Origin of the sequence: Bacillus sp. DJP31, from assembly GCF_049310945.1 — a bacterium.
Taxonomy (GTDB): domain Bacteria; phylum Bacillota; class Bacilli; order Bacillales; family SA4; genus Bacillus_BS.
On the sequence record NZ_JBMERO010000014.1, the window covers coordinates 1 to 91,776 of the forward strand.

Annotated in this window: 90 protein-coding genes, 7 pseudogenes and 1 riboswitch; of the genes and pseudogenes, 19 read left to right on the plus strand and 78 right to left on the minus strand. The window is 34.5% G+C overall.

Annotation, left to right across the window (positions count from 1 at the left end; translation table 11 throughout):
• Positions 1–91: 91 nt before the first annotated feature.
• The 4 genes from efp to ACOI1C_RS13820 form a co-directional block, all read right to left on the minus strand.
• A complete protein-coding gene (gene efp, locus ACOI1C_RS13805) occupies positions 92–649 on the minus strand; it encodes an elongation factor P (protein WP_422511086.1) in 558 nt (185 codons plus the stop codon).
• Between the two features lie 36 nt (positions 650–685).
• Complete coding sequence (locus tag ACOI1C_RS13810) at positions 686–1,747, minus strand: M24 family metallopeptidase (RefSeq protein ID WP_422511087.1); 1,062 nt, start codon at positions 1,745–1,747, stop codon at positions 686–688.
• Complete coding sequence (aroQ, locus tag ACOI1C_RS13815; RefSeq protein ID WP_422511088.1) at positions 1,734–2,192, minus strand: type II 3-dehydroquinate dehydratase; 459 nt, start codon at positions 2,190–2,192, stop codon at positions 1,734–1,736. The genes ACOI1C_RS13810 and aroQ overlap by 14 nt, the downstream gene beginning before the upstream one ends.
• 78 nt (positions 2,193–2,270) lie before the next feature.
• Positions 2,271–2,780 carry a YqhR family membrane protein gene (locus ACOI1C_RS13820; RefSeq protein ID WP_422511089.1) on the minus strand — a complete coding sequence of 170 codons (510 nt, stop codon included), beginning with the start codon at positions 2,778–2,780 and terminating at the stop codon, positions 2,271–2,273.
• Positions 2,781–2,983: 203 nt separating this feature from the next.
• On the opposite strand from ACOI1C_RS13820, the gene ACOI1C_RS13825 reads away from it, so the two are divergent.
• The 3 genes from ACOI1C_RS13825 to ACOI1C_RS13835 all read left to right on the plus strand — a co-directional run bounded on the left by ACOI1C_RS13825 (position 2,984) and on the right by ACOI1C_RS13835 (position 5,243).
• Positions 2,984–3,919, plus strand: a complete 936-nt coding sequence (locus ACOI1C_RS13825; protein ID WP_422511090.1) for a DUF1385 domain-containing protein — start codon at positions 2,984–2,986, stop codon at positions 3,917–3,919.
• A 76-nt stretch (positions 3,920–3,995) separates the two neighbouring features.
• Positions 3,996–4,355 carry an SA1362 family protein gene (locus tag ACOI1C_RS13830; RefSeq protein ID WP_422511091.1) on the plus strand — a complete coding sequence of 120 codons (360 nt, stop codon included), beginning with the start codon at positions 3,996–3,998 and terminating at the stop codon, positions 4,353–4,355.
• A gap of 240 nt (positions 4,356–4,595) precedes the next feature.
• Positions 4,596–5,243, plus strand: a complete 648-nt coding sequence (locus ACOI1C_RS13835) for a pentapeptide repeat-containing protein (protein WP_422511092.1) — start codon at positions 4,596–4,598, stop codon at positions 5,241–5,243.
• A 147-nt stretch (positions 5,244–5,390) separates the two neighbouring features.
• Here ACOI1C_RS13835 and ACOI1C_RS13840 read toward each other — a convergent pair whose 3' ends face one another.
• From ACOI1C_RS13840 to ACOI1C_RS13895, 12 genes and pseudogenes are all read right to left on the minus strand, one after another.
• Positions 5,391–6,275: a patatin-like phospholipase family protein gene (locus ACOI1C_RS13840; protein WP_422511093.1), complete on the minus strand. Its 885-nt coding sequence runs from the start codon at positions 6,273–6,275 to the stop codon at positions 5,391–5,393.
• Between the two features lie 113 nt (positions 6,276–6,388).
• Entirely contained in the window at positions 6,389–6,820 is a 432-nt protein-coding gene (gene mntR, locus ACOI1C_RS13845; protein WP_422511094.1) for a transcriptional regulator MntR, read from the minus strand.
• Between the two features lie 86 nt (positions 6,821–6,906).
• On the minus strand, positions 6,907–7,932 hold the full coding sequence (gene splB / locus ACOI1C_RS13850; RefSeq protein ID WP_422511095.1) for a spore photoproduct lyase: 1,026 nt from the start codon (positions 7,930–7,932) through the stop codon (positions 6,907–6,909).
• Between the two features lie 100 nt (positions 7,933–8,032).
• Positions 8,033–9,160: pseudogene (locus tag ACOI1C_RS13855) on the minus strand (ribonucleoside-diphosphate reductase); the annotation flags it as partial.
• Between the two features lie 415 nt (positions 9,161–9,575).
• On the minus strand, positions 9,576–9,911 hold the full coding sequence (locus ACOI1C_RS13860; RefSeq protein WP_422511096.1) for a hypothetical protein: 336 nt from the start codon (positions 9,909–9,911) through the stop codon (positions 9,576–9,578).
• Entirely contained in the window at positions 9,901–10,038 is a 138-nt protein-coding gene (locus tag ACOI1C_RS13865; RefSeq protein ID WP_422511097.1) for a hypothetical protein, read from the minus strand. The genes ACOI1C_RS13860 and ACOI1C_RS13865 overlap by 11 nt, the downstream gene beginning before the upstream one ends.
• 336 nt (positions 10,039–10,374) lie before the next feature.
• Positions 10,375–10,995 (minus strand): annotated as a pseudogene (locus ACOI1C_RS13870) (ribonucleotide-diphosphate reductase subunit alpha); the annotation flags it as partial.
• A 763-nt stretch (positions 10,996–11,758) separates the two neighbouring features.
• Positions 11,759–11,995, minus strand: a pseudogene (locus ACOI1C_RS13875) (ribonucleotide reductase); the annotation flags it as partial.
• A gap of 117 nt (positions 11,996–12,112) precedes the next feature.
• Positions 12,113–13,996 (minus strand): group II intron reverse transcriptase/maturase, encoded by a 1,884-nt coding sequence (gene ltrA, locus ACOI1C_RS13880; RefSeq protein ID WP_422511098.1) that lies wholly within the window; start codon positions 13,994–13,996, stop codon positions 12,113–12,115.
• 576 nt (positions 13,997–14,572) lie between these two features.
• Positions 14,573–14,695, minus strand: a complete 123-nt coding sequence (locus tag ACOI1C_RS13885) for a hypothetical protein (protein WP_422511099.1) — start codon at positions 14,693–14,695, stop codon at positions 14,573–14,575.
• A 64-nt stretch (positions 14,696–14,759) separates the two neighbouring features.
• Positions 14,760–15,326, minus strand: a pseudogene (locus ACOI1C_RS13890) (ribonucleotide reductase N-terminal alpha domain-containing protein); the annotation flags it as partial.
• A gap of 368 nt (positions 15,327–15,694) precedes the next feature.
• The gene (locus tag ACOI1C_RS13895) at positions 15,695–16,531 is read right to left on the minus strand and encodes a lipoate--protein ligase family protein (RefSeq protein WP_422511100.1); all 837 of its coding nucleotides are present in this window, start codon (positions 16,529–16,531) and stop codon (positions 15,695–15,697) included.
• Between the two features lie 144 nt (positions 16,532–16,675).
• Here ACOI1C_RS13895 and ACOI1C_RS13900 point away from each other — a divergent pair, with 144 nt between their 5' ends.
• Both ACOI1C_RS13900 and ACOI1C_RS13905 read left to right on the plus strand, forming a co-directional pair.
• On the plus strand, positions 16,676–17,053 hold the full coding sequence (locus ACOI1C_RS13900; RefSeq protein ID WP_422511101.1) for a rhodanese-like domain-containing protein: 378 nt from the start codon (positions 16,676–16,678) through the stop codon (positions 17,051–17,053).
• 114 nt (positions 17,054–17,167) lie between these two features.
• Positions 17,168–18,313: a histidine kinase N-terminal domain-containing protein gene (locus tag ACOI1C_RS13905; RefSeq protein WP_422511171.1), complete on the plus strand. Its 1,146-nt coding sequence runs from the start codon at positions 17,168–17,170 to the stop codon at positions 18,311–18,313.
• 19 nt (positions 18,314–18,332) lie between these two features.
• Here the strand turns inward: ACOI1C_RS13905 and gcvPB are convergent, their stop codons facing one another.
• Genes gcvPB through gcvT form a run of 3 tightly spaced genes read right to left on the minus strand, consistent with a single transcriptional unit; the run spans position 18,333 to position 22,255 of the window.
• Positions 18,333–19,793 (minus strand): aminomethyl-transferring glycine dehydrogenase subunit GcvPB, encoded by a 1,461-nt coding sequence (gene gcvPB, locus ACOI1C_RS13910; RefSeq protein ID WP_422511102.1) that lies wholly within the window; start codon positions 19,791–19,793, stop codon positions 18,333–18,335.
• Entirely contained in the window at positions 19,786–21,132 is a 1,347-nt protein-coding gene (gene gcvPA, locus ACOI1C_RS13915) for an aminomethyl-transferring glycine dehydrogenase subunit GcvPA (RefSeq protein ID WP_422511103.1), read from the minus strand. The genes gcvPB and gcvPA overlap by 8 nt, the downstream gene beginning before the upstream one ends.
• Before the next feature lie 19 nt (positions 21,133–21,151).
• On the minus strand, positions 21,152–22,255 hold the full coding sequence (gene gcvT / locus ACOI1C_RS13920; protein WP_422511104.1) for a glycine cleavage system aminomethyltransferase GcvT: 1,104 nt from the start codon (positions 22,253–22,255) through the stop codon (positions 21,152–21,154).
• A gap of 238 nt (positions 22,256–22,493) precedes the next feature.
• Positions 22,494–22,593, minus strand: a riboswitch (glycine riboswitch).
• A 168-nt stretch (positions 22,594–22,761) separates the two neighbouring features.
• Here gcvT and ACOI1C_RS13925 point away from each other — a divergent pair.
• Both ACOI1C_RS13925 and ACOI1C_RS13930 read left to right on the plus strand, forming a co-directional pair.
• The gene (locus tag ACOI1C_RS13925; RefSeq protein ID WP_422511105.1) at positions 22,762–24,444 is read left to right on the plus strand and encodes a DEAD/DEAH box helicase; all 1,683 of its coding nucleotides are present in this window, start codon (positions 22,762–22,764) and stop codon (positions 24,442–24,444) included.
• Entirely contained in the window at positions 24,431–25,237 is an 807-nt protein-coding gene (locus ACOI1C_RS13930) for a YqhG family protein (RefSeq protein WP_422511106.1), read from the plus strand. Before ACOI1C_RS13925 ends, ACOI1C_RS13930 begins: the two co-directional genes overlap by 14 nt.
• 24 nt (positions 25,238–25,261) lie before the next feature.
• Here ACOI1C_RS13930 and ACOI1C_RS13935 read toward each other — a convergent pair whose 3' ends face one another.
• From ACOI1C_RS13935 to recJ, 21 genes are all read right to left on the minus strand, one after another.
• Positions 25,262–25,441 (minus strand): YqzE family protein, encoded by a 180-nt coding sequence (locus ACOI1C_RS13935; protein ID WP_422511107.1) that lies wholly within the window; start codon positions 25,439–25,441, stop codon positions 25,262–25,264.
• 37 nt (positions 25,442–25,478) lie between these two features.
• Positions 25,479–25,985 (minus strand): shikimate kinase, encoded by a 507-nt coding sequence (locus ACOI1C_RS13940; protein ID WP_422511108.1) that lies wholly within the window; start codon positions 25,983–25,985, stop codon positions 25,479–25,481.
• Positions 25,986–26,068: 83 nt separating this feature from the next.
• The gene (locus tag ACOI1C_RS13945) at positions 26,069–26,383 is read right to left on the minus strand and encodes a YuzF family protein (RefSeq protein ID WP_422511109.1); all 315 of its coding nucleotides are present in this window, start codon (positions 26,381–26,383) and stop codon (positions 26,069–26,071) included.
• Positions 26,384–26,450: 67 nt separating this feature from the next.
• Complete coding sequence (gene comGG, locus ACOI1C_RS13950; RefSeq protein WP_422511110.1) at positions 26,451–26,825, minus strand: competence type IV pilus minor pilin ComGG; 375 nt, start codon at positions 26,823–26,825, stop codon at positions 26,451–26,453.
• Entirely contained in the window at positions 26,818–27,309 is a 492-nt protein-coding gene (gene comGF / locus ACOI1C_RS13955) for a competence type IV pilus minor pilin ComGF (RefSeq protein WP_422511111.1), read from the minus strand. Before comGF ends, comGG begins: the two co-directional genes overlap by 8 nt.
• Entirely contained in the window at positions 27,258–27,599 is a 342-nt protein-coding gene (locus ACOI1C_RS13960; RefSeq protein WP_422511112.1) for a hypothetical protein, read from the minus strand. Before ACOI1C_RS13960 ends, comGF begins: the two co-directional genes overlap by 52 nt.
• Entirely contained in the window at positions 27,586–28,035 is a 450-nt protein-coding gene (comGD, locus tag ACOI1C_RS13965) for a competence type IV pilus minor pilin ComGD (protein WP_422511113.1), read from the minus strand. The genes ACOI1C_RS13960 and comGD overlap by 14 nt, the downstream gene beginning before the upstream one ends.
• Positions 28,019–28,240: a competence type IV pilus major pilin ComGC gene (locus ACOI1C_RS13970; protein WP_422511114.1), complete on the minus strand. Its 222-nt coding sequence runs from the start codon at positions 28,238–28,240 to the stop codon at positions 28,019–28,021. Before ACOI1C_RS13970 ends, comGD begins: the two co-directional genes overlap by 17 nt.
• 276 nt (positions 28,241–28,516) lie before the next feature.
• Positions 28,517–28,738 carry a hypothetical protein gene (locus ACOI1C_RS13975; RefSeq protein ID WP_422511115.1) on the minus strand — a complete coding sequence of 74 codons (222 nt, stop codon included), beginning with the start codon at positions 28,736–28,738 and terminating at the stop codon, positions 28,517–28,519.
• Between the two features lie 94 nt (positions 28,739–28,832).
• Positions 28,833–29,012 (minus strand): hypothetical protein, encoded by a 180-nt coding sequence (locus ACOI1C_RS13980; RefSeq protein ID WP_422511116.1) that lies wholly within the window; start codon positions 29,010–29,012, stop codon positions 28,833–28,835.
• A 222-nt stretch (positions 29,013–29,234) separates the two neighbouring features.
• Positions 29,235–31,091, minus strand: a complete 1,857-nt coding sequence (locus ACOI1C_RS13985; protein ID WP_422511117.1) for a TnsD family transposase — start codon at positions 31,089–31,091, stop codon at positions 29,235–29,237.
• A 111-nt stretch (positions 31,092–31,202) separates the two neighbouring features.
• Positions 31,203–33,053, minus strand: a complete 1,851-nt coding sequence (locus ACOI1C_RS13990) for a TnsD family Tn7-like transposition protein (RefSeq protein ID WP_422511118.1) — start codon at positions 33,051–33,053, stop codon at positions 31,203–31,205.
• 28 nt (positions 33,054–33,081) lie between these two features.
• Entirely contained in the window at positions 33,082–34,725 is a 1,644-nt protein-coding gene (locus ACOI1C_RS13995; protein WP_422511119.1) for an ATP-binding protein, read from the minus strand.
• Positions 34,726–34,730: 5 nt separating this feature from the next.
• On the minus strand, positions 34,731–36,938 hold the full coding sequence (locus ACOI1C_RS14000; RefSeq protein WP_422511120.1) for an integrase catalytic domain-containing protein: 2,208 nt from the start codon (positions 36,936–36,938) through the stop codon (positions 34,731–34,733).
• A 3-nt stretch (positions 36,939–36,941) separates the two neighbouring features.
• Positions 36,942–37,778: a TnsA endonuclease C-terminal domain-containing protein gene (locus tag ACOI1C_RS14005; protein WP_422511121.1), complete on the minus strand. Its 837-nt coding sequence runs from the start codon at positions 37,776–37,778 to the stop codon at positions 36,942–36,944.
• Between the two features lie 147 nt (positions 37,779–37,925).
• Positions 37,926–38,399, minus strand: a complete 474-nt coding sequence (locus ACOI1C_RS14010; RefSeq protein WP_422511172.1) for a TniB family NTP-binding protein — start codon at positions 38,397–38,399, stop codon at positions 37,926–37,928.
• Positions 38,400–38,425: 26 nt separating this feature from the next.
• A complete protein-coding gene (locus tag ACOI1C_RS14015) occupies positions 38,426–38,911 on the minus strand; it encodes a Mu transposase C-terminal domain-containing protein (RefSeq protein ID WP_422511122.1) in 486 nt (161 codons plus the stop codon).
• A 430-nt stretch (positions 38,912–39,341) separates the two neighbouring features.
• A complete protein-coding gene (locus ACOI1C_RS14020) occupies positions 39,342–39,500 on the minus strand; it encodes a hypothetical protein (protein ID WP_422511123.1) in 159 nt (52 codons plus the stop codon).
• 183 nt (positions 39,501–39,683) lie between these two features.
• Positions 39,684–39,893, minus strand: coding sequence for a hypothetical protein (locus tag ACOI1C_RS14025; protein ID WP_422511124.1), 210 nt, complete (start codon positions 39,891–39,893; stop codon positions 39,684–39,686).
• A gap of 339 nt (positions 39,894–40,232) precedes the next feature.
• Positions 40,233–40,919, minus strand: a complete 687-nt coding sequence (locus tag ACOI1C_RS14030; protein ID WP_422511125.1) for a TniQ family protein — start codon at positions 40,917–40,919, stop codon at positions 40,233–40,235.
• Between the two features lie 28 nt (positions 40,920–40,947).
• Positions 40,948–42,609, minus strand: a complete 1,662-nt coding sequence (gene recJ / locus ACOI1C_RS14035; RefSeq protein WP_422511126.1) for a single-stranded-DNA-specific exonuclease RecJ — start codon at positions 42,607–42,609, stop codon at positions 40,948–40,950.
• A gap of 125 nt (positions 42,610–42,734) precedes the next feature.
• Between recJ and ACOI1C_RS14040 the strand changes: the two genes are divergently transcribed.
• Entirely contained in the window at positions 42,735–43,076 is a 342-nt protein-coding gene (locus ACOI1C_RS14040) for a helix-turn-helix domain-containing protein (protein WP_422511127.1), read from the plus strand.
• 222 nt (positions 43,077–43,298) lie between these two features.
• Positions 43,299–43,619 carry a hypothetical protein gene (locus ACOI1C_RS14045; RefSeq protein ID WP_422511128.1) on the plus strand — a complete coding sequence of 107 codons (321 nt, stop codon included), beginning with the start codon at positions 43,299–43,301 and terminating at the stop codon, positions 43,617–43,619.
• 704 nt (positions 43,620–44,323) lie between these two features.
• Here ACOI1C_RS14045 and ACOI1C_RS14050 read toward each other — a convergent pair.
• From ACOI1C_RS14050 to ACOI1C_RS14070, 5 genes are all read right to left on the minus strand, one after another.
• Positions 44,324–44,584: a hypothetical protein gene (locus ACOI1C_RS14050; protein WP_422511129.1), complete on the minus strand. Its 261-nt coding sequence runs from the start codon at positions 44,582–44,584 to the stop codon at positions 44,324–44,326.
• Positions 44,585–45,710: 1,126 nt separating this feature from the next.
• The gene (locus tag ACOI1C_RS14055; RefSeq protein ID WP_422511173.1) at positions 45,711–45,797 is read right to left on the minus strand and encodes a DNA cytosine methyltransferase; all 87 of its coding nucleotides are present in this window, start codon (positions 45,795–45,797) and stop codon (positions 45,711–45,713) included.
• Positions 45,798–46,028: 231 nt separating this feature from the next.
• Positions 46,029–46,856 carry a hypothetical protein gene (locus ACOI1C_RS14060; protein WP_422511130.1) on the minus strand — a complete coding sequence of 276 codons (828 nt, stop codon included), beginning with the start codon at positions 46,854–46,856 and terminating at the stop codon, positions 46,029–46,031.
• On the minus strand, positions 46,856–47,509 hold the full coding sequence (locus ACOI1C_RS14065; protein ID WP_422511131.1) for a hypothetical protein: 654 nt from the start codon (positions 47,507–47,509) through the stop codon (positions 46,856–46,858). Before ACOI1C_RS14065 ends, ACOI1C_RS14060 begins: the two co-directional genes overlap by 1 nt.
• A 355-nt stretch (positions 47,510–47,864) precedes the next feature.
• A complete protein-coding gene (locus tag ACOI1C_RS14070; protein WP_422511132.1) occupies positions 47,865–49,064 on the minus strand; it encodes an NERD domain-containing protein in 1,200 nt (399 codons plus the stop codon).
• A gap of 290 nt (positions 49,065–49,354) precedes the next feature.
• On the opposite strand from ACOI1C_RS14070, the gene ACOI1C_RS14075 reads away from it, so the two are divergent.
• The gene (locus tag ACOI1C_RS14075; protein ID WP_422511133.1) at positions 49,355–49,678 is read left to right on the plus strand and encodes a hypothetical protein; all 324 of its coding nucleotides are present in this window, start codon (positions 49,355–49,357) and stop codon (positions 49,676–49,678) included.
• A 305-nt stretch (positions 49,679–49,983) separates the two neighbouring features.
• On the opposite strand, the gene ACOI1C_RS14080 is transcribed toward ACOI1C_RS14075, so the two are convergent.
• From ACOI1C_RS14080 to ACOI1C_RS14100, 5 genes are all read right to left on the minus strand, one after another.
• On the minus strand, positions 49,984–50,205 hold the full coding sequence (locus ACOI1C_RS14080) for a YdbC family protein (protein WP_422511134.1): 222 nt from the start codon (positions 50,203–50,205) through the stop codon (positions 49,984–49,986).
• Positions 50,206–50,301: 96 nt separating this feature from the next.
• The gene (locus ACOI1C_RS14085) at positions 50,302–51,015 is read right to left on the minus strand and encodes a M48 family metallopeptidase (protein ID WP_422511135.1); all 714 of its coding nucleotides are present in this window, start codon (positions 51,013–51,015) and stop codon (positions 50,302–50,304) included.
• A 12-nt stretch (positions 51,016–51,027) separates the two neighbouring features.
• Positions 51,028–54,168 carry a type I restriction endonuclease subunit R gene (locus tag ACOI1C_RS14090; protein ID WP_422511136.1) on the minus strand — a complete coding sequence of 1,047 codons (3,141 nt, stop codon included), beginning with the start codon at positions 54,166–54,168 and terminating at the stop codon, positions 51,028–51,030.
• 13 nt (positions 54,169–54,181) lie between these two features.
• Positions 54,182–55,468: a restriction endonuclease subunit S gene (locus ACOI1C_RS14095; RefSeq protein WP_422511137.1), complete on the minus strand. Its 1,287-nt coding sequence runs from the start codon at positions 55,466–55,468 to the stop codon at positions 54,182–54,184.
• An 18-nt stretch (positions 55,469–55,486) separates the two neighbouring features.
• The gene (locus tag ACOI1C_RS14100) at positions 55,487–57,004 is read right to left on the minus strand and encodes a type I restriction-modification system subunit M (protein ID WP_422511138.1); all 1,518 of its coding nucleotides are present in this window, start codon (positions 57,002–57,004) and stop codon (positions 55,487–55,489) included.
• Between the two features lie 383 nt (positions 57,005–57,387).
• On the opposite strand from ACOI1C_RS14100, the gene ACOI1C_RS14105 reads away from it, so the two are divergent.
• On the plus strand, positions 57,388–57,903 hold the full coding sequence (locus ACOI1C_RS14105) for a hypothetical protein (protein WP_422511139.1): 516 nt from the start codon (positions 57,388–57,390) through the stop codon (positions 57,901–57,903).
• A 175-nt stretch (positions 57,904–58,078) separates the two neighbouring features.
• On the opposite strand, the gene ACOI1C_RS14110 is transcribed toward ACOI1C_RS14105, so the two are convergent.
• The 8 genes from ACOI1C_RS14110 to ACOI1C_RS14145 form a co-directional block, all read right to left on the minus strand.
• A complete protein-coding gene (locus ACOI1C_RS14110) occupies positions 58,079–59,740 on the minus strand; it encodes a hypothetical protein (RefSeq protein ID WP_422511140.1) in 1,662 nt (553 codons plus the stop codon).
• A gap of 11 nt (positions 59,741–59,751) precedes the next feature.
• Positions 59,752–60,813, minus strand: coding sequence for a nucleoid-associated protein (locus tag ACOI1C_RS14115; protein WP_422511141.1), 1,062 nt, complete (start codon positions 60,811–60,813; stop codon positions 59,752–59,754).
• Between the two features lie 96 nt (positions 60,814–60,909).
• Positions 60,910–61,164 (minus strand): hypothetical protein, encoded by a 255-nt coding sequence (locus ACOI1C_RS14120; protein ID WP_422511142.1) that lies wholly within the window; start codon positions 61,162–61,164, stop codon positions 60,910–60,912.
• 440 nt (positions 61,165–61,604) lie between these two features.
• Entirely contained in the window at positions 61,605–62,555 is a 951-nt protein-coding gene (locus tag ACOI1C_RS14125; RefSeq protein WP_422511143.1) for a helix-turn-helix domain-containing protein, read from the minus strand.
• Positions 62,556–62,577: 22 nt separating this feature from the next.
• Positions 62,578–63,501 (minus strand): hypothetical protein, encoded by a 924-nt coding sequence (locus tag ACOI1C_RS14130; RefSeq protein ID WP_422511144.1) that lies wholly within the window; start codon positions 63,499–63,501, stop codon positions 62,578–62,580.
• 229 nt (positions 63,502–63,730) lie between these two features.
• Positions 63,731–64,201: a Mov34/MPN/PAD-1 family protein gene (locus tag ACOI1C_RS14135; protein ID WP_422511145.1), complete on the minus strand. Its 471-nt coding sequence runs from the start codon at positions 64,199–64,201 to the stop codon at positions 63,731–63,733.
• Positions 64,198–65,913, minus strand: coding sequence for a HesA/MoeB/ThiF family protein (locus ACOI1C_RS14140; protein ID WP_422511146.1), 1,716 nt, complete (start codon positions 65,911–65,913; stop codon positions 64,198–64,200). The genes ACOI1C_RS14135 and ACOI1C_RS14140 overlap by 4 nt, the downstream gene beginning before the upstream one ends.
• Positions 65,914–65,966: 53 nt before the next feature.
• On the minus strand, positions 65,967–66,113 hold the full coding sequence (locus ACOI1C_RS14145) for a hypothetical protein (RefSeq protein WP_422511147.1): 147 nt from the start codon (positions 66,111–66,113) through the stop codon (positions 65,967–65,969).
• A gap of 272 nt (positions 66,114–66,385) precedes the next feature.
• Between ACOI1C_RS14145 and ACOI1C_RS14150 the strand changes: the two genes are divergently transcribed.
• On the plus strand, positions 66,386–67,360 hold the full coding sequence (locus ACOI1C_RS14150) for a hypothetical protein (RefSeq protein ID WP_422511148.1): 975 nt from the start codon (positions 66,386–66,388) through the stop codon (positions 67,358–67,360).
• 441 nt (positions 67,361–67,801) lie between these two features.
• Here the strand turns inward: ACOI1C_RS14150 and ACOI1C_RS14155 are convergent, their stop codons facing one another.
• Positions 67,802–69,649: a TniQ family protein gene (locus tag ACOI1C_RS14155; RefSeq protein WP_422511149.1), complete on the minus strand. Its 1,848-nt coding sequence runs from the start codon at positions 69,647–69,649 to the stop codon at positions 67,802–67,804.
• An 816-nt stretch (positions 69,650–70,465) separates the two neighbouring features.
• Between ACOI1C_RS14155 and ACOI1C_RS14160 the strand changes: the two genes are divergently transcribed.
• The 3 genes from ACOI1C_RS14160 (at position 70,466) to ACOI1C_RS14170 (ending at position 72,649) form a co-directional block, all read left to right on the plus strand.
• Positions 70,466–70,702 (plus strand): hypothetical protein, encoded by a 237-nt coding sequence (locus ACOI1C_RS14160; protein ID WP_422511150.1) that lies wholly within the window; start codon positions 70,466–70,468, stop codon positions 70,700–70,702.
• A gap of 468 nt (positions 70,703–71,170) precedes the next feature.
• Positions 71,171–72,208, plus strand: coding sequence for a serine hydrolase domain-containing protein (locus tag ACOI1C_RS14165; RefSeq protein WP_422511151.1), 1,038 nt, complete (start codon positions 71,171–71,173; stop codon positions 72,206–72,208).
• A 27-nt stretch (positions 72,209–72,235) separates the two neighbouring features.
• A complete protein-coding gene (locus ACOI1C_RS14170) occupies positions 72,236–72,649 on the plus strand; it encodes a GNAT family N-acetyltransferase (protein ID WP_422511152.1) in 414 nt (137 codons plus the stop codon).
• 167 nt (positions 72,650–72,816) lie between these two features.
• On the opposite strand, the gene ACOI1C_RS14175 is transcribed toward ACOI1C_RS14170, so the two are convergent.
• The 5 genes and pseudogenes from ACOI1C_RS14175 to comGA form a co-directional block, all read right to left on the minus strand.
• Positions 72,817–75,510, minus strand: a complete 2,694-nt coding sequence (locus ACOI1C_RS14175; RefSeq protein WP_422511153.1) for a P-loop NTPase fold protein — start codon at positions 75,508–75,510, stop codon at positions 72,817–72,819.
• A 1,363-nt stretch (positions 75,511–76,873) separates the two neighbouring features.
• Positions 76,874–77,233 carry a hypothetical protein gene (locus ACOI1C_RS14180; RefSeq protein ID WP_422511154.1) on the minus strand — a complete coding sequence of 120 codons (360 nt, stop codon included), beginning with the start codon at positions 77,231–77,233 and terminating at the stop codon, positions 76,874–76,876.
• A gap of 627 nt (positions 77,234–77,860) precedes the next feature.
• Positions 77,861–77,983: pseudogene (locus ACOI1C_RS14185) on the minus strand (prepilin-type N-terminal cleavage/methylation domain-containing protein); the annotation flags it as partial.
• Positions 77,984–77,995: 12 nt separating this feature from the next.
• Entirely contained in the window at positions 77,996–79,033 is a 1,038-nt protein-coding gene (comGB, locus tag ACOI1C_RS14190) for a competence type IV pilus assembly protein ComGB (protein ID WP_422511155.1), read from the minus strand.
• A complete protein-coding gene (gene comGA, locus ACOI1C_RS14195; RefSeq protein WP_422511156.1) occupies positions 79,017–80,084 on the minus strand; it encodes a competence type IV pilus ATPase ComGA in 1,068 nt (355 codons plus the stop codon). The genes comGB and comGA overlap by 17 nt, the downstream gene beginning before the upstream one ends.
• A gap of 704 nt (positions 80,085–80,788) precedes the next feature.
• Here comGA and ACOI1C_RS14200 point away from each other — a divergent pair.
• Positions 80,789–80,953, plus strand: coding sequence for a hypothetical protein (locus ACOI1C_RS14200; protein WP_422511157.1), 165 nt, complete (start codon positions 80,789–80,791; stop codon positions 80,951–80,953).
• 80 nt (positions 80,954–81,033) lie between these two features.
• Here the strand turns inward: ACOI1C_RS14200 and merA are convergent, their stop codons facing one another.
• From merA to ACOI1C_RS14235, 7 genes and pseudogenes are all read right to left on the minus strand, one after another.
• A complete protein-coding gene (gene merA, locus ACOI1C_RS14205) occupies positions 81,034–82,674 on the minus strand; it encodes a mercury(II) reductase (RefSeq protein ID WP_422511158.1) in 1,641 nt (546 codons plus the stop codon).
• Positions 82,675–82,706: 32 nt separating this feature from the next.
• Positions 82,707–82,859: pseudogene (locus ACOI1C_RS14210) on the minus strand (heavy-metal-associated domain-containing protein); the annotation flags it as partial.
• A gap of 15 nt (positions 82,860–82,874) precedes the next feature.
• Positions 82,875–83,030: a hypothetical protein gene (locus ACOI1C_RS14215; RefSeq protein ID WP_422511175.1), complete on the minus strand. Its 156-nt coding sequence runs from the start codon at positions 83,028–83,030 to the stop codon at positions 82,875–82,877.
• A 3-nt stretch (positions 83,031–83,033) separates the two neighbouring features.
• Positions 83,034–83,333 (minus strand): putative mercuric transport protein, encoded by a 300-nt coding sequence (locus ACOI1C_RS14220; RefSeq protein WP_422511159.1) that lies wholly within the window; start codon positions 83,331–83,333, stop codon positions 83,034–83,036.
• 13 nt (positions 83,334–83,346) lie between these two features.
• Complete coding sequence (locus ACOI1C_RS14225) at positions 83,347–83,499, minus strand: mercury resistance system transport protein MerF (RefSeq protein WP_422511160.1); 153 nt, start codon at positions 83,497–83,499, stop codon at positions 83,347–83,349.
• A 72-nt stretch (positions 83,500–83,571) separates the two neighbouring features.
• A complete protein-coding gene (merR, locus tag ACOI1C_RS14230) occupies positions 83,572–83,970 on the minus strand; it encodes an Hg(II)-responsive transcriptional regulator (protein WP_422511161.1) in 399 nt (132 codons plus the stop codon).
• A 308-nt stretch (positions 83,971–84,278) separates the two neighbouring features.
• Positions 84,279–84,806 carry a hypothetical protein gene (locus ACOI1C_RS14235; protein WP_422511162.1) on the minus strand — a complete coding sequence of 176 codons (528 nt, stop codon included), beginning with the start codon at positions 84,804–84,806 and terminating at the stop codon, positions 84,279–84,281.
• A 358-nt stretch (positions 84,807–85,164) separates the two neighbouring features.
• On the opposite strand from ACOI1C_RS14235, the gene ACOI1C_RS14240 reads away from it, so the two are divergent.
• From ACOI1C_RS14240 to ACOI1C_RS14250, 3 genes are read left to right on the plus strand one after another with little or no spacing between them, the layout of a single operon-like run.
• The gene (locus ACOI1C_RS14240) at positions 85,165–85,740 is read left to right on the plus strand and encodes a hypothetical protein (RefSeq protein WP_422511163.1); all 576 of its coding nucleotides are present in this window, start codon (positions 85,165–85,167) and stop codon (positions 85,738–85,740) included.
• Positions 85,741–85,794: 54 nt separating this feature from the next.
• Positions 85,795–86,076 (plus strand): hypothetical protein, encoded by a 282-nt coding sequence (locus ACOI1C_RS14245; protein ID WP_422511164.1) that lies wholly within the window; start codon positions 85,795–85,797, stop codon positions 86,074–86,076.
• The gene (locus ACOI1C_RS14250; RefSeq protein ID WP_422511165.1) at positions 86,073–86,195 is read left to right on the plus strand and encodes a hypothetical protein; all 123 of its coding nucleotides are present in this window, start codon (positions 86,073–86,075) and stop codon (positions 86,193–86,195) included. The genes ACOI1C_RS14245 and ACOI1C_RS14250 overlap by 4 nt, the downstream gene beginning before the upstream one ends.
• Positions 86,196–86,508: 313 nt before the next feature.
• Here the strand turns inward: ACOI1C_RS14250 and ACOI1C_RS14255 are convergent, their stop codons facing one another.
• From ACOI1C_RS14255 to ACOI1C_RS14285, 7 genes and pseudogenes are all read right to left on the minus strand, one after another.
• A complete protein-coding gene (locus ACOI1C_RS14255; protein ID WP_422511174.1) occupies positions 86,509–87,156 on the minus strand; it encodes a thioredoxin family protein in 648 nt (215 codons plus the stop codon).
• A gap of 15 nt (positions 87,157–87,171) precedes the next feature.
• Positions 87,172–87,285: a peroxiredoxin family protein gene (locus ACOI1C_RS14260; protein WP_422511166.1), complete on the minus strand. Its 114-nt coding sequence runs from the start codon at positions 87,283–87,285 to the stop codon at positions 87,172–87,174.
• Between the two features lie 70 nt (positions 87,286–87,355).
• Positions 87,356–88,456, minus strand: a complete 1,101-nt coding sequence (locus ACOI1C_RS14265) for an NADH:flavin oxidoreductase (RefSeq protein WP_422511167.1) — start codon at positions 88,454–88,456, stop codon at positions 87,356–87,358.
• A gap of 84 nt (positions 88,457–88,540) precedes the next feature.
• Positions 88,541–89,518, minus strand: a pseudogene (locus ACOI1C_RS14270) (NADH:flavin oxidoreductase).
• 80 nt (positions 89,519–89,598) lie between these two features.
• Positions 89,599–90,357 (minus strand): pirin family protein, encoded by a 759-nt coding sequence (locus ACOI1C_RS14275; protein ID WP_422511168.1) that lies wholly within the window; start codon positions 90,355–90,357, stop codon positions 89,599–89,601.
• 34 nt (positions 90,358–90,391) lie between these two features.
• A complete protein-coding gene (locus ACOI1C_RS14280; RefSeq protein ID WP_422511169.1) occupies positions 90,392–90,850 on the minus strand; it encodes a hypothetical protein in 459 nt (152 codons plus the stop codon).
• Positions 90,851–91,092: 242 nt separating this feature from the next.
• Positions 91,093–91,539, minus strand: coding sequence for a MarR family winged helix-turn-helix transcriptional regulator (locus ACOI1C_RS14285; RefSeq protein ID WP_422511170.1), 447 nt, complete (start codon positions 91,537–91,539; stop codon positions 91,093–91,095).
• Positions 91,540–91,776 lie beyond the last annotated feature (237 nt).

Consider the following 91,776-nt stretch of genomic DNA (forward strand, 5'->3'; position numbering starts at 1 on the left):
AAATATAAATTATAAGTATCAAAATGTTTGTATGTTGTAACAAAAAAAGGCACGACCTATTACTAGATCAATGCCTCTTTTGGTTTAATTATTATGCACGTGAAACGTATTTACCGTCTACCGTGTTAATGATTAGTAAATCCCCTTGATTGATGAAGAAAGGTACTTGTACAGATAATCCCGTTTCAAGTATCGCTGATTTTGTCCCACCAGAAGATGTATCGCCTTTAATACCAGGTTCTGTTTCTGCAACTTTAAGTTCAACCGTGTTTGGAAGTTCGACACCAATTGTTTCAGTGTTATACGTTTGAATTGCTACTTTCATATTTTCTTGTAAAAACTTTAATTCATATTCAATTGCGCTTGAAGGAAGCTCTGTTTGTTCATATGAGTTTGTATCCATAAATACATGTAGATCACCAGTCGCATACAAATATTGCATCGTACGGTTTTCGATTTGTGCTTTTGCTACTTTCTCTCCACCACGGAAGGTTTTTTCTTGGATAGCTCCCGTACGAAGGTTACGAAGCTTGGACCGAACAAACGCAGCCCCTTTACCCGGTTTAACGTGTTGAAAGTCAAGAACACGCCAAATACCTCCGTCTACTTCAATCGTTAAACCCGTTCGAAAATCATTTACAGAAATCATTGAAAAAATCCTCCTACATAAATATCAAATGTTTATTTATAAAATAATTAATTCCTTTGTAGAATGTGAAAGTGATTGGTTGCCATCTGTTGTCACAACTGTATCATCTTCAATTCTAACTCCACCTAAACCTGCAACATAAATTCCAGGCTCAACCGTAACCACCATACCTGGTTTTAGGATCATGTCTGATTTCACAGATAGAGATGGCCCTTCGTGAACCTCTAAACCGATCCCGTGTCCTGTCGAATGCCCGAAATATTCTCCATACCCTTTTTCAGTGATATAATCTCTTGTTAAGGCATCTGCTTCTTTTCCAGTGATTCCTGGTTTAATTCCAGCCATCCCTCTTAATTGAGATTCTAAAACAACGTCATAAATGTTTTTTAACTCATCACTTGGTTGACCGATTGCGATCGTTCTTGTGATGTCTGAGCAATATCCTTTATAATATGCCCCGAAATCAAGTGTCACAAAATCCCCAGTTTCAATGATTTTGTCCGTTGCAACGCCATGTGGTAAAGCTGATCGGAAGCCAGAAGCGACAATTATATCAAAGGACGAAGAAAGAGCTCCCTGTTTGCGCATGAAGAATTCTAGCTCGTTTGAAACATCTATTTCTGTTTTTCCAGCACGGATATACGTTAAAATATGTTGAAATGCTGCGTCCGCAATCTCTGTTGCTTCCTTTAATATCTTAATCTCAGCATCTGTCTTTATCAAGCGTATCTTTTCAATGACACCAGACAATGGCACAAGGCTAGCACTAATTCCTTCTTTATAGGCTCTAAAAGAGCTAAAGGAAACATGATCCTCTTCAAACCCTAGATTTTTAATACCAAGTCGATCCACCTGAGTTGCAATTTCCTCTAATAAAGAGGCTTTATGCTGCACCACTTCAAAGCCCTCTAATTGGCTATTGGCTTGCTCTACATACCTGAAATCTGTAATAAACACAGCCTGATTCAAAGAGATAATCGCTACTCCTGATGAACCAGTAAACCCCGTCATATAGCGGCGATTGTAAACACTTGTAATTAACACTCCATCAATATTTTGCTCTTGAAAACGGTTACGAAGATTTTCAATTTTGTTCATTTTTTTTATCCTCCCCCAATTTCTCTATCAACGCATATAATGCTAACTGATAACCAAATAGTCCAAATCCCACAATTTGTCCTGCAGTAACTGGTGCTATAACAGACTGGTGACGAAACTCTTCTCTTGCATGAATATTTGAAATATGTACTTCAATAACAGGTTTTGAGATACTGGCAATCGCATCACGGATCGCATAGCTATAATGAGTAAATGCTCCCGGATTAAAAATAATACCAACTACATCCGATTCTGCACGGTGTATTTCATCAATTAGCTCACCTTCATGGTTTGATTGAATACAAACTAACTCTAACTGACTAGTATTCGCTAATTTAGTAAGATTTTCTTCAAGCTCTGCGAGTGTTACACTACCGTAAACATCCGGTTCACGTAAGCCTAGACGATTTAAATTTGGACCATTCAATAAGAGAATGCGTTTCATAATGGGCAAACCCCTTGCATGTATTATAGGAAAAAAATCAATAAAAAAGAATGTTCATAGAACATTCTATCACAATGACTATTCTTTTGAATAGTTTGGTTCACGTTGAATATTGAGTTCTACTACCTCAAAAGAAATCGAATAGCCTATAAACACACCGTACAAGATAAATAAACAGACAGTCGTCACAATTGTGTTAAGATCTAGCTCTTTAAAAGGGGGGATGCCTGAAAATATAGGATTTAAGACAAAAAACACAGTTCCCCATAAAACGAGTCCGAATAGCAGTCCTACCCATAATTTATCAAACTTTCTTAAAATAGCAAAATAGGCAAACGCGACTAAAATGGAAATTAATCCTAAAATAAGAACAGAGATAAATTGACTAAGAGTACCTTCTTTCCAATCTCCGATAGCCACTGGATCTAACAAAACATTTGGAGGAATCTTGGAAAAGCTAAAAACATAGCATAAATAACCAAGTGATCCCCAAAAAATGCCTCCAAAAAGACCAGTTATGGCTGTTCTAGCTGCAGGTGACAATGGTTGTTCAGTTTGATTTTGTTCGAGTTTCTTATCCTCTTTCACTATTGTCCACCTCCTATTTTTATTATTTCCATAACCTACATTTTTATTAAGGAGTAATTACCGTAACATGTCTAAGCTCTCAAAATTTCGTCTATAATAGTGAAAGTTGTTTTTGACACAAACATCAGCCTAGAGCTTTTACTGATTTTCGAGTAAAATAAGCTTTATAAGTGATTCAAGACAAAAAATAGGTTGGTGGAAGCATGTCAGAAATAAAAAAGCCCATTTATGGTGGGCAAGCAGTAGTTGAAGGGGTTATGTTTGGAGGCAAGCATAATTATGTAACAGCTATCCGTCGAAAAGATTCATCCATTGAATATTTTCGATTAAAAAGAAAGACGAACCCCTTTATACAAAGCTTGAAAAAGATTCCTTTTCTTCGAGGCATTGTTGCCATTTTAGAGGCGAGTGCAAATGGTACGAAGCACTTGAATTTTTCTACAGATCGTTTTGAAGTAGATCCAACGGAAGATCACACATTAACTGAGAAAAAAGAATCAAAGCTCACAATGATCTTAGGAGTAGCAGCCATTGGAATTATTTCTTTTTTCTTTGGTAAGTTTGTCTTTACGTTAATTCCAGTTTTTTTAGCTGAACTAGTAAGGCCAGTATTTCAATCTGATTTCTCTCAAGTGCTCATTGAAGGAGTTTTTAAACTCATTCTTTTATTGGTATACATATATGCCATTTCGTTTACCCCTTTAATCAGACGGGTATTTCAATATCATGGTGCAGAACATATGGTCATTAATGCCTTTGAACGAGGGAAAGAACTAACGGTTGAGAATGTACAAGCACAGTCTAGACTTCATTTCCGCTGTGGCAGTAGCTTTATACTATTCACTGTTATTGTAGGAGTATTTGTCTATATGCTTGTTCCTACAGAACCATTGTATGTTCGAGTATTAAACCGAATTGCTCTTATCCCAGTAGTACTTGGCATTTCATTTGAAGTCCTTCAGTTAACAAACAAGCTTCGCGATGTTCCTGTACTGCGTTATTTAGGATACCCGGGTTTGTGGCTCCAATTGCTGACAACTAAAGTGCCAACAGATGATCAAGTCGAGGTTGCTATAGCATCCTTTAATGAATTACTTCGTTTAGAGGATGACGAAGAAAGCTCAGCAAAAATTGTATAATAAGATGACAACATCTCATTTTTATAACATATTGTAAGTAATAATCCTTTGCTTTTCGTTTTAGGAGGTTCTGAATGTGAAATTCCAAACACGTCAATTCATATTAATTGTTGTGGTTGGCTTAGCCGCCATTGGTTTATTTAATACGAATCCCATGCAATTATTACGGATGATTGGTATTGTGGCCTTATTCGCTGTTATCTTTTATTTTCTATTTCGTTTTTTCCAAAGAAGAAACGGTTCAGGTATGTGGAAAGATTATTCTAGATACAAAAAGGCTGTTGTTCAATCTAAGAAGAGATATAAGCAACAGAAATTTTCATCCATGGTTAAGAAACCTGCATCTCCAGTAAGTATGAAGCGCAAAAGCAATGCCCATCTGACATTAATAGAAGGAAAGAAAAACAGTAAAAAGAAAAACCGAGCGTTGCATTAAGGCTTATTTTGAAATAGCTTAAGGTAAATACCTAGAATGCTCTAGATTAGACTTCTCTTATGTGTAAAGAAATCAAATACTATTTAGAAATGACGTATGAATTGGCATACGTCATTTCCTTGTTTATATAGCATAAAGCATACTTGCAAATGGAAGAACTATTCATGAAAATTTGACGGTACCTACTACTTTTGTGTTACCTTTGTTAAAGAGAAAATAATAGGAGTAAAGGTGATATAGATGTTAAGTAAAATCAAAATAGAACAACCAAAAATCCCACACCAATTAACTCAAGCAAACTTTCAAGATATATATCATAATGATGAACCCTACCTTACTAACTGTATAATAGCCAACTGTTCTATTGATCGAGAGCCAATGGATAGGATAGAATTCTCACAAGTTGTTTTTAAAAATGTAACATTCATAGATGTAACATTTAAAAAAATTGAACTAACAGATGTTGTATTTGAAGAATGTGATTTATCAAATGCAGATTTTATGGGTGGGATCATTCACAGAGTTGAATTTAAAGAATCAAAAGTACTTGGGATCAATCTTTCCGAAGCCAACTTAGGAAATGTCCTATTTGAAAATTGCAACTTAAATTTAAGTGCTTTTGGTTATGGTAGTTTAAAACAGGTAGAATTCAAAAATTGTTCACTGAGTAATGCTGATTTCTATGAGTGCAATTTAAAGAAAGTAAAGTTCCATCAATGTGACTTAAATGAAGTGAATTTCACTCGAACTCCCCTTAATGGAATCGATATGAGTAGCTCCACCTTTCAAAAACTTAGCCTTTCGTTGGAGGATTTAGATGGGTGTGTTGTTTCTCCAGAGCAAGCACTCGGTTTTGCTACAATGCTGGGATTGAAAATTAAGGAGTAAGAAATTCATCCGGGAAAAAGATAAACGCATGAAAAAAATAGGATATCAAAAAACTCGTCGTAAAAGACGAGTTTTCTACTAATTAAATTCCCTGCCGTTTAAATGCAATCTTTTTTTCCTCACGAAGTTGCATCCGTTTAGCTCCTGCTAATAAGACCAGTTTTTCAAAAATATTTCTGCCTTCAAATAACCGATTTGAATCATTTCTGCTTTCTGCTCCTGGTTGATATTAAATTCCCTCGTCAAAACATTCTCAACTGGTATGAAGATTATATTTTTTTCGACACTTCTAGAAATATAACGTAAATCGTGTGAATCCATCATGGTTTCAAAAAGTGCTTTGAATAATCCAATTGCATCCTTAATTTCATTAGGTGGTCTATTTGCAATTTTAGGGCTTAATTGAATTCCCAAGAGAGGTCTCTTTTTCTCTTGTCTGGTTTGATCAAATAACCATAATGGAAAATTACTTAATACTCCACCATCCACAAAGATCGGCATTGATTTAGCTTGCTCAAGCTTCACGGGTTCAAAAAAATACGGTAACCCTGCACTCATTCTTACCGCTTTAGCTACAGAGAATTCAGCGGGATTATATCCATATTGAGTTAAATCGTCTGGGATGACAGTCATCTTAGAATTTGTAAGATCAGAGGCAACGACTCGCAATCCTTCTTTTGGGAGATCACCAAACACACGAATTCCTTTAGCTGCAAGTTTCTCTTCTAGCCAGTTTTCTAGCAATTGTCCTTTATATAAGCCTAATCTCCAATATAACAAGACCCATTTTGCCACTGAGGATGGTAAAAAAGTTCTTCGTGCATCTAGAAACTTCTCTAAATTGATCTCTTCCATTATTTCTGCCATTTCTTCACCTGTATAGCCCGCAGCTACAAATGCAGCTATTATGGACCCTGCACTTGTGCCTGCGACTCTTTTAAACGAATAGCCTTTCTTTTCTACGGCCTGAATAGCTCCAATTAAGGCGTACCCCTTGATTCCACCGCCTGAGAAAACCCCGTCAATATCCAAATCCTCACCTCTACCTTGTCAGGTATTTGTTACATAGTAATCGGGATTTTATAATTTTAGTACCAATTTAATGCAATTTAAAAAGACTTAGGTCACATGCCTAAGTCATCAGTCTAATTTTCTTGACTTTCTTCGTTGCGTTTTTGGATGGTTCTTAGCTGTTCAATCCTGCTCTTTTCTTCTTCAAAGAATTGAACGAGATCACCAATTCGATCTATGGCATTCCAGCTCAAATGATGTTCAATTCCTTCAACATCATTGTAAATCTTATCCTCATCTACACCAATTAAGCGCATAAATTGTTCTAACAACTCATGACGATAGACAAGTCGCTTTCCAATTTTTTTACCCTTTGTTGTCAAGATTAACCCTCGATATTTTTCATAGATTAAGTATTGATCCTTATCTAGCTTTTGCACCATTTTGGTAACAGAGGAAGGATGAACAGCTAACGCTTCGGCTATATCGGATACTCTTGCATACCCTTTATCCTCAATTAACATATATATTTGTTCAATATAGTCTTCCATACTGGGCGTTGGCAAATCGATCGACCTCACTTCAAATCATAATCCGGACTAGTAGTCTTTTACCATCTTACAACAGATTATATAGTGAGACAACCCTTTGCCTATGTGAAATATTGTACGACTGCTGTTGGGAAAAATTCGTGAATGTACCGACGGAGGGTGGTTTCTATATCATCTGCATCTTCTGTCTGATAGACATATTTTCCAATCCCATAACGACCCCACTTATATTTCCGCTTTGTTTCATCCATTTCTAGCTTCGATTTTGGGTATCGCTTCTCAATGACATTCTTAGCAGGCTTTGTAAAACGATGCTGAATGAGTTCAAAGGTTAAATTGTCTAAATTTATCCCTTTTAGCGAATCAGATAGACGTTGGAAAAGCTCTAAATAGCCTTCCTTCCAATCTTCATGCATATAAATCGGAGCAACAATGAACCCAAGAGGATAGTCTGCACCTGCTACCTTTCTCGCAGCTTCAATTCTCTCATCAAAGGAAGATGTCCCTGGTTCAAAGTTTTTAATCACATAACGTGAATTTACGCTAAAACGAAATCTTGTTCTTCCATTATGCTTGGCATCTAAGAGGTGATCTACATGCTGATACTTAGTCACAAAGCGAAGCTGACCGAACTCGGTTTGCCCCATAAATTCAATGGTTTGTTTCAAAGAGTGTGTTAAATGGTCAATTCCTACAATGTCAGACGTACAAGCCGCTTCAAAACGGGTAATCTCGGGAGCTCGTTCATCCATATATTTTTGGGCTTGACCAAAAATATCATCTAAGTTCACATAGGTTCGGATGTATGGCTTACTTCCGAGGGTCGTTTGAAGGTAACAGTAATGACAATGACCCATACAACCTGTTGCTAACGGTATAGCATATTCCGCGGAAGGCTTGGACGTTTCGAACTTTAATGTTTTTCTTATTCCAACTACTAGAGTTGATTTTGCATTTCGATATTGTTGTAAATCATTATCTCCAGGAATTCCTCTTACTTGGTTATGAGAAGTAGTTTCCCTTATTTCAAGCCCCATTTTTTGAAACTTTTCATATAGCTCTTTCCCAAGTTGGTAGTCAAGTGCCTTTGGTTCAAAATAAACGAGCTGTGGAACAAATGCTTTCATACCTTCACCTCATTATTTCACATTTGACCTTAGTATGAGCTAAAAATAAAAAAGGGATGGAACCAATTCATGGGTTCCATCCCTTTATTTGTTTATTGTTTTAAAGTCCACACTTTAATTGTGCACCACAATCTGTACAAGAATTACATCCACCAATTTCTTGAACCGTTCCTTGACGGCAAACTGGGCATGTATCTCCCACTTCTGAGCCGAAATTGACAGTCGTTGATCTCAGTTCTTGAATCGTATCAACAAGTACTATAGTTCTTTTCTTTTCTTCATTTGGGAATAACTCCTGCTGCTCTTCGTCAAATGAATTTTCTTCTGCCTTTAGTGTTAATACTTGTGCATCACGGCTACCGTCTACATAAACAGTTCCACCCTTTGCACCACCTAGATACAATCGCTCATAGACTTTTTCTACTTGTTGAACTGTATATCCTTTTGGTGCATTAACGGTTTTGCTTATTGAGCTATCAATCCAACGTTGAATGATACATTGGACGTCAGCATGTGCCTCTGTCGTTAATTCCATAGCAGAAATAAACCAATGTGGAAGTTTGTTTGGATCTGCTTTTGGATGGTTGTCCAAGAACTCCTGAACGATTTCAGCTTTAACTTCGATGAACTTTCCTAGACGTCCACTGCGGAAGTAAGAGAAGGAAAAGTATGGTTCTAACCCGGTACTTACGCCAACCATTGTCCCAGTGCTTCCCGTAGGAGCAACAGTCAGTAAGTGTGAATTTCTAATGCCATATTTTTTAATGCTTTCTCTAATATCTTCAGGCATTTTTCGCATAAATCCTGTTTCAATAAATGCTTGTCGAAGTCGAGCAGTTGCACCTTCTGATTCTGCTTGAAGGAATGGGAAGCTGTCTTTTTCTTTTGCAAGCTCGATGGAAGCACGGTAAGCTGTTGTGGCAATGGTTTCAAATACCTCTTCTACCAGTTTATTGCCTTCTTCTGAACCATACTCTGATTCACAATAGATCAATAGGTCATGAAGTCCCATTACGCCTAAGCCAACTCGACGCTCCCCTAATGCTTGTACCTTATTAGCTTCTAAGAAATAAGGTGTCGCGTCAATTACGTTATCTTGCAGACGAACGCCAACTTCTACTGTTTGCTTTAGCTTTTCAAAGTTTACTGTTTTTGTTTCTTTATCTACCATTTCCGCTAGGTTAACCGCAGCAAGGTTACATACGGAAAATGGTGCGAGAGGTTGTTCCATTTTTGTTATCGTAAAGGCTTTTTATCCTCTACTTCTTACAGTTCATTTTCCTGTAAGTTCAGCATATCTTTTCATTACTAACATTCTTCATAAATTTGATTAATTCTTTTCTTCCACGATCTTCACCAAATACGGATTTCGATATTACTCTAAAGTCCTTGACTCCAAATCGGTCCTGTATATCATCTATAAGTGGACCAATAGTTGTTTTAATTTTATTTAAAGGCGTCCCAGCTATAATTTCTTTATGATTAATCGACCATCGGATAATGTAGTCTTTGATGTTATTGTGGATTTTGTTTCTCTTTTCAACATAAGAATTGGTTGCATTTCTGATGGCAGCCTTTCCTCCACATGTTTGACTACAAAATTTTTGTGATGAGATGATTAATGTAAAAATTCTTCTTCACATTCAAGCACATTGTCTTTTCTCTCTTAGAGTTTTAATGTATCCCTTTTTCATTCCGCTCTTTTTTAAACCTTCAAGCATTCTTTGCTTTGCTGGGCTATCAGATGGCCATAATTTCTTTGTATGCTCTCCGATTTTCTTTTTGGTGATTTCATTATGCTTCATGTTGTAATGCCCATTAAATTCACCAAAGGTTGCTTTATGAATGGTTGTTTTTTCTGATGCTATCCATTCTGAAATAATTGAAGTTAAAGAGAACGGCAAGGTTTTATATAACTCTAGTAATTCTTCATAAGAGATAAGCTCCCATTTGATCTTGTGTAATTTTTCAAATCGCATGCAACGCCTTAATTGCAGTCTTTTTGGAATCAATATTTCTGGACTTTATTTCAACTATCTTTTCAAGCTTTCCGTTTTGATCGTAGAAAAAGAAATCTGGTTTATAAAGTTTATATCCTAGTGTCATAGGTTTCGTCCTCATAACTCTATGGTATGGAATGGAATTGAAGATACCATGCGTATGCATATTCGTAGGAGCTTCTTAAATAGTGCTCTTTATAAAAACCTGCATAACCATTAGTTTCACCTCAATACCACTTTACCATAAATTGGATTACCTATATAGGATTACTACGTTTGTAATGTTGCGGCCTCGTGGATTCATTATAGTCTGCAAATGCAGGATCAGAATCTATGCGTTGCCCCTGACTAAAGCTTTACCTTTAGCCTTCGGTTCGGATTCCCATCTCAGGGTTCCCGCTTTATTCCGCAATTTTTTACGTGAGGCAAACTAAGCTACTCTACCACACGGATTCGTCGCAACAACCCTTTGTCCATATGCTTTCGCATTTGTCATGTCGTTTGCGTTATCGATAAAGAATATTCCTGGTTCTGCTGCATAAGTTGCACAAATATTTATTAAATTCCAGAGATCTTTTGCTTTGATTCGGCGATAGACACGAACCTTGTGCCCCATCTTTTCCCACTCTCGTACATCTCCAACTTCATACCATGTTTCATTGTAAATTTTCATTTCCTCTTTATCGTAGCTTTCTACATCAGGGAAACGAAGCTCATACTCAGCGTCATCCTCGACTGCTTTCATAAAGTCCTTCGTTAAGCAGACTGAGATGTTTGCTCCTGTTAGAAACTCTGAATTATGGACGGTGTAAGTACCACCTATGCGAAGTTTTTCTTCTGCATCTTTAATAATTTTCTCACTAAACCCACCGTAACCAGGAATGTGTTTATAATTAGTAATTCCTTGGTACATGTTCTGCTCTTGTTCAGTTAATGGAGTGTATTTCAATTTGTCCCAGGCAGATTTTTTGATTTGTTCATCATTTATGTTTTCGATGAGAAAACGTAGAATTCTAGGATTTTGCATTTTGGAAATAATGAAATCAATGATGTCAGGATGCCACGTTTAAACCGTCCCTTTCAGGATACTTTAACTCTGCACTATGCAGACGGACTAGACTATATCATCACCCTCAGCTTTTACTGTTAGGGGTCGGGCGCTTCGAAATACCTAAGTATCCCTACTCTACTCACTACATCGTAGCTTTGGATAGTCGTTGAACCTTCACCTAATAAGATGCTTGGCTGCGGATTTTCCAATTCAATCATTTTTTAAGCATTCACGCCCACCGTTTCCAGTCACGTTGTAGCATGATTGACTCTAAGGAGTTCCCCGCAATTCACCCGATTTACTAGTTATTCATTTTCTGAACAACGCGGACTACTAATTTTAATCCGCTAACATTATCATTTGTGCTCCACGCTTTTTGTTACTCACTCAAATGAGTGGGGTAGGTCATTTCTGCCTACCTCTTACACTTTCATGTAAGAGCAGACTCTATCATCAAAGAAGAAAATTTGTATTTATTTGTTTTTTTCTTCTTTGTCTCGCGCCTCATAACCACGTTGCCGTTGGTTATGATTTACTTCTTCCTTTTTTTCCCATCTTGAACACTCCTTGTTCGATATAGTTCAATTTAGGGCTATTCAGGAAGTTTCAATAGTCGTTGAACGTTCATCTTTGTTTCCAAAGATGCTTCGCTGCTGATTGCCCAATCTCTCTTCTTATCAAACCTTCACGCTCACCGTTGCCAGTCACGTTGTGGTGAAGAAAGCTCTAAGGGTGTTCCAGCAATTCACGAGATTTTAATCCCGCCATGTTTTTAACGGGAACCACCTTGTTCAACAAGATGCGTAAGCTTAGCAATATCATCTAACCAAGACACAGAACCAGAGGATTTACCGTTTACACCTCTTGCAAGTGTATTACGAGGTCGGAGTGTTGAACCATTTGTTCCGACTCCTCCACCACGGCTCATAATCTCCATGACTTGTTTACGGTGTTCTGAAATACCTTCTCGTGAGTCTTTTACAAATGGCATTACATAGTTCCGATAGGTAAGAACATTCCTTCACCATTATGTGTAAGGCGTCCTTTTCCCCCGGCTAGCACCGTGCGTGCGACTTTCACCGCACACGGCGCCCCATCTACCAGTAAGTTAAGTTAAGATATCATCTTTTTAAGAATTTAGATTAAGCTTATCTCTGAATTTTTGAACGTTGTGTTTAGTTTTGCTTCCAAGTTTATCAAGGTTTTGGTTTCGGTGTATTAGTTCGTGACATTTAATGTGCATCGACGCTAAGTTGTTTACTCTGTTTATTAGCTCCAGTGGTAGTTTTGGGTTTATGTGATGTGTGTTTGTTTGGTGAGGTGGTAAATAATCACCACAAACTCGACATTTCCCTTTATCTCTGTTGAAGGCATAACATCGGCTCATCATGTACTCAAAGTTATATTTCAACTTTGACCCTTTTAATGATCCGATTGCGTTCCTTCGTGCATACTCGGTATTATTCAACTCATCTGCCCTGTGTTTTGCCGACTTTTTGCCGGTTCTTACTGAGTAGATTCTTCTTCCTTCTTCACTGTACGGTGTTTCCTTGACCCTTTTCAACTCCGGTTTTCTCCATTTTGTGAAGCTAACGTTTGTTAATCCTATCTTGGTCTTGTTCTCACCGTATTCAATGGTCGGGATTGCAGTTGTATAATTATCATGTACGCTTTTGAGATTATCCACTTCATTTGCAGCTATCCATTTTGCTCCAGATGGTGCTAATGAATTCCATGCTCCAAATCCTAATCTTCTTGAGTACTTCTTAGTCTCAACGCTCACTCGTGTCGCTATATCGTAGTAGTTAAGGACTCCACGTATTTTGGAATTTATTAATATTATGTCTCCCACCTTTTTTTCTAAGGTGTCCCGTTTCCTTATTTCATAAATACCCCTTTTGATTTCCATCATTTTTACATGAAGTCTTTCCAAATTCGGTCTACTAGTCGATATCCAACCATGTTTACCTCTACCTTTAACCTTTTTATAATCGAATCCCAAAAATGTAATGTATCGTTTTCGAATATTAGTTATCTTCGTTTTTTCCATTGATAATTTTAGCTTTAGCTTTTCATCCAAGTATTTCTGGATTTTCCATCTTAGTTTTTCTGCGCATTCTTTTGAATTCGTTGCAACGACCCAATCGTCAGCGTATCTAACTAAGAAGCAGGGGATTAAGTTTGTTTTCTTTAGACTCGAATACTTTACGTCAATACGACTGTATTGATGTCGAGTTTTCTTCGTTTCCCATTGATTGGATAACCAATGATCAAAACTGTTTAGGTACACATTTGCAAGTAGTGGAGAAATGATTCCACCTTGTGGTGTTCCTAAGCGGTTTTCTTTTATTTCATTCATAATCCCTGCTTTGAGCATTTGCTTTATTATCATTAGAACTCGTCTATCTTTGATCCCCATTGAATAAAGCTTTTTAATAAGGATCGTATGATTTACGTTGTCAAAGAATTTACTAATATCCCCTTCAATAATCCAGTGAAAGTTTGTTTTCTGCGTTACATCAGAAATTCTTTCCATTGCCATACTCGCTTCCCTCATTGGTCTAAAACCGTAAGAGTGTTTGAAGAATTGTGCTTCCAAGATAGGTTCTATGACTGATCTCACACATTCCTGTATGATTCTATCCTCTATATTTGGAATTCCTAATGGTCGCTTTTCCTTTCTCCCCGGTTTTGGTATCCATTTACGTCTAACTTCACCCGGTTTATAATTTGAAAATTGGTCTTTAACCTTAGATAAGGTGGTGTCCATTTCAAACTCTAGGAATGCGCTTCTAAGGCTTTCTCCATCGCTTCCAGGGGTATTGCTACCCTTATTAGCTTTAAGCTTGTGTATGGCGCTTATAATTACTGTTTCGGATTGTATTATTTCAAGCAATCCCTTGAAGGTTGGTTTGTTTCCTTCTTCGATACATTTTTTGGTTCTTTTATAAAGTTCATCTTGGATATTTCTAAATTCACGCTCGCTGTTCGGATAGTTAAGTGTGTGAACCATTTGAACCACCGCCTTTCACAATAGTGGTATGGTTTTAGTCAGTTTTTGCTCAACGGCTTCCTTAACAGGCTTATCTTAACTTATTTACATTGTATCGGAGTTAGGTTTCAACTCATTTGGTAGACTATGCCCCTTCGCTCCACAGATGTTAATCTGCTTCATCACTACTACGGGCTAACCGCCACCGACATTCAGCAGTTATTTCCTCCTGCTTAGAGTCCTTGGGTGTACATACCCTTAATATTCTCTTGTCGGCTTCCAACGTTCCCTAAGAATTAGCTTTACATATGAACTTAGGTGCTTCCTTTGACCCGTTAGCCATCTTTTCATCCATTACTGGTGGATTCAAGACACATAACCTAGATGGATATATTTCGTCAAAGCAAACTGCAATACTTTGACCAAGACTAAACCCGCTTAACGGGCGAAGATGTTGAATTCCATCCCCTCACTTTTACGAGCCGTACATTCGGAAGTTCGTCAGTTCCTAGCGGAACATTCTCACCATATTCATTTTATAGCGCCACGACTACTTCCCTACCATCTCAGGATCGGTTTTCGCCTAGTTAACGAGCTTCAGACGGGAGTGTTTGTACTCACTCCGCCTGTCGTACCTTCAGGCTTGATCTGCCAGTATTCAGACCAGTTAGGAATTTCACCTAACAATTCATTCTTAGAGTTAGGCAATATCTGTTTCAAGATATTGACCGCCTACTTTGAGGAGAGATTTCTCTGCTCCTTTGTATTAGGCAACATTGCGCACGCAGTTGAAGTACGTCACGTCTGTGTCAGCACCTGCACCGTAAAGGACACGACCTGCAGGAACAAAATTCAGACTGACTAGTTCATGGTAGAACTTTTCAAACCACTCTTTTCGCTTTTCTTCAGTCTTTTCAACAGAAGCTAAGCCTTTAGCATTACGCTTGGCAATCTGCTCATAAAACACTTCAAGGGGCTTCTCAATCACATCTAATGAACGTTTCACAATGCCCGTTTCTATTTCTTCGGGCTTGTCCAACACACCTCGATATTCTTCGTCCACTAGTACTTGAGCTATCTTTGTTTCCCAATCGAGACTGACAATGAAGCCTGTACCTCTTGCTGGAAATTTCGGATCTTCCTTAATTGTCAAAACGACAAAGTCGCCTTCACTTAATGTGATTTTTTCTGTGTCTTTAAATGTATATCGATCCAACATCACTAAGCGTGAAACACCCTTGTGTGTGATTTTCATGTCAGCTGTAATCGGATGTACTTGCTTAAAGGCCCGAATATCCTCATTCAACCTTTCTACATCGATTCTCATTTTGTTTTTAAGCACAACACTCAACTCTCACAGCTCCCTTTCCAACGCGCTATATTTCAATTATTCGAGCTCTATTTGTCTATGTGATTCTAATTGCACTCGAATTTTTGCTACTGTTACATTATCATATTATTAACCAAAAAATCAATATGTAGTAGGTTATTTAATTTCGACAATACTATATGTTGTGGTTAATACAAAAAATAAATGTTTTGTCAAAACTAAAATAACTCATTATAAAGAGATTGAATGAGGAAATCGACATATATCGTGAATTTTTGACGAATTTCAGCGTTTTTTCAACCTTGCATAATTTCTCTATCTAACTAAGTTAGATAAAAACAGCCAATTCGTAAAACAATCCGCAAGTTCTCAATGAACTTGCGGATGTTTTATCTCTTAAAATTCCATTCATCGCTCTCATATTTTTCCTTGGCGATCTTCTCAACCTGTAGCTTTTCCTCGTCTGATAAAACATATGGAACTAATTCTATTTGTAGTCCCTTCTCAAACCCTTTACGAAAAGCCTCTTTTGCTTCATCTAATGTAACAGGTGTCTTTCGAAGTGCATTAATGGCAACTGCTTTGTTTTTAAAATTACGTTGCATCCGCTCTTTCACCCGTTCATTTGAGTATGTAAACAGGCTAAACAACAAGTCCTCATCTATATCTAGTAAAATCGAGCCATGCTGTAAGATAACTCCCTTTTGTCTTGTTTGTGCACTTCCAGCTACTTTTCGACCTTCAACGACGAGCTCGTACCAGGACGGCGCATCAAAACAGACAGCTGATCGTGGATTTTTTAGACTCTCACGCTCTTCTTCTGTTTTTGGAACAGCAAAATAAGCATCCAAACCCAGTAGCTTAAAACCTTCTAGTATACCCTCAGAAATAACACGGTAAGCTTCTGTAACTGTTTTAGGCATGTCAGGGTAATCCTCTGTAACAATCACACTATATGTAAGCTCTTGATCATGAAGGACACCTCGACCTCCAGTGGGTCTGCGGACAAATCCTAATCCATTTGAATGAACAACTTCTAGATTAATTTCTTTTTCAACCTTTTGAAAATAACCAATAGATAGAGTAGCAGGATTCCACCCATAAAACCGAATTGTCGGGGGGATGAGTCCTTTACTATGCCAGTCGAGCAATGCTTCATCCAAAGCCATATTATAAGCAGGAGAGCAATCCCCAGAATCAATATAATTCCATTTTTCTTGTTTCATATCCAACCCTCTTTTTCTCAATGTGCAGATACAAGTCTAACAAAAATAATAGGGAACTCCAATTAAAATGCAAAGAAAACTTTGAAACTTTTGTCACCGCCTACTATAATAGAGAAGTAAAAGAGAAAAAAGGGGTCGATTATCTTGTTAGAAGCATTATTAATACTACTTGGAGCCATTATTTCGTATTCAGTCATCACCTACTTATATCAAAGAAAGATATTAAAAACCCTCACCGAGGAACAATTTCGTGAAGGGTATAGAAAAGCACAACTAATAGACGTCCGAGAACCAAATGAGTTCGAAGGTGGACATATTCTTGGAGCTAGAAACATTCCCTTATCACAATTAAGAATGCGTCACCAAGAGATTCGTTCGGATAAGCCTGTTTATTTATATTGTCAAAACGGACTTCGTAGTGGACGAGCTGCAGCACAATTACGAAGAAAAGGCGTCAAGGATCTTTACCATCTAAAAGGCGGGTACAAGCTTTGGGGTGGAAAAATTAAAAAGGGTAAATAAAATAAACTCTGTTTTTCAGAGTTTATTTTTTTAAAAATAAAGGATTCCTGAGTATAAAGTCGTATAATACAATAATGTAGAATATTTCGTCATTTATAGGCGGTGAATAAATTGCTGACAGTCGAAGAAAAGCTTTGTCATTATTTAGAGAATAGTTACGGAGATTTTTTAGGTAAGTGGTCAAATAGTGTTCTTATTTCAAATGATGATCCTTATAAGGATGAAGTAATCAACAATGGAAAAAGGATGATTCAGCTAGTGATACACTTTTTACGCAATGATTCTGATATGTCTTTATTAAAAAACCTCGCCTATAAAGTGGCGGCGGAAAGAATTCAAGCAAATGTGAATATTGGCGACTTTATTTACAATGTCAATATTGGACGTAGTGAAATATTTAAACACTTGAATCATTCACAAGTTGCCATAGAAGAGCTTCAGCCTACAATCAATAAAATTAATCATAGTTTTGATCAGTTTATTTATTTTGCCGTTCAAAAATATACAGGAATTAAAGATCAAGATATTGAAGCTAAGAAATCCTTCATAGAGCATACCCATAAAGATCGTCTTACCTTGCTCGGACAAATGGCCTCAAGTTTTGTTCATGAATTTAGGAATCCTCTTACATCCATCACCGGCTTTATTAAACTTCTACAAAGAGAGAATCCTACCTTAAACTATTTAGATGTAATTTCACATGAATTAGAGCAATTGAATTATCAAATCTCCCAATTTCTTTTGGTCTCGAAAAAAGAAGTAATCGGAAAAAAAAGGGAGCTGTTTTCATTTGCAGAACTCGAAAAGGAAATAGAGATCTTTCTTTATCCCATCTTTGCTGATGCAAATGTACTTGTTGAAATAGATATAGATCCAACTATCCAACTATATGGATATCGCGATGAATTTAGGCAAGTAATGTTAAACATATTAATGAATTCAATCGATGCGCTAAAGGTGGTTTATCGTGATAGAAAGATTATCATTCATGCTCAAACTCATGATGACCAAGTGATTGTATCTATTCAAAATAATGGCCCAAGGATTCCAACTGATTTGCTTCAGACTATCTTTGAACCATTTGTAACAAATAAAAAACTAGGTACTGGAATTGGTTTATTTGTATGCCAGCAAATAATTGAGAAGCACGAAGGTACTATTCATTGTACTTCTTATGATGACTTTACGACTTTCTCCATATCTTTACCTACCATACATAGTCTCCAGCATGAAAAAGGAAAGACCACATCCAGTATTTAGGATATGGTCTTTTTTTGTATTATTGCTTCTCGAAGCGTAAAATTGGTTTTCTTGCTGCTGTTGTTTCATCAAGACGTCCGACTACTGTGTAATGAGGAGCTTCTTGGACAATCTCTGGGTTTTCTTCTGCTTCTTTTGCAATTTGAATCATTTTGTCAATAAATTCGTCTAACGTTTCTTTGGATTCCGTTTCAGTTGGCTCAATCATAATGGCTTCTTCCACATTTAGTGGGAAGTAAATGGTTGGCGGGTGATAACCAAAATCGAGTAGACGCTTGGCGATATCAAGTGTACGAACACCTAATTTTTTCTGTCTTTTACCTGATAACACAAACTCATGCTTACAATGCTGCTTGTAAGGTAGATCATAAAATGGCTCTAAGCGACGCATCATGTAATTTGCATTTAGAACGGCATACTCTGTAACCGCTTTTAGTCCATCTGGTCCCATAGAACGAATATACGTATACGCACGAACATTAATTCCAAAGTTTCCGTAATACGGCTTCACTCGGCCAATAGATTTCGGACGATTGTAATCAAAACGATAGCCTTCTTCTGTTTGAACAAGGACTGGCTTTGGTAGGTAAGGAATAAGATCCTTCTTTACACCAACTGGTCCAGAACCAGGTCCACCCCCACCATGTGGGCCAGTAAATGTTTTGTGAAGATTTAAATGAACCACATCAAAGCCCATATCTCCAGGTCTTGCTTTGCTTAAAACAGCATTTAGATTTGCGCCGTCATAGTAAAGCTTACCACCAGCTTCATGAATGATTTCAGCCATTTCTAAAATATGCTCTTCAAACAGTCCTAGCGTGTTTGGATTGGTAAGCATTAATGCTGCAACATCTGAAGTAACAACGCGTTTAAGATCTTCTAAATCGACAAGACCGTTATCGTCCGATTTTACAGTAATTGTCTCTAAACCTGCAACTGTTGCAGAAGCTGGATTGGTACCATGAGCACTGTCTGGAACGATAACCTTTGTACGGTTGAAGTCACCATTAGCTTCGTGGAATGCACGGATCATCATTAATCCTGTCCATTCACCATGGGCACCAGCAGCTGGCTGTAAAGTTACCTCATCCATACCTGTAATTTCTTTCAAGTGCTCTTGTAAATCAAACAATAGCTCCATAGCCCCTTGTGCTGTCTCTTCCTCTTGTAGCGGATGAACATGAGAAAAACCTGGGAATCTTGCTACGTTTTCATTAATCTTTGGATTGTATTTCATTGTACAAGATCCTAGTGGGTAAAACCCTGAATCCACACCATGATTTCTATTTGATAGTGCTGTATAATGACGCATAATATCTAGCTCTGAAACCTCTGGCAAGTCCGCTTCTTCTGTACGAAGGTAATCAGCAGGAATGACATCTTCAATATTAATTTCTTCTACATCTAGGGCTGGTAAACTGTAACCAACACGACCTGGCTTGGTTATTTCAAAAATAAGTGATTGGTTTTCGTTATGCATGACAATCCCCCACTTCCTTTACAAATCGGTCGATCTCGTCCTTCGTACGAAGCTCTGTAACCGCAACGAGCATATGGTTAGCTAACAATTCGTCGTCTCTACTTAAATCATAGCCGCCAATAAAACCTTTTTCAGCAAGCTGTAAATTCACGCTTTTTACTGCTTGTGGTAATTTTACGACAAATTCATTGAAAAACGGTCCGCTGTATACGATCTCATAGCCTGCTTGTTCAAAAGCTCTCTTGGCATATTGTGCTTTTTGAATGTTTTGAGTTGCAATTTCCTTTATACCCTTTTTCCCAAGAGCAGTCATAGCAACCGATGCTGCTAATGCATTAAGAGCTTGGTTTGAACAGATATTTGATGTCGCTTTATCACGTCTAATATGCTGTTCACGAGCTTGAAGGGTAAGAACAAAACCTCTTCTCCCTTGATCATCTTTTGTTTGGCCAACTAGACGTCCTGGTACTTTTCTCAGTAGTTTTGTTGTTACAGCAAAGTATCCACAATGAGGACCACCAAACTGAGTTGCGATACCAAATGGTTGAGCATCTCCTACAACAATATCCGCACCTAGTTTACCTGGAGGTGTTAACACACCTAAAGCTAACGGGTTACTCGAGACGATAAACATTCCCTTATGCTGATGGGCAATCGCTTCGATCTCCTTTAATGGTTCAATTTGCCCGAAGAAGTTTGGATATTGAACAACAACAGCCGCAACGTCTTCACCCATTTGTTCTTTTAACACATCAAGGTTTGTCACACCATTTACAGCTGGAATTTCAACTACCTCTAATCTCTGTCCAGTTGCATATGATTTTAGAACCTCGCGAGATTCAGGGTGTACTGCCCCCGAAACTAATATTTTTTTGTTTCTTGTTTGTCCCGCACTAAGAGTGGCTGCTTCAGCTAAGGCTGTTCCGCCATCATACATAGACGAGTTTGCAACGTCCATTCCCGTTATTTCACAAATCATGGTCTGGAATTCAAAGATAGCTTGAAGCTCCCCTTGTGAAATTTCAGGTTGATAAGGAGTATAGGCTGTATAAAATTCAGAACGTGAAATCACATGGTCCACGATGACTGGAATGTAATGATCATAAACTCCTGCACCAATGAATGATGCATTGTCTTTTAAGTTTTTACTTTTACTCGCTAATTCTGAAAGTTCCTTCATAAGGGCTGTTTCAGATTTTGCTTCCTTAATCTTATATTCACCTTGGAAACGTACACTTTCAGGAATGTCTTGGAATAACTCATCAATAGAGTCCACACCAATTACTTGTAGCATTTCTTGTTTATCTTGCTCTGTCATCGGTAAATAGCGATGCTTCATTTTGGCAACCCCTTTTCGTTTACTTTTTCGGACGCTTATAAAATGGTGTTGAAACTACTTTTGCCTTTAATCGTTTAGAACGAATTTGAACCTCAACCTCTTGATCTAGTTCAGTATAAGGAATTTCTAGTAAAGCCATCCCGATATTCTTTTTCAGTGTCGGTGATTGCGTACCCGTTGTCACAAATCCAATGGATTGATCTCCACTAAATACTTCGTATCCATGACGCGGAATTCCTTTATCAATCATTTCAAGTCCTACAAGCTTTCTAGGAAGGCCATTTTCTTTTTGCTGAACTAAAGCGTCTTTCCCGATAAAATCCGCTTCTTTTTGTAGCTTTACTGCAAAACCAATGCCCGCTTCAAGTGGCGAAATATCCTTTGAAAGCTCTTGCCCATAAAGTGCTAAATTTGCCTCAAATCGAAGAGTATCACGAGCCCCTAGACCACAAGGAAGAATTCCTTCTTCTTTACCATTCTCTAGTATCAGCTTCCAAAGTGACGCTGCATCTTCTTTTTTGCAATAGATTTCAAACCCATCTTCACCTGTGTAACCAGTTCGTGAAACGAGAGCTTCAATACCATTGATTTCAACGCCTTCTTTAAAGCTAAAGAAACCGATTTCATTTAATGGAGTAGCCGTTAGCTTTTGCAGAATTCGCTCCGCTAATGGACCTTGAATGGCAAGCTGCGCTGTATCATCCGAAACATTCGTAAGTTCAACTTCACCAAAAACATGAGAGTGCAGCCATTCATAATCCTTTTCAATATTGGATGCATTAACAACGAGTAGGTAATCATGATCCGATTTTTTATAGACAAGGAGATCATCTACTGTACCGCCGTTTTCATAACACATCGCCGTGTATTGTGCTTTACCATCGACAAGTTTTGAAACGTCATTTGTCATCATTTTCTGTAGGTAATCTAGACTTCCTGTGCCTTTAACTTCAATTTCTCCCATATGAGAGACATCGAATAGTCCTGCTAACGTTCGTACTGCCTCATGCTCTTCCTTAATACTGGAAAACTGGACGGGTAAGTCCCATCCACCAAAGTCAATGGTCTTAGCCCCATGTTCAAGGTAACTATCAAATAAAGGTGTTCGCTTTAGCTGAGTCATGATTTTCCTCCCTGCTCAATATGTAATAAAAGGTCTTGAAAGCCATCGTTCAAAATATCTGGGTAATCCAAGAGAAGCGCTAACATAAAGGAAACACATAAAAAAGGACAGAGATATCCAACGAATTTATGGATAATCTCTGTCCTTGGCACCTGAAAGTTTTGCAAATTTTGCATTTCCTCTTTGGTGGTTCACTAACAAGCTTATAGCTAGTATAAATGAACGCTCTCCAGAGTAGCGTCAAACAAGAGTCTTTTTGCCTGAGAGATTCACGGTAATCGCTTGCTCCTTCGGCGCTACTTTGAACGAATTCTAGTAGTCTCTCCTCTTGATCTCATTCGCTATATATAATTTTGTCAGTTTAAGGCTATACTACTCAAATAGTGAGAGTATCTTACTTTAAAAACTATCATTATCCTACCATTAAAGTGTGTTTTAGGGCAATACAATCTGAAGTTTTACCAACTATTTTCTTTTATATTAAGCAAATGAAAGGAATGTGTTTGATGCAGCAGGTCAACATCCAATTTGACGAGACATGGGAAAATGAATTTTACAAACGATTCGAAGACGATGGTCCTTGGGCTCATTGGGACCTTTATAAACTAGCATATGGAATTGAAAAGCATCTTGCCATTCCTGAATTTGCTGGTCTTCAAGCACCTAAGTATTTACCAAATCTAAAGCCTCTCCCCCATCAATTAGAAGTTGCTCGAAACGTGGTGGAAAAGATGAACGGTAAAGCGATTTTAGCTGATGAAGTTGGACTCGGGAAAACGATTGAGGCTGGACTAATCTTAAAAGAATACATGATTCGCGGTTTAGTTAAAAAGGTTTTGATTTTAGTCCCTGCTTCTCTTGTTTCACAATGGGTAAGTGAGCTCAACCAAAAATTTTTCATTCCAGCGATCGGCCAAAAAAAGAGCTATGTATGGGAGCAATGTGACGTGGTTGTTTCTTCGATGGATACAGCCAAACGTGCTCCACACCGAGAAATTATCTTTGAACAAAATTATGATCTTATTATCATTGACGAAGCCCATAAATTGAAAAACAGCAAAACAAAAAACTATGAATTTGTACAACTCTTAAAAAAGAAATTCTGCTTATTACTCACGGCCACACCCATTCAAAACCGCGTGGAAGAAATTTTCAATCTAGTCTCCTTGTTAAAACCAGGTCATTTAGGTAGCCTAACCAATTTTGAGGAATCCTTTAACACGAAGGAACGTTCTTTAAATAATGATGAACGATTAAAGGAATTAGTGAATAAGGTCATGATTCGCAACAGACGAGGTGATACTGGAATTGATTGGCCTAAGCGAATAGTTAAAGCTATACCAATTGAATTTTCAAAAGAAGAACGAGACCTATACGACTCGATACAGCAATACAAACAAACGAGTAACGGAAATATCGGTAGCCAGTTCTCCTTAATCACCCTTCAAAGAGAGGCATGCAGTAGTCGAGAGGCTGTCTACTATACGTTGCAGAATATGCTCAGTCGAAATGGAGAAAATCCGTATATACATACATTAGTGCAAGAGTTAGTGAAGAAAATTGAAGTCGTGAAATCAAATGCTAAGGCTGAAAAAGTGGTCGAGCTAGTAAAAGAAATCGATAGCAAAGTTATTGTATTTACGGAATATCGGGCTACACAATTATATTTACAATGGTTTCTTCAGCAAAACGGGATCACTTCCGTACCATTTAGAGGTGGTTTTAAACGTGGAAAAAAGGATTGGATGAAGGAGCTTTTCAAGAACAAGGCTCAAGTATTAATTGCAACAGAAGCAGGTGGAGAAGGGATAAATCTACAATTTTGTCAGCATATAATCAACTACGATTTACCCTGGAACCCGATGAGACTTGAACAACGAATAGGTCGTATTCATCGACTTGGTCAAGAGCATGATGTCCACATTTATAATTTTGCCATCAAAAACACGGTAGAAGAACATATACTCAAGCTTCTATATGAAAAAATTAATCTCTTTGAACGTGTAATTGGAGAGTTGGATGAAATTTTAACAAGAATAGATCTTCAAAATATTGAAGAACACATTTCTGATATATTGACTCATTCTAAGACAGACGGAGAGATTCGAGTGAAAATGGAAAATTTAGCTTCCTATATAGATTTTGCTGGGGAAGAACAAGTAGAGGAAGAAAATTATGCTGCAACATGAGATTCACACTTTTCTTACACGTTACTTTATCGCAAACGAATGTGAAATTCTTGAAAACGCAGCCGGCTATCTTGATGTTCAATTAACCACCCAGCTAGATAAGGAATTAATGAACCGTCCCTTTTATTGGCACTACTTAGAAAAGACAGGTGGCATTCCTAATCCTGCAAAATTAACACTAATCACAGATCAAACAAAGGTCTCAAGTGATTTAAAGGGAGAGTTAATTCATTTTGGATCTCCTCGGCTTCACCAGATTTTTCAAACCACGAACAAACTAGCTGGATTCATGAGACTTTATGAGAACGTTAAACAATCGTTCGGAGCGGGTAATGCACCACTTCATCCATGGTTAGGGATGAACCTTAAAATTTCCTATCAATGTGACCAAACTAGAGATGTCGTTTTGTCACTGGGATTAAGTTTGATTAACGGTATGATAATCGATCACTTTCAAGATAAGCTAGAAAGCTTACCCTTAACACCAAAGATTCCAGATTTTTGCTTCACGTTATCTCCTATTATTAAACCGAGAAGTGGAATAACACGGATCAAGCAAACGATTCAATCCGTCATCGATCATGATGACCATTCATGGGCTGAAGAAGCGATAAAACGTTGGAATGAGGATTTGTCCTTATTAGATCATTTTTATGAAGATATCGAAGAGAAACCAGAACCCTATGAAGTAGAAAAACAAGCATTGAAGGAACAATATGAACCACGAGTGAAGGTGTCTATTATTAACGGAGGACTGTTCTATCTTACACAGCAGTCAGTAGTAACAAATTAAAGGGAGACTCAGAGGATGAGCTCCCTACTTTTTTCTGTTTCTCATAAATAGCATAAATCCTAGAGGAATGATGCCAAACCATCTAGATAGAGCTGGCTGACTAGATCTGCGATCATTTTTTGTTTGTAGTCTTTGATCTTTAGACTTATCTAAATAAGAAACAAATTGTTGAGTGACATACTTCACTAAATCATTAAAGGACATACTAACCCACCTATTTTCTTGGCTTCCAATAGTATGGTCACTTCTCCTCTTTTTTAACCCAGTTTCCAATTTGTTCAACGATCTCAGATAAAGAATTTGATGTTGTATCTACTTTAACATGAAAATCTTCATAGGCCGATTGTCTTGATTTATAAATTGCATGAATTTGTTCCTTTTGCTGGTTTATCACAAGCGGGCGGTTATCGTCATGCTGCACCCTCTTCCAGATCTCTTCGAAATCGCAATGAAGATATACTAGTATACCGGAAGCTTTCATCCATTCTCTGTTCTCATGATCTATAATGATACCACCACCAGTTGTCACGATTAGATCTCTGGTAGGTAAAGTTTGAAGGATTTGTTTCTCAAGGTCTCTAAAGTAAGGTTCACCATGTGAGTTGAATATAGCTCGAATGGATAACCCTGTTTTATTAACAATTATCTTGTCTGTATCTTGAACTGGAATATGTAAGTAGGTCGAGAGTTCCTTTCCTATAGTCGTTTTGCCTGAGCCCATAAATCCAGTTAGATAAATAGTTTTCATTCAATCACCCACTGTTTTTTCTAATCGTATCAATAAGTAGAAGACTTGGCTAGACCAAGCCTTCTACATTTTTTTGTCTTAGGCTATTCTGGCATAATCCAAATAACTTCACAAAGACGAATAAAAAATGTTGAATCACCAGCTTGCAAGACAACATGGTCTGGTTTCACATCCATTACCACCCCACGAATGTTCCCACGGCTTGTTTCAAGTACGACTTCTTTCCCCATTAGCGTCATTAATGCTTGCAAGACATAGGGCTCAACAACCATCCATTGCATTGGCATACCCTTTGTCATTGATGTTGCTGTCATGTTCATTGGCATTTGGTTCATTGGCATTTGACCCATCGGCATTTGGCTCATTGTCATATCACGTTGATAATTTGGATTCATCATGATAATCGCCTCCTTTTCGTTTCTAACATATGACATTCTTGCAAAAAGGTGTGGGCACTTCTTTCAACTATCTTCCTTCAGTCCAACGCGTAATTCTTTGATTGACTGTGTCGTAGTAAAGGATAACAGATGATTTTCTTTTATTAATAGTCTGAACACGGATCGTAATTATTTTTTGAGTAGAAGATTCTGAAATTAATTGAATTGTTACCTTTCCTTCTTCATAAAGTATTTCCTTGTTTTGGAATGCCTCGTCTTGAACAAGTACGATCATATCCTTAACTGATTTTTGAATCATCCTCTCAATCTCCTGAAGCTCTTTACTTTCCTGATAAAACTTCATTTCTGTCACATACATAGTAACTTGATGGGAAAGGATGAAAAATAAAAGGGTACTCAACATCAATACAAAAGGAAGAATATAACCTTTTTGATTATTCATTTTGCATCACATCGTTCCATCTATAGAAAAACTTTTTATATTCGGTTCCATCCTCATCAGTTACAAGTAGATAAACGCCTCCCTTTATTAAACTGAAATGTACAGTTCTAATCTGCTGTATAATAACTTCATGACCTGTGCTATTAATCCTTCTGCGAAGCATGTTGCCATAAAGCTCGTATGAAATCATTTGGTTCGTGTCAGCTATTAATTGTAAATTACCGTTTTGGATTCGTACCTCGCTCGCTTCTCTTATCTCCATTAATAGTTGACTAGTCGCTACTTCCCACTCAAAGGGATGTAGACTGCTAGGCTTCTCTATCCAGTTTGATAAAACAGAAAAAATCATGGGGAACAAAGAGGTGATGGTCATCACGATTAACAAAACGACTAACATTTCTACTAAAGTAAAGCCTTTATTTTTAAACCTCTTTACTTTACACTTCCGCATTTTATCTGTTCTTTCTCTATTAGATTTTTCCATCTTATACATCCTTCATAGATTGGTTGGTCAAATGTAGCTTCATTTAGCTTAATTTCGATATAGTAGGCTTCCCCAGAAAACAACGTCACCTCAATTGAATCAGCTTCTTTATTGGTAGAGTGTTCAAATAGTTTTTCATTTAATGTTTTCATTGCGAAGTTTTCTAGCTTTAAATTCTTTCTTTCAATCGAAATAAAATAAAGCTGTGGCAGAACAAGTGTAATGATAAAGAATAAAAGGAGGATGGACACCAGTGTTTCAAGTAGACTGATTCCCTTAGAGCTTTTCAATACGGAAACGTCCCCTCCCTAATTGGAACACAATTTTATACTTTTGAAGATTGTACTCAACATACATGGTTCCTGGACGATTTATATTGCCATTGGCGAGAAACTTAATGGGATTTGTGACGGTTAGAAGGCGGATTTTAAGCTGTGGATGAATAGGTCGCTTCAATATTAGCTTGCGAAGACCACTTTCTCTTATGTCGTAATACTTTTCTTGGTCATGAAATGACAGCTCTACTGTTTGAGAATGACTAATTGCATACTCTTGTACTAACCAGATATCTTCTTGAAGCTCTTCTAAAAAGTTCTTGATAATCTGTTCTTCATATACGGTACGAAGCTGGAAATACGATAGGGTAACAATTGTCATGACAATAAGGAGAACAATTAGCATTTCAATCATCGTAAATCCATTTTCTTTTTTATGGGGTTGGCACAATTGAAACCTCTCCACTACTACTTATGATTAGTTCTTCTCCAGTTGGACATTCCTGATTTGGAATGTAGCCTCCTGTCTCAAGCTCCTCTATAGTAGGATTCACACTCGTTTCAGTTTCCATTTTATAGGCTTCCATTTGTGCTTGTACCATATTGATATAAGCATCACATCCTTTTCCTCGAATCACCCCTTGGTGTTTTGTCACGTTAGGTGTACCCGTAAAATAATCTTGGAAACTGGAATACCTTGATATACAAGCATTTTTTTATACCATCTAAATAAATAGTAAAATAAAGTTAGGAACTGTCTTTTATGCATAATATACATAAGGTTTTAACACGTAAAATAAAGATGGAAACTCTCTTACTTCCCTTTTTTATACAACACTAAAAGTATCCTCAATAAAAAAACAAAACGCCTCTCACACTGTAATTATGTAAGAAGGCGTTTTCGTGTTATTAAGTTTGTACATAGCTTTCCTTTATAAGTTTTCCAAATGTAGTTCGTCTACTACTTCACGTTTAACTACTAAATTCTTTATCATATCAAAATGTCTTTTTTGAGTCTTTGAAGGTAAATTAATTATCGTTTCGGTCTCTTCATGCTCAAACAGGAAAGAATCATTATTAAGTGCATAGACATTAAAATCCATTTTTCTAAGCAACTGTTCAAGAAATTCAAAACTAACTTCTTCAATCAACATTATTTATCCCCCTCTCGATATTTTTTAAGCATATCTTGCATTTGTAGATGCAATTGATTTTTTTCTTTTTGAAATTTCACTATTGCTTCAACATCTATTTTTTTTTTGCTAAGTGTACGTTTAATGCACCTTGAATTTTGAATATTTCTTTAACATTAATACTGTGTTCTTCGATATACTTTGGATTATCACACCAATATGCAATTTCCCCTTTTGCTTTAGCATCATAAAGGATGACATAAACTGGGTAATTTTCACTATACCAATGCAACAAGTCTGGAGTACCTCTTCAATAGCCTTCAGAAGGGAATCTTAAAATAAAGTGGTATCCTAGTAGAATAAAGATAGAAACTAGAAAAATAAAATTGGAAACTCTATTGCTATAATTCAAACCATGGGTCTAATAATAATTGCCAACTTATAAAAGGAAAATCAAAAAATGGTTATGAACCAAAATTAAGATTTCATAAGCTCTATTAAGTAAATATAAGAAAAATCAACTTACTTCAGTAGAAATTTTAATAACTTCTAATAAAACGTTTTGTTGAATTTTACTTGGTGCAAGACTTGCTTTCTTCATTATTTTAGATGCAGTAATGTTATCACCATTTCTTTGCAGTTCTTCTGTTGCCCATTTAACCCTTCTTATTTGAAACTCTTCAACTGATTCCGCAAACTTTTCGATTAATCTTTTTGTATTTTGCAGTTTATCTAGACCATATTGAAGAATAGGGTAAATTCTTAGTTCCTTTCCAATTGAACAACAGGTTATTCTTACAGGTCGCCCTTTTTTGTTTTTTATTCTTGAAACAGTAGATGGAATCTTTTTGGAAAATTCATTATCTCTCTTTTTCCAATCAATTTGATTCTTAACATTTGATTTTCGACTGTATTCTGGAGAGTTAGATTCTAACCAACTCTTATTATTTCTATAAAGCCATATATAAGATGCTTTCGCACTGTTTCTTAACTCAGTAATACTTTTTTCTGGGTATTTTTTAATCAGGTCAGTCCAAACGTTTTGGTGCTTCTTCTTTAATTCTTGATTAACACCGTTATGTAACTTCTCTTCTTCAACATTTTCATCTAATTTTCGTAACTTCCGAATAACTGTTAAAGGTGTTACATGAAGCTCATTAGCAACTTCACGAATAGTCTTTTTCTCAACCTTCCTTAAATGTACTAACTTCTTGTTCCAAATAGAGCCATATGATTTTACCATGCCCATCTTTTGCATATCCGCAGTTGATTTTGAATACGTTTTTGCATAAACAAATCCACATGAACATTTGAATGTTCCAACTGGTAATTTTGTATGAGTGCCCCTTTTTATTTCAACCTCTTTTATAACAGGTTTTAAATAATGATCTGATGCAGCATTAAAACAAACCCAGGGACCTTTTCCAAAAGGTGCCTCATCTTCAACAGCAATTGAGAAGAATTCTTCCAAAGACAGACCTAAAAAATTTATTAGAAGAAGATGTCTAAGTGGGTGAACTTTTGATTTAGGTCTTGTTATTGTATTAACCCAATTATTTCTGGTATTAACATTCACCTCACTATGAACCTCTTTTAAATAATCTCCTCCATAAAATTCTACAAATTGCTCGATAAGACTTTGCTCTTTAATAACTCCTGTAAAGGTTGCCAAATCTTTTTGTTTAAGAAGGTATAAGTACTTATCTTTTAATTCCTCATTTCCAAGAATACTTAAATCATTGTTTAATAGCTCATATACCATCTTTGAAAAGTTTAGATGTTTTTCATAGTCACCTTTGTCTAACAACTTCAAACTCTCTACATTTTTATCTAGTGCAGTATACACATTACTTTTTTTAAGGTCAGATGCCTCAACATTACTTTCAATCAACCATTCATTATGTAAAGGACAAATATTCACACCAAAAATCTGATGAGTACGGAGCCAATATGGTTCTCCGTACTTATGCTCATCTTCTCTTAAACAACTTACACAATATCTTAGGTATCTTGGTATTGGTATATTACTTTGAATGACACCCGCTAATGAAATAGCTTTCCCTTCTGTTTTCTTCATTTCAGCAATAATTTTTTCCCTTTGTTTTTGCTCTAAAAATGGATGATATAAAGGATACATTGAATTGTTTCTAATAAGTCGATCAATTAAATCATCAGAATTAGAAGGTATTTTTTCTACTAGTACTCCCAAACCGTTAGGAAAACCAATTTTTGCTTTGATAGTATTAGAATCAAATAGATCCATATTTGTATTTGTAGGAAAAGGGTTTCTACTCCATAAATGATACCTAGAAATAACACTGTATAGTAATTCATCTTTATATGGTGTGGGGAAGAAAGGTAGTTTTAAAGTCATCTTGTCCCTCCTTGCTAAGACACATTCTACTATTATTATTGCCGCAAGGAAGAGAACTTAGACGCAAAAAAAAGAAGCAAGCCAAATAAGACTTGCTTAAACATAATAGATTTATTGGTTAATAGAATTTTTTTGAACTTCTTCTTTCAAAATTTTAGAAACCCTTGTGGATATTCTTGCATCATGAGATAAAGATGAAATTTTACTAAGATTGGACATTGTGATGTTTTTATTATTTCTTTTTAGTTCAAAAACCCCCCAATAAATACGACGAATTTGATAATCCTCGATTGATTCAATTAATGAGTTTAAAAGTTCTCTAGTTTCAGGTAATTTATCTAGTTGTCCGTTAAAGTGGCTTTCATGACCTATTTTTCTAGCAATCGCATTCTTTGTTATCCATACAGGTTTACCTGGTAGATTTAATAGATCATTTGATGCCTCTACTACTTTTTCAGATAAAGCCGAATCCAATTTTCCCCACTCTACCTCATTCCAGTATATTTTATTTGAAGGTGTATTTTCTTCGTACCATTCTCGGTCATTGATCATTAACCATGTGTAGACAGCTTTATTTATATTTTTTAATTGACTTCTTGTAAAATCATTATGCTGTCTAACTATTTCTAACCACTTTGCTTGATAAGTGATTTTTCTATCCAAAATTTTATTAGATAAATTTCCATCTCCCGTAAGTTTATTAAAATATTTATTCACTGTTGTATAGGCTACCCCAAGTATACTACCTATTTCTTTTGAGGAAATTCCTTCTTCTTTCAATTTTAATAGTTTTTCTTCCCAAACATGTCCATATGAAAGAATCTTATTTACTTTAATATCATCAAATTTAACTCCCTCTAAATAAGTTTTTGAGTATGAGAACCCACAAGAACACGAAAAAATACCCACTGGACTTTTTGCTGTACTACTATGGATTACTTTTACATTATCAACCACTCGTTTCAAGTAATGGTCAGAAGCTGGATTATAACAAACCCATGGACCTTTTCCAAATAGAGTAATAGATTCTACCTCTTTTTTGAAAAATTCACCTGGTGTTAAATCTAAAAACTTTAACAAAAGAAGATGAAAAAACGGATGTTTCGGAGTAGTAACATTTGCAAAAAGTTTTCTCACCCATGGAAGATCATGATTCTTACCAAAACAAAGTTGGATAAACTCATCGGAATAATAGTCTGTTAATTTCTCAACCAATTTAATTACCCTAACTTTTTCATTTAGTGTAATTAAACCCAATCTGTTTAAATAAAATATATACCTTTTTCTAATTTCTTCTAGTCCAATTTGAGGGAGATTTTGCTCAAATAATTCTCTAGTTGCTTTAGCTAAATACAAAAATACGTCAAAAAACTTTTCGTTCTCATCATTTTTGAGGGTTACCCCAGACATGTTTTCCTCAATTAAATCATATCTGACCGTGTTTCTAGATTGTCTAAGAGATACTTCACTTTCATACAACCAAGAATGATGGATATCACATACATGAATAAAACTAACTTGATGAATTCTATGCCAGTAGGGCTCACCATACTTCCTTACGTCTTCTTTCAAACAATCAACACAAAAACGGAAACTGTTAGGAGGTTTTAGATATGAGATATCAATACCGCCTTTTACAGTTCCTGTTATTCCATTTATACCTTCTGGATTTTTCATTTCGTTCAAAATAGAATTAGAAAGCTCTTTTGATAAAAAGGGAAAATATAAACGAAAAAATGTATTTTCGAGAATAAATTTCTCGGAATTCACATTTGAAACAGGCAAACGTTCTACAAGCCTATCTAAATAGGTTGGAAAGTCAACCCTCGACTTTATATTTCTTTTTCCAAATAAGTCCATTGAAGTGTGAACGTACCTTGGATTTCTACTATACCTATGATACCTTGCAAAGGTACTATAAAGTATTTCATCGGGATACGGTGTTAAAAAAAATGGAAGCATGTTTCTTACCCCTTTTTAAATCATTTGATTATAAACCTAATAGATCCTTAGTTGCTTGCTTATCCTGATCAAATATTTCCCTAATCTCATCAAGCTCAATTAACGATTTTTTCCCCTTGATAGCCTTTTCTTTATTTTCCTCTAATGGTTGCATATTCCCCTGGTTAATGGAGCTATAATCCATTGCGTATTGGTATGCATGATGCATAGCAGCAGATATTTCAAACTCATCTCCATGTAAAGCAAGTGCTTTTTCTGATGCGAGTTTAGCAATTTTAGGATCAACACCTGCATCCACCAACCATTGTGCAATTCTCACTAACGGTGAATGGACCTCATCATTTGTGCCACCTTTTGAAACGCTCTGTTGATTTTTAAGATCATTACCAACTCCGAATATTGCTACACGTTCTGTTGCCTTCTTATAATACTCATCCATCTCATTGAACATAGGTTGTACATCTGGTATGAGTTTTAAATCCTCTGTTCTACCATTACGAAGAGCCTCTAACATAGGTCTAACAAGTCTCAAACTGTCTTTTGCAACCTGTTTGATAATGCTTACTGTGATTCTTTCATAATCTTCCCCAATCACCCTCCATTGGGCAAGCTTGTACAATTTTACTGCAATATCTATTATTCCTTGGGATTCATCATATATCGCATCATTCAATGCCTTTGTTAAAGGTGTTTTTACATTCGTCCATTGATACTCCCATAAACTCTCAATAAACTCATCCCAAATTTCATCTTTTATTGCGTTAAACCAAATCATATCTCCTTGACCAGAAGCTCTTCTTGCAGTTGCAAATTCCTTTTGTAACAACTGAAATGCTTTAAAAGTTCCAATTGTTACAACTGGTACCCCAATTGTATTGATCAACTGGACAAACGCGTTAATCATCTGTTGTTGTCCCCCACTTTTTCCATCACTTAACCTTTGAATCTCATCTATGACAAGTACACCAAGACCAAGATTAAATGCTAGGTTACCCATTTCAGGTAAAAGTGTATCTACTGTAAAGGTTCTACTAGAGAATTTTTTATAATAATTAGTTTTAAGAACTTTATCTACCGATTGAAAAAAGTTTAAACACATGCCTTTAATTGAACCATCTCTTGGACAATCAAGCTTAAGCCATACTAATTGTTGTCTCATAAAATCAGTTTCACCATATTTACTATGAGTGATTACTTGGGGATAGAGACCCAAAACACTCTCAATTGATGTAGTCTTTCCAATACCGCTCGGACCAATAATTGCAAATCCTGATGCAGTAGACCGAATAAGAGGTTTGTATCCATCATCAGTTCCCCAAATAAGATCTCGGAAACCTTCTCTCATTTGTTTAACAAACTCTTTTTCCATTGGATTTCTTGCCACATATCCACTTCGAATCATTCTAGAGAATCTAGCCTCTAGATCAATGTGTATCGGCAATGGTTCGATAAAATGATCAATTGTTTGTACCATGTGAATTCTTTGTAGGGGAGGAAGAAGTCTTTCTTCCTCGTTGTAATAAGGTCTACGACTGATTCTTTTTGCGACATCCACAATTTCAAGGAGTGGTGGCAATGCTTCAATGAAAGGGTTATGCTTGTACAACTTAATCTGCTGTTCACTGTATTTAGCATCTAATTGGTTTCCCGTTAACACAATTTGTCCTGCCATATAAATCACTTCACTTTCCATGATTTCATTTTATTATGAATAGATTTTTGAGGTGAGAGATTCGGTTTTAATTCAATGTTATCTTCCATCTCCAACTCGTCTTTTAAATCATAATCAAATGACTTTTTATTTGGGTTTAGTTGTTCGAACAGCTTATCGCTAACTTCTTGACGAATACCCTCTCTTGCCTCATGTTTGTTTTCAGTAATATCCTTGACACGTTTCCTCGGTGAAACGTTACTTGTCTTTAGATATTCTTGTGTTTTCTGGTTAGCTTTTTCTGCAATTTCTAGAAGCTTATTGTCTAAATTGATTTTAGATTCTGTATAAGAATGTTCTTTTACATTCTCCTTAATCTTTTCATCATGAATTAGGTGCACAGCTTCTTCATACCTACGATTTACATACCTTTTAGACCGTTCCATCAAATTACAACGCTCAATTTGATTTCCACCATCTAATAAAAGGTATACAACATCGTTATTCCGAGTATCAAAAGCTAAACCTACCTTTTTACCGTTATGTGGACCATTTCTTAAAAACCATTGTTCCTTTATTGCTAATTCACAGGTGTAATACTTCTTTTCACCAAACCTAATACCGAATTCTGAAATAACACCTTGAGTTTTTGATAACAGATTAACAATTGCTAATTCTGGAGTAGTTTGATTTAAAGCACCGTTTCTGTTTTTTAATCCCCAGTTCCAAAGTTGTTCAGGGTATGGTTCAACAGAGTCACTAATCATATCACTTTCCAACACATAGCTACTCATATAGTTTTGATAATTATGCCACTCAACGATTGCTTTAATTGCATCTGTTAAATCATCTAGATTTAAAGCAGCCTCTTGTCTATAATCTTTTTCTCCTCTTTCTCTAAAGCCTTTCTTGACAACACCAGGTAAATCCAGAATCTTCTGTCTTATTTGGTTGAACTGCTGCTCAACAATACCTTTCCAATCAGCACGGTATGAAGCTGCATTTGTAACACGAATTCCAAAGAAATTCGTTAAATTATCTGAATCCTTTCCAATTAATTCAGATCCTTTATCAGTTAAAATAACTTGAGGGATATAACATTCCTTTAAAAGGTCATCTTCATTTTTGTTAAAAATGAGACCTCTATTTAAAAATGAATCCAACACAGCCATTTTAGCATCATCCCAGGAGTGCCCAAGACCAATATAACAACCAGTAATAAATCGAGAGAAAACATCCATAAGAAGGTAAATCGTAGCTTTTCCGATTATCTTTTCAGGATTGTATCTGCTAACTACATACAAGCTTAGTGGTGTAGCATCCATCTGATACACTGACCCAGGTCCCATTTTTATATGGGTAGAGCTCCCTAGAACAGCTCGTTCTCGTAAATTAAACCCTTTCTCTCCTTCTCTTTTGATAAGAGTTCTTTTCAAGTCTCTGTTTTCATATATCACAGTTTTATACTGATGTAATGAAATATACTTTTTGGTGGGATCAAGGAGTTCTTTTTCTTCACCATTAACTTGTTCTTTTACAGTACAATATTCGTTTAAATAATCTCGGTAAGCTTTGGTTAATTGAGGTTTTGAAGTCTTTTCATAGTTCTTTTTATAAGACTTTAGTATATTTTCTTTGTCAGTTTTCGTTACATTTACACCTTCTAATTCAGGGTGATATTCAACCCCAATAGGTGGTCTTCCCCTCTTTTTGATCGTTTTACCTTCTTTTAATGCCTCTTCAATCATTTCGTCAGTTATTTCTCTTGTTTTACCTGGTCCCCCAGAACTATCATAAGAAGGTAAGAGAGCAATAGGTACTTTTCCATACTTCCAATACTTTCTCATACTTTTATAGAGTGTCTTTTTGGTTGTCTTATGCCTTTTTATTGCTTCCTCAATCATTGGTCCTCTTAAACTTGGATCATAAATATCTGGTTCATCTAAGACTAAATCCTTTATACGATTCCAAGATGTATCCATCTTTTTTTTATGATTGTTAATGAACTCCTCATCAACTGTTCTGGTATAAGGATCTGTGGTTCTCTTTATTAATAATTCTTGTTCCAACGCACTCTCTAGTTCTGATAATGAACAATACTGTGGCAAACCGCCTTTTTCATATAGAGGAAAAACAATCGCTATATCAATGGTTCGATCTATCCAAAGAATTCTTTCATAGAGATTTTCTTTAGTACCTACTTTCCATTGAATAACTGTATTTGGAATAAACATTGTCTACCCAACACCTCTTTTATAGTAAGAGAAGTACGGTTCTTTCCTTTTAACTAACAACGGTTTATTTGCCAATATCTTTGAATAAATATCAACATCCCAAACATGATTTGCAATTAAATGTTTAATTACCCAAAAGCTTGTACCAGTAGATAATTGAAAATATACATCAGAATCAGTACATCCTTTTGATATTGTTTGTCCAGAGTTAAGCAACGAGTATAGCTTATTCTCTATTTCAAGGACCTGTGAAAGAGATAGTCCAGGAGAAAAAGTAAGATCCTTTGCATGATGTAACCATTCTACATTCCGTATCAGGTTCATTGGGATATCGACTTCAGTTATTATTTGAAAGCCAACATTTTGTTTTTCCCAATAAGTTTTCTCTATTAAAGTTCTTTCTAAAAACCACTTGGAATTTTGTTGACTAGATGAGATAACTGAATAAGCACACTTTTTTTCCTTACCATGTATTTTTAGGTCGACTAAAAAATCAGAAGTCATTACAATAAACTCATTTTTTGCTCTGTCAAAAGGGTGATTTAATCGATAATCATTTGAAATACCCTTTGTTGATTCAATTGGCAATAATGGATATTTCTCACGTATATCAGTGACATTAATTGACCATTCAAGCATAAAGAAAAAATAAAGCTCTAAATTGGAAAGTAAATGTTGAACCCTCCCTGTTTTCCATCCTTTTATACGGTGTGAAAAGCCTTTTGAAGGTACATCACGAACTGTTAACCAAGGTTTATATTGATTCCCTTTCCCTTGTCCTTTCCCTTTTTTCGAAAGGCGGCAAATGTCTGATTCTGTAATTTTTTTATATTTTACCATTTTTAATCTACCTTTCTTTTCTGATTAGAATGAGACAAGTGCCTCCCTTTAATTTTGAATCAATATCTTTTTAACAATGTGATTCTTTTCCTGCTCCTAAATGATTAAGTTCCATTTGAAGAGGAACTCTTTTTGAAAACCGTTCATTCAACTCAAGAGTACGCTTGGATTCATTTGACCCCAGGAAGACAAACGGAACATTCGTTTTTTCATAAGATGAACAAGAAACTCAAGTACTTCAATTGTGTCTTGTCGACTACCACTCCATACACCTTGGAAGTCATCCACCATTATCAATTCAATATCTAAAGTCTTAATACGCTCGATAAGTCTCCTTGTTTTCACCACCAAAGTTCCCCTATTAGGAAACGGATCAAAGAGTTTCCCTAAAAGTTCTTCATTAAATGCTCTTACAGTTGATTGAATCGGTGTAGTTGCAACTAATATCTTCTCTTTACTCTCTTGTGTTTCAAGGTACTGCTGCATAAGAAATATCTTTCCAGTACCTGTTTCTCCTGTAATTAACAAACCACCTGCACATTTTGATTGCTGATACTTTTCAATAAGATTTAAAGCTTTGTCAATATTTTTATTGTTAATGCTCCTTTTTTTACGGAATATTTCGTCTTTTCAGTATGCAATTTTATCTAGAATTTCTTTTTATTCAATTCGTATTTCTTGCCAGGTAGACGAAAGCTCAGTTTTTCATTTGCATCCTTAAAGACCTTTTCGATCTTTTTCTTATTCAAATCCTTTAAAAAAGCTGTATGCGATTTTAGAGTAAGGGTTTTTGTATACTCAAGATCAGTACATGGTATTGTTAAAAACCTTTTTTCATATTCATCATATACATGAATTTTAGATAAGTCGGTTGGATCAAATTTAAACAATACCATACTGCCATGTCCCCACTTTTCTAATTTTAATGAAAGTTTTAAAAGGTCTACTGAAAGATAGGTAAGCCCAAGATTGTGAATTCCATTTTTGGTAATGGTAGTTGAACGATTTTCCATAAACAACAACTCAATATTACCCACACAAGATAAAGCCCTATGTTCATTGTTTAATAAAGACACGTGCTGACCCCTCCTTTTTGTTAGATCACTAGATGCAGTAACCTCATTTCTTTTCACCCAAGCCTCCTCTCCTAAATTGTTCTTGCTTACAGTTTTTCATTATGGAGCGAGTGTTCCATTTTCTCAAGATGTAATGATTACCATTTATTGATTACCTCTTGAATAAAGTATAAAAAAAGTTTAAAATATATATTTTACTTTTTTTATATTTTCTGAGGTTTTTATATTTTTTGCTTGTAAACTCAAACATTACTTTTTTAATATTCTGGTACATTTTATACACCACTTACATAATCAAACTTTTCTTTAAGAAAAGGATTAAAATTCATACCCCTTAAAATGGGATCATTGTTATAAATCTTTGACGCATTTCTAACTGCGATATATTTTTCAACGAAATTATCAATTTCCTCATTACTAAAGAAGTAAATAATTCTTCCATTCATACTCTTCGTTACCTTCATTGGTGATAATAATTGATGTTTAACTAATTTATGTATGGTGATTTCTTACATACATACGCTAACTTAATACCGACCTTCCTCCGTTTATTTTCCCAAAAGACTTCTAAAAACATCACAATTTCTTCATTTAAGAAATAATAATCAGCAAACTTTAATTCCTTTATTTGAACAAATGCAGTCATTCTTTTATCCCTTAAAGATTGGATAACATGAAGAATCGAAACACCACTTGTGGATTATTTTTCGATTAGCCGTGTAAATGAGATATAACTTTCAGTCACATTTTTTAGCAACTTAACCTCAAAACTTGCTGTAAGGATTTCTAGTGATTCTTTACAAATAAAACTTAGATTTTGACTTTTTATTTACTTTAATAACTGACCCTTAGACAATTGTGTAATACTATTCACATTTACTCCTAAGACATTTGCTACATCCTTTTTAGATATTAGATTGTTTTTGTTTTTATTAAAAGTCTTAATCTTTTTCTCAATTTCTTTTCTCCTAAATCGATAGACTGTATTACTACCTCTTCTGAATACACTCGGTTTGACAATTGAACAAATTTCATCCACCTCACCTCTTGTGAGGTTATACTCATTTCTTAGTTGCCTTTTTGATAAAAAGTTTTTTTTACCCTTTCAAATATTTTTTTATTAAAACTACCAATGTTAGTAGGAAACATTCCCTATATTAATAAGTTGGTCTTGATAACAGAAATAGTGATGTTTAATACATTCAAATCGTTCTCCATAAACAGCAAGGATTTTTTCAAACTCCCTTTTTCTTCTTCTTCTGACACCATACGGAAGATTAAAGAACTCATCTAAGACAATGTAAAAGTTCTGAGGGTAATTTGAATGTATGCAATAAATATTTGCTAAAGCATCCCCTAATTTCACGTTATCAAAATATTAATATTGATTTGTAATTACCTCAACGATTACTTTTTCTTTACTGTTTTTACTGACTAGTCCCTCAAGGAGATATAAATGTGCTTTTATAAAGTATAAGAATTCATTCAAAGGTAACCCTTTAAATATTTCACCTTGTTTACCTTCAAAAATTCCTTGAATTTCTTTTTGAGATTTATACAATAATCCTTTCCTATCAACTGATTCCATTTCTGCCTTTTTATAATCAAATTTACAATTTGGACACTCGCCTTCCATAAAACTCTTTATCTTTATGGGTTGATAACACCCCTGACATTTCTCAATAAGTAACGCACTGTGCTTTAGGCATGCACTTACTGGATTAAGTCCCCATAACTTTTGGTGATGTATCTCCCTTTCAATGCATTGAGGACAATACTTAATACGTGTTTGAAGTAAAACCATTTTAATCAGAGCTTCTTCATCCAACAATCCAAGACTATTTATAGAAGAACCCAAAAATTCATGACACGTGTGATCGCATAACTCCGATAATATTTTACAACTATCTAAGGTGAACCTATTTGCATAACAATCAAACCAACTAATTCCGATTCTATTAGCCACTGTATCTGGAGAGGAATAATAATTAGCCTTACTTAACCGAAAAATGTAACTTGATAAACTTTCACCTCTTAACATCTCTGGGCGATTCCTAAATTTCATGGTATATGCACCTCTAATGCCTTTTATTTCATTGTTTATAATCATGGATAAAGAAAGTTTGAGTTGAATGTGTTTGCGGAAAATACAAGCACTCTAAAGATGTTTTTCCGTTTACTGGTTTAAACTGACCTCCTTTGAAGAATAACAATGCTTCTTTATTACCAACCCTGAACTTCACATGTTGGTTATTAGCACCAAAATGTTCCATCCTATCAACTATCATCTTATTACTGTGAAATACAGGTGCTCGATTCCCTTCACCAAATGGTTCAAGGTATTTGAGATCATTGTGAAAATGACTTGGAAAATCCATCAATGAGAACTCTGTTTCGTACATATGTTTAAGTGACACCCTTGGTTCTTTTTTGGCGGATTCTTGGATTTTTTTTCGAAAATGCTGGAATCGGTCTAAATAGACAGTCAATCCCGCTGCTGCTTGATGTCCACCATAACTCTTTAAAAATTCTGAGCACCTTTCTATGGTATTTACCATGGAAAAGGTAGAACCACTTACACTTCTTGCAGACCCTTTCCCACTTGAATTAAATACAATACTTGGCTTTTTATACTTGTCAGTAATCCTTGATGCAATTAACCCAATCAACCCCTCATGGAAATCACCTGCCACCACAATCACATCTTGTTTTGCTAACTCATTCATTTGAATTAACAATTCGGCTTGCATCACTTGTTCTTGAAGCAAATCCTTCCGTATGTTGTTTAAGCGAATGAGTTTACTCCAGCAATGTTCAAATTGTTCATCGCTCCCTTCACTTGTAAGAATTCTTACCATAAAGTTCGGATCACTTAATCTCCCGACCGCATTCATAATGGGGACGACAGAGAATGCAATGTTTGTGGATGTTATTTCATTAAGCTTAAGCAGTTTAAACAAAACCCTTAATGCTTGAGATGGGTGTTTATTCATCTTTTCTAAGCCCAGCTGAACAATTCTTCGATTCTCGTCCTGAAGTGGCATAACATCTCCAATTGTTCCGATTGCTGCAAGTTCAACGAAATCCCAACACTTCTTTTCCCACATGCCTCTTTCTAAAAGAAGTGCATTAACCAATTTAAATGCAACACCCGCTCCTGCTAGGTATGGAAAAGGGAAGCGTTCGTCACTTCTTTTTGGATTTACAAAGGCTGTGCAAACTGGATTTCCATTTAAAATCTCATGATGATCAGTAACAATCACATCCATTCCTAAATTTCTAGCCCTTTGGATAGCCTCATGGGTCGATGATCCATTATCAACTGTTAAGATTAAGGAAATATCCTTCTCAGAAAATTTCTCCACTGCTTCAATAGATAAACCATATCCTTCTACTCTTTTCGGAATATAGTAATCAACTTCACCTTTAAGTAGTTTCAGAGCTTTATATAAAAGTGAAGTTGATGTCACCCCGTCAGTATCATAGTCGCCGAAAATCATCATCCTCTCTTCCTTTTGAAGCGCGATATTAATTCTCTCCACTGCTTTTTTCATATCATTTAAATAGAACGGACCATGTAAATCAAAGGGTTCTGTATATAAAAATTTATTGATTCCATACCAATCTTTATGTCCTCTATCAAAGATCATTTTCATCATAAGAGGGTCCATATCAAATTGTTTCGCATAATAGAGAATCATATTTTTTTCCTTCATATCGTTTAAACATGAATTTTTCAACCACGTTGAGACCAATTGAGAAACAACTCCTTATATAATTTATCAAAATTTCCCACCATATCTCTCTACCTCTTGTTATAATGAGAACAGAATAACAACACTAGATTGACATCTTACTAACTAGACAAGAGGTGACCGACATGATAACTGATATCGGGCAAAGAATTAGAACCTTACGAAAAAAATGTGGTTACAGTTTACATGATCTAGCACAAAATTTGGGAGTCTCAGTTGGTTATCTAAGCAATCTCGAAACTGGGAAGAGTGAAACGATTCAACTCTCATTATTGCAACAATTACAAGACGAATTTGCAATTTTCAATTTAGAAACCATTAAAGTAATTGATGAAGATGGAGATTTCGAGTTTAGACTCCTACATATTAATCACCTCCTGAGAAAGATAAACAAAGACAATCCAGACCAATCAGAATATCTTCTTTCTCTTGTAGAAAAGGGTGCAGAACTATTTTCAAAAAGGTAATTAAAAGTCTTGGTATACTGTTTAGACGTGTTCTTCACATTTTATTCATAATTATAAAAAAAAATATTTATTATAATGAATTAAAGAGTCCCTAATCATTTGAAATAGGTTATTTTTCATTCTCATTAATTTCATCTTGATAAAAATTTATTTTTATTTAAATGAATTATTTACCTTCTTTTTGACTAGTATGGTAAAAAATCTTGACTGAAAGGTGATCGAATGAACATTGAATTTGAACAACGCTTTTTAGGATACTTAGTTGAAGTTGAATCACTTAAAATCGGAGGGACAAGGGTAGTTGAATTTGAGGAAGGTATAGGAGTGATGTTAACTCAGAAAGGCTATTACTCTGCCTATTTTTTAAGTGATATGAATGTCTCTTGTAACGGGTTATGCCTTAGAAAAAACTGTATTTTTCATGATGAACCAATTTTTTTTAAATTCATAAAAGCTATCGAGTGTGTTAACTTTATCTTTATTAATATGTTTAGACGAACTGACAGAATCACACTCTTGGTAAGCAAAATCGATGATGTTTAGCATCTTTTTCTTCTATTATCATTCTATTTAAAGATAAAAAAAGCAGTTATTGCATTATCAATATAACTGTAATCCATGAGTTTTTTTTTCGAGTTGTCTATTAATTCTCAAAATACTGATATTATTCAGTAGACTAAACAATGTCATCGCCATATTCATCAACTAGTTTGATGAAGCGCTCTATGTCATTGTTATAATACGAAGAATCATCCTTTCTTTCCTCCGCATACCGAAGTTGCTGAATAAGTTTAAAATGTTTGCAATCGCTTCTGAAATAGAACGATTCCTAGTACGATATTCTTCTAATATAGGTTGTAATCTTAGCTCTATATCACCTGCGATTGTTGAAGATGCAGTTAAAGCTAAATTTGGAGATGGAGAATGGTATCCTTATTTAGATAAACTCTTATATAAACCTTAAATTTTACTAACAGGTGGTTTAGTTCAATAAGACTGTGATTGCTGAACAAAAAGGACTAGATTATAATCTGGTCCTTTTATTTTGATATTTGCATTGTGATTTCCTTACCAAAACATATGTTAATTTATAGGTTATTTAGCATACGAAATTGCATTTTCTCCCTCCAACCGAACCCGTTGTATTGTTATTTTGCATTACACACCCGTTATTGAATTAACACAACAGCGTTGTTTTTATATCTAATCAAAAGGATTTTATTATTATTCTAAAATTGAATATGTCTTCATTTATAACGAGGATCTGTGTTAATACTGATTTCACCTAGTCTTGTAGCAACCTTTTCGTTAATGCGATTATTATTGCTAATTTCCTTTTTCATGCGATCATAATGTTCTTTTGTATCAGCTCTAGACTGTTCAAGTTCGAGTGCTAAATCTCTTGATGCTTGTTCTGCCCTTTTCGCTGCCTCTGATGCTTCAATTTGTGAGTCTAATATATCCTCTTGAAGCAACCTTTCTTCTACTCTTATTACGGCTTCCTTCATGTTACTGACTAGACCAGATTGGATGAATTTATTTAGCAAATTCATAGGATAATGGTGTAAGAATGCCATTGGTATATCAGAAAGATAAATTCCGTATTAACTAAATCAAGCTCGTCACGGATATCCCAATATTCATTTTGCTGCTGTACTCGTTCGATAAGAAATGTTCTTAAATTATTATTATGTTCTTCAATTTGCTTGATTACGTCTTCCTTACCTAATAGCCCCGACTTTTTTGCCGCATTTTAATCGTTATTAAATTTGATTGAATTCAATCGTGCTCAAAGACCTTAGAATCCGTTCGTAAACAACAATTCGGCATGGCTGTTCTACCGCTCGGGACCGCGTCTTTGATGTAGAATGTTTAAAGTGTAAAAGGAAATATGAGGACAATCTAAAAAAAAGACCTACGAAAGGTCTTTTTTAGTTCTTTAATTGTAAAGATAATGTTTTTTTAGTAGGAAAATAGTTATAAAAAAAATTATTTGAAAGGAATAGGTTCATGTGGCTGATAACTTAACCGAAGAACAAAGAAAAAATATGAAGACGATTAAATCTCAAAATTGACTGGTGTATCTTAAGGGTTACGGGAACATGAATTCTAAGAGGACTTTAATGCTGCTGCCAATAAAATAGTGTTGTTCATTCATGAAGCAAAAAAGAAAATAGACTAACCCTTTTTCAGAGATAGTCTAATCATGGTAGTCTAATCATATCTTTTAATTTTCCTTTCTCCAAAATTGTAAGGTTGGGAATGTACTATTTTGCACATTTTAGACATTCGACATCGAATACGTTGCAAAAAATTTTTTTCACTTTGGATACATTTTTAGCGGTTCTTCCACAGCGATTACGTTCAGTATTCCCCCGCATTAACAAATCATGGATAGTTTTACCTCTATTGCTTATTTCCTCGAACACTTTATTTACTTTCAATTGTCTTCCTGCTGTTTTTTCTTTTCGCTTTTTGATGTTTTTCGCTAATTCTTCTGTAATAAAACCTTTCCATTTTGACTCAATGAATGGATAAGCCACTTTTGCAAAAATTTAACACAGCTTCCACAATCACTTTTGTACCGAGTGGGGGAACAGCCATGGAGATTTGTTTACGGGCGGATTCTTTTCCTCAGATAAACTCATAATCATCAGGCAAGGTTTGAAGTCTAGCTCGTTCACGACTGGTTAATGCTCGTTGCTCGTCATAGTGATACATATGCGTTCCAACAGTCTATTACATTTCAAAACGTTTGGGAAGAGGACTCTGGAGTGTTGCATTAGAGAGGGTAGGTATACATAGAAATCATGAGTAGGTAACCTGGCTTACCTGTTACTCTAGTAAAGAAGTCCGCCATATTGACGGTCTTCTTCGTTGTGTTAACGAAATCCGTTACTTCAATAAGGTCATTATTTTAATGGCATTTATTCAATTTCTCTTGCTATTTTCTTATTTCCAATTGGCACTTTCAACAATTGCCATATTGCCTTGATTTTTTTCGTAACGATATGATGGGATATTAGCACTAACTATAACATCAACTCTTCCATCTTTTAATTGATTAAATAAATCATCGAAACTATCCCTATGAAAGTATAAATGCCACTCGTCACTATAATCCCCACCATACGGTCGGATTTTAGCGTTAAAATAGTTGCTTTCAATATCGTCAAATCCGTAGTTGTAGTAGTCGCTTAATTCTATCTTTCCAACAATAACAAATTCGGTATCTATATATTTTGATAAATTGTATTGAACATCCAAAGCATTATGTCTAATTCCATTTTTCGACTTGAATGTTTCTACGTCATCATCTGTAAAAGCAGGACCTAATACAGAATCAGCTAAAGTGGTTTCGACATTGAATTCAGTCAGGAATTTCACAGCATATGTTTGGAGTTGTTCCTCTTGTGTTTTTATTACTTCTTCGGAACTACTCTTCTTTGATACTTCAGCATTCAAAGATAAAAGTGCCGCTTGTGTCTTAACCATTTCTTCAAACGTTTCTTTTTGTTCTTTTGCTATGTTTTTTTTATTATCCTCTAACAATCGTTCCATTTTTTTTATAACAGTTTCGATTTCAATGTCTTCGCGTTTAGGTTTCCCACCATCTAAAATGTCTTCATTGCGGTCTAATTGTTTTTCTAGTACCAACTGAATTAGATAATTGAAGTCTTCTTGGAACGTATTAAATTCATCTTCACTAAAAGGTGTAGAACAACCCATTAATAATATCAAAAGCAAAAGAGAAACAAAAAGTGACTTGAAAATGACCATTAGTCCTTCATCTCTTCAGGGATTCGAGGTTTTATACGATTGTATTGTTTACTTGCGTCGGTCTCTAAACTGTTCGTTAGATCTCCAAATGAGTTTATGTTACCAGTTGGTTCTATCGCTAACTCGTTTAATTGAGTATAGACAGAGTAATAGTCTAATAAATTTAAATATAAATTTTCAAATTCATCTGGTGGGTTCTTCAAATCTGCTATTCTTCCCTCTATGTTTTCTCTACCATCTTTGATTTCTTGAAGTGTCCCATTTGATTCTAATTCAAGATACATAATCATAATAGCTACATTAAAGTCTGTATCTGTATCGCTATTAAAAATAGCATCGTGCCATGTAGAATGAGTTTTACCAGTGATTTCAAGATTTTTATCAACTTCAGACTTGATGGTTGTTAATGTTAACGTATAGTCTTCTTTATACGCTTCAAATTCTTTTTTAGCGGCTTGTTTTTCTAATAAACTATTAACTAAAATACCTGCAACAAATAATACGAAGATGCTTGCTCCTAAAATAGTATATAATTTCTTTTTGTTTTTCTTTTCAGGTGGATGTATTTTGTCAGTTTCGGTCGTTTCCGCAACTTCTTCTTCTGATGTTACTTCTTCCTCTGGTAGTTGGTTATCTTCTGTGTTTTCTTTCAAAGCTATTCCCTCCATAAAAAAAATTAGTTCTATTGTATATCATATACTCTTATATTATAAACTTCCACATATTCCTATTTAATCAAGTCAAAAACCATAATAAAAATGACTATGTTAGTTATTGATTGATGATAATACACACTCGATATAGCCCCATAGAATTAATTGTTTTTGTTAGCTAAAGCACCCTTAGATACAGTATGATTTTCCGCCATATTCAACATAAGTAAAGAAACAAAAATGGTAGTTTTCTATCTTAAAAAGAATTTACTACCCACAACATGTTACAGATAAAAACCTCATTTATAATCAACATTTCCGTATCAATCAGTAGTGTTGTGTTTTTTCTCCAAAATTACTCTACTGTTGTTATTTTTAATTCAATTTGTCCCTTGTATTCTTGGGTTACACCATAGAATGTGTATATCTCTCCTTTTTTGATAAATGGCGTTTTTGTGTCCTTTATAATAACTGCATCAAAATTAAAGTTCCCCACCTCTAATTGCAAAAATTTATTTCCACTAGAAGTATCATATCGAAATGCTTTAACATAGGCTTCCGCCTTCACATAGTTATCTGGGTTTAATAATCCTTGCTCTATATCAGTATTTGTGAACGGTTCAATGTCTGATTCAATTCCATGATTCATTTCAAAATCGTTACTCTCACTAGGCATACTACTAAATATCCAAACTAACATCACTGCTCCCAACACAAAAAGGAATAATAGTAAAAAACTCGATTTGATTTTTCTGCTACTCTGCCCTTGAGAAACAGTCTCTCGTTCATGGATATTCGTTTTCACTTTTTGAGCTTCTGCAAATTCCCTTTGTTTTTCAATCATCTGCTTTGTCTCTTTATTAAGTTTTTTTAATTCAATAGCCGTTTGATCAATTTCTTCTGATCTTATTAAGATATTAATCTCACTTTCTGATAACTTCTTGTTAGATATTCTAATTTCCCCTAAAATATCTTCTATCCAGTTCTTTGGTAAGGCATTGCTTCGAAACTTTGATGCAGAATAAAGTCTCTTAGCCAGCTGTGAAGTTAGTTCATCTTTAAATAAGTGGAATGTAAAAAAGTCGGCAGCATTTTTTTCGTCCCAATTTTTCGTGAATTTCTGTATATCTCTTCTATTAAAACCATATTGGATGGTAACGTATCCTATAAGTTTGTGAGGATCTCCAAGATACGAATGGTTAGATAAAAGATAACCATTTAAATCTTCTACGTGCTTTCGTACCTGTTGTATTGGGTTGACAGTTTTATTAACAACCGTAAATACCCCATTGGATTGGACGTTTTTTATTGAATTTAGCGACCAATTCTTTACTTCAATCAATCGAAATCCATAATAAGGAGATATTACCAAAAAGTCAGGTTCATATTTTCCTATTACTGGTTGTGCAATAACATAGTTATCATCTGGTAAATATTTAGCTAAAAGATCTCCAACTTCAATTTCACCTCTAATACCTTTCAATTCGTTACTAGTTTTATTAGTAACTTGATTTAAATGATCAAGTAGCATGTCTCTACCAATGAATTTTCCCATAGATACTTCCACTCACAATCTTCTTCTTTTAGTGAAAATTATATCATACATTTACAACATCAAATTGAGCATATAAAAAAGAAAAAGACACATAACACAAGAATTTACCGAGAATTAGAACTTTTATTTACAAAGTATTCTGAATATAATCAGCAAACTGTGAAGGAATATACTTCAGCTAACAAGGTTGTTCAATTAATATATGGGTAATGAAGGAATTATCAAATGTATGAAGAATCTCTTAACTTGTGCGTCATATTTTTATTAATCTAATTTTTGGAGAGCTTAAAATGCTGACCCTAGATGGAGACGATTATCAAATGAAACTCGAGTTTGCCTTAAAAAATAGTAACTTTTTCTTTAGTGATATCCAAAAAGAGTTTATTAAAAAGAATATAGATAATGATGATTATTGGAAGTGGCTAAAACAAGACTTCTTTTCAATCAAATTGGTCAGCATGAGCAATTATTCTTTTATAGTTGATGTTGAGGATACTGGTAACAGATGGCATAAACATTTTGTTAGAATATTATGTCGAAGAGGGAAAATGGATGATTTATGCGTACCTTATGGTAAAAATAGCAGGGAACTGTTTGATGTTAATGAAATTTAATGATCGATTGTGAAATTCAACAAACAACGGCACTTTTGTGATAACTGCATTAATGTACTTTATAAAAAAATGAACTATATCAAAAAAACTGCTGGTAACCCAGCAGCTTTTAAAAGTAATTGATCATTAATATTACAACAATCAAATATATAGGTATACATTTTCAGACCTATACAAAAAAATAAGGTTGCAATTTACTTAGCAACCTATAACATGTTCGATATTGTTTAATTATTTTTACTTAATATTGGTACCATAATAGTCCAAAGCCGCAAAATCTAAATGATCCCGTGTCTTTAACTACTCTATAATTCAATATTATTTAGTAAATTCTTCAATCCTTTTAATTCTTCTTTAGTCAACGTTACACCTTTTCCCATCTTCTCATGTTCTGGTGCCCATTCACGCAAATCATACTTGGGTTCTTTTCCATTCCAGCTTATCAGGTTAAGTTCTTTATTCCAACCTTTAGGGGACTGTGATACAGTACCAATTGTTTCTTGTATTTCGAATTTAATTTCTGCCATGGTTGTTCCTCCTTTAGGGTGTATAGTCAGACTTCTATAATTATCCGAAATTGGAGAGCCCTGTACCCAAATGGTGCAACTCTCTAGTTCATTAGCTTACAAATCCAATTTCACTCCATTGTTCTTCAACCATTCTTTCCTTTGTTCGTAATCAGGCATGATGGTGTTGAGTAAATCCCAAAATTCTTGGGAGTGATTCATGTAGTAGAGATGGCACATTTCATGAACGATGATGTAATCAAGGATATAAGAAGGTGCCATAATTGAGCGCCAGTTAAAAAGAAGTTCGTTATTGGTAGTGCAGCTTCCCCAGCGTTTTTGTTGTTCTTTTACTTTAACGGCTGTTGGTTTTCGTTTGAAATAATGTTGATAATAGTTTGAACGCTCAGTAATTCGTTGAAGTGCTTTCTGTTTGTACCAATCAACCATCACTTTTTGTAAAAGTTGTACATCTCTTGTTGGCGTTTTGATGTAAAACTTCCCTTGAAATAAGCTTACGATTGGTTTTTTTAACGAGAAATCATCTATCAATTGCAGGGTGTAGTTCCGTCCTAAGTATAATAGGGATTCACCGTTAACCAGTTGTCGATGTATTTTGCGGTACTCCATATCTTTAAACAGAAATATTTTTTGTACGATCCAGTCCGCTTTCTTTTTCACATAAGCACTAACCTTCTCATCGGTTGTTCCAGTAGGAGCTACTACACTTACAATATTAGGAGGTTCGACACTAATTTCAAGTGTTTTTCGCTCACGATAAGTCACTATGTATTCGATCGTTTTTGTGCCATATTGTAAGGATGACTTCATGTTGCAATTCCCCTAATCTAATTTCGCATAATGTTTTTTAGCTAGTTGTAGTAACGGTTGAACAAGTTGCTTCCTTACCTCTAAAGCAATCTTTTTAAAGTATTTCTTTGTTAACATAAAATAAATCGCACGCTCAATATCTGAAGTTTTCGTTGCATTTGTTGTCCAGTCAATGACATAATTATCGACTATGATTTTTGATACATTCTCAGCGATGTCTTTCGATAGATCAATTAAATCTTGGCTAATATAGGTAGCAGACGATTCTTTGACAGCTATATTACTATCGTCACTTTCATCGAGGTACTTTTTCACAATTTCAAAAAAAGCAAATTCCTTTTTCGATAGCCCCAGAGCTTCCGCTTCTTCACTCTCGCCTTTATCAACGTTATTGATAAATTCCTCAAGCTGTTTTTTACGATCTGCCCAGTTTTGCGTTGTTTCATCTAAAATTTGCTTTAACTTCTCTAACAGACTCGTATAGTACACAGGGTTATCATCCATTTTGACGTTAATAACGTGTTTTACGGCATGCTCCATACTAGATGCAATTGCTTCATCTGTCTTTAATGAATTTACTTTCATTTGAAAGTCTTTGTCAAATAACGTAATCGGCTTAATCCACTGTTTTACCCCTCTTGATTCTAGGTGCTCCTCGATAATCGCTCGAACCTTTTCCCCACAGTCCGAAATGTCGATTTCTTTATTCGGTTCAAACCGAGCTTTGGCAGCAGCACGAATGTAGGAAAGCCAACGGAGGTCATTTGTATTATCCGTTGTTACATGTCCAGGCATAAGTTGTTCCATTGCACCTGCAAAACGTTTATACGCCATCTCGAATTCAGCGCGTTTATCCTCAGGTTCAAGATGAACTACAAGCTTATCTAAGTCATTTTTGTCTGTACCATTAAACATTCCCATAACTGATTCACGATACGAGAGCATTTGTTTATGTAGTCCACCTAGTGATTCCATCGGTTCGCCTAAATCTTCTTTATCAAAAATTTCCAGTGCTTCTTCTAGATGATTCGATATCCCGTAGTAATCAACCACATAGCCACATCTTTTTTGATCGCCCATTGTCCGATTAACACGAGCGATGGCTTGCAGGAGATTATGTTCTTTTAAAGGACGGTCCAGGTACATCACTTGTTCAATTGGAGCATCAAAACCTGTTAAAAGCATATCTTTTACGATAATAAAACAAAGCTTGCTTTCTTTAATTGGTTTCTTAAATGACTTGATTGTCTCTTCTTGCTCAGGCTTTGTTGAAAAATGCTTTTTCAGATGTGGTTTATCATTTCGGTCACCAGAGAAAATAACAGCAACTTCCAATTTCTCACCCAAGATATCTTCCATATGTTTGGTAAGGGCGTCATAAAATTTCACACAAGCTTCTCTTGAAATACAAACAATTTGAGCTTTAAAACCGTTTGGGAAAATCCATTCTTTGTAATGTTCAAGGATATCTTTAGCAATATCTTCAACACGGTCATCATGCTCGATGATGACTCGTTTATTGGCATACTTTTGTTTAATCGCTTCTTTTTCTTCTTCAGATCGTTCTTCAAACGCTTGGTCAAATAGGTCTTCTAATGTATCGCCTTTGACCTGAAGTTCTGGCTTCCGACCTTCATAAACAATCTTGACCGTTGCTCCGTCATTTACAGCTTCTTGTATGCCATACTTATCAATATAGGCACCAAAGGTTCGAGGTGTCGACTTATCTTCCTTCTCAAGTGGTGTTCCAGTAAAGCCTAAAAAAGCAGCATTCGGTAAGGCGATACGCATATTTCTCGCATACCCTTTATATTGACTCCGATGAGCTTCATCAGCCAATACTATGACATTCGATTTCAGTGTTAAAACAGGGAATTCTTTCTCTAATTGAAGAGCTCCCAACTGTTTTACATCTTTAAAAATCTCTTTTTCTTCTTTTTCAGCTTGGAACTTATGTATGGTTGTCATAATGATTTGAGGCTGTGCCATTGATAGCATTTCCTTCATTTCAGAAACCGATTCGGCACGTACTGGAGTTGTAATGGTCGCGAGCGTTCTTTTAAACGTATTAAAAATTTGTTTATCTAAGTCTACACGATCCGTAATAACAACAATTGTTGAATCGGATAACTCAGCAATACGGCGAACTTTTCTTGCTAAAAAGACCATTGTCAGTGATTTCCCTGATCCCTGCGTATGCCATATAACACCACCACGTTCAAGTGAATCTCTACCTTCAATTAAACGGTCTAAGGCTTTATTAACCGCACGAAATTGTTGATACCGACAAACCTTTTTAATCTTCGTTCCCCCGTCCACTTCAAAGAGGAGAAAATTTTGCATAATATCAATGAGATTACTTTTATCAAGTAATCCCTGAATAAACAGATTTTGCCCGTTGTTATCAACATTTTCAATTTGTGACTTATTAAAAGGGTACGGATCTTTCCACTCGCCGTAATGACTGTAACCTGAACTAATCGTTCCGACATAGGCACGATATTTATTGAAAATTCCAGTAAAAAAGTTTGTGTAAAACAGACGAGGTGCCCCTTCAACAGTCTCTGAATTTCGTAAATCCATATAACGTTGGAGTTGCTCAAACGCTTCACTCTTCCCGATATTTTCATTTTTGCTTTTTTCTAAAAATGGTGACTTACACTCAATGACAACAACAGGTATGCCGTTAACGAAAAGAACAATATCAGGAATAATCTTTTCATTCGGTCCTTGAATGACAAACTGACGAGTAACTAGAAACTCATTGTTCGATGAATCGTCCCAATCGATAAAACGGACTGTATGAAACTTCTTCTGTCCACTTCCATCTATGTCTTGGTCCACTGCAAACGTTAAATTCACAATCGTGTCATAAATTTTTTCGTTAATTTCCAAAAGATTCGTGCCAAGTTGTTCTGGGCGGGTTAAGAATCGAATCGTTTTATTAACGTTTTGTTCACTCATCCAAGGATTTAATCGTTCTATTGATCGTTTCAACCGTTTCACTAAAATCACTTCATTGATCGATTCGCGCTCGCCATGATTAGCCGTTAACTTATCACCATGAACAAATTCATAATTTAGATTATGAGTTAAATAATCAATTGCTGGAAGTTCAACGAGCGTTTCTTCATTACCCAAGTAGTTAGCCATCAAGTCACCCCCTTTACGCGTTTACACGAATTTTTCCTGTCAACAGTTGTTGCATTAAACCTTTTTTTAATACCCTAATTTTCGCCTTTTTTATTTTGTAATCTTCTAGTTGGTCATCGACAGATGTGAGAATGTCCGCAATTTTTTGTTGTTCTTCATTTAGAGGATAAGGTATTAAAACTCCTAAGAAATCTTCATTTCTCAAATGCACTTGTGTACTACCAACTTTTAAACTTTTCATAATTTGTCTAAAAGAATAGGAATTAGAAATTTGAATAAGAAAGTTTTCATTTAGACTAGATTTCAATTTCAGTCCATATACACCTTGTGCTAGTATATATTCATCATCAGTATTAAACTTAACAATTAAGCCTATACTTGGAGCTGTTGGTACTAAATCTCTTAATACCGTAACTAGATATTGATTGTTGATTATTGAATTTTTGTTCTTACTAGCAAATTCATTGTATACAAAAGTTTGATTCTCACATTCAATTACTAATTTCCCGCCTTTTCGAACAGCTTTTTTAGGAACAACTTTAAATCCTTCTTTTGAAAAATCTTTTGGTGTTATTGGAGCTCCACCTCTAAAATCTATTGCATGTTCTTTAATTGTAGTTATTTCCCACTCAACTGGTATTTCCCCAACTTCTGTCTGCTTAAATTCCGTATGCCCAATGCCTTTGGTTAGCAACTTTTGCATTAAGCCCTTTTTCAGTTCTCTTGTTTTATCAATCAGTTGATTGGTTTGCTCTAATTGTTCATCGACTGTGGAAAGGATATCGGCGATTTTTTGTTGATCACGAAGAGGTGGAAATGCTACTGTAAATTTAGTTAAGGTTTCTTTTGTTATGGTTTTTATAACACCTCCATCAGCTTTCTTCTTTTCAAAATCAAACAAGACATTTAGTGCATACATAAAATACATCTTTTCAATCGGTGCTAAATATTCCGTGAACAAAAGAAGCGTTCTATCTATATAAGCATCGTATTGAGTAATAGCTGTTCTGCCCAAGGTACCTTGTAACGTTATAATAACTGTACCTTTTTTTGCAAATACGCTTGACTCAGCTGCTATTTTAGATATCTTTCGCTTTGTAGTTTCTTTTAACTTAAAGTTTGAATCAACATCAAATACCTGTACAAAAGGCATACCATTTATATCATCATACCATTCTGGCAAATTATAAGGTTGAGGGAAACTTCCTCTTCTGTATTTAGTTATTTCCCCTAAACTTTTCACTTCCCAATCCTCAGGTATTTCACCCAACTCAGTCATCTTATACCCTTCTCGCACCATACTCTCACCCTCCTTCCTTTACAGCTCTTCAAACCCTAGCTCTTTCAAATATAGGTTCAGTTTCTTTTCCGTTTCGTTATATTTTCCTTTTATTTCTTTTATTTCAGAAATAACTGCTTCAATATTAACTATTTCTTCCTCTTCAGTTGTATCAACATAACGACTAATGTTTAAATTGTAGTCGTTTTCTTCAATTGTTTTTAAATCTACAACAGATGCAAATTTCTCAACATCATCAAATGAATCAAATGCTTCTGCAATTTTTGTTATGTCTTCGACACGAAGTTTATTTTTGTTTCCATCTTTAACAAAACCAGCACTTGCATCAATGAAGAGCACTTTTCCTTTACGCTCGACTGGTTTGTTTTTATTGATAATGAGTAATGCTGCTGGAATACTTGTCCCATAAAATATGTTAGAAGGTAAGCCGATTACTGCTTCGACAAGGTCATCCTTCAAGAAGCCTTTACGGATTGAACCTTCCGAACCACCTCGAAATAAGACGCCATGTGGTACAACGGTTCCTAATTTCCCTTTATGATTTAAACTTGCAACCATATGTGAAACGAACGCTAAGTCACCATATGACTTTGGTGGAATACCGTAAGGAAAACGGTGATATTCATCGGCTTGCGCTTCTTCTATTCCCCAGTTTTTCAATGAGAACGGTGGGTTTGCAAAGATTTTATCGAAGGTCTTTAATGCGCCACCTTCTAAATGCTTTGGCTCACGAATCGTGTCTCCCTTTTTGATATCTGCTCCACGAGCATCATGGAAAAGCATATTCATTTTACAAATTGCCCATGTACCAAGATTGATTTCTTGACCAAATAAAGATACGTTCTTTGGATTTTCTCCATTGTTTTTAATATACTGTAATGATTCAACGAGCATGCCTCCACTACCTGTTGTAGGGTCATATATACGCTCGCCTTCTTGTGGTTTTAAAATTTTCGTTAGCAGTTGGACAACTTCATTAGGCGTATAAAATTCGCCACCCTTTGTTCCACCATCATCCGCAAACATTTTAATGACGTATTGATACGCATCACCTAGCACATCATTATTCGTTAAATTCTCACTTGATAAATTGTACTTATCAAATAATAGTAGAAGCTGAGAAAGCTTTTTATCTGGGACACGCTCTTTGTCATTGTAATTCGCAGTTGTTAGTACGCTAATTAACTCTGAGTTTCTTGGTTCATCTTCAATTGCTTTAAATGCTTTATCCAGTTCTGGTCCGATGTTAAGCGTTAAGTTCTTCAAACGCTCCCAACGAGCCGATTCAGGAACAAAGAAACTTTGATATAAAGAGGCATCTTCTAAAATAACGTTAACTTCTTCCTCGTCCATACCCTCTTCTTGGAACTGTTGCTTTTGTTTGTTGTATTCGCTATCAAATTGGTCATTCATTCGCTTTAAAAACATCAATCCAAATATGTAATCTTTATAAACCGCTGCATTTAATTCACCACGTAGAATATTCGCAGCTTCCCAAAGTGTTTTTTCAAGTTCTTGTAACGTCAGTTTTGTCATTGATCTAATCTCCCATTTACAATAATAGTTAAATTTTATCACATCGCTATCCTTAACGCTTATGATTAATGAAATATATAACTATAATAGCTAGTTAATTCTTACTTTCATAATTTTACTAGAGTAATTATCCCTTTACCGAACTTTTATACATCGTCACTACTCCTTCACCGATCCATTACTTACTATTGTAACAAGTCTTTTATAAAAAAGAATGGAATAACCTAGATATCCCTAGGGCAAGCCATCTTTTTGTCCAAAATAGGTTTCGGGAAAGGAATAGTGTTCAAATAGAGAAAATGATAGCTGTCCAAAAAAACAGTTCTATTTACCCCTCAATTAGAATATGTTATTTTTATAATCCTTTGAAGGAAGTGAAAGTAATGAAACAAAAATTACTTATAGCAGTCATGGGACATCGAAATTCTGGGAAATCAGAAACATGGAAAAAACTTTTCAACGATAAAAATATAAGAACAGCTCAAAAATCAGAAAGAAAACTTGAAGTAGGACCCCATGGTGAGTATACTAATGTATTCCTCATTAATGGTTCTCCACAGGAACGCACAAAATCGGTAGAAGATATAATACAAGTAAACTATCATCCTGAAATCGTATTGTGTTCGATACAATTTAAACAAGATGCATTAAATACTCTAAAGTATTTTCAAAAGAACAATTACTTTATTTACTTACATTGGCTTAACCCAGGCTACAACGATAGCTACGAATACCCTGATACAGATAATATAATCCATGAAGTTCTAAAGATGGATTCATTGATTGGTAAAAGAAAAGGAAAGACAAATGCTGATGATAGGGTTGAAGAAATGAAAAATTATATTTACGAATGGTCCAAAAGAAATGGGTTATTAAAAAATCCTATTTCAACTATATGATTAGTTCAGTTATTTATCAACCTAACAAAAAGAGAAGGGGATCATCTAAACAGGATGATCTCCTTCTCTTTTTTCTGTGAAAAAAACTTTTTCATTCATGGGTTGGGAGCAAAAGCTCATGATTGTTTTTGTTGTTTATTAGTGTAATAAATCTCTTATCTAAAGTAATAGAAACCTATCTTTTATCATCCACAGATTTGTTAGAATTGACTTTGTTTTCTGGGTTTTCCTCTACTTTTTTTTGAGTAGTGGGACTCTCTTCGGAAGTTCCTCCTTTATCAACTTGTTCCGATGTTTTAGGTTGATTCATCTTGGTATGACCTTGTTCTTCCTTTGGGGTGGTTGTATTGTCCTTGGTTACCTCTTCTTGATTAATATTTTGCTGCTCACTTTGATTATTGCCATTGTCCGTATTGGGCATAAAAAAGTAAACAACTACACTAATTAATAGCATCAACATAATCAATGAAAAGGTTATCCGTTTGTAGATTTTTAAATTACCATCAATACTAGCAGAAGCAGGTTCTATATACATATGCTTTATTTCAGTTTCTTCTTCTTCAGATACATTGGAAATATAACCAATGGATTGATCAAACAGATCTAAGATTTCTTCTTGTTTCTTTTTAGCAAAATGTCTGTTTAGCAAATAAGTTAAACCAAAATAAACCATGTGAAGCAATAATGCCAAAATTAAAAACCATTTGTTACCTCTAGCCATAATGACAATTCCAAAAAAAACAGCCGTAATTAATCCAATGATTGAGGTATTAATATTCGTAACTACTTTATCAGCAGCTTCTCTTGTTTCTTTTGCGTACTTATGCGCTTCATCCACTGCTTTTTTCGTTTCATCAAAAAACTTCTTGATTTTATCATTCACATAAAGTGAAAAGTGACGATTAATCGTTTTTTCTACTTTTTCAAGCTGCAAATCTAATTTTCCTAGAGAATCATCATTATGATAAGTGGTTAGTATATTTCTACCAATTTCCAATTTATCCTGGGTCTGTTCCTTTCCATAGCAGAAACTAAAAATACTATATATAATATCAGCATGTTGAGGTTGAAAGTTTTTATCCCAGATAAATTCAACACTTTTTTGACCTCTTACAATAAAGGTTTCATTTTCATATTTGTTACTTATATGTAATAAGGATAGAAAAAATAGGTTCTGTTGAAAATTCAAAAGCAGATTTCCAGATGGTATTGGTTGATTCGTTTCAAAATAATAAGGAACAGGCAGACTAGTAGAAATGCGCGTATATTCCTCTCTTATTTGAATGCTTTCATTAATTAAATCACTTTGAATTTGTCCTAAATTTTCAGGTTCTTCTGCATGGTAATCCATAATTGGAATTATCTTTAAAAACGGATTCCCTAATTTCTCTTCGGTTGGCAAGTAAACGAAAATCTGTTTACTTTTATCTATTCCTTCAAAGAACGAATTCATCCTAGTATTACTAAAATTCCATTCTGAAATAAATGATTCCAAAGAAAAAAATAAAGATGTATTGGAATGTAATTTAAGACTGGTCTCTTTATTGAAGCTTAAACTGACCTCAGCCTCTTGTTCGTCACTTAATACCTGCATATCATATCTTTCAATAAATTGCCGATTGTAGAGGGTGGTCGTTCCTAGCCTTACCTCTATGGTGATATGGTTATTGTTAATTTCAGTTAAATAAGTTGGGTTCTTTATTATTTGAATAAATGCTCCCACCTTATCTCTATATGTAACGGAGACAAGGTGGAATGATTCAGTCGATTCCAATCGACTTGATACCTGGTCTAGATCAGTTATTAAGTTATGAAATGTAACAACTAAATGATTCATACTCTTCCCCACTACTTGAATTTTTCGACTAAATCTATTCCTTCTAGCCTAATCGTCATTACTTTTTGTCCGTCTTCTTCCTTTGTTTCAATAAATACTTTCTTCCCTTTTAAAGCTAAAGGGAATTTAAATTTAATTTGGTTTTGAACGTCTGTATATTCCGCAAATGACGGCTTTTTATTCGCTTTAAACTGGAAGTACACTCCTTCATTTTCTTCTCTTAAAGCTAGTTTGATATCTTCTATCTTTAATTCCCTATCGCCATCACCTGGAATGTATGTCTTTAACAAGCTGTCTAGTTCATGATCAAGGTCGATGTCTCTGTGGCTACTTAACATTCGGTCCACCTTAGAACTAAAATCAAGTAATCCCATTGGGTCCAAAGGTTCATTAGTAATCTTTTGTGTCCTCGCCATTTCCACTAATTTTTTCTCTACCAATTCCGTAACAAGTGTATCATTTATCTTTACTTCAGCTTCTAAAAATGATATTAAAAAGAACTTTGATACTGTCTCATTGGTTTGCTGCTTATCCAACACAAATAAATGAACATCTTCATTCCATAACCCTTCTTTCAACTTAATAAAAGCGGTCTTATGAAGACGATCTTTTGCATTTGGCAGCATATTCGATTGGACAATAAATGAATTAGTGGTCTTGTTGTATTGGATTCCTTTATTCGGGTCCATTTTCATGATCCCTAAATAATGAGTAGAATCCGATAAATCTTCATATACCAAATAAATCATAGCGCCTGAACTTTTAGTAGAAGAACTTTTCATAATGTTAAATAACCTATGTGTCATATCAGCCGTTGCAGATATAAACATATCATTATCCTCTAGATTCTTTGCAATGTCATTAGAGTCAAATAGAACCTGAGCATTTTCATAGGAAAACCGACAGACTTTAATTTGTTTTGTTGTATGAGCTGTTTTCACATGATCCGAGAAGAACTTAAGGACTTCTTCTGATGATGTCGTTAAGTCAATTACATTTGTAGCTGGAGATGGAGCCTTTTGGTCCAAGTCAATATCATGAGCTATCAAATTTTTAATCGCGATTTGTGCCAAGTCATTTTTCCCCTTTAATGTATATATGCTTCAGCATAACACATAATAAGGGGATTTTTTACTGGAAATTGCAAGATAGATTCTATTATGATTAACTCAATCTTCACTATTGACGATAAAATTTGTTAATCTCCCATTAAACTCACCCACCATATCCCATTGACCGTCAATATTCTCTGGTTCATTAAACAATACCATTTTAGGATTTAAAAAAGCATATAACAATTTATCTGCAATCTCCTTGTCATTTAAGGATGTTGAGTAAGCTTCTTCGATATTTTTCTTTATTGTGTCATCAATTAATACATCACATGAAATTGTGATAGTAGCTTGTATTTTTCTTTCCCCCATTAGTTCTCACCTTTTTCTATTTATTTTACCTATGGAACAGTAATTCCCCGTTATTTATGTATATAATCAACACTCTCCAATTAGAAACAGATTATAGATTAGATAAAAGGATTATTAAAGATAATCTATATAATCAAAAGGATCTAGGAAAATTCACAAGGAAATCTTAACGGATTTGTGGAATATTTATAATCCACAAAAAAACCAAGAGCAAACATGCTCTTGATTTTACTTATTGAAATAATAATATTTTATGTTTAATTTACTCAAATGAACTACAAAACCCATTCTCTAATGTTCAGCGTAAATTAGCCGATCATTAGGTAAACTTAAACTTCCATCCGTTCGATAAAGATTATCGTCTTTATAACGTGGGTATACATGAAGATGATAGTGCCAAACATCTTGACTTCCCCCAGGCTCATTGTGTTCTATCTATTTTATCTCACATTCTCAAAGCTCTTTTTATAAGGATTTTCCGTCCCTTCTTTAATTAATCGCTCTAATTTCCATAAAAAATCACCTTTTGCAAGAACGGTTGCATCTTCCACTTTAGTCACATATTGATTTCCTTTTGTGTCAACAACGATCAATTCAAAAATATAAGACTCATATCCAGTACCATATTCATCTAAATATAATCTTAAACAATCAGTAGATCCAAAAACAACAAAGAGATTTCCAACTTTCTCCGTTTTTGGAGAAAGGGAAATTTTAAATTCTGTATCTTGAGGGTTCTCGAAAGTACAAATTGGATGAAAGGAAAGATTTCGATTGTTTTGGTCGTATATTGATAATGCACCTTCCATAATGGTAACAGGAAGATTCGTAAGATTTCTAAACGTAACTTTTAATCTGGCACAAGATTCATTAACATGAACGGCATAAAGTGTTGGTTCTAGAATATCAATTTCAAAACCTTTATGTAGATAAAAGCGATCAAAGTCACTTCTTGTTGCGACCGAATGTTGACTACCTTTTCGAATCAAACATAATCCTTCATTCAAATTTTTGTATTTCTTTTTTAGCATATACGGCTTATTTTGATTGTTATTAATGCGGAATACCCCAAAACAAAATCCTTTATATTCAAACGGAAAATAATCAAAGTTTATATCTGGTTCTATATTACTTAGGATCAATTGTTGGAAGTTTGATGAATCAATAAAATCGTCAGGATTTATACCATTTAAAGTCCTTTCAGCATTCGGCTTATCCTTGATACCACATATAATGAATTTTTCACCTTCGCAGTTTGAATTTGCCATTGCCATTATATCTTTAATTAAGTCATTATTAATCTCTTTCATATATTGTCGTTCTTTAAAGTCTAGGTATTCGCATTCATAACCATGTTCGATTAAACGAATAATTTTCTCTCTTTCTATCATAATGCTCCTTTAATTCCTCCAATTATAGAGTCATCATTTCATGACTCCTTAAATAAATATTCCCTGTTTGTGAAGCGTGACGCCTTTTTAATAATAATAACTGAGTTAAGTCGATTCTTCCTTCTAGGACTGCCATTAAATCACTACCATCCATAAGTATCATCAGTCTTCTCCCAGTAGAATGTGCTTTTACTGCATCTTCAGAAAAACCATTAATGGAAATGAATAGACCGAGTGTATTATCTAATTTCCTTGAAATCTTCCCACTGAAAGCATCAAAATCTTGAATCCCAGTTAACTCTTTTTGCCATTTTGCCTCAACAAGATAATCCATATTATCAAAAGTAAATGCACCGTCCAATTGTTCCCCTTGAATTTTAAAAGAGGATTTTGGATCAAGGTCGAACAGAACAAAAAGCTCCTTCAATATCTTTTCAAGTTCATAGCCTCTTGACTGTGGATTAGTAGAAGTAACTAATTGATAGAATTGGCTTTTTAATCCTTCTAATTTTTTGCTAACTGCTTTTTGCTTTAATTGTTTGATTTGTGCTTTTTTTCGTCTTTTATGAATATTTTCTTGTTCTAATATGTATCCTTCATGGGTTTTATACAATTTTTCCAAGGCTGCGACTGACTCTTTTGTTATCTTCGCCTTTTCTTTACCATTATCTAACCGTTCTAAATGGCTAAAATCTTTTATCTTCACAACTTCATACATTAAATCAAGTAAATCTTGTTTATATCTTTCCTGGTCACGAGCTAGATAGTCAATAAGACCCGAAACGATGTTTCTTTTATAATCATCCCAATTTATCACACTTAAAATTCGTGAATCTTCTATGCTGTGCATTAAGAAACTACGCAAATCTTTTTTGTACCAATAAATACAAGTCAAAGATTCTTTTAAAGCATTTATTGCTGCTGATGATACAGCCTTTTTGGACATAATGAAAACCACCTATTTTAATAAAAATGAGAATATTTTACTTAATTTTATCATATATAGTTACTTCAATATAAATTTCAGATTGATAGTAATAGTTTCACGGGTATCATGTACTTAGTGGTTCTCAACAAGGGTTGTTTTTTCGACCAAAATATCTTTGTATGACTTATTATGGATCGAACTGGATTCAAATAGTACAGATAGAAATGTACTACCTGTACCTGATTAATCAAATAATTCTATAAAAATGGTCAATAATGTAAATCTTGTTTTTTAGGTAGCCATAAGCATTAATTAAGGTTAACCCTTTATCCTGATAAGTTATAATCATTAACGGAAATGGCAAACGTGATTTTTTATTTTTTGTTATCTTTTTCATCTCGATTCTATCAGTTTTACTTGGAGTAAGACTTTCAGTCGTATGGCTGTGCCAATCGCCAAGATAAGTAATCTGTCCATTTGTACCTTTATATATTGTATCAACGAATTCTTGACAGTATAAACTATCAAAAAGAATCGAATGTCTTTTTTGAATGGCGTTAGGACCAGGTCCACTGCAATGGGTAATGACTACTTCATCTTCAACAGTATAGTACCCCATTAAAACCCCACCAGTTTCAACATTATTTTTGGTTTTTTGGACTTCATTTTGAATGAATGCTAAAGTATCTTTTTTCAAAAAAACTTTTTCAAAAATCATAGGGTATTATCGCCACAAAGCGGGCAACCACTTATTCTTTTTATCTTATAAACCTCTACATTGGGCTGCGGATAATGGTTAACCACTATATGGTCATAATCAATAGACTTTTTTAATAACGTACCGATAGTCATTCTGGCAGTATGAGTCGCCACCTCATATATATCAAAAGAAGCACCCGAGAAAGTTGGAAAACCACATCCTCGTGGATAAATTTCACTTTCAGGTGAACTTGCTATGTCCATATTTTCGCTAGCTAAATAACAATAATAACACCCCGTTTCATAAGGTAAGGTACGAATAACTCTACCACCCCATGCTCCGTTACTAATCCATGCATGAATTACAGGTGTTTTAGATTCTAAACAAAGACGATTTAATATTTTAATTACACTCTCTTCAGCTGTAAGGTTAATAACCATATCAACATCATTTACTTTATCAAATAGTTCGTCCATCTTTTCAACTTCATACCCTATGATTTGGTTTATTAATTCAATATTCGTAAATGGATAATGAGACAAAATTTGCTGTTCAAGAAGTTTCGTTTTACTCATCCCGACATATTCCATGGTTCCTGTATGTCTAACTAGGTTACCCACTTCCAATACATCCTTATCTACAAGAACAAAAGAGCCTACTCCACTTTTTCCGAGTTCAATCGCTACTGCTGAACCTAAACTACCTAAACCAGTAATCAATACCTTCTTATTGTCTAAAGAAGTTAGCTCAGGTATTCTTCTGAAATGTTCATCTTTTGTTATATATTGTGGCGAAGAAAAGTGGAAGCAATGGTTATCAAAATCATAAACTCCCCATATAAATGCTTTTCTATATTGGTTGCGTTCATAATTTTCTTCATCAAAGATAAAGGAAAAATTTGGTGGGAAATATTTCTTTCGCTCTTTTGGTTTCATTTTTCTAAAACGTACAATCCGACTGTGGAGCTCTGCTATTTCCATTTTTTCTCCCATTACTTCATTTAATTTATCAATAACCTCTTTAGTATCGTATAAATTAAAGCTAGGTGGTTTAGGTAGATGAAACCAAACTCCCTCTATCGTGGTATTTTTCTGGTTTTCTTGGAAAGAAAATGGCTTTTCTAATTCAATTGTTTCACCTAGTTGATTAATTACTTCCAAAACATAGTGATGCTGAATAAGAGGGTTTTTCACATCTTTATATTCATAAAAATGCCCAATGTACCCTGAAATAGTGTAAGTACCTATTTCCTTTAAATTATCGGGTAAATGTTGTGGAATTAATAATGGTCTCCAACGGAATTGAATATAATTGGACCACGGCTCAGGAGAGTCAACTTCATTTGTAGCTACTTGCTCTTCACCTGTGTTTGTATCTTGAAGCAATCGAATGGCTTGGTTAACCATGTAAGCCCCAGTCATCCAACTTTCCCATCCTGTTTGGTCGTGCGGGATGACACATAAATTTTTTTCAAAAGGGTTTTGGTGTCTATCTATACTTATATTATTTACTTTTACAATAATACGGATAGCAGGGAATTCAGAAGGATAAACTAGTTCAAATTCGACCTCTTCTTCGTTTAAAAAAATGACAACGCCTCGAAAGATGATTGTACGTAAATCTTCCTTTGCGATGTCATCTAACTCAAATTCTAATCCATTCTCTCTAAATGCTCTTATTTCCTGTTCTAATAAATCTGGTCTTCGTTCAAACCATGGAATATAACTCAAGTAATCCCCTCCTTAATAAAAATCCTCTTGAGTATAACTCAAGAGGTTTTAGCCTAACCGTACTTTTTCTCTTTTCCGACACCTGGAGGATTTCTATCTGGATCTCTTTCAACTGGTTTACCAGGTTGTTTAGGATTTTCGGAATGATGTGGGTTTCTTGGATTTTCATGACCTTTCTTTTGACCATTTTCCTCGCTCATTTTATCTCCTCCTTGTCCTATATTATTAAGTTTAGCTAATATTGTCGAAAATTTCAATAAATTTGAGGCGGCAATTTCGTTATTTTTTCTTATACAAAATAGGTAATGGAATATACCTTGAAAATGACGAGCAAAGTTGCACCTTTAATGTTATATTTCAAACCTAAATTCTTTTGCTTCCTAGCGTTTTAGTCAGTCATTATTAACATGTTTAAAGAAATGTTGTGAAAAATATACTATTATAAATAGAGTTGCTGAGGAGGAGGGATACAATGAATTATATTTTAGAGTACGATAATATTTTCCATTATTATAAAGGACAATCAAGGGATGACTCGAACACTTTGCAGACTGAAAATAATACAACGAAAGCATTAATTAATGTCTTACAACACGGACCGAAAGAATTAACAGATGGTTTTCTAAGATTAATAAGTAACAGAATCCAACTAAATAACCAAAATGACTTTACACACATGATACAAATTACAGAAAAATTATTAGAGCTTGGAACAGATGGGTTTGTTTTGGGAATTGCCGAAGAAATTCATGAAACGCATGCTACGGATTACACCAACAAAAACAGCATACCTGATGCTGCTATTATATCCGAAGACATTGTGGTTCTTATTGAAACAAAAATTGGTAGTAATACAAAATTGAATACTGGTCAAATGGAAAAACATAAAGACAAATTTCATAAAGACCAAGTTTACAAAGACAGCTTAGAATACCTTTCATGGAAAAAAATACGAGATTACTTTAAAGAGCAACAAAATAAATATTGTATTGATTCAGTAACAGGTTTTCTCTTGCGTCAATTTGACCAATTTCGTGAGATTAATGGATTAGGTGGGATTACGAGGGAACATTATTTTAATTATTTTCCATTAAAGACTAGAAAACTAGCAAAAGAATTAGACGAATATATATGGAGCGGTAACTTTGATATTATCGATCCACCTAATACTAAAAGAGGGATTGCCTATAAGAGGAATAATAGACGTGGGGGATTCGCCAAGCTTTGTGCCGACCGCAAATGCTTAATTTTACGCTATGGAAGTAAGGGAAGCTTTAAAGGGATAGAAATGCAACGAGAGTTAGACCATTTACTTGGTAAGATATACCCCAGAAAGGATACGGATATGACGAAATACTCTCATGAAACCTTTCTCGAACTTCGCTGGGTTAAGAACCTTGAACAAATTAAACCTTATATTCAGAAAGCATATGATATTAATTCTTAATATTATTTTTCGAAAAAAACACATTATTACTTATGTTATAAGAAAATCTTAGTGGACTAAAAAAAAATTAATCCCAATAAAAAAGGTTACTACCAATTTATTTCATCGGAAATATATTATTATATTTTTTAATTTTAATAGAATATATATTTTTATGTTTTCAAAAATCTCCATCTTGGGTTATATGTTCGGGAAAAATAAGTTTCACTTAGACAACCCTCTAGGTTTTGTAGTTCTTCACTTTGTTATTCACTTATTTTTTTAAGCGTGATAGTTGATCTTCCTAAATTAACAATATTTCGATCAAGTATTTTTATCTATTCCCGCCACAACATTTTTACAACAATGATATGTATTTGATAAAGATACCGCTCTCCATAGAATGGTATCTTATATCTTATATATCTTTTATCTCTTATCTTTGTTCCAAGGATATTTATATTACGTTTCAAGAACCTCTTCCAGTTCACTTCTTTTGAGTAATACTTTGCGGTTGATTCCCGAAAAATAGTTAGTTATTGCCCCACTTTGGATGAGCTTCCGAACTTGTCTATCTGTTATAGAGAACTCATTAACAGCTTCACTTACACCGAAATATTCTGTTTGAAGCTGCATAACTTCTTCCTCTTTAAACCAATAACAAACACTTCCATTGCTTGTTATCTTCTTCTTAGAAGGTAAAAGGAGTTGTGCATCCACCATTTTTTTTAGTGTATCGTCTGTAACTTTTAATCTTCTAATAACCTCAATACTCGTTAGCCCAATCTCATTATTATACTTCTCTTTTAGGGATTGAAGACAGCTTTTGATTTCTGATTTCTTAAATAAGAGATCTGTAAACTTTGGTTCCCCTTGACTGTAAACAGGGTTTAAAAATCCTTCTTGTATACACTTGTACATATAGATGACCGTAAAACCACACCACGAATTTTGTCTGATAGCGATATTAAAAGGAATCATACCTTGGGTGTCAATGTCAAACTTTTTAAACAATACACGTTGTAAATTTTCTACCTGATCCTTCAAAATATATTCATCTTTTAATGTCGGGATATTGACTTTTTGGAGAGCTCCTTCTTGTAAAAAAGTGCCGATTACTTCAACACTTACACCTAATATGGTTGCAACCTCTTTCGCTGTTTTAATATCCTTTTGAATCTTTTGGTAACGGATTAGACTTTCTAATTCATTTTTTTTAATTTTATATTGAGTTGCATCATGTGAGTTCAACTTTTTATCTAGGAATTGATTTATTTGATATCTCGAAATTCCATACTCCTCAATTAGGACCTTCTTATTAACGAACTTTCCCCTTAAAGTTTCCGCTTCATCTTTGTGATAAAAAGCAAAGTTTGAATGTAAAGTATCTTTTTCAGCCTTTTTTATCTTATAATTCCGATAAGCTTCCTCGATGGCTTTATTCTTTCCACCTTGAAACAGAACTTCAAACTGCCTTCTCCTTCGTTTACGCAATTCATATGGGATATTAGAATTGAATTGATCTAGTACATTGTAAAAATTATGCGGAAAATCCTGATACATCCAATAGACATTGGCAAGTGCAACTGACCAATTTTCAAGATCATAATACCCTGCCATTTTTGTTAAAAATGAATGAATGACTTTTTCTTTAGGGTTAATAAAACTCTTTTGATCCTCTAATAAATTCAGACTTCTCTTCGCTAAGTCCATATACTCTATTAGAGCTTTTTCCCCCATAATCCCTTGGTTTGTGCTATCCAATAAATAACTTATAAAATTTTCTTGTGACTGATACAAGTACGAGTTTTGCTGAACTTTTATAGTTTTCGAGTTTACCAGATTTAGCTCGCATTCCTTACACTTAACATTTATTAAGGAATTCATTTGAACACTTGATCCACATTCCTTACAATGGCTGACTAAATAGATACGATGTGTCAAGCATATACTAACGGGATTAATATTCCATATCCATTTGTGATAAGCTTCTTTCTTAATGCAAAGGGGACAAAATTTCACTCTCGACTTGAGAAGCAATAACTTCTCCATCGATCGATCCCAATCGCTTGCAATATAATAATTTGACCTGGAAAATAAGTCATCCTCATGTTGTATTGTTAATCGAGAGAGTTCACTGACTACCTCATAAGGAATACTGTTGCTTTCAATATCATTCATTTTTAATCCAATTTCCTTTAGAAAAGAAGGCGATTGATAATGGTTTATCTTAGATAAACGGTAAAGATAACCTCCTAAACTTTCTCCTTCGAATAAATCTGATCTTCTCATTAGTGGTTTAGTCTTCATCGAACACCCCTTACATCTTTTCTTTGGAGTATGGGCGCAAATCATAGGATTTATACAACTTGTTAGATTTCCAGATTGCTAGATCTATTAAAACCTGGTTGCAACTTACTTAAAACTATTGAACGGGAAAATGCATCACTATTTGTTTTTTAGGTAAAAATTCTAATTGACTGGAATTTCCCAATATTGGATAGAATGCTTACATGGAAAATTTCAAAAAATTTGCTACTTCTAGTAACAAGCTGTATATATCTAGATTACTTCTATTAAAAAGTTGGATCGAATCAAAATATAACGGAAAGTTGGAGTTAGTTCACAAGTTTATGTTCAAATTACATGTTAATAATGAACCTTTACTATTAAAATCAACCTAAGCGATAATCATTTTTATTGCCTTGATAAGGACGATCACTTTTTAAAATTGTTTTATTCAATTGATGGGGTTAAAGAATGGATTGATTTGGGTTGCCTAATTTTTAGTGAAGACCTTGATAATGGTGATCTATCCGAACAGTAGCCATAAAGCTCAGGGGTTTAAATTATTTTAACTTATGGGGGTAAAAACTGAGGTGAGTATCTTAAACTACAATTCTTATATTTTTTGAAGGGATATCTTCTCTTAAAAGGAGGAAAGAAGTAATAGTAGAATTTGACGAAGGTTCCTCGCTAGGAAATGTAATCATAAAGCATCAATCGTGTCTTCTCGAAGGAAAGTAGACTGTCTGATGCTCATCATTTTCTGTGTCAAAAGGATAAAACCAAAACAAGAAAGCAAGCTCGTGAGGAATTCGTGCATGCAAGAGTGGATTTAATCAATTGGAGAAAATGCGGGGATATGCAACAAGGTCTTTAAGGAAATTAGCGTATTCACAAATGGCGGAATTATTCGAAACCCATACCTTTCACAATGAAGTGCCTACTGCTTCTGGAACACATCTTAAATATTCAGACAGTCCAATCTTACATCCTCTCATTACGATTGAAAGAGGATTGCGTTCAGTTGACTGTACGACATTCTCTCCTATTTGGAACCGAAAGATGTCGCTGCCTTGATAATAAATGTAAATGACAATGCAACGAATACCTTTATTCGACAGATTCGAAGAAGCCTATGCATTTTAGAATGACCATTGACAACTGCTCGTGGCGATGGAAAGAGTATATCTGCTCTAATATCAATCCAAAGTATGCTCAAATGGCTCTCACCATACTTCGAACCTATTGCAACCATTGTTCCACCTATAAATCAAATGGAACAATGGAAACACCCGCACAACGATTAGGAATTACAGATAAAGTATTTGATTTAAAAGATTATAATTTATCTAAGGCAGTTCGCTTAATATTAAGCGAACTTATTTTTTGGAGGAAAACAGAAAATTAATGTTAAAAATAAACTTATATAATGGTTGTACTTAATCTAATAACAGTTTAATTAAAAATAATTAAGTTAACCAAATATATACAACAGAACATATATTCGCGTTATGCTATTAATGTTACTAAATTAGGGGGATTAATATGGAATTAAAAAACATTAACATTGAAGAGCGAATGAAATTTTATAATGTCACAGGTTTAAGTATCACATTGCTTGAGAATGGTCAAATCAGCGGAACAGAAAATTACGGCTTATTAGAAGTAAAAAGCAATAGAAAAGTAAATGATGATTCTATTTTTAGTGCGTGTTCAATTAGCAAGTTCTTAACGGGAATGCTTACTATTAAGCTAGTAGAGGAAGGACTTCTTGATTTGGATGACGATGTAAATGAAAGTCTTACATCGTGGAAAGTTCCAGAAAATGATTTTACTAAAAGTAAAAAAGTTACATTGAGAAACTTACTAAGTCATCAATCTGGAATTAAAGACCCTGAAGGTAGTTTTTCTGAACTGAATTCGAAAATAGAGATTCCTTCGATGGTCGAATTATTAATGGGGGAAACTCCTTATTGTAAAGTTCCTATTGATGTGAAGTGTGTTCCTGAGAGTGAATTCCACTATTCGGATGCAGGTTTTTGTATCATTCAGCAACTAATAGAAGATGTTACTGCAAAACCGTTTCATCAAGTAATGAAAGAGCAAATATTTGAACCACTCGGAATGGAAATCAGTCAATTAAACACAACAATGTTGGAAGTGGATAGAGAAAATTTTTCTTGCGGTCATAACAAAAACGGGGCATTAGTAGATGGAAAATATCCTATATATCCTTATCCAGCAGCTTCTGGACTATGGATAACTTCTTTGGATTTAGCTGAATTAGTTCTTGAGTTAATAAATGCTGTAAAAGGAGAAAGCAAGGTGGGCATTTCGGGAAGTTTAGCAAAAGAAATGATAACCCCACAAAGAGGTAAAAGTTGGACTGGATTAGGTGTGTTTCTTGAGGGCTCTGAAAAAGAATTAGAAATTACATCTATGGGTTGGGGAGTAGGTTTTCAGTGTATGATGGTGGCGTATCCACACTTAGAAAAAGGTGCGGTTATTATGACGAATGCAGAATTAGGCGTTCATCAATTGAAAGGAATTATTGGAGAGATATATAAATCTCTTATATCTTAAAAAGCGTTAGGTTAAGGGGGGAGAAGGGTGCAGATAGTTTTAGCGAATCCAACACATATATCTGAAGTTGTGACTTTCTTTAACGAAAATTTAGACCGCAATAACAACGCAGTTTATTCTGAAGAGTTTTTATGTCCTCTTGGGATTAAAGCAGCCATAAAAAGAAAGCAAATGATAGTAGCAACAATAGAAGGTCAAGTAGTGGGAGCGTTTCGGTTTTACCGAAAAAAAACACAAAATAATATCTCTTTATATCAATTTGCAATAAGTGAGGTTTATCGTGGTCAAGGGTTATTAAAAACGATGTTAAAAACGATAAATAATTTGCCTATAATTGCATGCTGTCCAACTGATTCCGAGTTCAATGGCTATTTTCACAATACAGATTGGGAACTACAACAACAAAGTGAAGAGTTTAATGTTTGGGTTTTTAATGACTAAAAATATTGAAAAAGTGCCAAAAATAGCAACTGATAATTCAGTTGCTATTTTTTTATGTTAATTTAAGGACGAAATGTGTGTTAAAGACAATGCGAAACCGTTTGTGAATTAAAGTCTCAATCTCAAATTTATAAACTTTATTTTTTAAAAAGTAAATAATATATAATTCATAATTCATCTTCTTTTTCTTCTTTTTCCTGTTTTAGTCGTAACCGTTTTAGATTTTCCTTTATTTCACCTAACTTAACTGTACACCATAGCCATGTTCTATTTTCGTCTGAGTTCTCATCATAGTCATCATCGGGTATGGGTATACTATTGTACAGTTCCTCGACTTTGTCTATTATCTCATTTTTAAAATTTGTGCTTCTTGTGTATCTTTCCAGCCAGACAAGTAAGGAACTATAACTTCTAAGAAGTTGTGATGTTATAGAGTTCGTATTCATACAAATAAAATCGTGAAATTCTTCTATATCATGAATCAATTCTTCCGATGAATTTATAGAAAGTTTTTCATTAAATTTGCTAATAGGGTCTACCGAAATATTTTTCAATTTCATGACAAGTTCTTCTTTTATTTGATACATTTTTATGAATTCATTAACTCTATTTTGAAAGTGTTTAACGGACTCTAAGATATATAAATTTTCCTCATTCTCACTGGTAATAATCTTTAATGCATTGTAGAACCACAATTTAAAAAAGTCTAAGTCCGAGATAGAGTTATTCTCTTCATTAAAAATTCGTTTAATTGCTTTTACCATTTCTTCTAGAGTAACTATGTCACCCAAGTCCGCTCTAAAATTTTCATATCTGTACGATGGGTCTTTTAACTTCAGTAGACTCATCAACATAAGAATATCGTTTTGATGCCTTATGAAAATATTCATTGTTATTTCTTTAAGATAATGGAGGCTTACTGTTTTATCTGTTGTATTTTCAAATCCAGCACCACTATTTAAAACCTCACGTAATTTTGCAAGATATAATTCATTATCCAGAAGCGGATTTCTTTGTGGCTCTCCAAGTAAGACAAATAGTTCCTTAAGAGAAAGTGCTTCTTCATTGTACAAAGTGTTAATATGATCGATTAACTTGCTTTTTCTTGCTTGGACTATATTACTTTTAACCTCGTAACTATTAAACATAATGACTCTTAAATAGTCTTTTATTTCATCCAAACTTCTTATACTTAAAGTTATTGTTGGGTCATCTAATTGGATTAATATAGTTTCACTAGCTGTCTTCTTATTTACAAATAATTTATCGAATGAACGATTAAGCATTAATGCGTTGCAAAAATCATTCATAATATCCATCTTTAAACCTTTTTCTTCGGTAATGCTACTGTTAGTAAATGTGATAAAAAACGAACTTAACAAATGATCCTTGTTCTTTAGGTACTTAATATCGTTCATTACACTGAAAATATCAGCCTGTTGTATTAATTTATCTAGACGTTCCCCAAAGAGAATCTTAAAGATAGCAACCCTAACAATAAGTTCTTCAAGTCGATCTATCCTTCTTACATTTATTGTGAAGTTTTCACTTTTTGAACACCCGTGATCCAAGTCTATCAATATTTCTTTTATTTCTCTAATGATTTTCTTTGTTCTTCTAACATTTGATATTCCATCGTTTAATTTCTGAACCATTTTCTCAAGCTCTACCTTCTCGTTATTTAATTCAATATGCCTTTCTGAAAATGATACTTCATCATTTTTTTCTTGATTCATTTTTGTATTCTTATTAATCGATAGATTTTCAATGTTTTTTTGAATCCTTTCAACTTCTTCTCCAAAATCCTTAGTAACCTGATCAATATAGGGAACAATATTTTCCTTAATTGTATTACCTAAGTCTTCTGTCCAATCATTTTGTATTTCAACGCCGCTTATCAAATATTGTTTGAAATGACTAATAATTTCCTTGTGGTTTATCCTAGATAGTTGATACTTCCTGTTAACAAATTTATCTAGGTAATCTCTGTTTATTTTTTTATTTTCATCAATCTTTTGTTCATCCATTAGAAAAATAACATTAATACCTTTAAAATTAACTAGTTCTTTTATGAATATTAACGTATTTTTGAAAGTCTCTTCTTCCACTCTGTCAAAATCATCAATAATGATATAGATTTTTTTCTTAGTATCAGAAATAGTGAGATTACCCCCGTCCTCATCACCAATAATCTGTTCATTTTCATTTATTTTATTATTTTTTAACTTCTTACTCATTAACAGGCTCTTGATATCCTCTTCTAACCTTTTCTTACTGCTTCTAAAATCAACTTGTTCATCATTGTTCAGGTTATCCAGTAATCCATCTAGTCTTATTACTTGCTTCATATTTACTGTATTTATTGTTTGAAAAAGGATATTCACATATTTCTTAAATGGACTGTCCTTACCCGTGAAAATACCATTTAAACTTAAAATATCTTCAAGTTGACCAAAAAAATACTCCATCTGTTTTTCTGTTGTATCTAATATCATTGGTTGAATGAATATCTTAAAGTTTCCGCCATCTTCTAACTTCTTTGACAGCACGTTGATTAGGCTCGTTTTCCCTACTCCCCAATCCCCATTTAACAACAAAGCAAAGGGTTCGTCGTAGTTGTTCTTCTTCAGTAAATCTATTATTCTTGCATATTCTTTCTTTCTAGTTGGCAACAATTGATTATAGGATGTAATCTCAACATCTGATTCTTCATCTACTAAATCGTCATCTTTGTCCTTTTTTTCTTGGGAAAGTAACTGCAATGACATCCATCCAAAAATAAATAGGACTATCAATAACAGGTCATTTACAATAACTAACTGGTTAGAGGCTATCGAAGTAAAGATATATGTTAAACCCAAAAAGTAATATACCCTAGTGAAATTTTTGGTGATTTTTTTTGAAGATCTTATATATAGTATCAATTCCTTCATAAACACAATAATAAAGAAAGAATAAAGAAAAATACCAATTGACCAATATATGTTTAATAATTGAATTACTTTACTAACGTTCGTAATCTTTAATAAATAACCGAATATACAAGCTAATGCTATATGACTTATCAAATTAATAGATTTTGAATAAACAAATGGTGTTTTCTTCCTGTTTTTCACCTGATTCCAAATATATAAACCTAGCATTATTAATAAGACGCATAACAATATAATAGAATTATAGCTTTTTAATGATTCATGAATATAATCGAAACTCAAATTCTTAAACTGTTTAACTCCTTTTGCTATTTGTACTATAAAATTTGTTACTTCGTTGTTCATTTTGTCCATCAATAACACCTTTTTCTTCATCTATTAGTTTTATAAGCCTGCATGTGCTTTCCATTTAAATTATATCATCTCATTCTATTTAGCACTGCAATTTTAACAATTGTTATACATATAGTACAGGATAATACAAGTTTACTTCCTGAATAATAAACTTTCTATGTCTCTGATCTCTTAGTGGTAATTAACAACAAACAGAAATGGGTGAACGAAAGTTACATCGGTGCCTAGTAAGTTCATAATAAAATTCTACGATGCCAAATATTGAATGGGCACAAATAGTTATCCATATCACAATTTTGACGATGACAAACTTACTGAAATGAAAACCTGTTGTACCAAGGTTTTTTTACGGAGTGAATGCCAAGGGAATGATAATATTGCCACAGATGTTGATGCACTGCCAAAGATGTTGGAACGCAACATTGGGACAGACATGTTGGTAGTAATTACACGCTCTGACACTCAACGATTTCATACTTAAAAACAACATAGTGCCAAACATTGAAATGGTTAATTTTCGTTGAAGAGGAGAAAATTGACCGTGTCTCACATGTTGAAACGAAATCTGTATATAGCAAGGGATTGTCGCTTCTGTTGTGCCAAGTAGTTGACACCTCCGCCCAAGGATGTTGAGCGTATGCCAGATATGCTGAAGGACAACATATATAGTTAAAGAGCCATCTGCAATAATAGCAGACGACTCCATAACTTTTTGATTTTGCCAAGGTATTTGAGAAGCCTAAAAAATCCTTGCCATCTATTTTGATACATTCAATAGTGGTCTTTAAAACCAAATAACCCTTAATATGCAACTTAACCCACATTTACCCTCAAAAAATAGACTTTGTCACATTATATGAGAATCAATGTTGATATATCAAGGGTTTTGAGCTTATCCATTGCCACACTTCTGAGAATTTTGCCAGGGTCTGTGAGACTAGTGCCAAATATAAAGAGAATCCCCAATATCATCTGGAATAGGTGGGGTTCTATATTTCTCTAACAAGGCTTTCATATTTTCATTATATTTTGATTCTTTAATGCCTTTTCGTAGGGTTAACTTGTGTACATAGGTGTGTTTTAGCTGACCGTATAGGATATGATTGAATAAAAGCCTATCGACTTTAATTTTCGACTGGGCTTGAATTAACTTCTCGTAATATTTTCCAAATGATTCATCTGTTTCTTCTTTTAATGAAACATTCATATTCTCCTTAACATTTGTTTTAAATGTCTCTGGGTCAACATACTCTATGAACTTTTCACCATTAAAAAAATACTGAGAATTTACTGCCATAATATATTTCCCCACAATCTGCAATTAACGACAATTTTTTGATAATTATATCATTTTCTGAATACTATGGCAAAAATTGTCGTCAATACCGTTGTGATTTTCTCTTCTAAATACCCAAAATGTAAAATGAAAAGAAATTACGAGACGCGGTACATCCCACCTAAATAACAAGGGTATTTTCTAAAAATTATGAAGGATTAAGTAATTAAAATTCGCATATTTTTTCTCACCTTATGAGAACAACTTGGACTTCATTTTCTTATTGTTGGTGAAATTAATTCTCGATTTCTTATCCTTCTAGAATTCTGATAATTCATTTCAAATTGAGAAAAAGTGGATTGATTCAATTATTATTAACTTAGTATTTTATTCCTAAAGCATCTGAACATCACGTCTTATTGGATAAGGGAGTTTAGTATTGTCTATCTCATACTTCTTGAATTTCTCTCAATATATCTGACTTTTCTCAATCTTCGTGAATCATGACATCGTTCAACTTTTTTAAATAGTACAACTTCTTTTCTTCAATTTCAGGGAACTGCATATTAATACATTATTAAAGAATATAAATACAAATAATTCCCTACTTTATTATCTAGTTTCCAACTTTATTCTCTAGTTCCCATATTTTTTTTTCAGTTTCCTTCTATATTTTTCACCAACATTAGGGATTGTAATAATGACAAGGATGGAAATCACAAGCAGTACGATCATCATTTCAATTAGGGTAAAACCTTTTTCATTCTTCATTTGAACCACTCCTTAAATTTCATTTAGTATTTGAAAGATCGGTTGCATAATGGCGAGATAAATGCCCATTATGATAATTCCAATTGTAATAAAGACAGTTGGCTGAATAATCGCTAATCTACGATTAATATGGTCCTCTAACGCTTCAGACGATAGCTTGCTGTAATAGTAGAGTTCTCTTGAAAGTTCACCATTTGCTGATCCAAATGCGATCGTTTTTGACAACTCTTCTTCAAAATAAAATCTCGATTCAATAATACTTGATAACGACTCCCCACTTCTTAGCTCCTTTTTCATTTGCGTTGCCTCTACTTGTAACAAGAGAATATGTTCTTGATTTTCAAACACAGAGAGAGCCTCATAAACAGATAATCCACCTCTTAATAACTGGCTAAGCTGCATAGCAAAATATTGCGAACAGAACTTGATGGTTATGAGCCCATAGATTGGAAGCCTGCTTAGCCATTCCACCCTTTGGGTAATTGGTATTTGTTTGAACTTAAAGAGAAAATAGATGAGAAAAACGATTACTGCTATGAGGAAAAAAAAGAATAGTCGAGGAAACCATTTAGAAAAGAAAAGCATGGTGCTAATTATAAAACTACTATTTGAATCCATTGATTCAAATACACCTGAAAACTCAGGTAACAAAAAGACATTAATTAATAAAACAAGAGCAATTGTGATGCCAGCTAAAAATAATGGATATTGAATGATCTTAAAAAATCGGTTCATGTAATTTAGCTTGGACTCAACAAGTAAACTTGCCTCTCTTAGAGCGAAGCTTAAGTCACCGTGTTGTTCAGCGAAGTATAGATATCCCAATACATCTCGGTTAAAAGAAAGTTTTACTAACGCATCGTGAAATGTTCCCCCTTCCCTCATCTCGTTCACTCTGTCTTGAAGCAGGGTTTGCTTTCTCTTTGGCAAATGTAGCATTAAAAAAGATAATGCTTCTAGCAATGGATACCCCCGGTCCAAAAGAATACTTAATCGTTTTAAAAGTTTGGCTTGTTCCTGGTGACTCCAGCTGCTACGATTTGTTCTCAATTTTCCACCCTTCCAAGCTTTTCTTAGGCAAGTAGCCTAAAGCAATTCCTTTATTGATTAAGTATGGAAGTGTGGGATACGTATATTCTGTTGTACTTCCTTTTGCCTCTTGAATGACATTCGATAAAACTTGACCGTAAAGTAGCTCGTACACACTAACCCTCTTACCTTTTCTTACTTTTCTACATAAGGGAGTACATTGCTCTCCGCAAAATCGACATTTAATCTCCATGAGACGTTGTGCAGCAACTGCTATAAGAGTTTGTTCAATTTCTTGCATCGATATATTAAACTCTAATAGGCGATAAATAGCACCTTTCGCATCCTTTGTATGCATCGTGCTAAGAACTAAGTGCCCTGTCATCGCTGCACGAATAGCTATTTTCGCAGTTTCCTCATCACGTATCTCTCCAACCATGATAATATCTGGATCATGCCTTAGAATGGCCTTAAGTCCAGACGAATACGTAATTCCTGCTTTCTCGTTGACTTGTACTTGTAGCATCTGATCTGAATGCTTTTCAATCGGATCCTCAAGAGTTATCACATTACGATTCACTTTACTATTTGAAGCTTGTAAAAGAGAATACAGAGTGGTCGTTTTACCAGACCCTGTTGGCCCGGTAAAAATGATGAGTCCATGGGAGTGCATCATAAAAGACAATAATGTTTTCGTTGTGTTTGGAAATAAGGATAGTTCTGAAATAGGAAACGAATCGTCTTGCGGAAGGAGTCGAATAACTAAGCTTTCTTCATTGGGAGTGGGCAAAGTAGAGAGTCGAAGATTAATGAGTTTTTTCTGAATGGATAACATGAGTGCTCCCGTTTGAGGCCTTCGTTTTTCTCCAATATCCATGGAGGCCAGGAATTTAAAATGGGAAATCAGTTTTGAAGCGTGCATTTTAGCAATGGATTCTTTCTCTAAGAGGTCAGGACCGAGGCGAAACTTAATGAGGCAATCATCTTTCCGAGGTACAAAGTGTATATCTGTTACACCATCCATAAAGGCATCATGAACAATTCGTTCTGCATGATTTTCAACCATGCTCAATAAAAACACCTTCTTTCTATTTTGTTAACTTTAATATTCGATATGATTCTTTGGAATCCTTCTTATTTTTAATTTTTTTTTTATTCTTTTCAAAAAAAAGGGAATGCCCTTAATACAATAGATAAAAGTATAAATTGAGAAAACTATTAGACAACTAGTAATCCCTTCTATAATAAAAATTCCCCCTAAAGAATTAAAGCTAAACTCTTACCTCCTTGAGATTTAATAGCCTCTCGGCATACGCCGAGGTATATGGTACAAGGATTCTCTTGCACCATTTCTTAAGCCTTCCTCCTAATCAGAGGGAGGTTTTTTATATTGAACAATATACCGAATTGGAAATTAACTTTCGAAATATTGTCGAAATATCGTCATTAACTTTCTGTAAAAACGCTTGACTTTTTAAAAACACCACAATAATCGACGGCGAAGGGATTAAAAAACCTTACTAACCGTATTTGAGGTGTTGAATGTGAAACCAACCGTTATAGCCCATGAATCTAAGTATCCCTATCATAAGTAAGACTGTAATAATGAATAAAAATATGAGGCGTATACGTTTAATTTCATATCACTCCTGCTTTATGGATAAATCCCCCAATTAATAATCCTTAACTAAAATATACCATAGGGGGGGGGTGTGGGGTAAAGTGTTTGGATTTTATATTTTGGGCACTCTAATTATCGAAAGGTGGTGTAGCAAAATGGCAAACCGTAATGGAGAGTATAAAACAGGCGAACGAGTTGGAGAAGCAGGCGGATACACTTGTGAATCAGGTCATGACAAAGATTTTAAACAAGGTGATGAATTCGCTGCATGTCCAGTTTCAGGTGGGGAAACAACTTGGAGACGTAAAGATAACAAATAATGAGGCTTTAATTTAGGGGAATCCTGTGCTGGATTCCCCTCTTAAATATCTATATCAATACAAATAGCCAAAAAAAGTATTTATCCTGCGCAACAAGATAATTTGGATACATCTTTATCAAATGTAAGAGCAGCTAATTTTAATCCTTCTGCCATTGTTAAATATGGTGCAAAGCTTTCTTTTAAATCCTCTACGGTTAAACCAAACTTAACGGCTAGTGTCCCTGCATAAATCACATCACCCGCATCTTCAGATACGATATGAACCCCTAGCACTTTTAATGTTTTTGAATCGGCAACAAGCTTAAAAACACCTGTTGTTTCACGGTTTACGATCGCTCTTGGAACCGCATTTAAAGGTAATACGGATGTTTTCACTTCATATCCTTTGTCTATGGCTTGTTCTTCTGTTAAACCAACGGTTGCAATTGATGGATTTGTAAAAGTAACGCTAGGAACAACCGATAAATCTAATTTTTTATTTAACCCACCAATCGCATTATCCGCAACAATTCCCCCTTCATATGCTGCTACATACACAAATTGAGGTCCTAATGTGACATCTCCTGCTGCATAAATCTTTTCATTACTTGTCCTAGCATAATCATTTATCAGTATTTCTTTTCGTTTTCCGACTTCAACCCCTGCTACACTTAAATTTAAAGAATCCGTATTTGGTTTTCTTCCTGCTGCGACAAGTAACTGCTCTGATTCAATGACTTTTTGTTTTCCATCCACCGTAACATAAACCTTTTTTATTTCTCCAACTTGTTCCACACGCTCAAAAGTCGCTCCTTTGACAAGGTTTATGCCTTGTTCAATTAAAGCTTTTTCTACTGCTTCTGAAATCTCTGGGTCATATTCTTTTAAAAGTCGCTCACCTCTTTGCATAAGTGTTACTTCTGAACCTAAATTATGAAACAATTGCCCAAGCTCCATTCCGATATATCCTGAACCAATAACCGTTAATCGTTTAGGCACCTTTTTTAATTCAAGTAGCGTTGTGCTTGTTAGATAATCCACTTCTTCAAGTCCTGAAATCGGCGGTAAAGACGGAGAAGCACCCGTTGCAATTAAAAAACGCTTTGCAGAAAGTTTCTTCCCATTAACTTCAACTGTATTTTCATCAACAAATTTTGCTTCACCTTCAATTAAATCAAAGCCATATTCATCAATTAAATTAACATATTTTTGATTGCGAAGTTCGCTGACTAACTCATCTTTTTGCTTCACTAAAGGCGCTAATTCTACTTCTCCAGCAGATGTTTGTAAACCTGTAAATGAATTAACTTTCGCTAAATGATTGATTTCCCCAGCACGAAGAAGTGTTTTTGATGGAACACAACCAATGTTTACGCATGTTCCTCCAACGGTTCCACGTTCAATCATGGCTACTTTTGCCTCATATTCAATCGCTTTTATCGCAGCCGAAAAAGCAGCACCACCAGAACCAATGATAAGTAAGTCATAATCGCATTCATTTCCTAAAACCACTTTTTCTTGGGATTGTACTTCTTCTATTTCTCCAGATTGATATTTTGCTTCATCAATCGCCTTTTTAGCATTTTCAATCCCAATGTCATCGGGTAATTCAAATACTGCTTCACCACGACGAAAACTAGCTTCAATATTTGTAGCACCTATATTTTCAAGTGCCACTGCCACATGCTCTTCACAACCCGTACAAGTCATTCCTTGAATGTATATCTTAAATTTATTCATTTTCTCATCCTCCTGTTTTATCTTACATTTTCCTATTTCCTTATTTCATAGCCTAAATCAGTAATCACTTTTTCAATTTCTTCTAAACTAATTTTTGATGGATCAAATGTGAGTTGTGATTCTCCTGTACCTTCAACCTCTATATGTTGAACACCATCCAAATTGGAAACGGCGGACCTCACCGTAAAAGCACAAGATACTCAAGTAAACCCATCTATCTTAAACAAAACAGATACTACGTTTTTCGATTGAACTTCACTTGTTGTGGAACTATCCTCAATAACTTCTTGACCACATCCAGACAGAATGAATACCACTCCAAATACGATGAATAAATAGTTTAAGTATTTCATCACGCCTTATATCCCCTGACTAAATAATGTATAGATAAGCATCACTCCAGAAACGATTGTGCTAACCCATAACAACTTTCTCGTTTTCTTTGAACTATTTTTTTGTTTCCATACAAGTAAATGAGCAATAGAAAGCATAACAACCGTGATGACGATAAACCAAATTCGATACGGAGCAAACGTAACAGCAAGTGTTCGAGCTAAACCACTTAGACCAAGTGGTATTAAAATCGCTAAACCAATTCAACAAAGGCTTGCAAAAAAAGCTGAAAACATCGAAGCAATCGCAACAACTCTTTCCTTCATTTTTTACATCTCCTTATTTTTTTGATTGTTGATATTTTGAATAAGAATAAAAAGTTAAGCCCAGAAAAACTACTAAAACAGGAATCAGAACATAATCTAAATAGCCTGTTATCGTCCCTAGCCCAAAGTACCTAATAAAATAACTAATATAGGTGTAGCACAACATAACAGGACAACAAATGTACCTATCAATCCCGCAATAAAGGTGTTTTTATGTTTCATTTCAAAATTCCTTTCGCTAATCCCCAGTCAATGTTTCAATTATAGGACACGCATGTAATTGTTTTTCATCTGGACATCGTTGTTTTAAATCTTTTAACATATTCTCAATTCGCTTTAAATCTTCTATTTGTTTTTGGACTTCCTCTTCTTTTTTAGATACAAATTCAAACATATCATGGCAACGAACTTCATCTTTATCTACAACCCCAAGTAATTTATAAATTTCACTTAAAGAAAAACCAAGCTCTTGCATCCGTTTTATGAACCCTACTCGCCTAACCTCATCATCTGAATATATCCGATAACCAGCATTCGTTTTTAATGGTTCTTGCAATAAATTCTTTCGCTCGTAATATCTAATCGTCTCTTTATTTACCCCACATTTATTAGCAAATGCACTAATGCGATAACTCAATTTATTCACCTCGTATAAGATTATAAACCGCGTACTATGGTACACGGTCAAGTAAATTATCTAATATTTTTCTTTTATAAACAATGAAACGAAGAAATAAGGATCACCAAGTATATTTTACAAGTGTATAAAACCAAAAATACTCAACAACTTGTTTTTCTAGAAAATAAAAAAAGACACAGAATAAACACCTGCATCTCATAAATACTTCTATGAACTTTTTTCCATCGAAAATAAACAACACATTTTTATTTTCTAGAACCGTTTCCATATGACAAACTAATTTTAGAAAAAGGAACCTGAAAATATTATTTAGGTCCCTTTTCGAAATAAACAATTCCAGGGTCTGCTGTATTATATTGTTTTGAGAAAAGTAATCCTTCAATGTAAGGAGAGGTAATGTCATATTTGATAAATCTTTCTGCCGTATAAGCATAAAACATTTTTGCGTTTTGAATATTACGCTGACCAGTGACAATATCATTTAATATATTCAATGCCAAAAAGTTCATCTTTTCTTTATCACACTTTGCAGAAGCTTCTCCTCTTGTACGATCTAAATAAACACTTCCATCGTAGGCAGCTATTTCATCATATAAATGTACGGGAACCCGATAGTCTATCGTTTGCTCTAAGAAATCTACATGTGGGGTGGGAAAATGATGTGGAACGGTGTGTCGATTAACAACTGTGCGTTTCCAAGGACCGTTATTATACCAAATAAGTTTACTCATTGAAGCTTCTTGTGGGTAGCCATACTTCTGGATTATCGTCTTGGCACCCTCTAAGGGTTTACTTTCCCAGTGGGATAATATTTGTTTTACATAGTTCTCCATTCTTATACCTCCAAACATATGTCTAGAAGCATTTTATGTTAGATTTATGTTTGCGTTACTTTCACTTAAACGTCATTTACTTCAGTTTACAGGAGAATTATTGAGATAGTGAAGTGGCAGAAGAAGAGTTTTTAACACAAAATAGAACCCATAAAAAAAATCATTGACTAGGAATAGAACCAAAAAGAAAAAAGCTCGGAAAACCCTAACCATACTGACTTAATATACATTCAATTTTCTATATTTTTTCAATTGCGTCACTCTCCCTGCTAGTTATCTTATAAAATGGGGATTACAATGATGGACAAGGAGGGAGATGAAGTAATGAATAGAAGAGAATTACTAGACAATTGAGGAGTTGGATCTTACAGAAAACCAATTACGAAAATATGTCAATTTGGGTTTACTAAAAACAAAACGGATTAGTAGTGGTCCTGGAAAAGCTGGTTCGATTTACCCAGGTGATTCAATTGAAATTATAAAGGATATTAAAAAGCTTCAAACAAGTCATTCACTTAAAGACATCCTTTTCATTCTATATTTTAAAGGGTATGAGATCGATTTAGAGAAACTTAAACAACAACTTCAAACTTATTATTTTAATGTTCTAAACGATTTTCAACTTATCGAAACAAATACAAATGATCCTGATGACAAACAGTATTATGTAGAGGAATATGCCAACAAAAGACTTCCAAAAAAAAAACCAGGAGCTCCATCACAAGAGGAAAAAAGATTGGAAAGAGAAAAATTTAATCAACTGGTAACACAGATTAATAGTTCGTTATCCATTATCGCTGAAATTTCAAAGTTAGGTATTTTAACGAATCAAACAATGGTAAAAACAGCCCAAAGTCTTGACATGAGAGTTGACGGAGTTGAGGTAGATTTTCATTTCTTCACGCAGTGGGTCAATGTTGAAATGTGGGGATAACTCTTAGAGCAATCCAGTGAGAAAGAATATAAAGAAATCTCTAGGATATTTCAATTGCTAACTTATTATTTTAAAGCACTAGCTAAAATTTCTATTGATCCAATAATCGATCAATTATTAGGACAAATCCGTATTTTATTTACTCAGCATGATGTCCATCCTATCGTAGAGAATCCTTTATTTATTAAGGTTTATATATTCTTATTATTGAATCCAACTTTACGTCAGTCTTTAACACACTTTCTCACACAGGAAGGCAGAATTGAAACGTTCGAAGATGTTTATCAGTTTCTTCCTCATGTACTTACCACTTTTAAAGGAGGTGATGGTACATGAGAAAAATAGGAATTGCTCTTGGCGGGGGCAAGGCTTTTAGTTTGTCTATTTCAACAGTCGTTACAGTCTTATCATTGGCAATAATTGGACTTAATACAATTGTTAAATCTGGTGAGTAAACTAGGATATCACGCACAAGAAAAGGTGAGACTTCTATTAGCTTTAATAAGAGTCACACCTTTTTATAATAGGTAGTTCCGTTTTTTTGGATAATATCTTAATAAACATACTGATTAGCAGACCAAATCGATTTGCTCTTTGGTATATTAACGAATATTGTCTACTGTCATACTGTTACTTGGGGTATTAATTTTTACTGTTAATTACTAGGTTAATTCAAACTACTGGATAAACTCCTCTCCCTATTTCCAACAAATTCATTATTTTAAAAAACGTATAAAGGACAAAACCCTTTATACGTTTCTAATAAATTTATTTATTCTCATTATTATTTGTTCCAGGTATTACACAACCTTCAGGACCGCAGTTGAGACCGTCATTTAAGAGTGCTTCTTCTGCTTTTTCTTTTGCCAACTGCTTCTGTTGCCATTCAATATCAATAGTTGGAGAAAACTTTTCAGGATAACGGATATACCAACGTTGCTTTCGGATTAGAAAATTATCGGTATCAAGAAGAAGAGCCTCATCTAACTCCTTTAATGCCTCATCCTTTTTACCAGTTTTCGCATACTCCATCCCAAGTTTAAATTTTGTTTGGGATAGTTGTTTTTCTACATCCGTTACATTATTGGTTGGATTATAATATTCATCATCTAATACAACTTTCTCCACTGTCCCATTAATTAACTTTTCAACTGCATCAATATGTTCAGGGTTAGTTACACTAAATCCTTGTTTTATAAGACGAATTGTACCTTCTTTATCAAGAAAAATTCCGTTTGGTACAATTTTGAAACCAAATAAATTGGCTAATACATTTTCTGAATCAACCACAGTTGTAAATGCCTTATCCTCGGCATATGGTTTTGCAACTTCTGCACCTTGGATATCTACCGATACCGATAAGATTTCAAAACCTTGCTCCTTATACTTGTTGTAAAATTCCTGCCACCCTGGCAGTTGTTCACGGCAACGTCACCAAGAAGCCCACATGAAGATTAATGTATTTTTCCCTTTATAGTCACTAATTGACACTGCATTACCATTTAAATCTGGAAGTGTGACATCCTGCATTTTAGTTAATAACATCTTATCCCTCCCCTTCTTATCAAGTTTACCGAGTTAATTCTGATAATTCAAATAATATGATTATACTTCATTAATAAAGATTTTCTTCAAACTCTTTAATTTTTGCTTCAGGGTGCAAAAACTTTTCAGGAGTAAATTCGTTTAATGGTTCACCATTTTTCACTTTATTTACCCAATCAGGATTCGCCAATGCTCCCGTTCCAATTGTAATCAGATCAGCTTCACCTTTTGAAATGATTTCCTCTGCCTTTCCTGGCTCATGTAATTTCCCATTTGCAAACACAGTTACTTTTCCATACTTTTTAGCTAGTGAAGCTAATGTTGGTCCGCTTTCCTCGAATGCTGGATTAAATGCATCATATTCTGTTACATGAATAAAATCCACTCCTGCTTTGGATAGACTCCCAAATATAATCTCTGCATCTTCTTCACCATTTGCCCATTTATGTTCATAATCGTTTACCTTTCCTTGAGAGATTCGAATTCCAACAGGATAGTCAGACCCAACTTTTTGACGTACAGCCTCTAAAACTTCTATCAGTATACGAACACGATTTTCAGTGGATCCCCCATATTCGTCAGTTCGCTGATTTGTGTAGTAAGTTAAAAATTGGTCCAATATATATCCGTTTGCACCATGTATTTCAATTCCATCAAATCCAGCTTTCTTTGCACGATCGGCTGCATCTCCAAAACTTTGTATTACTTCTTTTATATCTTCTTTAGTCATTTCTTTTGGAACTTGAAATTCTCCGCTTCCACCATAAAAAGATAGTTGTTCCCCTTTCGGTTTAATAGATGAGGGTCCAATGGTTTCGTTTTTATATCGATTCCCCTGTGACAATGCACCTGCATGCATAATTTGACAAAAGATTTTAGAATCTTCTTGATGTACTTCTTCAATTACCTTTTTCCATGCTTCAACTTGACGTTCATTAGCGATACCAGGTTGATCTGTATATCCTTGACTATATGATTCATCAGGATATGTACCTTCAGTGATGAGTAAACCAAAGCCACCACGTGCAAATTTGGAATAATAGTTAGCCATTTGTTCGGTTGCTAGTCCGTCTTCTGTTGCACTTGTTCTAGTCATAGGAGCTAGACCTACACGATTTTTTAATTCTATGCCTTTTAAATTAAGTGATGAAAATATTTTATCTACGTTCATATTATCTTCCCTTCAAGTTTATTCAATATAAAGTTTTTCCTTCTATATTTGAATCTATGATTAAATCTTAAATTACCTCGTTCCTTAGTTCTTCCATTCTTCCAAGAAATATGGATTGTCCAATAAAGGTCTACCTATTGCGATAAAGTCTGCTTTTCCTTGTTCAATAATATCTTCAGCTAACTCTTTATTATGAATTAAGCCAACCGAGATAACGGGGATTGAGATTTTCTTTTTGATGATTTCTGCATAGGGTACTTGGTATCATGGATAAACCTCAGATGGTCCGACTGGAAGAAGACCTCCAGATGAAACATGAACACCGTCTAATCCTACTCCCTCAAGAATTTTTACTGCTTCACCAACCATTTCAGGCGTTAGTCCATCTGGATGATAATCAGTTGCGGACACCCGAATAATGATTGGATAATCCTTACCAACTTCATTCCTTGTTGCTTTTAAAACCTCTTTTAAAAATCTTACACGCTTCTCAAAAGAACCTCCGTAATCATCTGTTCTTTTATTGGATAGAGGTGATAAAAACTGATGTAATAAATATCCATGGGCAGCATGCAATTCAATTCCATCAAAACCCGCCACTACCGATCGTCTTGCAGCCATAGCAAACTGATAGATGACTTCCTTTATATCTTCTTCTGACATTTCGTTAGGAATTCCATATACTTCGTTAAATGCTATTGGACTTGGGGCAAGCATTTCCCCTTTATTTTCTGGGGAGGACTTTCTTCCACCATGGCTCAACTGAATAAAAACATTACAATTGTTTTCATGAACTGAATCCACTACTTTCTTAAGAGGATTAATATGTGAGTCAGAAAATATCCCAATATCATCTTGAAACAATCGACCACTTTCTGACACAGCAGTTGATTCAATAATAACTAAACCTACTCCTCCCTTAGCACGTTCACTATAATGTTCAACATGGTACTCTGTTGCCAAAGCCTTAGCAGTACCATTACGCTGTTGCATGGGTGCCATAATAATTCGATTTTCTAACTTCTTATTTCCAATTTTCTTAGTTGTAAATAGAATTGACAACTTATTCTCCTCCCTATAATACTGATAACCCCTGTTGTACCATCAATAGGGGTTATCTTTTGATTCTACCTTTACTTTCCTTATTTTTGATAAACTGGATAATCAACATGAGTTGGAACTTCTATCATAATGAGACGGAGATTACTGTTTGCCTGTATCGTTACTTGTGCACTGTCTTTTGAATTCGCTACGACAAAATCCTTTTCATTAAATGAAATATTATTATGATTCGCGTCTACAATTCCATTTCCCTCAATAGCTAAAATAGCTAGAGATCGGTCACTTCCAAGATTATGGGAATAACTAGACCCTTGTTCAACTTTAATATCCCACATTTTCACATCTGCTACTAACTGAACTGGTGATCCCCCTCCGATCACTTTTTTCACAATCACGTTATTTTCTTCATTACTTGAGAAATCTTCGTGGTTATATTGACTATATTTAGGTTCTCTCAAAACAGCCTCATTTAAGTAGGGTTCAAACCATATTTGAAAGCCATCGAAATCTGGTCCAATAAATGCTTCCTGATGATACACACCAGAACCTGTTTGCATAACCTGAATTCCTCCAGGACCTACTGTGCTTTTTGTACCTAGAGAATCTCCATGCTCAGCTCTTCCATTAACTACATACGTAATGATTTCAAACCCTTGATGAGGGTGAGAAGGAATAAAACCTGCTTCCTTTGACTTTGCCCATGCCCAGTAAAATAAGGGTCCAATTCTCACCACTTTTGAACCCTCACCTGGAAAGCCGATAGGTTTCTGTTCTGTTATTTTCCCCCCATCAAAAGCACCTGTCCCTTGCTGGTCTGGAGGATAAACCTTAATATCCATAATTTCACCCTCTTTCATTTCTATAAAACTTCGATTATTTTTCTTTTGACATTAACCCTAAAACTAAACCATAAACTACATGACCTAAAAACGTAAATAAGCCTGCTTTCATACCAAAGCCCAGTGCAAAAAATCCTGGATTTGGAATAACTTCAGCTTTCACTAAAGGATGAACTACTCCTGTAATTGGCATTACAATCAATCCAGCAACTATCATCATAGCAAAGACCACAGCATAAACAATTCCAGTTAAAACATTCTTTTTGGGAATAAAACGTTGGTATAAATAAGCAAATACCACTCCACCAAAGAGAAAGATTAAATATCCTACAACTACTGTTGAAAATGCCTGTGGGTTTAACCCTAATGATGTCCCATTTAACCATGCAAAATTTACACCATGATTAAATATTGAATCTGTTATTCTTAGGAATACCTCCATTATAATTGTTGCAATACTTCCGACTTTCAATGCAGATTTTAAATTTTTCATTATATAAATCTCATTTTCCTTTTTTAGTTATAATTAATTTAGATCAGAAATCGAAATAATCTAGATAAAACTAAATTTTTTTTAACTTTTCCTCTAATCATTTTTCACATTTAATGTTTCACCAAATTATGCTAGCACCACCTCCAATAAAAAATAACAAACTATATTTTGTACGTATCAAGAGATTTACCCTTAACTAAAATATTATTAATTCGAGATAATATTGTAAAAAAATATAAATCTTAGTTTTTTATGTTTTTCCCAAGCCTCTTTAAAGTTTCTTTTGTTAGTTCCATTTCCTTTTCGCTTAGACCTGACATTAACTTTTTTATAGCTTCAGCGTGTTTTGGAAAAATACTTTCCATTAATTCAATACCCTTTAATGATATTTCAGCATAGGTAATTCTACGATCTCTTGAACACGGCTTGCGATTAAGAAAACCTTTTTGTTCAAGTTTATCTACTACATACGTAATGCTTCCACTAGCTAGTAGAATACGATCTCCTATTTTTTGAAGAGGTTGAGGACCTTTATTATATAAAAGTTCTAAAACTGCAAATTCTGTTGGATTTAATTTATACCTTTTTATATCTTGTTTGGCGTATTCAATTAATGATTTGTAAGAACGGGATAAAACAATAAATAATTGCAATGCTGGGTCAGTGTCTTGTTGCTTTAATTTTTCCATGATTTAATACCTCCCAACTAAATTATCTCGAATTCAAGATAAATCATACTATATTTTTTTATTTAATGTCAAATCCTTTTATTCAATACCATTATTCACCTAATCCTCTATGAAAAACTTATGTTTTTAAGGACTGTATTTTTTTGAATAAATCCCCAAAGTGTCGCAAAAATATCTTTGGAAAATTTATCTTTTCCCCTTTATGTGATCTGAATCATAAATTTGGGTGTATTTGGC

Coding starts and splice junctions, on each gene's coding strand:
- ACOI1C_RS14105 (WP_422511139.1), top strand. CDS start 57,388: ATGAAACAAAAATTACTTATAGCAGTCATGGGACATCGAAATTCTGGG.
- comGG (WP_422511110.1), bottom strand. CDS start 26,825: ATGAATAATCAAAAAGGTTATATTCTTCCTTTTGTATTGATGTTGAGT.
- ACOI1C_RS14120 (WP_422511142.1), bottom strand. CDS start 61,164: ATGGGGGAAAGAAAAATACAAGCTACTATCACAATTTCATGTGATGTA.
- ACOI1C_RS14285 (WP_422511170.1), bottom strand. CDS start 91,539: ATGGAAAAATTAAAGCAACAAGACACTGACCCAGCATTGCAATTATTT.
- ACOI1C_RS14125 (WP_422511143.1), bottom strand. CDS start 62,555: ATGATAGAAAGAGAGAAAATTATTCGTTTAATCGAACATGGTTATGAA.
- ACOI1C_RS13935 (WP_422511107.1), bottom strand. CDS start 25,441: ATGTCCTTTAATGATTTAGTGAAGTATGTCACTCAACAATTTGTTTCT.
- ACOI1C_RS14060 (WP_422511130.1), bottom strand. CDS start 46,856: ATGGTCATTTTCAAGTCACTTTTTGTTTCTCTTTTGCTTTTGATATTA.
- ACOI1C_RS14155 (WP_422511149.1), bottom strand. CDS start 69,649: ATGAAGACTAAACCACTAATGAGAAGATCAGATTTATTCGAAGGAGAA.
- ACOI1C_RS14250 (WP_422511165.1), top strand. CDS start 86,073: ATGAGAAAAATAGGAATTGCTCTTGGCGGGGGCAAGGCTTTTAGTTTG.
- ACOI1C_RS14110 (WP_422511140.1), bottom strand. CDS start 59,740: ATGAATCATTTAGTTGTTACATTTCATAACTTAATAACTGATCTAGAC.
- ACOI1C_RS14045 (WP_422511128.1), top strand. CDS start 43,299: ATGAACATTGAATTTGAACAACGCTTTTTAGGATACTTAGTTGAAGTT.
- ACOI1C_RS14200 (WP_422511157.1), top strand. CDS start 80,789: ATGGCAAACCGTAATGGAGAGTATAAAACAGGCGAACGAGTTGGAGAA.
- ACOI1C_RS13995 (WP_422511119.1), bottom strand. CDS start 34,725: ATGGCAGGACAAATTGTGTTAACGGGAAACCAATTAGATGCTAAATAC.
- ACOI1C_RS14135 (WP_422511145.1), bottom strand. CDS start 64,201: ATGATTTTTGAAAAAGTTTTTTTGAAAAAAGATACTTTAGCATTCATT.
- ACOI1C_RS14225 (WP_422511160.1), bottom strand. CDS start 83,499: ATGTTGTGCTACACCTATATTAGTTATTTTATTAGGTACTTTGGGCTA.
- ACOI1C_RS13895 (WP_422511100.1), bottom strand. CDS start 16,531: ATGAAACAAGAAAAATGGAATTATATTGATTCTGGGGATTGCTCTCCT.
- ACOI1C_RS14075 (WP_422511133.1), top strand. CDS start 49,355: ATGCTGACCCTAGATGGAGACGATTATCAAATGAAACTCGAGTTTGCC.
- ACOI1C_RS14005 (WP_422511121.1), bottom strand. CDS start 37,778: ATGGTAAAATATAAAAAAATTACAGAATCAGACATTTGCCGCCTTTCG.
- ACOI1C_RS13825 (WP_422511090.1), top strand. CDS start 2,984: ATGTCAGAAATAAAAAAGCCCATTTATGGTGGGCAAGCAGTAGTTGAA.
- ACOI1C_RS14150 (WP_422511148.1), top strand. CDS start 66,386: ATGAATTATATTTTAGAGTACGATAATATTTTCCATTATTATAAAGGA.
- ACOI1C_RS14020 (WP_422511123.1), bottom strand. CDS start 39,500: ATGACTGCATTTGTTCAAATAAAGGAATTAAAGTTTGCTGATTATTAT.
- ACOI1C_RS14040 (WP_422511127.1), top strand. CDS start 42,735: ATGATAACTGATATCGGGCAAAGAATTAGAACCTTACGAAAAAAATGT.
- ACOI1C_RS13930 (WP_422511106.1), top strand. CDS start 24,431: ATGCTGCAACATGAGATTCACACTTTTCTTACACGTTACTTTATCGCA.
- ACOI1C_RS14235 (WP_422511162.1), bottom strand. CDS start 84,806: ATGGAGAACTATGTAAAACAAATATTATCCCACTGGGAAAGTAAACCC.
- comGF (WP_422511111.1), bottom strand. CDS start 27,309: ATGGAAAAATCTAATAGAGAAAGAACAGATAAAATGCGGAAGTGTAAA.
- ACOI1C_RS14260 (WP_422511166.1), bottom strand. CDS start 87,285: ATGTTATTAACTAAAATGCAGGATGTCACACTTCCAGATTTAAATGGT.
- ACOI1C_RS14055 (WP_422511173.1), bottom strand. CDS start 45,797: ATGTATCACTATGACGAGCAACGAGCATTAACCAGTCGTGAACGAGCT.
- merA (WP_422511158.1), bottom strand. CDS start 82,674: ATGAATAAATTTAAGATATACATTCAAGGAATGACTTGTACGGGTTGT.
- ACOI1C_RS14095 (WP_422511137.1), bottom strand. CDS start 55,468: ATGGTGCGAGAAGGGTATAAGATGACTGAGTTGGGTGAAATACCTGAG.
- ACOI1C_RS14080 (WP_422511134.1), bottom strand. CDS start 50,205: ATGGCAGAAATTAAATTCGAAATACAAGAAACAATTGGTACTGTATCA.
- ACOI1C_RS14090 (WP_422511136.1), bottom strand. CDS start 54,168: ATGGCTAACTACTTGGGTAATGAAGAAACGCTCGTTGAACTTCCAGCA.
- ACOI1C_RS14000 (WP_422511120.1), bottom strand. CDS start 36,938: ATGTTTATTCCAAATACAGTTATTCAATGGAAAGTAGGTACTAAAGAA.
- aroQ (WP_422511088.1), bottom strand. CDS start 2,192: ATGAAACGCATTCTCTTATTGAATGGTCCAAATTTAAATCGTCTAGGC.
- ACOI1C_RS13860 (WP_422511096.1), bottom strand. CDS start 9,911: ATGCGATTTGAAAAATTACACAAGATCAAATGGGAGCTTATCTCTTAT.
- ACOI1C_RS14265 (WP_422511167.1), bottom strand. CDS start 88,456: ATGAACGTAGATAAAATATTTTCATCACTTAATTTAAAAGGCATAGAA.
- ACOI1C_RS13925 (WP_422511105.1), top strand. CDS start 22,762: ATGCAGCAGGTCAACATCCAATTTGACGAGACATGGGAAAATGAATTT.
- ACOI1C_RS14130 (WP_422511144.1), bottom strand. CDS start 63,501: ATGTCCAAAAAGGCTGTATCATCAGCAGCAATAAATGCTTTAAAAGAA.
- ACOI1C_RS14280 (WP_422511169.1), bottom strand. CDS start 90,850: ATGAAAAATTTAAAATCTGCATTGAAAGTCGGAAGTATTGCAACAATT.
- ACOI1C_RS13985 (WP_422511117.1), bottom strand. CDS start 31,091: ATGACTTTAAAACTACCTTTCTTCCCCACACCATATAAAGATGAATTA.
- ACOI1C_RS14100 (WP_422511138.1), bottom strand. CDS start 57,004: ATGACAAAACTGACGTTACAAGAACTTGAAAAAACACTTTGGGAAGCT.
- ACOI1C_RS14050 (WP_422511129.1), bottom strand. CDS start 44,584: ATGAAGGAAGCCGTAATAAGAGTAGAAGAAAGGTTGCTTCAAGAGGAT.
- ACOI1C_RS14070 (WP_422511132.1), bottom strand. CDS start 49,064: ATGGGAAAATTCATTGGTAGAGACATGCTACTTGATCATTTAAATCAA.
- ltrA (WP_422511098.1), bottom strand. CDS start 13,996: ATGGTTCACACACTTAACTATCCGAACAGCGAGCGTGAATTTAGAAAT.
- gcvT (WP_422511104.1), bottom strand. CDS start 22,255: ATGACTCAGCTAAAGCGAACACCTTTATTTGATAGTTACCTTGAACAT.
- ACOI1C_RS14030 (WP_422511125.1), bottom strand. CDS start 40,919: ATGAAATTTAGGAATCGCCCAGAGATGTTAAGAGGTGAAAGTTTATCA.
- ACOI1C_RS14165 (WP_422511151.1), top strand. CDS start 71,171: ATGGAATTAAAAAACATTAACATTGAAGAGCGAATGAAATTTTATAAT.
- ACOI1C_RS13990 (WP_422511118.1), bottom strand. CDS start 33,053: ATGCTTCCATTTTTTTTAACACCGTATCCCGATGAAATACTTTATAGT.
- gcvPA (WP_422511103.1), bottom strand. CDS start 21,132: ATGAAGCATCGCTATTTACCGATGACAGAGCAAGATAAACAAGAAATG.
- ACOI1C_RS14275 (WP_422511168.1), bottom strand. CDS start 90,357: ATGGATATTAAGGTTTATCCTCCAGACCAGCAAGGGACAGGTGCTTTT.
- gcvPB (WP_422511102.1), bottom strand. CDS start 19,793: ATGCATAACGAAAACCAATCACTTATTTTTGAAATAACCAAGCCAGGT.
- ACOI1C_RS13940 (WP_422511108.1), bottom strand. CDS start 25,985: ATGAAAACTATTTATCTAACTGGATTTATGGGCTCAGGCAAAACGACT.
- ACOI1C_RS13835 (WP_422511092.1), top strand. CDS start 4,596: ATGTTAAGTAAAATCAAAATAGAACAACCAAAAATCCCACACCAATTA.
- ACOI1C_RS13865 (WP_422511097.1), bottom strand. CDS start 10,038: ATGACACTAGGATATAAACTTTATAAACCAGATTTCTTTTTCTACGAT.
- ACOI1C_RS14180 (WP_422511154.1), bottom strand. CDS start 77,233: ATGGCAGTAAATTCTCAGTATTTTTTTAATGGTGAAAAGTTCATAGAG.
- efp (WP_422511086.1), bottom strand. CDS start 649: ATGATTTCTGTAAATGATTTTCGAACGGGTTTAACGATTGAAGTAGAC.
- ACOI1C_RS13810 (WP_422511087.1), bottom strand. CDS start 1,747: ATGAACAAAATTGAAAATCTTCGTAACCGTTTTCAAGAGCAAAATATT.
- splB (WP_422511095.1), bottom strand. CDS start 7,932: ATGAAAGCATTTGTTCCACAGCTCGTTTATTTTGAACCAAAGGCACTT.
- ACOI1C_RS13945 (WP_422511109.1), bottom strand. CDS start 26,383: ATGATGAATCCAAATTATCAACGTGATATGACAATGAGCCAAATGCCG.
- ACOI1C_RS13975 (WP_422511115.1), bottom strand. CDS start 28,738: ATGTTGATTGAAGAAGTTAGTTTTGAATTTCTTGAACAGTTGCTTAGA.
- ACOI1C_RS14145 (WP_422511147.1), bottom strand. CDS start 66,113: ATGAGCGAGGAAAATGGTCAAAAGAAAGGTCATGAAAATCCAAGAAAC.
- ACOI1C_RS14085 (WP_422511135.1), bottom strand. CDS start 51,015: ATGAAGTCATCCTTACAATATGGCACAAAAACGATCGAATACATAGTG.